Below are 112,924 nucleotides of genomic sequence, written 5' to 3' on the forward strand. Positions count from 1 at the left end.
CGCCCGGCTCGAGCGCCCGGATCGCCCGGCGGGCCAGCAGCGTGGTGCGCAGCCGCGGCACGAACACCCCGGGCTCGACCGCGACGCGCAGCCCGAGGAACTCCGCGAACCCGAGCACCTGCTCCAGCGGCTCGCCGGCGACCCGGCGCGCGACCATCGCCGCCAGCGCGGCCTCGTCCCCGGCCTCGCGGGCGAGCAGCGCAGCCTCGTCCTCGGCGAACACGCACCCGGCGGCCCGCAAGGTCGCGACGAGGGCGTCGTCGGGAGCGGGACCGGCCATGGTCGATGATGCTGCCATGCCGAGCGTCAGCACCCAGATCACCTGGATCGTGGTCGGGTACGCCGCGCTCGTCGCCGTCCTGGCGGTGGTGGCCGCCCGGCGTGGCGAGCGCCCCGGCTGGCTCGACCAGATGGCGTGGATGCTCGAGGTGCTGCTCCTCGTGCGCGCGCTCGCGGGCCTGGGTCCCCTGCTGGGCGATGACCGACCCGACTCGACCTCGACGTACGTCGGCTACCTGTTCGCCTCGGTGTGCGTGCTGCCGATCGCGATGCGCTCGGTCGCGGGGGACCGGGCGGCCTGGTCCTCCGCCGTGGTGGCCGTGGCCGCGGTCGCGGTCGGGGTGGTCGCCGTACGCCTGCAGATGACCGCATGAGCGGCGATCGACGCAGCGGCCCGCACCAGGTGCTGCTGGCCCTCTACGCCCTGTTCACCCTGGCCGCCGGCGCCCGGTCGATCGTGCAGCTGACCACGCAGTACGACGAGGCGCCGGTCGCGTACTGGCTCTCGCTGGGCGCGGCGGTGACCTACGCCCTCGGGTGGTTCGCGATCCGGCAGGCGTCGGCCGGGCACACCGGCTTCGCGAGCGTGATGCTCCGGGTGGAGCTCGGCGGGGTCGTCGGGGTCGGGACGCTGAGCCTGGCCGTGCGCGACTGGTTCCCCGACGCCTCGGTCTGGTCCGACTACGGTATCGGCTACGGCTTCGTGCCGGCGGCGCTCCCCGTCGCGGGGCTGCTCTGGCTGCGCCGGCAGAAGCGGCCGGCCCTCGCCGCTGACTGAAACGTGTTCTAGATTGCCGTCATGACCGCCGACGTCTTCGCCCCGACCACCCTGGGTCCGGTGCGGCTGCGCAACCGGACGGTGAAGGCGGCGACCTTCGAGGGCCGGGCGCCGCACGGGCAGGTGACCGACGAGCTGATCGACTACCACCTCGCGGTGACCCACGGCGGCGTCGGGCTGACCACCGTCGCCTACCTCGCGGTCGCGCCGGAGGGGCGCACGCACCGCGAGCAGATCGTCGTGGGCGAGCCGACGCTCGCGGGGCTGACCCGGCTCGCGGACGCGATCCACGAGTCGGGTGCCGCGATCGCGGGTCAGGTCGGACACGCCGGGCCGGTGGCCAACGGCCGCTCGAACGGCGTCAAGGCGATCAGCGCCAGCCGGATGCCGAGCCCGCTGTCGATGCAGCTGATCCGCTCGGCGACCGAGGCGGACCTGACCCGGGTCACCAAGGCGTACGTCGCCGCCTCGCGGCTGCTGGTCCGGGCCGGCTTCGACGTGCTCGAGCTGCACATGGCCCACAGCTACCTGATCTCCTCCTTCCTCGCGCCCGGGCTGAACCGCCGCAAGGACGGCTGGGGCGGCTCGCTGGCGAACCGAGCGCGGCTGGGCCGCCAGGTCGCCCGCGCCGTACGTGACGAGATCGGGTCGGACGCCGCGATCACCGCGAAGGTCAGCGTCGGCGACGGGTTCCGCGGTGGCGTGACGACCGACGAGGGGATCGAGTACGCGCAGCTGCTCGAGGCCGACGGCACCCTCGACGCGCTGCAGCTCAGCGGCGGCTCGTCGCTCATGAACCCGATGTACCTGTTCCGCGGCGAGGCCCCGGTCCGGGAGTTCGCGGCCACGATGCCGCTCGTCGTCCGTCTCGGGATGAAGACCCCGGTGGGCCAGAGCTTCCTCAAGGCCTACCCGTTCGAGGAGGCGTACTTCCGGGAGAAGGCGCTGCGGTTCCGGGAGGCCGTGTCGATGCCGCTGATGCTGCTCGGCGGCATCAACCGGCTCGCGACCATGGAGCAGGCGATGGCCGAGGGCTTCGACTTCGTCGCCATGGGCCGCGCCCTGCTCCGCGAGCCCGACCTGGTCGACCGACTCCAGTCCGGCCGAGCCACCGCCGGCGTGTGCATCCACTGCAACCGCTGCATGCCCACCATCTACTCCGGCACTCGCTGCCCGGTGATCGCCCCCGAGCCGGCCTGAGCCGCCCCGCGCTGGCCTGGCGGTTTCCCCGGTTCACCGGGGATGTTGGAACTTCTGGCCCGAAGTTTCGGCCCAACAGTTCCGGTTTCCCCGGTTAACCGGGGAAACCGACGGCGCCGGACGACGCGAGGCCGCCCGCCTCGCCCTTCCCACGGATCTAGAACATGTTCTAGATTGCCCGCATGGTCTCCACAGGTTCGGCCACCGAGCGCACGCCACCTCGCCCGCCGCTGAGGGTCGTCGTCTGGTCCACCGGGACCGTCGGACGGCACGCGATCGCGGGCATCGACGCCCATCCCGACCTCGAGCTGGTCGGGGTGTGGGTCTCCAACCCGGACAAGGCCGGCAAGGACGCCGGCGAGCTGGCCGGCCTCGGCCGTGAGCTGGGGGTGTGCGCCACCACGGACAAGCAGCAGCTGCTGGCGCTGCGACCCGACGCGATCGTGCACACCGCGATGACCGACGACCGGGTCTTCGAGGCGATCGACGACCTCGTCGACTTCCTCGAGGCGGGCGTCAACGTCACCTCGAGCGGGCCGGTGCTGCTGCAGTGGCCGGAGCAGATCCTGCCGCCCGAGCTGATGGAGCGGATCACCAAGGCCGGTGAGCGCACCGGCGCCAGCCTGCACGTCAACGGCATCGACCCCGGCTTCGCCAACGACGTGCTGCCGCTGACCCTGACCAGCCTGAGTCAGCGCATCGACGAGGTGCGGGTGATGGAGATCTGCGACTACTCGACCTACTACCAGCCGGTCGTCATGAACGACCTGTTCGGGTTCGGCAAGCCGATGGACCAGCCCGGGTTCCTGTTCGCACCCGGCGTCTTGTCCATGGCCTGGGGCAGCGTGGTCCGGCAGCTCGCGGCCGGCCTCGGGATCACCCTGGACGAGCCGCTGACCGAGGACGTCGACCGCCGGCCCGCGGAGGTCGACACGACGAGCGTCTCGGGGGACGTCGCCGCCGGCACCATGGGCGCGGTCCGGTTCCAGGTGATCGGCAAGGTCGACGGCGTCCCGCGCGTCGTGCTCGACCACATCACCCGGACCGCGCCGGACCAGGTGCCCGAGTGGCCGACGCCGCCGGACGGCGACGGCTGCTACCGGGTCGTCGTCACGGGCGAGCCGTTCCTGCAGCTCGACCTCACCCACCACGGGGAGAACGGCGACCACAACGTCTCGGGGATGATCGTCACCGCCCAGCGGATCGTGAACGCCGTCCCCGCGGTCGTCGCATCCCCCGGCGGGCTGGTCACCGCGCTCGACCTCCCGCTCGTGACCGGTACGGGCCTGGTGAGCCGCGCATGAGCCACTTCGCCCCCCGAGATCGCTCGCTGCGCTCCCGATTCCGCGGAGGCCCCGAATGATCCTCGACCGCTTCTCGACCGAGGGCCAGGTCGCGATCGTCACCGGCGCCGGCCGCGGCCTCGGCGCCGCCACCGCCGTCGCGCTCGCCGAGGCCGGCTCGGACGTGCTGATCTCCGCCCGCACCGAGCGCCAGCTCGACCAGGTCGCCGAGCGGATCCGGGCCACCGGCCGGCGCGCGCTCGTGGTCGCCGCGGACCTCAGCGACCTCGACGCGGTCGCCGGCCTCGCGCAGACGGCGTACGACGAGCTCGGCCGGCTCGACACGGTCGTGAACAACGTCGGCGGCACGTTCCCGAACGCGTTCCTCGACACCAGCAACGAGTTCCTCAACGAGGCGTTCGCCTTCAACGTCACCACCGCGCATGCGCTCACCCGCGCGGCGGTGCCGCTGATGCTGAGGGACGCCGGATCGGTGGCGGACGCGCAGAAGAGCGTCGTCACGATCAGCTCGATGATGGGCCGCACCGCCGATCGCGGCTTCATCGCCTACGGCACCGCCAAGGCCGCGCTCGCGCACTGGACGAGGATGGCGGCCCAGGACCTCGCGCCGCGGATCCGCGTCAACGGCATCTACGTCGGGTCGATCATGACCAGCGCGCTGGAGTACGTCGCCGGCCGGCCGGAGCTGATGAGCCAGCTCGAGACGAAGACCCCGCTCGGGCGCGTCGGCGAGCCCGAGGACATCGCGGCCGGCGTCGTCTACCTCGCCTCGCGGGCCGGGCAGTATGTGACCGGCAAGCTGCTCGAGATCGACGGCGGCATCCAGCAGCCGACCCTCGACCTCGGGTTCCCCGACGTCGGGTCGTAGGGTCCGTGCGTGACGCCATCCACCTCCCCAGCCTCCACGCCGACGGCGTTCGCCGTCTCGCCCGACTCCGGCGAGCACTGGAGCAAGGCGGGAGCCTGGCAGGTCGCCGACGGCATCCACCGGATCCCGCTGCCACTGCCGATGGACGGGCTCAAGGCGATCAACGTCTACGTGATCGAGAGCGCCGACGGGCTGACCCTGATCGACGGCGGCTGGGCGATCGACGTCGCCCGCGACCTGCTGGAGCGGTGCCTGCGCCAGGTCGGCTACGGGTTCGGCGACATCCGCCGGTTCCTGGTCACCCACGTCCACCGCGACCACTTCACGCTCGCCACCGTGCTCGGCCACGAGTACGGCGCGGACGTGGCGCTCGGCCTCGGCGAGAAGCCGGCCCTGGACCTGCTCAACGACCGGCTCCTCGACGAGAGCCCGTTCCTCGACGTGCTGCGCACGGCCGGCGCGAACGCGATCGCGGACCTCTGGGCGGCCGGCGGCGAGCGCCCGGACCCGGCGATGTGGCTGCTCCCCGACACCTGGCTCGAGGGCGACCACGAGATCGAGGTCGGCGTCCGCACGCTCGACGCGGTCCACACGCCCGGGCACACCCCGGGGCACTACGTCTTCGCCGAGCAGGCGGCCGGGCTGCTGTTCGCCGGTGACCACGTGCTGCCGACGATCACCCCGTCGATCGGCTTCACGGTCCCGCCGACGCCCGACCCGCTCGGCGACTTCATGGCCTCGCTGACCAAGGTGCGCGCGCTGCCCGACCTGAAGGTGCTCCCGGCGCACGGTCCGGTGGCGCCGTCCTCGCACGCCCGCGCCGACGAGCTGCTCTCCTTCCACGACCGGCGCCTCGAGCAGAGCCTGGCCGCGATCGCCGAGGAGCCGGGCACCGGGTTCACGGTCGCCCACCAGCTCGCGTGGACGCGGCACGAGAAGGCGTACGACGAGCTCGACCTGTTCAGCCAGGGCATGGCCGCGATGGAGATCAAGGCGCACCTCGAGCTGCTCGTCGCCCGCGGTCAGGCGACCCGCGCGGACACCCCCGAGGGCGTGCTGTTCTCGGCGGTCCCCGCCGGAGCGCCCGGCGAGGACACCCTCAGCGGCTGAGCCGCATCGGGGTGTGCGGGATCCCGTCCTCGAGGAACTCCGGGCCCGACACCTCGAACCCGAACGTCGCGTACCACGGCGCCAGCGGCGACTGCGCGTCGAGCACCACGTCGCGGTCCTTGCACACCTGGAGCGCGGTCTGCACCAGTGGGTCGGCCAGGCCCTGGCCGCGGACCGCTCGGTCCAGCACCACCCGGCCGATCCGCCAGACCGCCTGGCCGTCGCGCTCCTCGTCGAGCACCCGGGCGTAGCCGAGGAGGGTGTCGTCGTCGCGGAGCAGCACGTGACGGGTGTCCGGCTCGTCGTCGCGGCCGTCGAGGTCGGGGTAGGGACACTCCTGCTCGACGACGAACACGTCCTGGCGCAGCCGCCAGACGGCGTACGCCGTCGGGGCGTCCAGGGCGGTGAACGGGCCGGCGGTGATCGTGATCATCGGAGGAACTCCATCGTGCGTCGGCGGGCCTCCCGGGCCTCCGGGATGAACGGCAGCAGCGGGTAGACGTGGATCAGGTCGTGGACCTCGACGTAGGTGAGGTCCCAGTCGGCCTGCTCGGCCCGGCGGGCCAGCAGCCGGCAGCCGGGTGTGAGCGTGTCGCGGGTGCCGCAGAACATCAGCGCCGGCGGCAGCCCGCCGAGCTCGGCCAGCGCGGGGCTCACCTCGGGACGGCCCAGGTCCTCGGTGGATCCGGCCCACCAGGCGGCGTACGCCTGCAGCTTGCCGAGGAACAGCCAGGGGTCGCGGACCGTGAACGACTCGGTCTCCGGCGTCGCGGTGGTCAGGTCCACCCACGGGGAGTGCAGCAGCAGCCGCGCCGGCTGCGGGCCGCCGCGGTCGCGCAGCGTCTGGGCGATCGCGAGCGCGTAGCCGCCGCCCGCGGAGTCGCCGGCGAGCACCAGCTGGTCGGAGTCGCCGACCCACCGGCCGGTGAGGTCGGCGATGGCCGCGTGCGAGTCCCGCCAGGTGTGCTCGGGCGCCAGGGGGTAGTCCGGCAGCACGATCCGGGCGTGGAGGTCGGTGGCCAGGCGGCACAGGTAGCGGACGTGGAAGGGGTCGATCGGGGCCACGTAGCCGCCGCCGTGGAGGTAGACCACGGTGCGTCGCGGATCGGTCCCGCGCGGGGTGACGACGTACGACGCGAACTCGCCGGACCGGCCGGTGAGCACCTCGGTGACCACGGAGAACCGCTTCGCGAATCCCGGCGTCACGCGGGTCGGCAGCCGCCGTGCGAGCCGCGCGTGCCAGCGCTCGATCCGGGCCCGCTCCGCCTCCGGGGTGCCCAGGTCGCGCGAGCGACGCAGCCTCGGGACGACCCACGCGAGCGCCTCGTGGCGGCGGCTGGGGCTCATGGCTCGCAGCCTCCCACAGCGGGGGTTGTCACAGCGGCGCGGTGGCCGGTGTCTGGTGGGTGACGGACCGAGACGAGTCCACGAAGGAGAGAGCAGATGCCCAGCACGTTCCGCATCCCGAAGGCCACGATCACCGGCCTGTACGGCAAGGTGGTCTCGGCGTACGCCCGCCGCACGTTCGGGGAGATCCCTGACGGCCTCTACGTCTACTTCCACCACAAGCCGCTGATGAGGGCCGTGGTCGGCTTCGAGGGCAAGGTCGCGAAGTGGGGCGCGCTCGACCCCACGCTGAAGTCCTACGCCGAGCTGGCCAGTGCCGGGACCATCGGCTGCAGCTGGTGCCTGGACTTCGGCTACTTCAAGGCGCACGACGAGGGCGTGGACCTGGCGAAGGTCAGCGAGGTCCCGCGGTGGCGGGAGTCCGACGTGTTCACGCCGCTGGAGCGCGAGGTCCTCGAGTACGCCGAGGCGATGACCGCCACGCCGCCGACCGTCACCGACGCGATGGTCGCGCGGCTCGTGGAGCAGCTCGGCACCCCCGCCGTCGTCGAGCTGACCCAGATCGTGGCCCTGGAGAACATGCGCTCGCGGTTCAACTCCGCCGCGGGCCTGCAGAGCCAGGGATACTCGGATGTGTGCGAGCTGCCGCTCGCCGTACCGTCGGGAGACGTGAGGCCCGCATGAACGCCACCGATTCCACCGACGTCTTCGTCGACCACCGCAACCTGCTCTTCACGGTCGCCTACGAGATGCTCGGCTCGGCCGCGGACGCCGAGGACGTGCTGCAGGAGACCTGGCTGCGCTGGGTCGAGGTCGACCGCGAGGAGGTGCGCGAGGCGCGCGCCTACCTGGTGCGGATCGCCACCCGGCTCGCGCTGAACCGGATGCGCACGAACGCCCGGCGCCGGGAGTCGTACGTCGGACCGTGGCTCCCCGAGCCGCTGCTCACCACCCCGGACGTGGCGGAGGACGTCGAGCTCGCCGACAGCGTCTCCCTGGCGATGCTCACGCTGCTCGAGACGCTCGGCCCGACCGAGCGCGCGGTGTTCGTGCTGCGCGAGGTCTTCGACTTCGGCTACGACGAGATCGCGGCCGCGGTCGACAAGACGCCGGCCGCCGTACGCCAGATCGCGCACCGCGCCCGCGGACACGTCGCCGAGCGGCGGCCGCGGGCCGAGGCCACCCGCTCCGAGCGGGAGCACGTGATGGCGACGTTCCTCGCTGCGGTCGCGACCGGCGACATCCAGAGCCTGATGGACGTGCTCGCCCCCGACGTCGTGCTGGTCACCGACGGCGGAGGGGTCAAGAAGGCCGCGCTCCGCCCGATCCTGGGCCGTGACAAGGTGGTCCGCTTCCTCGGTGCGGTCTCCGAGGGCCTCGACGCCGTCGCCGACGTGGTCGTCGTCAACGGCGCTCCCGCGCTGCGGATCGTGCTGGACGGCGAGCTCGACACGGTCGCCTCGATGGTCGTCGAGGACGGCCTGGTCACCGGCCTCTACGTCGTACGCAACCCGGCCAAGCTGGCCCGGCTCGACGCCGTCGTCACTCTGACCCGTTGACCCCGGTTCGGCCAGCCGCGCAGCTGTAACGCCCGTTTACCCCACCTACCGCCGCCGCTGCAGCACGCTCGGGACAAGGGGTAAACGGGCGTTACAGCGAGCAGCGGGGGTCGGTGGCAGGACCGGCCCCCGGGACCCGGCCTGGGGGGACTACAGTTTGGACAAACGCAGGGGAGCACGCCTCAACAACGTGCTGAGAGTGCGGATCCGCCGCAGACCCTATGAACCTGATCCGGTTAGCACCGGCGAAGGGAGTCGGAAGATGAGACCCATCCATGCCCTGGCGCCACTGGCACCGCTCGTCGCGCTCGCCCTGGCGGCGACCGGCTGCTCGACCATCGGAAACGGCTCGTCCGGCGACGAGTCGACGGCCAGCCCGGGCGGCGAGCCCGGGCGGGTCGTGCTGGTCACCCACGAGTCGTTCTCGCTGCCCAAGCCGCTGATCAAGCAGTTCGAGCAGCAGTCCGGCTACGACCTGGTGGTCCGCGCGTCCGGCGACGCCGGGATCCTCACCAACAAGCTGGTGCTGACCAAGGGCGACCCGCTCGGCGACGTGGCGTTCGGCATCGACAACACCTTCGCCTCGCGGGCGCTCGACGAGGGCGTGTTCGCGCCGTACGACGCTCCGCTGCCGGACGGCGCCGACCAGTACCGGTTGCCGGGTGACGACGAGCACGACCTCACGCCGATCGACAACGCCAGCGTGTGCGTGAACGTCGACGACACCTGGTTCGCCGACCACCATCTCGCCCCGCCGAAGACCCTGGACGACCTGGCCGCCCCGGAGTACCAGGGCCTGTTCGTCACCCCGGGCGCGGCCACCAGCTCGCCCGGCCTGGCGTTCCTGCTGAGCACGATCGCGGCGTACGGCGAGGACGGCTGGCAGGACTACTGGGCGCGGCTGATGGAGAACGGGACCAAGCTGACGGCCGGCTGGTCCGACGCCTACGAGGTCGACTTCACCCAGGGCGGCGGCCAGGGTGACCGGCCGATCGTGCTGTCCTACGACTCCTCGCCGGCGTTCACCGTCGCCGACGGGGAGTCGTCGACGAGCGCCCTGCTCGACACCTGCTTCCGCCAGGTGGAGTACGCCGGCGTGCTGGACGGTGCCGCGAACCCCGCCGGCGCCGAGCAGCTGGTCGACTTCCTGCTCTCGCCGGAGGTGCAGGCCGCACTGCCCGAGAGCATGTACGTGTTCCCGGTCGACTCCTCGGTCCAGCTGCCGAAGGAGTGGGCCCGGTTCGCGAAGCAGCCGAGCGACCCGTTCTCGGTGGACCCCGCGTCGATCGACGAGCACCGCGACGAGTGGCTGCGCGAGTGGACCGACGTGACCTCTCGATGACCGGCACCGCGCGGACGGGGTGACGGGCAGGCCATGAGGCGCTCGCTCGAGCTGGTCGGGCTCGCGGCGCTGCCGCTGGCCGTGCTCGGCGTGTTCTTCCTGCTCCCGGTCAGCGGCATGGTCTCCGAGGGCTTCGTCACCGACGGCCGCTTCGACCCGGGTGGGGTGCTCGAGGTGCTCGGCCGGCCCCGGGTGCACCGGGTGCTGTGGTTCACGGTCTGGTCCTCGACGGTCGCGACCCTGCTCGCCGTGCTCCTCGGCCTGCCCGTGGCGCACCTGCTGCACCGGCGCCGGTTCTGGGGCCGGCGGGCGCTGCGCTCGCTGCTGCTGGTGCCGTTCGTGCTGCCGACGGTGGTGGTCGGGGTCGCGTTCCGCGAGCTGATCGGCGAGGCCGGGCCGTTGGGCTTCCTCGGCCTGGACGGCTCGGCCGTGGCCATCGTCGCCGGCCTCGTGTTCTTCAACGTGGCGGTCGTGATCCGGGCGGTCGGCGCCGCCTGGGAGTCCCTCGACCCGCGGCCGGCGGAGGCGGCCGCGGCGCTCGGTGCGGGGCCGGCCCACGTCTTCCGGACCGTCACCCTGCCCGCGCTGCGCCCGGCGATCGTCAGCGCCGCCAGCGTGGTCTTCCTCTTCTGCGCCACCGCGTTCGGCGTGGTGCTCACCCTGGGCGGGCTGCGCTACTCCTCGGTCGAGACCGAGATCTACCTGCTCACCACGAACCTGCTCGACCTCCAGGCCGCGGCGGCGCTCTCGATCCTCCAGCTGCTCGCGATCACGGCCCTGCTGGTGGTGACCGGCCGGTTGCGCGCCGTACCCGACCCGGCTCTGGCCCGCTCCACCCGGCGCCCGCCGCGGCCGGCGCCCGGCGACTGGCCCGGCCTGGTCGCGACCGGCCTGGTGCTGCTGCTGGTGGGGGCGCCGGTGGCCGCCCTGGTCGCCGGCTCGCTGCGGGTCGGCGACGCGTGGAGCCTGGGCAACTACCGCGCGCTGACCGGCGAGGGCACGCAGCACGCCCTGCTCGCCTCCGCGACCGACGCGCTCGTCACCTCGCTGCGCACCGCCGTCGACGCCACCTGGATGTCGCTGTCCCTGGGCGTGCTGGTCACCGTGGTGGTCACCCGCCGGTCGCGCACGCGGGGTGAGCGCCGGGCGCGCGGCCTGCTGGACGGGCTGTTCATGCTCCCGCTCGGGGTGTCCGCGGTGACGCTCGGCTTCGGGTTCCTCATCACCCTCGACCGGCCGCCCCTCGACCTGAGGGACTCACCGCTCCTGGTCCCGATCGCGCAGGCGCTGGTGGCGCTGCCGCTCGTCGTCCGGACCCTGGTGCCGGTGCTCGGTGGCATCGACGACCGCCAGCGGCAGGCCGCCGCGTCGCTCGGTGCCGGCCCGTTGCGTACCTTCGCCACCGTGGACCTCCCCGCCATGTGGCGGCCGCTGACCGCCGCGGCCGGCTTCGCGTTCGCGGTGTCGCTCGGTGAGTTCGGGGCGACCTCGTTCCTCGCCCGGGAGGACCACCCCACGCTGCCGATCGTGATCTACCACCTGATCGGGCACCCGGGTGCGATGAACTACGGCATGGCCCTCGCCGCGTCCGTCGTCCTCGCCACCACGACCGCGCTCGTGATGCTCGCCGTCGACCGGCTGCGGGTGCCGTCGGTGGGGGCGTTCTGATGCTGGCCCTGGACCACCTCAGCGTCTCGTACGACGGCGTGCCGGCTGTCGTCGACGCGACGCTGGAGCTCGCGGACGGGCACGTCCTCGCGGTCCTGGGGCCGAGCGGCTCGGGCAAGTCGACGCTGCTGCGCGCGGTGGCCGGGCTCGAGCCGGCCGTCGCCGGGCGGATCTGCTGGGACGGTGCCGACCTCGCCCACGTCCCGACCCACAAGCGCGGGTTCGCGCTGATGTTCCAGGACGGGCAGCTGTTCAACCACCTCACGGTCGCCCGCAACATCGGCTACGCGCTGCGGCTCCGGCGTACCCCCCGGGCCGCGGAGCGGGTCGCCGAGCTGCTCGCCCTGGTCGGGCTCGAGGGGTACGCCGAGCGCCTCCCGGCGACCCTGTCCGGTGGCGAGCGCCAGCGGGTGGCGTTGGCCCGCTCGCTCGCGGTCGCCCCGCGGCTGCTGCTGCTCGACGAGCCGCTGTCGGCACTCGACGCGGGGCTGCGTGAGCGGCTCGCCGTCGACCTGCGTGAGATCCTGCGTGCGGCCGGGACCACCGCGCTGATGGTCACCCACGACCAGGAGGAGGCGTTCGCGGTCGCCGACCGGCTGGCGGTGATGCGCGCCGGCCGGATCGTCCAGCAGGGCGAGATCGCCGAGGTCTGGCGGGCGCCGGCCGACCCCGAGACCGCGCTCTTCCTCGGGTACGCCCGCGTCCTGGAGGGCAGCGCCGCGGCCGCGCTCCTGCAGGCGGCCGGGCTGCCCGTCGCCCCGGCGGTCGCCGTACGCCGCTCGGCGCTCGTGGTCGCCGACGGTGCCGAGGCCGGGCCCCTCCGCGGCGCGGTCGTGTCGGCACGAGCGACTCCGGAGCTGATCCGCCTGGTCGTCGACGTGGACACGATCGGCGAGGTCGACGCGGTGGCCCGGCTGGGCACGCACCCCGGACCCGGCGACCCGGTCCGGCTGAGCGTGGACCCCAGTCGCTTGGCCCCGACGCCGACCGGGCGGTGACCGGGCACCGACCTCGACCGGTTGCCTACACTGACCCCCGTGTATCGCCGTGCCTATGCCCTGCTCGTGGGGAACGCCGTGGTCATGGGCGTGCTGGCGATCATCGTCGCGATCGTCTACGACAAGCGCCTGATCGACCCGGAGGGCAGCTTCCTCGGGCCGTCCTGGCTGCGGCTGCCGCTGCTGCTGTTCGGGGCGCTGCTGCTGGACCTGCTGCCGCGGACCCTGTGGTTCTCCAAGATGGACCCGCGACTGATGCCCGGGATCGTGCGCGAGCGCTGGCGGACCCACTGGAACCGGGAGCGGCTGACCCTGGTGGCGCTCGGGATCGTCTGCTTCTACGTCGTCTACGTCAGCTACCGCAACCTGAAGTCGTTCCTGCCGTTCGTGCGCGACGTCATGTACGACCGGGAGCTGCACTACCTCGACCGGGCACTGCTGTTCGGCCACGACCCGGCGCACGTGCTCCACGGGCTCCTCGGCGAGGGCTTCATGGCCTGGCCGCTGTCCTACATCTACCTGTGGTTCCTGCCGCTGGTGCCGCTCGCGGTCACCGCGTGGCTCGTCTGGTCGCGCAACCTGTCCTACGGCTACTGGTTCGTGACCTCGCAGTGCATCGCGTGGTCCCTGGGCACGGCGTCGTACTACGCGCTGCCGACGCTCGGCCCCGGCCTGGAGTACACCTGGCTCTACGACAGCCTGCCGACCACCCCGACGAGCAGGTTGATGGAGTCGCTCGCCTACGGGCGCAACAACGTCTACTGGGGTGTCGTCCAGGACGCCGTGCAGTCGGTGGCGGGCTTCGCGAGCCTGCACGTCGCGATCACGCTGCTGGTCGCGCTGATGATCCAGTACACCGTGCGCTCCCGGGCCCTGAAGTGGATCTTCTGGGTGAACTTCGGGGTCACCGTCATCGCCACCCTCTACTTCGGCTGGCACTACCTCGCCGACGACGTCGCCGGGGTGATGATCGCGTTCGTCTCCTTCTACGTCGGCGGGCTGGCCAGCGGTCAGAAGTTCGACAAGCACGGCCTCGCCTCGCACCCCACGACGACGACCTCCGCCGTCCCCGTCGACCGCTGACCTCCTCCTTCCCGACTCGACGTGATCGAGCCGCGCCCGCCCGGAGGCGGTACAGATCACCGCTTGATCCCCGGACGTGCTGGGTAGCGTCCGATCATGGCCACCGACACCGCCGCGCCCACGCCGACCGGCTACGTGCAGCCGGAGATCGACGTACCCGCCCTCACCGCGCTGCTCGACGGGAGGTACGCCGGGGTGCGCGACCTGGTGCGCACCAACCTCGCGGAGCACGCCTCGATCCTCGTGGACGCCGAGGAGATGTCGATCGACGACTTCCGGGAGCAGGTCTTGAAGGTCGTCGTCGAGATGGCCGCCACCGGGCAGACCGGGATGGGCTTCCCCGAGGAGTACGGCGGCGGCTGCGGCCTCGGCGCGTCGATCGCGGCGTTCGAGACCCTCGCGTACGGCGACCTGTCGGTCCTGGTCAAGGTCGGCGTCCAGTTCGGGCTGTTCGGCGGCGCGATCCTCCAGCTCGGCACCGAGCGCCACCACGAGGCCTACCTCGCCGACCTGATCACCGGGAAGCTGATGGGCTGCTTCGCGATGACCGAGACCGGCCACGGTTCCAACGTCCAGGCGCTCGGGACGGTCGCGACGTACGACCCGGCCACCGAGGAGTTCGTGATCACCACGACCACCGAGGACGCCCGCAAGGACTACATCGGCAACGCGGCCAAGCACGCCGAGGTGGCCGTCGTCTTCGCGCAGCTGGAGGTGGGCGGCACCACCGAGGGCGTGCACGCGTTCGTCGTGCCGATCCGCGTCGACGGCGAGTCGGCGCCCGGCGTCCGGATCGAGGACGACGGCCGCAAGATGGGCCTCAACGGCGTCGACAACGGCCGGATCTGGTTCGACCAGGTACGCGTCCCGCGCACCGCGCTGCTCAACCGGTTCGCGGACGTGACGCCGGAGGGGAGCTACGAGAGCTCGATCGAGAACCCGAACCGGCGCTTCTTCACGATGCTCGGCACCCTCGTCCAGGGCCGGGTGTGCGTCGGCGGCGGCGGGATCAACGCGGCGAAGGTGGCGCTGGCGATCGCGACGAAGTACGCCGTACGCCGCCGCCAGTTCGAGGCGACCTCGGACGAGCAGGAGGAGCTGCTGCTCGACTACGGGTTGCACCAGCGCCGGCTGCTGCCCCTGATCGCCCGGACCTACGCGCTGCACTTCGCCCAGGAGGTCGTTGCCGGCCAGCTGCACGACGTCTTCTCGGGCACCCACGCTCCCGGCGCCGAGGACGACCAGGCCCGGCGCGAGCTCGAGTCGCGCGCCGCGGGCACCAAGGCGCTCGGCACCTGGCACGCGACCCGCACGATCCAGGAGTGCCGCGAGGCGTGCGGTGGCGCGGGCTACCTCTCGGAGAACCGGTTCGCGGCGCTCAAGGCCGACACCGACGTCTTCACGACCTTCGAGGGCGACAACCACGTGCTGCTCCAGCTGGTCGCCAAGGGGCTGCTCACCGACTACGCCAGCGAGTTCGAGGACCTCGACCAGCTCGGCATGGTCCGGTTCGTCGCCGGCCTGGCCGTCGAGACCGTGATCGAGAAGACCTCGGTGCACAAGCTGCTCGAACGGGTCCGCGACCTGCTGCCCGGTGGCGACGAGTGGGACCAGGAGGCGGGTCTCCTCGACCCGGACTACCAGCTCGCGATGCTGCGCTTCCGCGAGGAGCACATGCTCGCCGGCGTCGCCCGTCGGCTCAAGCGGGGCATCGACCAGGACATGAACCCCGGCGAGGTGTTCTCCCGGGTGCAGGACCATGTGATCGCGGCCGCGAGCGCCCACGTCGAGCGGCTGGTGCTCGAGGCGTTCGTCGACAAGACCGCAGGCCTCCCCGACGGCGACCTCAAGGTCGCGCTGAACCTGCTGTGCGACCTGTTCGCGCTCTCGACCATCGAGGCCGACCGGGCCTGGTTCATGGAACACGGCCGGCTCACCGTGCCCCGGTCCAAGGCGATCAGCCGCGAGGTCGGCGACCTGTGCCGCAAGATCCGCCCGCTCGCCGTACCCCTCGTCGACGCCTGGGCGATCCCGCCGGAGATGCTCCGCTCGCCGGGCCTGGTCGGCTGACGGTTTCCCCGGTTCACCGGGGAAGTTGGAACTTCTGGCCCGAAGTTTCGCCCCAACAGTTCCGGTTTCCCCGGTTACCCGGGGAAACCGAGCCCGGGGCCAGCGGCGATCAGTGGCCCTCCTCCTTGAGCCGCGCGAACGACGCGTGGACCTCGGCCTCGGCCTCGGTGCGGCCGACCCACTCGGCGCCCTCGACGGACTTGCCGGGCTCGAGGTCCTTGTAGACCTCGAAGAAGTGCTGGATCTCGAGGCGGTCGAACTTCGAGACGTGGCTGATGTCGCGCAGGTGCTCCAGGCGGGGGTCGGTGGCGGGCACGCACAGGACCTTGTCGTCGCCGCCGGCCTCGTCGGTCATCCGGAACATGCCGATCGCGCGGCACCGGATCAGGCAGCCCGGGAAGGTCGGCTCCTGGAGGATCACCATCGCGTCGAGCGGGTCGCCGTCCAGGCCGAGGGTGTTCTCGATGTAGCCGTAGTCGGCCGGGTACTGCGTGGAGGTGAACAGGGTCCGGTCCAGGCGGATCCGGCCGGACTCGTGGTCGACCTCGTACTTGTTTCGCTGCCCCTTCGGGATCTCCACCAGCACATCGAACTCGAGCACGTCATCCTCCGCCATCGTCAAGGGCCATCGTCAAAGGTCTGTGGGCCCGCGCGACGGGCTGGGGTCAGTCTCGCGCACAATGGCAGCAATTGCGCACCCGGGAAGGGGTCGTTCGTGGGCGGACGTGACCGAGACCACCCCACCCGGGGCGCCCGTCTCGCGGCCTGGCTGCCCGTCGCCCTGGTGCTCGCCGTCCTGGCGGCGGCCGGCCTCGTGCTCTGGCTCGACCCGCCGGCCTCGCCGCCCGAGGAGGAGCCGGCCGCGGTCCCGCCGCCCGCGGGGCTCACCGTCCAGCCCCTCGTGGCGCCGGACCCGGTCGCCGAGCCGGCGAGCGGGGTGCCCGATCCCGGGAAGGTACGCCGGGCCCTCGCGCCGCTGCTCCGCGACGCCGACCTGGGCCCCCACGTCCTCGCCACCGTGGCCGGCCTCGACGGCACGCTGCTCTACTCCAGCGGCACCGGCTCGGCCACGCCCGCCTCGACCCTCAAGCTGCTGACCGCGGCAGCGGCCCTCGAGACCCTCGGCCCCGATCACACCTTCGCCACGACGGTCGTCGACGCCGGACCGCGGCGGGTCGTGCTGGTCGGCGGCGGCGACCCGCTGCTCGACCGCAAGGACGTCACCCGGCTGGCCCGCGACACCGCCACCGCCCTCGCCGCCACGGGCCGCACGCGCGTGCGGGTCGACTACGACACCGGCCTGTTCCGCGGCCCCGAGGTCAGCCCGCACTGGCCCGCCGGCTACCTGCCGGACGGCGTCGTCGCGCCGATCACTCCGCTCTGGATCGACGAGGGTCGCCCCGAGGACGGCTTCGGCCGGGTCGCGGACCCAGCCGCGGTCGCGGCAGCGGCGTACGCCAAGGCGCTGGCTCGCGCCGGCGTCACCGTGCTCGGGCCCCAGCGCGAGGCGGCGGCGCCCGCCGACGTCGCGGAGCTGGCCCGCACCGACAGCCTCCCGCTCGACCGGATCGTCGAGCACACCCTGGCGACCAGCGACAACGAGGCCGCCGAGGTGCTCGCCCGCCACGTGGGCCTCGCGACCTCCGGCGACGGGTCGTTCGCCGGCGGCGCCCGGGCCCTGCTGCGGGTGCTCGACGGGCTCGGGGTCCCCACGCAGGGCACCACGACGTACGACGGCAGTGGGCTCTCCCGGGAGGACCGGCTCGACCCCGACACGCTCACGGCGGTGCTCGAGCTCGCCGCGTCGCCCGAGCAGCCCGACCTCCGGGCGGTGCTCACCGGGCTGCCGGTCGCCGGCTTCACCGGCTCCCTCACCGAGCGGTTCGCCGGGCCCGACGACCAGGGCCGCGGCCTGGTCCGGGCGAAGACCGGGACGCTGTCGGGGGTGAGCAGCCTGGCCGGGATCGTGACCGACCGCGAGGGCCGGCCGATGGTGTTCGCGCTGCTCGCCGACCGGATCGACCTGGTCGACACCCTGGACGCCCGAGCCGCCCTGGACGGCGCGACCGGTGCCCTCGCCGGCTGTCGCTGCGGCTGACTTCCTGGCCGGGCGTGTGGCGGACGCGGGTACCGTCACCGCATGAGTAAGCACTCCGGCCCCGAGCTGGTCGACTGGGACCTCGCGGTCGCCCTCGGCTCCCGGATCGCGGGCGACGGCCCGGTCGTGGACCGCCGTACCGCGGACGCCGTGGTCGCCGAGCTGCGCGCCGACGCCGATCGGTCGACGGGCCTGGTCCGTGCGCACACCGGGCTGCTCGCCGCCGAGCGGACCGCCCCGGTCCTGGTCGTCGACCGGCCCGGCTGGGTCATCGCCAACGCCGACGGGTTCGCGACGATCCTGGCCCCCGTCGTCGACAAGCTGTCCTCGCGCAAGGGCGAGCCGACCGGGCTGACGAAGGCGATCGGCTCGCGCGTCACCGGGGCCGAGGTCGGCGCGCTGCTGGGCTTCCTGGCCGGGAAGGTGCTCGGCCAGTTCGACCCGTTCCACGCCCCGTCCGGGCGGCTGCTGCTCGTCGCGCCGAACATCGTCCACGTCGAGCGCGAGCTCGGCGTCGTCCCCCGGGACTTCCGGCTCTGGGTGTGCCTGCACGAGGAGACCCACCGGGTGCAGTTCACCGCCACCCCGTGGCTGGCCGACCACCTGCTGGGAGAGATGCACGCGCTCGCCGAGAGCCTCGAGCCGAGCGGCCTGCTCGACGACGGGTTGACCCGGATCGCCGGGGCCGTCCGGAGCGCTCGCGAGGGTGGCGGCAGCCTCCTGGACCTGATCGGAACCCCGGAGCAGAAGGAGATCGTCGACCGGGTCACCGGCGTCATGTCCCTGCTCGAGGGCCACGCCGACGTGGTCATGGACGACGTCGGCCCGGGCGTGATCCCGACGGTGGCCGACATCCGCAAGCGGTTCAACCGCCGCCGCCAGGGCGTCGGGGTACTCGACCGGCTGCTGCGCCGGGTGCTCGGCCTGGACGCCAAGATGGCGCAGTACCGCGACGGCGCGAAGTTCGTCCGTGCGGTCGTCGACAAGGCCGGCATGACCGAGTTCAACGCGGTCTGGGAGCGGCCCGAGAACCTGCCGTCGAAGGCCGAGATCGCGGACCCACGAGCCTGGATCAGCCGGGTGCTGTGACCGTCCCACGGGCCTGACCCATGAGCCTCCACCCCGCGATCGCCGCGGTGCGCCTCGCGGTACGCCGTGCCCTCGCCCACGTCGACCCGGGTCGGACCGTGGTCGTCGCGTGCTCCGGGGGCGCCGACTCGCTCGCGTTGCTCGCCGCGACGGTGTTCGAGGGCCGACGCGCCGGGTGGCGGGTCGTGGGCGCGACGGTCGACCACGGGCTCCAGCCCGGCTCGGCCGACCACGCCGCGCACGTCGTACGCCAGATGGCCGCCCTCGGCGCCGACGAGACCGTCGCCGCGACCGTGCACGTCGAGGCGGCCGGCCAGGGCCCGGAGGCGGCGGCCCGCCAGGCCCGCTACGCCGTCCTCGACCAGCTCGCCGAGCGCTTCGACGCCGACGCCGTGCTGCTCGGCCACACCCGCGACGACCAGGCCGAGACGGTGCTGCTCGGCCTGGCCAGGGGCTCCGGGGGGCGGTCGCTGGCCGGGATGCGACGCTCCTTCGACCGCTTCGTCCGCCCGCTCCTCGACCTCTCCCGCGCCGACACCGCCACCGCCTGCCAGGTCGCGGGGATCGAGTTCTGGAGCGACCCCCACAACGAGGACCCCGCATTCACCCGGGTGCGGGTACGCCGCAGCGTGCTGCCGGTCCTCGAGGACCAGCTCGGTCCGGGGGTGGCCGAGGCGCTGGCCCGGACCGCCGACCAGCTGCGCGCGGACATGGACCTGCTCGACGACGCCGCCGAGGCGGCGTACCAGCGCCTGCGCGACCTTCCTGTCGACGGGCTGCTCGCCGAGCCCGGCCCGATCCGGCGGCGGGTGCTGCGGCTGGCCGCGCTGGCCGCCGGCGCCCCCGCCTCCGAGCTCTTCCACGAGCACGTGCTCGCGATGGACGCGCTGCTCACCCACTGGCACGGCCAGAAATGGGTGGACCTCCCCGGGAAGGTGCGCTGCCGACGAGCCGACGGCCGGCTGCGCCTCGGCCCGGCTGGATGAGAAGTCTCAGGTTCCGCCTGCTCCGACCGATGTTCCGCGTCAGAATCGCAATCGACGTCCGTCTGGTCAGCGTGCCGACTGAAACGAGGAACTCCATGTCCCACCGCCGTACCTTCGCCGCCGCCGTCGCGCTGCTGGCCGCCGCGGTCATCGCGCCCCAGGCGCTGCCCGCCTCCGCGTCGCCCGCCGGCCGGGCCGTGACCGCCCAGCGGGCCGGCCAGGCGCTCATCCAGGGCGTTGTCGTCGACCAGGCCGGCCGCTACGTCGACGACGTCGAGGTCCAGGCGACCAAGGCCGACGGCACCCCTGCGGCCTCCGCGATCACCTACGCCAGCGACCGCGAAGACGGCCCCCAGCACGGCTACTTCTTCCTCGAGGTCACCCGTGGGACCTACACCCTGACGTTCTCGCGCGATGGGTACCGGACGCTCGTTCTCGACGACCTCCAGATCGAGAGGGCTCGTCAGAAGCTGAGCCTGGGTGAGGTCGAGATCCAGAAGAAGCTGGCGGAGAGCAAGACCGAGGCCAGCCTCGTGCGGCGCACGATCACGACCAAGCAGAACGGCGAGGTCGTGGTGACCGTGTCCGCGAGGGGCGTCAAGCCCACGGGCGACGTCGAGATCCGCGAGGGCCGCACCGTGGTCGGCGAGGACGGCCTCAGGGCCAGGGACAACGGCCAGGTCACGATCGAGCTGGACCGGTTGCCCCGCGGGACCCACGAGCTCAAGGCCTACTACCTCGGCTCCCCGGACCTGAAGGTGTCGGCGTCCACGTCCTTCACCCTGACCGTCACCAGGGGGCGGCACTGACCTAGAGTCTGCGCCATGCACGCATCCGACGTGGAGAACGACCTGGTCAACGTCCTCTTCACCGAGGAGCAGATCCAGCAACGGCTGGCCGAGCTGGCCAAGGACATCGAGGCCGACTACGAAGGCAAGGACCTCCTCATCGTCGGCATCCTCCGGGGCGCGGTGATGGTGATGGCCGACCTGGCCCGCAGCTTCACTCGGCACCTGGAGATGGACTGGATGGCGGTGTCGTCGTACGGCTCGGGCACCAAGTCCAGCGGCGTGGTCCGGATCCTCAAGGACCTCGACACCGACATCTCCGGGCGGCACGTGGTCATCGTCGACGAGATCATCGACACCGGCCTGACCCTGTCCTGGCTGACCTCGAACCTGTCCTCGCGCAGCCCCGCGAGCGTCGAGATCTGCACGCTGCTGCGCAAGCCCGACGCGCTCACCATGCCGGTCGAGGTGAAGTACGTCGGGTGGGACATCCCCAACGAGTTCGTGGTCGGCTACGGCTTGGACTACCGCGAGCGGTACCGCAACCTGCGCGACATCGGCACCCTCGCCCCCCACGTCTACTCCTAGCGGGGAAGCGTCGGCGGACCCGCTGATGGTGGTCGAGCGAGGCCCGCGACCGAGCCTGCGAGGTCGCCACGGCCGTGTCGAGACCCGGTGAGCGCAGAGTCGACCTCGACCACCCGATCAGCCGTGGACGCCGACTGCACCCGAGCCGGGTTTTCCTGAGACAATGGTGATTGCCGACGGTGTGTACCGTCGTCAGTTCAGATGAGCGTCCACCCGGCGAGCCTCCCGGGGGACGGCAACGCCGTGTCGGAAGAAGCCTGTGAAGCGCATATTCAAGGGTCCCTGGCTGTGGATCGTCCTCGCCGTGGTCGGCGTCCTGCTCGCCCTGCAGTACCTCGCGCCCAACCGCGGGGGCGAAGAGGTGGACGCCTCGAAGATGCAGGACCTCATCAGCTCCGGTGAGATCAAGGAGCTGACCTTCGTCGACGGCGGCGAGCAGCAGATCAAGGCCACCCTCGACAACGGCGACAAGGTCACCGCCTTCTGGCTCGACGGGACCCAGGCGGAGCTGGACTCCCAGGTCCAGGACCAGGTCGATGCGGGCAAGATCGACTCCTACACGGTCGAGGTGCCCAAGCCGAGCCTGCTCGGCTCGATCCTGGCGACGCTGCTGCCGTTCGCGCTGATCATCCTGCTCTTCCTGTTCCTCATGAACCAGGTCCAGGGCGGCGGCGGTCGCGGCGTCATGCAGTTCGCGAAGTCGCGCGCGAAGCTGATCTCCAAGGACATGCCGAAGACCACGTTCGGCGACGTCGCCGGTTGCGAGGAGGCGATCGAGGAGCTCGGGGAGATCAAGGAGTTCCTCCAGGAGCCCGCCAAGTTCCAGGCGGTCGGCGCCAAGATCCCCAAGGGCGTGCTGCTCTACGGCCCGCCCGGCACCGGCAAGACCCTGCTGGCCCGGGCGGTCGCCGGTGAGGCGGGCGTCCCGTTCTACTCGATCTCCGGGTCCGACTTCGTCGAGATGTTCGTCGGCGTCGGCGCCTCCCGGGTCCGTGACCTGTTCGAGCAGGCCAAGGAGAACGCGCCCGCGATCGTGTTCATCGACGAGATCGACGCCGTCGGTCGCCACCGCGGCGCCGGGATGGGCGGTGGCCACGACGAGCGCGAGCAGACCTTGAACCAGCTGCTGGTCGAGATGGACGGCTTCGACGTCCGCGGCGGCGTGATCCTGATCGCCGCCACCAACCGGCCCGACGTCTTGGACCCGGCGCTGCTGCGCCCCGGTCGCTTCGACCGCCAGATCCAGGTCGACGCCCCGGACCTCAACGGCCGGCACATGATCCTCAAGGTCCACTCGCGCGGGAAGCCGATGTCCCAGGACATCGACCTGCTCTCCGTGGCCCGTCGGACACCCGGCTTCACCGGTGCCGACCTGGCCAACGTGCTCAACGAGGCGGCGCTGCTGACCGCGCGCAGCAACCAGAAGCTGATCACCAACGCCAACCTCGACGAGGCCATCGACCGGGTGATCGCGGGCCCGCAACGGCGTACCCGCCTGATGAGCGAGAAGGAGAAGCTGATCACGGCCTACCACGAGGGCGGCCACGCCCTGGTGGCTGCGGCGCTGCCCGGCACCGACCCGGTGCACAAGATCACGATCCTGCCCCGCGGCCGGGCCCTCGGCTACACGATGGTGCTGCCCGACGAGGACAAGTACTCCCAGACCCGGTCGCAGATGCTCGACTCGCTGGCCTACATGCTCGGCGGCCGTGCGGCCGAGGAGATGGTGTTCCACGACCCCACCACCGGTGCCGGCAACGACATCGAGAAGGCCACCAACCTGGCCCGCGCGATGGTCACCCAGTACGGCATGACCGAGCGGCTCGGCGCGATCAAGCTGGGGGAGTCGAACTCCGAGCCGTTCTTGGGACGCGACCTGGGCCACGCCCGCAACTACTCCGAGGACGTCGCCGCGATCGTCGACGAGGAGACCAAGAAGCTGCTCGCGAACGCCCACCAGGAGGCCTTCGAGATCCTCGAGGAGAACCGCGACGTCCTCGACGCGCTGGTGCTCGAGCTAGTCGAGAAGGAGACGCTGGACAAGCAGCAGGTCGCGGAGGTCTTCGCGCCCCTGCGCCGCCGGTCCGAGCGGCCCGCCTGGACGGGCTCGCCCGAGCGCAACCCGTCCGCGATCCCGCCGGTGGAGATCCCGCAGTGGATCCGGGACCGGGCGGCCGCCAACGGTCACTCCAAGGAGGAGGGTGAGGCCGGGCCGGTGCTCACCCCGCCGGGATCCGGCGGCGACGTGCACGGTGACCCGGGGGTCGGCGGCGCCGAGACGCCTCCGGGCCTGCCGCCGCACTGACCGGCCGGCCCTGGCCCGGCGCTTCCACGGGTACTCGACCGCGCCGGGGCTCGGGTCTCGACACGGCGGTCGCGACCTCGTGCCTCGGTCGCGCGCCTCGCTCGACCACCAACGACGGGCCCGCTGACGCGTCCCCGCTATGGTCGTCGCCATGAGCGACTCGACGCTGCCGGGCGGACGTCCCGCGCCCGCCTTCGACCTGGCGCGCGCCGAGGCGGCCGTCCGGGAGCTGCTCATCGCGATCGGTGAGGACCCCGAGCGGGAGGGCCTGCAGGAGACCCCGGCCCGGGTGGCGCGGGCGTACGCCGAGCTCACGGCCGGGCTGCGGATGGAGCCCGAGGACGTGCTCACCACGACCTTCGACATCGGGCACGACGAGATGGTGCTGGTGCGCGACATCGAGCTGTGGTCGATGTGCGAGCACCACCTGGTGCCGTTCACCGGTGTCGCGCACGTCGGCTACATCCCCGCGACCAGCGGGAAGATCACCGGACTGTCCAAGCTCGCCCGGCTCGTCGACGTCTACGCGAAGCGCCCCCAGGTCCAGGAGCGGCTCACCACCCAGGTCGCCGACGCCCTGACCCGCCTCCTCGAAGCGCGCGGCGTGATCGTGGTGATCGAGGCCGAGCACCTGTGCATGACCATGCGGGGGGTCAAGAAGGCGGGTGCTCGCACCATCACCTCCGCAGTGCGCGGCACGATGCGGACCAACCCCACGACCCGGGCCGAGGCGATGGCCCTGATCCACCGGCGATGAGCCGCTGATGGCCGCCCTCGCAGACCTGCTCGCCCCCCGCGCACGGCCGCGGCTGATGGGCGTCGTGAACGTGACCCCGGACTCGTTCTCGGACGGCGGCCGGTGGCTCGAGCCGCGCGACGCCATCGCGCACGGTCGCGACCTGCTCGCCGACGGCGCCGACATCCTCGACATCGGCGGGGAGTCCACCCGACCGGGCGCCACCCGCCCCCTGGTGGAGGAGGAGCTGGGCCGGGTCGTCCCGGTGATCACGGCGCTGGCGGCGGAGGGTGCCGTCGTCTCGGTCGACACGATGCGCGCCGAGGTCGCCGAGGCCGCGCTGGCGGCCGGGGCCACCGTCGTCAACGACGTGTCGGGGGGTCTCGCCGACCCGCGGATCCTCGAGGTCGTCGCCGCGAGCGGAGCGGCGTACGTCGCCATGCACTGGCGCGCGCACGCCGACCACATGCGGGACTTCGCGGTGTACGACGGCCCCGGTGGCGTGGTCGGGGCCGTCTGCGACGAGCTGACCGCGCGGGTCCGGGCGATGACCGCCGCCGGGATCGCCCGGGAGCAGGTCATCCTCGACCCCGGGCTCGGCTTCGCCAAGCGCGCGGAGCACAACTGGGAGCTGCTGCGCCGGATCGACGAGCTGGCCGCCCTCGGCTACCCGCTCCTCGTCGGGGCCAGCCGCAAGTCGTTCCTCGGCCGGCTCCTGGTCGACCGGGGCGGCGTCCCCCGCGCCGTCGACCAGCGCGAGCATGCGAACGCCGCGATCACCCTGCACCTGGCCCGGCATGCGGTGTGGGGCGTACGGGTGCACGACGTCCGAGCCTCCCGGGACGCGCTCCGCGTCGCCGAGCAGCTGAGCGAGGAGGGTTCCACGTGACCGAACGGCCGACCGACGAGCTGAGCGTCACCGGCATCGCGTGCTACGGGCACCACGGCGTCTTCGACTTCGAGCGACGCGAGGGGCAGACGTTCGTCGTCGACCTCGTGCTGGGCGTCGACACCGCCCCCGCAGCGGCGTCCGACGACTTGCAAGACACCGTCGACTACGGGAGTCTCGTGGCTTCGGTGCAAGCCGCCGTGGAGAAGGATCCGGTCGACCTGATCGAGACCCTGGCCCAGCGGATCGCGGGCGTCTGCCTCTTGGACGGCCGTGTTGAATGGGCGAGGGTGACGGTCCACAAGCCGGACGCACCCATCGAAGCGACGTTCGCGGACGTCACGCTGACGATCACCCGGAGACGTGAGGGCACCCGTGACTGAGACCCCGAACCCGAACATCATCGACGCGGACACGCTGACCGGCGAGATGCGGCCGATCCGCCGTGCGGTGCTGGCACTCGGGTCCAACCTGGGTGAGCGGATGGGGAACCTCCAGGGCGCGCTGAACGCGCTGGCCGACACCCCAGACGTCTGGATCACCGCCGTGTCCCCGGTCTACGAGACCGACCCCGTCGACTGCCCGCCCGAGGCGAAGACGTTCCTCAACGCCGTCGTGCTGATCGACACCACGCTGGCCGCGAGCCGGCTGATGGACCGGGCGCTGGCGATCGAGGACGCCTTCGAGCGGGAGCGCGGTGAGCAGCGCAACGCGCCGCGGACCCTCGACGTCGACCTGATCGTCGTCGGCGACCGGCGCAGCAACGAGGAGTTCCTGCGGCTGCCGCACCCGCGGGCCGCCGAACGGGCCTTCGTGCTGCGCCCGTGGTTCGACGTCGACCCGGCGGCCGAGGTGCCCGACCGGGGTCCGGTCGCGGACCTGCTCGATGGGACCGACCAGAGCGGGCTGAAGCTGCGCGACGACCTGGTCCTCGAGATCCAGTGACCGGTCGGTGAGCGCCGGACCCTCCGGCGAGGAGCCGCAGCCGACCGGTCGCCTGCGGCCGACCTCTGGTGGTGCGCTCACGGCGTGGGCCGTCGCGGGCCTGGTCGGCGGATGGCTGCTCCACCCCGCGGCCGAACGGGTGCGGGACACCGCGCCGATCGTCACCTGGGCCCAGCCGCTCGCGCTCGTGCTCGTGGCGGCGATCCTGGGCGCCACGGCGTACCTCACCTGGCGCACCGTGCACGTCCAGCAGCAGCGGCTCGAGCCGCAGCGTGCGGTCAACCGCCTGGTGCTCGCCCGGTCCTGCGCGCTCGTGGGCGCCCTGGTCGCCGGCGGCTACCTGGGGTACGCCGTGAGCTGGATCGGCGTGGACACCGAGCTGGCCACCCAGCGGGCCTGGCGCTCGGCCGTCGCCGCCGCCGCGGGCGTCGGCATCGTGGTCACCTCGGTCCTCCTCGAGCGCGCGTGTCGCGTCCGATCCGACGACGAAGACACTTAATGTGCTGATATGGCCTCTTCCCCCGCTCCGGCCTCCCGTCGCCGCCAGCGCAGCACCCGCCTGACCGTCGCCGTCGTCCTCCTCGTCCTCGCCGCCCTGGTCGTTGCCGCAGCCGCGGCCACCGGGTCGACCGTCCTGATCACGCTCGCCGCCGTCCTCGGCGTGGCCCTGGGCGCGGCCGCGACCCGGATCACGCACTCCGAGCTGGCCCTCACCCGCCGTGAGGCCGCCCGCGACCGGGCCGAGCAGGCGCGCGCCTACCGCACGCTGACAGCGGAGCGCACCGCCGAGAACGCCGCGTTCGCCGAGAGCATGCGCACCCGGATGGCGCGCCAGCAGGACGCCCTGCGTGAGCTCGAGGAGGCCCTGACCGCCGCCCAGGGCCGGGCCGCCGAGGCGACCCGCAAGCTGAACGCCGAGGCCCGGCGAGCCGACGCCGCCGAGCGCGACAGCCGCCAGCTCGAGGAGGGCCTCGCCGGGGCCGAGCAGCGCGCCGCGGAGGCGATCGTCCGGGTCGCGGAGCTCGAGCAGGAGCTGGACGTCGTCCGAGCCGAGCTCGACGTCGTCACCCAGGCGTGGCACGCCGCCGAGGCCGGCCAGCGCAAGCACGCGTAGCCCTCGCCGAGTCGGTTCGCGGACCGTCCGACCCCGACGACGCCCGCGGGCGTCCGGCCCGGATGAGTCGTTGCCCACGTTTCCGCGCTGCGCGGCTGCGGCAGACTCCCTGGTTGTGATCCCGCACGAGAACCGGTTCGAGAGCGATCCCGATGCGGTGCTGGGCGACCTGCCCGGCCTGCCGAGCGGTTGGACGATCGGCACGCCCGATCCCTCCGACCGCTTCGACGTCGCGCGGCTCACCCACCTCCTGCGCGCCCACGAACGGCACGCCCGCGGCTGGGCCGGCTCCGGCGTGGACGACGTCATGGTCGAGGTCTCCGAGCACGGCCTGAGGATGCGGGAGAACGTCGTCATCCGCGACGAGGACGGCGACATCCACGCCTGGGGCAGCGTCCACGACCGGTCGGTCGGTCGGATGCTGTTCGTCCACATCGTGCAGCGCGACCTGCCCGACGACCCCGACGGCAGCATCGCCGACAGCTGCTCGGACCTGCTGGTCGAGTGGGCGGAGGCGCAGGCCCGATGCGTCGGCAGCGCCCGCGGCCTGGCCGTCCAGCAGATCGACACCGGCGCCTTCGCGGGTGACGAGCGCCAGGCGCGCTGGCTGGCCGGCAGCGGGTTCGAGAAGGTCCGCACCTGGTGGCAGATGAGCCGACCGGTCACGCCGGACGAGGAAGGGCTGGTCGCCACCCCGGATCACTGGACGGACCGCGGCGTGGTGTTCCGGCTGGTACGCCGCACCGGTGACGGGATGCCCGACGAGGGTGACCTGCACGAGGTGCACGAGGTCCTCGAGGGTGCCTTCGTCGACCACTTCAACTCCAGCGAGGAGACCTTCGAGGAGTTCGTCCACCGGCTGCGCGAGGATCCGGGCCACCGGTGGGACCACTGGTGGCTCGCCGAGCTGGTCGAGGACGGCGAGGACGGCGAGGACGGCGAGGACGGCGAGGACGGCGAGGACGGCGAGGACGGCGTACGGCGACCGGTGGGGGCGCTGATCGGCACGGCCTCGGAGGACGCGACCGGACCGGACGGCTCCTACGTGTCCTACCTCGGCGTGCTGGAGGCCGCGCGCGGTCGCGGTGTGGCCACGGGCCTGCTGCGCACGATCATCGCCGACGCGGCCGCCCGTGGCCGCAACCGCGTCGGGCTCGAGGTCGACGCCGACTCGCCGACCGGCGCCACCGGGCTCTACACCTCCATGGGCTGGGTCACGAAGTACGTCACCGAGTCCTGGCATCGCGACATTCCGGTGGCGTAGCCCGCCGGCGGTTTCCCCGGTGAACCGGGGAAACCAGAACTGTTGACCCGAAGTTTCGGCCCAGAAGTTCCAACTTCCCCGGTGAACCGGGGAAACCGACCGCGGCCTCAGCCGGCGGAGGCGACCTCGGCCATCTCGGCGAGGGCCGCGCGCAGCGCCCGGTGGATGCCGTTGGGGGTGAGCACGCCGACGAAGCGCGCGCCTTCGCGGACCCCGACCATCCCGGCGTCGCCGCGCAGCAGCACTGCCAGCGCGTGCCCGAGCGTGCTGTCGACGTCGATCGCGGCCCCGAGGTCACCGGCGGTGACGCCGTCCATCGGTTCGAGGTGGGCCGGGTCGAGCGGGGTGACGTCCAGCCGTCGCAGCCCCGAGGTCGATCCGACGAACTCCGCCACGAAGTCGTCGGCCGGCCGCCCGAGCAGCCGGGCCGGGGTGTCGTACTGCGCGAGCCGGCCGCCCGTGGCGAAGACCGCGACCCGGTCCCCGAGCCGGACCGCCTCGTCGATGTCGTGGGTCACGAACACCACGGTCACGCCGAGCTCGCGCTGCAGCCGCAGGAACTCGTCCTGCAGCCGCAGCCGCACCAGCGGGTCGACCGCGCCGAACGGCTCGTCCATCAGGAGCACCGGCGGCTTGGCCGCCAGCGCCCGCGCGACCCCGACCCGCTGCTGCTGGCCGCCGGAGAGCTGGGTGGGGTAGCGCTCGGCGTACGTCGCTGGGTCCAGCCCCACCAGCTCGAGGAGCTCGCGGGCTCGCTCCCGAGCGGTCGCGCGGGACTCGCCGTACAGCAGCGGGACCGTCATCACGTTGGCGATGATCTTCTGGTGGGGGAACAGCCCCACCTCCTGGATGACGTAGCCGATCCCCCGGCGCAGCCGGACCGGGTCCTGGCCGGTGACGTCCCGGCCGTCGATCTCGATGGTGCCGGTCGTCGGCTCGATCAACCGGTTGATCATCTTCAGCGTCGTCGACTTGCCGCACCCCGATGGGCCGACCAGGCAGACCAGCTCGCCGCGCTCGACCTCGAGATCAAGGGCGTGGACGGCGACCGTGCCGTCGTCGTAGGTCTTGCCGACGCCCGACAGCCGGATCATGGGCTCCGTGCTCGTGGGCCCGGCCGCCGCAGACCCGGTAGCGTCCATGCGGTGACCCTACTCGGGGCCGTGCCGGCGGCCGACGACCCGAGCTGCTACAGCCGACTGACCAACGAATGGTTCTGCGGGCAGTACCTGGGCGACTACCGCCACGAGCTGGTCGACGCAACGACCCAGCACCTCGTGATCACGGTGGTGAGCGTGATCGCCGGTGTGGTGATCGCGTTCCCGCTCGCCCTGCTGGCCCGGCGGCTGCCGGCACTCGAGACCAGCGTCCTGGGGGTGACCACGGCGGTCTACACGATCCCGTCGCTGGCGCTGTTCCCGCTGCTGGTGCCATTCACCGGGCTCAGCGCCACGACGGTGGTCATCGGCCTCGCGCTGTACGCGCTGACGATCCTGGTCCGCAGCATGCTCGAGGGTCTCCGGTCGGTGCCCGAGGAGGTGCGGGAGTCGGCGGTCGGGTTGGGGTACGGCGCCACCCGGCTGCTGGTGCTCGTCGAGCTGCCGCTCGCGCTGCCGGTGATCATGGCCGGCCTGCGGGTGGCGACGGTGTCCACCGTGGCGCTCACGACGGTCGGCTCCCTGGTCGCCTACGGCGGCCTCGGCAACCTGATCAAGGACGGCGTCACCACCAACTTCCGTGCCGAGCTGATGACAGCGTCGTTGCTGTGCGTGCTGCTGGCGGTGGTGCTGGACGCGCTGATCGTCGGCGCCCAGTGGCTCCTCACCCCGTGGTCCCGGGGGGCGCGCGGATGACCTCGATGACGGTCCTCGCCGACGCGTGGGACTACCTGACGACGGCGGGGAGCTGGACCGGCGACGGCGGCATGGTCGAGCTGCTGCTCCAGCAGCTGCTGCTGAGCTTCACCTCCTTGGCGCTGGCGGCCGCGGTCGGCCTGCCGGTCGCGCTCTGGCTGGGTCATCTCGGGCGCGGCGGCTTCCTCGCGATCAACGTGACGAACATCGGACGCGCCGTACCCACCTTCGCGCTGCTCGCCCTGCTCGTCACCGCTGATTGGCCCGGCACCGGCACCCTCGGACCGTACGGGCGGGCGGGACTCGCGACGATCATCGCGCTCACCCTGTTCGCCCTGCCCCCGATCATCACCAGCTCGTACGTCGGTGTCCGCGAGGTCTCGCCCGCGGTCAAGCAGGCCGCCGACGGCATGGGGATGACCGGGCGCCAGAGGTTCTTCCGGGTCGAGCTCCCCCTGGCGGCCCCGCTGGTGCTGCTCGGCCTGCGCCTGGCCCTCGTGCAGGTCTGGGCCACGGCCACCATCGCGGCGCTGGTCGCCGGCCCGGGGCTCGGTCGCGTCATCACCGACGGGTTCTATCGCACCAACTACGGCAAGGGGGTGGCGGGAGCCGTGGTGGTCGCGGTCGTCGCGCTCCTGCTCGAGCTGCTGGCCGCCCTCGGGCAGCGGGTGCTCGACCCGACGGCCCGAGCCTCGTCACCGAAACGTCACCAGGGAATGTCGGTGGACGCACCTAGAGTTACCGAAGCAGCCGACGCCGTCGGTCGTTAGCAGCATCCGGACACGCGCGGCACCCTGCCGCGGGACACAGAAGGACATGCACATGCAGGTACGACGCTCGTTGGCCGCGGCGCTCGCCGTCGGCTCCCTCTTCCTCGCCACGGCCTGTGCCGACGACGACCTCGACTCCAAGCAGGCCGACGACGCCACACCGTCGGCGACCACCGACCAGGGCCCGGTCCGGATCGCGGGTCAGAGCTTCACCGAGGCGGCCATCGTCGCCGCGATGTACGACGAGCTCCTCACCGCCGCCGGCTACGACACCGACGTGAAGCTGGTCGACACCCGCGACGCCTACATGGCCACGTTCCCGGACAGTGTCGACGTCGTGCCCGAGTACGTCGGCGGCATCGTCAACTTCCTCAACGCCCGGGAGAACGGCGCGAAGGCCGAGCCCTTCACGGCCGGCGACGGGGCCGAGCTCGTCGACCAGGGCAAGTCGCTGCTCGATGCGGCGGGCATCGCGCTCCTCGACCAGTCCGCGGCGACCGACACCAACGCGTTCTTCGTGACCAAGGACTTCTCCGAGTCCGAGGGCGTGACCAAGCTCTCCGACCTCGAGGGCAGGTCGGTCAAGCTGGCCGCGGCTCCCGACTGCGAGGGCCGGCTCGACTGCGAGGGCGGCCTGGTCGACCAGTACGGCATCGACGTCACCGAGGTGCTCCCGCTGGGCTACGCCAGCAACGACACCTACCAGTCGGTGATCAGCGGCGAGTCCGAGCTCGGCGAGACCAGCACGACCGACGGCACCCTGGAGTCGCAGGGCCTGGTGGTGCTCGAGGACGACAAGCAGATCCAGCCCGCCCAGAACCTCGTCCCCGCGGTGTCGAGCGCCTTCTTGGAGCAGCACCCGGACATCGCGGACGTCCTCAACGGGTTGATGGCCGCCCTCACCACGGAGAAGCTCACCGAGCTGAACGGCGCCGTGGCCGTCGACCGCGACAAGCCCGAGGACGTCGCCCACCAGTTCCTGGTGGACGAGGGGCTCATCTAGCCCGCACCTCGAAGTCCCGCAGCGCGAGGGCCGCGGGATCGACGCCGGTCGGGTCGAGGCCCGGTACGTCGATCCGCGGCCCGTGCGGCGCGTCCACTTGCGGCACCGGGCCGCCGAGGGCTGCGACGTACCGCATCACGAGCTCGGCCTCCTCGCGTCGGCCCTGCTCCACCAGCCAGCCGGTCAGCCGGTGCACCGGGGGCAGTCCGGAGTGCACGAGCGAGCGGTCGCCCCAGAACTCGCGCACGCCGGCCACGAGCAGGTCCCACCACTGGTCGGAGCACCCCGGTATCTCGGCGAAGTAGCGGTGCAGATCACCGGCGAGCACCCGGTCGTGGAAGACCGCGTCGACCTGCTCCGACCCGAGCGACGCGACGCTCGCGAGCGCCATCCGCTTGGTCTCCCACCGATCCCGCAGGTCGGCGAGAGAGGCCCGCTGCTGGGTGATCGAGGTGCCGTCGTGGCGGATCCGCCAGTGGTAGACGACCTCCGGCACCACCCCGAACCGCTCCGCCGCGACGAACGCCCGGGTCGTGGTCGGCTGGTCCTCGTAGCGGATGCCCTCGGGCCAGGCCAGCTCGGCCCGGTCCCAGAAGGAGCGGCGGAACAGCTTGTTCCACGCGAACACGTCACCGAGCAGCTCGGGGTGCTCCTCGAGCGTGAACGCGCCGCGGTCCCGGTGCAGCCGGCGCATCCACGGGAGCTCGGTGAGGACGCCGGCCTCCCAGCGGGCGACCGAGCCGGTCACGAACTCGGAGCCGGTGCGCTCCAGGTGCCGCACGAGGACCGCGTAGGCGTCGCGAGGCACGACGTCGTCGGAGTCGGCGAAGGCGAGCAGGTCACCGGTCGCGTGCCGGATCCCCTCGTTGCGGGCGGCCCCCAGGCCGCGGTTCGCGGTGTGCACCACACGGATCCGGGGGTCGCGGCCGGCGTACTCGTCGGCGATCACGCCGGAGGCGTCGGGTGAGCCGTCGTCGACGACCACGACCTCGAGGTTCCGGTGGCTCTGCGCGAGCACGCTGTCGAGCGCCTCGGGCAGGTACGCCGCGACGTCGTACACCGGCACGACCACGCTGACCAGCGGTCGCCGGCGCCCGAACTTCATGGCCTCACCGTACTGAGCGTTAGGCTCCCGTTCCGTGAGTGACCAGCCCGTGCCCGCCGACCCCAGCGACGTCGACCCCGCCGACTACCCGCGCAAGGTCCTGTTCGTGGCCGGTGCCGGCCGCAGCGGCACCAGCACCATGGCCGGGCTGATGCAGATCATGGGTCTGCACGTCCCGCAGCCCGAGGTGGTCGCCGACGAGACGAACCCGAAGGGCTTCGGTGAGCCGGCGTGGGTGGTCGAGCACCACGATCGCCTGCTGAAGGAGGCCGGCGTCCAGGTCAGCGACGCGCGCCCCGAGGCGTGGTTCGAGACCGGCCGGGTCTCCACCCGCGAGCCGGAGCGGATCCGGACCGCGGAGTGGCTCGACGGGCACTTCGCCGTGAACCCCGAGCTGGTCGTCAAGGACCCGCGGCTGAGCTGGTTCCTCTCGCTGTGGCGGGTGGCCGCCGTGCGCACCGGTGCGACGCCGGTCTTCGCGACGATGCTGCGGCCGCCGGCGGAGGTGGTCGGCAGCAAGCAGAACTACTACCAGAACCGGCTCGGCTCGGCGCACCTCGCGGCCTCCTGGCTGAACATGCTGCTGCACACCGAGCGCGCGACGCGTGAGTCGGTCGTCGACGGCGGCCGCGTCTTCGTCCGGTACGCCGACCTCCTCGACGACTGGACCCGGGTGGTGATGCACGCTGGCGAGCGGCTCGGCCTCGAGCACGTCATGCACGCCAAGAGCGAGGCCATCCGCAACGGCCACCGCTTCGTCGACCCCAGTCTCCGCCGGATGAACCAGACGCTGGAGGACCTGGCCCTGCCGCCCCGGCTGCACGAGCTCACCGCCGAGACCTGGGAGGAGCTCAACAAGCTCGCCGAGCCTGACGGGGACACCCCGGCGGTGCACGAGGCGCTCGACCAGCTCCGCGAGGGCTACGTCGAGCTCTACGAGGAGGCTGCGGCCATCTCGCGGTCCTCGGTCGTCGCCGCCGAGCAGCGGGTCCGCAAGCAGCTCAAGGGCGGTGGCGGATCCAGGCCCGCACCGGCCGCGCCCGCCGACCCCGCCGATCGGATCCCGCACGGCGTGCGCGCCGCGATACCGGCGCCGGTGCGACGAGGGCTGCGCAAGGCCATGGGCCGGAGCCGGTGACCGCCCACCTCGGCGCCACCGGGCTGGCCAACCTGGAGGGCCACACCGACTTCGACATCACCTGGCCGTGGTTGCGACCCGGCGGGCTGCGCCCGGGCTCGACCGCGGTGCTCCGCGTGAAGAACGAGGCGCCGTCGCTGCCGTTCGTGCTGCCGCCGCTGCTGCGCGCGTGCGAATTCGTGCTGCTCGTCGACAACGGCTCGGACGACGGCACGCCGGACGTCGCCCGCGAGACCGCCGAGCGCGCGGGCCGGGCGGACCGGCTGACGGTGACGTCGTACCCCTTCGCGGTGGCGCGCGCCGGCGCCGAGCACCTGGCCCAGCACGAGCTGTCGGTGCACTCGCTGGCGTACTTCTACAACTGGTGCTTCTCCCAGGTCACCACCCGCTACTCCTGGAAGTGGGACGGCGACATGGTGCTCACCACCGAGGGCGAGGTCTCGATCGCCGACCTCGGCTGGCAGGTCGGTGACGTGCAGTCGATCATCCGGGTGCCGCGGCACGGGCTCTACCTGGAGAGCGAGGCCAAGGGCTACCTCGACCTCGGCTGGCGCAACGCCGAGGAGTGGGGGTTCCCGATCGGGCCGGACTTCGTCTACACGAAGGCCTTCGAGTGGGAGATCCGCACCACGCCCGTCGGCGTGCGCTCGATCGGGCTGCCGCACGGCCTGTGCGTCGAGCTGAAGTACCTCGACGGCGAGGAGTTCGCGCACTGGACCGACCCGGAGTCGTTCGCGACCAGCTGGCGCAACCGTCGCAAGCGCCGCGAGTGGGAGGTCTTCCACGCCCTCAAGGAGGGCCGGGTGCCGCCCGGCGTGCACGAGATCACCGCGCCCGCCGGCGTCCACATCGTCGACCACGTCACCCACGACTGGCTCCCGCACGCCCCGCGCCCGCTCCAGGTCGGCTGACCCCGCGGGTCGCCCGCGTCGAGCCGGTTCGCCGACCACCCGTGTCGGGTAGGTCACGTGGCCGGGCCGTTCCGCGGGCCAGGGGCGAGGCGTAAATTCGTCGCGTCCGGGGAACACCCTCTCCCGACGGCACCACAGACTTCATCCACAGACGAGCACACCGTCCGGTACCCACACCGGCCCGTCCCGCCGCCGATCGCGGCAGACGGGTGGTCGGAGGGACTGGAACGAAAGGTTCGACTCATGACTCACCTCTCCGCGAACCTGCGCGTGGGCGTGGTCGGCGCCGGCCGGGTCGGCGCCGTCGTCGCCGCCGCGCTCGGGGCCGCCGGCCACCACGTGGTCGCCGCCGCCGGCGAGTCCGACGCCTCCCGCGCGCGGATCGCCGACCTGCTGCCCGGCACCCGTACCGCGAAGCCGACCGACGTGGCGCGCTCCTGCGACCTGCTGCTGCTGACGGTCCCCGACGACATGCTCGGCAACGTCGTCACCGTGCTGAGCGACAGCGGCGCCATCAGGCCCGGCCAGTACGTCGTGCACACCTCCGGCCGCCACGGCCTCGCGGTGCTCGAGCCCGCGGCCCGCGCCGGCGCGCACCCGGTCGCGATGCACCCCGCGATGACCTTCACCGGTACCGCGCTCGACCTCGACCGGCTGCCCGGCTGCGTCTACGGTCTGACCGCCGAGCCGTCGGAGCGGGTGTTCACCGAGGGCCTGGTCGCCGACCTGCGGGGCCGGCCGACCTGGGTGCCCGAGGAGATGCGCACCCTCTACCACGGTGGTCTCGCCCACGGCGCCAACCACCTGGTGACGCTGGTGAGCCAGGCGATGGAGCTGCTGGCGGCCGCCGGTTGCGACCACCCCGCCGGGACACTGCGCCCCCTGCTGACCGCAGCCCTGGACAACGCGCTCGAGCAGGGCGACAGCGCGCTGACCGGCCCGATCGTGCGCGGCGACGTCAACACCGTGCGCGCCCACCTCGCCGACATCGCGACCAACGCCCCGCACACCCTGCCGTCGTACGTCGCCCTCGCCCGCGACACCCTCGACCGCGTGGTGACCGACGGCCGGGTGCTGCCGATCCGTGCGGCCGCGATCAAGCGGGCGCTGGAGCAGGCCGAGCAGGCCGCGCCCAGGACGACCGCGCCCCGTCGATGAGCTCCGCTCCCGTCCTCGCGCACACCCGTGAGGAGCTCGCCACGCTGCTCGCTGCCGCCCGCGCCCGGGGCGAGCAGGTGGGCCTCGTGCCCACGATGGGCGCCCTCCACGAGGGGCACGCCAGCCTGGTCCGCGCCGCTCGGGAGCGGGTGACCGACGACGGACGGATGGGGCCGGTCGTCGTCTCGGTGTTCGTCAACCCCCTGCAGTTCGGCGCGAACGAGGACCTCGACCGCTATCCACGCACCCTGGAGGCGGACCTGGAGGTCTGCGCGCGCGAGGGCGCCGACATCGTCTTCGCGCCGAGCGTCGACGAGGTCTACCCCGGGGGACCCCCTCAGGTCACCGTGCGCCCCGGGCCGCTCGGCAAGATCCTCGAGGGCAAGGTCCGGCCCGGCCACTTCCGTGGGGTGCTCACGGTCGTCGCCAAGCTGTTCGGCCTGGTGCGGCCCGACGTCGCGGTCTTCGGCCAGAAGGACTACCAGCAGCTGGCGCTGATCCGCCGGATGGTGCTCGACCTCGCCCTCGGGGTCGAGATCGTCGCCGCGGAGACGGTCCGCGAGGACGACGGCCTCGCGCTCTCCAGCCGCAACCGCTACCTCGAGCCGGAGCAGCGTGAACAGGCCGTCGCGTTGAGCCGGGCGCTGCTCGCCGCCCAGGAGAACGCGGGCTACGGCGCCGAGGTCGCGCTCGACGAGGCGCGCGCCGAGCTGCGGGCGGCGCCGGGCGTCGACCTGGACTACCTCGTGATCACCGACCCCGACCTCGACGAGCTGCCCGCCGTCGTACCGCCCGGAACGCCCGCGCGGATCCTCGTCGCCGCCCGCGTCGGCGGCACCCGCCTGATCGACAACCTGCCCCTGATGCTCGGCACCAGAGGACCCGCTGGCGAAGCCAGTCCGCCGAACCGCGAGCGAAGCGAGCCTGGTTCGGCGGAACAGAACAAGAGCCCGGGCGAAGCCCGGACCACGCCCTCCGGCACGAGCGAAGCGAGTGAGTGATGTTGCGCACCATGATGAAGAGCAAGATCCACCGGGCCACGGTGACCCAGGCCGACCTGCACTACGTCGGCTCGGTGACGGTCGACGAGGACCTCCTCGACGCCGCCGACCTGCTGCCGGGCGAGCTGGTGCACATCGTCGACATCGACAACGGTGCGCGCCTGGAGACCTACACGATCGCCGGCGAGCGTGGCTCGGGCGTGATCGGCATCAACGGTGCCGCTGCCCGGCTCGTGCACCCCGGGGACCTGGTGATCCTGATCGCCTACGGCCAGATGGAGGACGTCGAGGCCAAGGGCTTCGAGCCGCACGTGGTCTTCGTCGACGCCGACAACCGGGTCGTGAGCACCGGCAGCGACCCGGCCGACGCCCCGGCCGGATCCGGACTGCTGCGCGGCGACCGCCCGGCCGGACGCTAGCCTGCCCCTGTGCAGCACCAGGGAGTGCCCGATCATGCAGTGCCCGACGAGGGAGTCCCGGACGTGCCCGCGGAGATCGACGCACCCGTACGCCGGGTCCCGGGCCGCCTGGTCGCACCCGAGCCCGGGTGGACCACCACCACCGACGTGGTCGTCGTCGGCTCGGGCATCGCGGGACTGACCGCCGCGCTCCGGCTGCGCGAGGAGGTCGGCACCGTTCTAGTGGTCACCAAGGACGTGCTGGCGGCCGGCTCCACCCAATGGGCGCAGGGCGGCATCGCCGCCGCCCTCGGCCCCGGTGACACTCCCGCCGAGCACGAGCTCGACACCCTCGTCGCGGGCGCCGGCGCCTGCGACCGCGACGCCGTGCACGCGCTGGTCACCGAGGGACCCGAGGCGGTGCGCGAGCTGATCGCGCTCGGCACGAACTTCGACCACGACCCGAATGGCGAGCTGTCCCTGACCCGCGAGGGTGGCCATCACCGCGACCGGATCGCGCACGCCGGCGGCGACGCCACCGGAGCCGAGATCCAGCGCGCCCTGATCGCCGCGATCGAGCAGGCCCCCGAGATCGAGGTCATCCAGCACGCGCTGGCCGTCGACCTGCTCCTCGCCGAGGACGGCGGGGTCGCCGGCCTCACCCTGCACGTGATGGGCGAGGGCCAGCGCGACGGCGTCGGCGCCGTGCACTGCCGGGCCGTGGTGCTCGCCAGCGGCGGGCTCGGCCAGGTGTTCTCCCAGACCACCAACCCCGCGGTGTCGACCGGCGACGGCATGGCCGTCGCGCTGCGCGCCGGTGCGGTGCTCCGCGACCTGGAGTTCGTGCAGTTCCACCCCACGGTCATGTACCTCGGCCCGGACTCGCTGGGCCAGCAGCCGCTGATCTCGGAGGCCGTGCGCGGCGAGGGCGCGTTCCTGGTCGACTTCGAAGGCAACCGGTTCATGCAGGGCGTCCACGAGCTCGCCGACCTGGCCCCACGCGACGTCGTGGCCAAGGCGATCACCCGACGGATGAACGAGACCGGTCGACCGCACATGTGGCTGGACGCCCGCCACCTCGGCGCCGACCTGTGGGAGCGGCGGTTCCCGACCATCCTCGCGACGACGCGTAGCCACGGGGTCGACCCGGTCACCGAGCTGATCCCCGTCGCCCCGGCCTGCCACTACGCGTCGGGCGGCGTGCGCACCGACCTGTGGGGCCGCTCGTCGGTGCCCGGGCTCTACGCCACGGGCGAGGTCGCGTGCTCCGGAGTGCACGGCGCCAACCGGCTCGCGTCCAACTCGCTGCTCGAGGGCCTGGTGTTCTCGCGCCGGATCGCCCAGGTCCTGCCTGGCGAGCTCCGGCCGCTCGTGTGCCCGGCCGAGGACACCCGGACCGCCGGGCTGGTCCCGGGGGGTGCCCGGCGCGAGCTCCAGGACGTGATGACCGGCCGGGTCGGTGTGCTGCGCAGCGCCGAAGGACTGGCCGACGCCACCGGTCTCCTGGACAAGCTGGCGGGGGAGCGCGCCGACGTGATCGACCAGGCTTCGTGGGAGACCACCAACCTGCTCACGATCGCCGTGGCGCTCGCCGACGCCGCGGCGCTGCGCGAGGAGACCCGCGGCTCGCACTGGCGCGAGGACTTCCCCGACCGCGACGACGCCGGGTACGCCGGGCACTTCGACGTGGTGATGGCGGACGGCGCCAGCACCCTGCAGCTGGTCCCCGCACCTCCGACCGACCGGGACGACCGGTGACCCCGGCGACGCCGTACGACGAGGAGCTCCGCGCCGCCGGCCTCGACCCGGAGGCGATCCGGGCCCAGGTCGCGCGGGCGCTCGCGGAGGACCTGCCCGGCGGGCTCGCGCGGGGCGACGTCACCTCGGTCGCGACGATCGCCGCCGATGCGCGCGGCACGGGGGTCTTCGCCGCTCGCGAGGCAGGCGTCGTTGCAGGCCTCGGGGTCGCCGCACTGGTCTTCCACGAGGTCCTGGGCGACGCGGTCGAGGTGACCGACCGGGTGCCCGACGGCACCCGTGTCGCGCCGGGTGACGTCGTGATGCGGGTCGCCGGCCCCACCCGCGGGCTGCTCACCGCTGAGCGCACGGCGCTCAACTACGCCAGCCACCTCTCGGGCGTCGCGACCGCCACCGCGCACTGGGTCGACGCGCTGGCCGGCACCCGCGCCCGGGTGCTCGACACCCGCAAGACGCTCCCGACCTTCCGGGCGCTGCAGAAGTACGCGGTGCGCTGCGGCGGCGGGGTCAACCACCGGTTCAGCCTCGGCGACCGCGCGATGGTCAAGGACAACCACGTGGTCGCCGCCGGCGGTGTGGTGCCGGCGTACGACGCGGTCCGCAGGGCCTATCCGGACCTGCGTGTGGAGGTCGAGGTCACCGGCCTCGACGAGCTGCGCGAGCTGCTCGACGCGGGCTGCACCGAGATCCTGCTCGACAACATGGACACCGCCACCATGGCCGAGGCCGTGCGCCTCACCGCGGGCCGGGCGACCCTCGAGGCGTCCGGCGGCCTGACCATCGAGCGCGCGCGCGAGGTGGCCGAGACCGGCGTCGACTTCATCTCCGTCGGCGCGCTCACCCATTCGGTCCAGGTCTTCGACCTCGGCCTGGACCTCTCCTCGGGCAGCGAGGGCTGAGCGGTGCCGCTGCTCTGTGCCGACATCGGCAACAGCCACACGGTCCTCGGCCTGGTCTCCGGGGGCAGCGTGCTCGCCGACTGGCGGGTGGCCACCGACGAGCGCAACACGGCGGACGACTGGTCGGTGCTGCTGCGCGGGCTGCTCGGCGCGGCCCTCGAGGAGATCGACGGGATCGCGGTCTGCGCCACCGTGCCGGCGGTGCTGCACGAGTGGCGCGAGATGCTCACCCGGCACTTCCCGGCGGTGCGGCACGTCGTCGTCGAGCCGGGAGTGCGCACCGGTGTCCCCGTGCTGATGGACAACCCCCGCGAGGTCGGTACCGACCGGATCATCAACGCACTGGCCGCCGTCCACGAGTACGGCGGGCCCGCGATCGTGGTCGACTTCGGCGGCACGGCGACGACGTTCGACGTCGTGAGCGCGCAGGGCCAGTACGTCGGCGGCTCGATCTCCCCGGGAATCGAGCTCTCGCTGGAGTCGCTCGGCCGCCGGGGTGCACAGCTGCGGAAGGTCGAATTGCTGCGGCCGCGCTCGGTGATCGCGAAGAACACCGTCGAGGCGCTCCAGTCCGGGATGGTCTTCGGCGTCGCCGCGCAGGTCGAGGGAATCGTCGACCGGATGATCGGCGAGCTCGGCGTCGGTGCCACCGACGTGCAGGTCATCGCGACCGGTTACTTGGCGCCGGTGGTGCTCGACGAGTGCCGCTGCTTCACCCACCACGCGCCCTGGTTGACGCTGCGTGGCCTCGAATTGGTCTTCGAGCGCAACGCCTGATATCGCCCACGGCCGTTCCCTGCTTCACGGGCACCGAGCCGTTTTCTCCGGCGCGACCAATTCCCGGCCGGTGACAAATGTCGCAGGAATTCCCCGGGTGTTTCACTGCCGCGGCTGTGGCAGAATGAATTCCACGGGGGAATCTATTTCCACTGGTTTATCGAGAGGGCAGCAAATGGCGCAGAAGGTCAACATCGTTCTCGTCGACGATATCGACGGCAGCGAGGCCACCGAGACGGTGACGTTCGGCCTGGACGGCACCACCTACGAGATCGACCTCAACGACAAGAACGCCGCGGCGCTGCGCGACGTCTTCTCCGGCTACGTCGGGCACGCCCGCAAGGTCGGCGCCGCACCGCGTCGGGCCCGGCGAGCCGCGGCCGCGAGCAGCGGCCCCAGCGCCAAGGAGATCCGCGACTGGGCGCGCTCCAACGGGCACGACGTACCCGACCGCGGGCGGGTCTCCGCCGAGGTGCGCGAGGCCTACGACCGGGCACACTGATCACGCCCCGGCGAGCGAGCCTGCGAGCTCGCGGCCCAGGGCGGGAGGTCGAGTAGCGCCGCCGGTGAGGAACGAGGCCGCGACGCGCGTATCGAGAGCCGGTGAGATGGACAGGGCGGTGACCACTGCGGTCACCGCCCTGCCGCTTGGGTGAGGCGACATCTCCCTGCTGTTCGCTCTCAGCGGACTGTCTGGGCCTCGCGGTGGGAACGCGTAGGCTGTCTGCGGGGTTAGTTGTCTCGTACCTCCCCTCCACCACGACGGGGGGAGGCAGGCCCCCACAAGCTTGTAGGAGCGATGCGCAATGTTCGAGCGGTTCACTGACCGAGCCCGCCGGGTGGTCGTGCTGGCCCAGGAAGAGGCCCGCATGCTCTCCCACAACTACATCGGCACCGAGCACATCCTGCTCGGCCTCATCCACGAGGGCGAGGGTGTGGCCGCGAAGGCTCTCGAGAGCCTGGACATCTCGCTCGAGGCGGTCCGGGCCCAGGTGGAGGAGATCATCGGCCAGGGCCAGCAGGCCCCGAGCGGGCACATCCCGTTCACCCCGCGCGCCAAGAAGGTGCTCGAGCTGTCCCTGCGTGAGGCGCTCCAGCTCGGCCACTCCTACATCGGCACCGAGCACATCCTGCTCGGCCTGATCCGTGAGGGTGAGGGCGTCGCCGCCCAGGTGCTGCAGAAGCTCGGCGCCGACCTGAACCGGGTCCGCCAGCAGGTCATCCAGCTGCTCTCGGGCTTCCAGGGCAAGGAGTCGGCGGGATCCGCCGCGGCCACCGGCGCCTCCGGCGGCGACGCGCCGTCCTCCTCGCTGGTGCTCGACCAGTTCGGCCGCAACCTCACCCAGGACGCGCGCGAGGGCAAGCTGGACCCGGTCATCGGCCGGGAGCAGGAGATCGAGCGGGTCATGCAGATCCTGTCCCGGCGTACCAAGAACAACCCGGTCCTGATCGGCGAGCCCGGCGTCGGCAAGACGACCATCGTCGAGGGCCTGGCCCAGGACATCGTCAAGGGCAACGTGCCGGAGACGCTGAAGGACAAGCAGATCTACACCCTCGACCTGGGTGCGCTGGTCGCCGGGTCGCGCTACCGCGGCGACTTCGAGGAGCGCCTGAAGAAGGTGCTCAAGGAGATCCGCACCCGCGGCGACATCGTGCTGTTCATCGACGAGATCCACACCCTCGTCGGCGCCGGTGCGGCCGAGGGCGCGATCGACGCGGCGAGCATCCTCAAGCCGATGCTGGCCCGCGGCGAGCTGCAGACCATCGGCGCGACCACCCTGGACGAGTACCGCAAGTACCTCGAGAAGGACGCCGCGCTCGAGCGCCGCTTCCAGCCGATCCAGGTGGCCGAGCCGTCGATCGCGCACACCATCGAGATGCTCAAGGGGCTGCGCGACCGCTACGAGGCCCACCACCGCGTGACGATCACCGACGAGGCGCTCGTCTCGGCCGCGACGCTCGCGGACCGCTACATCTCCGACCGGTTCCTGCCCGACAAGGCGATCGACCTGATCGACGAGGCCGGCTCGCGGCTGCGGATCCGCCGGATGACGGCGCCCGCCGACCTGCGCGAGTACGACGACAAGATCGGCGAGGTGCGCCAGCGCAAGGAGGCCGCGATCGACGGCCAGGACTTCGAGGCCGCCGCGCGGCTGCGCGACGAGGAGAAGCAGCTGATCCTCAAGAAGTCCGAGCGCGAGAAGCAGTGGCGTGCGGGTGACATGGACGAGGTCGCGGAGGTCGACGAGGAGCTGATCGCCGAGGTGCTCGCGGTGGCGACCGGCATCCCGATCGTGAAGCTGTCCGAGGAGGAGTCGACCCGGCTGCTCAAGATGGAGGACGAGCTGCACAAGCGGGTGATCGGCCAGGAGGAGGCCGTCAAGGCGCTCAGCCGCGCCATCCGGCGTACCCGCGCCGGCCTGAAGGACCCGAAGCGCCCCGGCGGGTCGTTCATCTTCGCCGGCCCCTCCGGTGTCGGCAAGACCTGGCTGTCCAAGACGCTCGCGGAGTTCCTCTTCGGCGACGAGGACGCCTTGATCCAGCTCGACATGTCGGAGTTCGGCGAGAAGCACACCGTCTCCCGGCTGTTCGGCTCGCCTCCCGGCTACGTCGGCTACGAGGAGGGCGGCCAGCTCACCGAGAAGGTGCGCCGCAAGCCGTTCTCGGTCGTGCTCTTCGACGAGGTCGAGAAGGCGCACCCGGACATCTTCAACAGCCTGCTGCAGATCCTCGAGGAAGGTCGCCTGACCGACTCGCAGGGCCGGGTGGTCGACTTCAAGAACACCGTCATCATCATGACCACCAACCTCGGCACGCGCGACATCGCCAAGGGCATCAACCTCGGCTTCCAGCAGAGCGGCGACGCGGCCGGCTCCTACGAGCGGATGAAGAGCAAGGTGTCGGAGGAGCTCAAGCAGCACTTCCGGCCGGAGTTCCTCAACCGGGTCGACGAGGTCATCGTGTTCCCGCCGCTGTCGCAGGAGCAGATCGTCCACATGGTCGACAACATGATCGCGTCGGTCGAGCTGCGGATGAAGGACCGCGACATGCGGATCGAGCTGACCCAGAACGCGAAGAACCTGCTCGCCGAGCGGGGCTTCGACCCGGTGCTGGGTGCTCGCCCGCTGCGCCGGACGATCCAGCGCGAGATCGAGGACGTGCTCGCCGAGAAGATGCTGTACGGCGAGGTCGGCCCCGGCCAGATCGTGCTCGTCGACGTGGAGGGCGAGGGCCCGACCGCGACGTTCACGTTCTCCGGCCAGAAGGTCGGCGACCTGCCCGACCTGCCGCCGTTCGAGACCGCGGAGGTGACCTCCAGCGAGGCGACCCCCCCGACCGAGGGCCCGGACGACTCCGACAGCGGCACCGACGTACCCAAGTCCACCGACTGACCCCTGCACCAACGCCGAGTCGGCGCATCCTGCCCGGGCAGGATGCGCCGACTTCGGCGTCTCAGGGCAGCGCGTAGGCGTCCGGGCCGACGTGGACGACCAGCCCGTCGGCCGCCAGCGAGGCGAGGCAGCGGACCCGCTGGGCCTCCTCCGACCAGACGGCGTCGAGCCGGCTGCGGTGCACGGGCCCGTCGTCCTCGCGGAGCACGGCGAGCAGCCGGCCGCGGCACTGGCGGTCGGTGCCGGCCCAGGTCTGCACCAGGCGCTTGGGCCCGTCGTACGCCGGGTAGCCGGCCGTGCGCCACGCGCACAGCCGGGCGACCGGGCAGTCGGCGCACCGCGGGTTGGCCGCCGTGCACACGAGCGCCCCGAGCTCCATCACCGCGACCGACCAGGTCGCCGCGGTCGGCTCGTCCGCGGGCAGCACCGCCAGGGCCAGCTCGCGCTCGGCGCGGGTCACCGACGGCGCCGGGAACTCCACGCCCTGCAGCGTCCGCGTGAGCACCCGCCGCACGTTGGTGTCGAGCACGACGTGCCGCCGCCCGTACGCGAACACCGCGATCGCCGCGGCGGTGTAGTCGCCGACCCCGGGCAGCGCGATCAGGTCGTCGTACGACGACGGCACGGCGCCGTCGTGCCGCTCGAGGATCGCCGTGGCCGCGGCGTGCAGGCGCAGCGCTCGGCGTGGGTAGCCCAGGCGACCCCAGGCGCGCACCGCCTCGCCGGCGGACTCGGCCGCGAGGTCGGCCGGCTGCGGCCACCGGGCCAGCCACTGCTCGTGGACAGGCAGCACCCGGGCGACGGGGGTCTGCTGCAGCATGAACTCCGAGACCAGCACCGACCACGGACCGGCCTCCGCGCGTCGCCAGGGCAGGTCGCGGGCGTGCTCGTCGTACCACTGCAGCACGGGTGCATGGAGCTCGTTCATGTCCGGGCCATTGTCGCCGGTGTGGCACCACCACCGGCGCCGCCCCCGTGACTAGCGTTGCGTCATGCCCGCCCTCACCCGTGGCCCGCTGCCCGCGCGCGTCTACTGGGTACGTCGGCTGCTCGTGCTCGGCACCGCAACCCTGCTCGTCGTGGCGATCGCCCGGCTCCTCGGCGGCGGCAGCGACGCCGCCTCGGAACCTGACGCCGGGGCGCAGCTGGTCGCGGACGGCTCCCCGACCGCAGCGGCGACGCTCGACGGCGAGCCGACGACCACGACGTCGGCCCGAAAGCCCGGCAAGCGCGCCTCGAAGAGCCAGGAGCCGGTGCTCGCCCAGCCCGACGGACCGTGCGCGGACGAGGACGTGGCGATCACCCCGAAGGTCGAGAACGCCGTCGCCGGGCGGCCGGTCCAGATCGTGCTGCAGCTGCGCACCCTCGAGTCCGACGCCTGCACGTGGCGGGTCTCGGCGGGCACCGTGACGGTCAACATCACCTCTGGCCCCGACGACATCTGGACCAGCCGCCAGTGCCGGCGGGCGATCCCGGCCCGGGACGTGGTCGTGCGCAAGGCCGTCACGAGCAACGTCTCGATCACCTGGAGCTCGCGCCGCTCGGACGACGGCTGCACCCGGCTCACCGACTGGGCCTACCCCGGCTGGTACCACGTCACCGCCGCCGCGCTGGCCGGCGAGCCCTCGGACGCACAGTTCGAGCTGCGGACGCCGACGGCCGCGACGATCACGAAGACCGTGACGCCTACCCAGAAGCCCAGCCAGAAGCCCAGCCAGAGCGCCAGCGGCCGGCCGGTCACCCCGGGGCAGGGGCAGAGCGCCTCGCCGTCCGGGGCCGTCGAGCCGAACTGAGCTCCCGCCCCGAGGTTGCCTTTCGGCTCACCGGGTCTCGACACGCCGGTCGCGACCTCGTTCCTCGGTCGCGCGGCTCGCTCGACCACCATCAGAGATACGCGTAGCAGTCGTCCTGCGCTTCGCTCGGACGACGACTACACGTATCTCTCGAGGATCGTCGACTCGGCGAGGCGGGAGAGGCCCTCGCGCACGCTGCGGGCCCGCAGCTCACCGACGCCCTCGACGGCCTGGAGGTCGTCGACCCCAGCGGAGAGCAGCTTCTGGAGGGTGCCGAAGTGGTCGACCAGGCGGTCGACCACGGTCGCGGGCAGTCGCGGCACCTTGGCCAGCAGCCGGAAGCCGCGAGGGGCGACGGCGCCGTCGAGGTGCTCGCCGTTGCCGAGGCCGAGCGCCCGGGCAGCGGCCGCGGGATCGACCAGCTCGGTGGAGGAGAGCGACTCGAGTCGGTTCAGCAGCGCCTCGGGGCTCTTCGACCGCCGGCCGGCCGGCAGGTAGTCGCGGATCACCAGCTCGCGCTCGGTGTCGACGCCCGTGATCAGCTCCTCGAGCTGGAGCGACAGCAGGCGCCCGTCGGTGCCGAGCTCGAGGACGTAGTCCTCGATCTCGCTCGCGATCCGGGTGACCATCTCCAGCCGCTGCGCGACCACGGCGACGTCGCGGACCGTGACCAGGTCCTCGATCTCGAGCGCGGACAGCGTGCTGGACACCTCGTCGAGGCGCAGCTTGTAGCGCTCCAAGGTGGCCAGCGCCTGGTTGGCGCGCGACAGGATCTGACCGGAGTCCTCGAGCACGTGGCGGGTCTCTCCGACGTACGCCGCGATGATCTGCATCGACTGGGACACCGAGATCACCGGGAACCCGGTCTGGCGGGCGACCCGGTCGGCGGTCCGGTGCCGGGTGCCGGTCTCCTCCGACGGGATGGTGTGGTCCGGCATCAGGTGCACCGCCGCGCGCTGGATCCGGGTGACGTCGCGATCGACGATGATGGCGCCGTCCATCTTCGCCAGCTCGCGCAGCCCGGTGGCCGTGAACGGGACGTCGAGGGTGAAGCCGCCGGTGGAGATCGACTCGACGACCTTGTCGTGGCCGAGCACGATCAGCGCGCCGGTGCGGCCGCGCAGGATCCGCTCCAAGCCGTCGCGCAGCGGCGTGCCCGGGGCGATCGTCGCGAGGGTCGCGCGCAGGCGCAGGATGTCGTCCGAGCGATCGGTGGCCACCTGCCGGTCCCTCCTGTGCGTGCGGCACCGGTCGGCCGCTGGGTCGAGTCTAGGGCAGGCTCTTACCAGCCTTCGACCGCTACCGGCCCTCGATCGAACGCGGCTTCTCGTGCTCGGTGTCGAGCAGCCGGAGAAGTCGCAGTGCTCCGCCGACGTCGGTCACGTCGAGGACCTGCATGCCGTCGACCGTCCACGACTCCGGGGAGCGGACCGCCGGCCGGCCCGGCTCGGTCGGGACCACCGCCAACTGGAACCCCAGGCGGGCGGCCTCGGCCAGCCGCAGCGGCAGGTCGCGGACCCGGCGCAGCTCGCCGGAGAGCCCGATCTCACCGATGGCGACCACGCCGCGGGGGGCCGCCAAGCCGCGGCTCGCGGAGGTGAGGGCGACCGCCGCGGCGAGGTCGCTGGCGGGCTCGGTGATCCGGGCGCCCCCGACGGTCGAGGCGAACACGTCCCGGGTGTGGAGGTGGACCCCGCAGTGCTGTTGGAGGACCGCCATCACCATCGCGACCCGGCTGGAGTCCAGGCCCGACGTGGTCCGGCGCGGCCGCTCGGCGGAGGTGTGCGTCACGAGTGCCTGCACCTCGGCCAGGAGCGGGCGCCGGCCCTCCATGGTCACCGCGACGCAGGTCCCCGGCACCCGGGAGTGGTGGCTCTCGACGAACACCCCGGTCGGGTCGGTGACCGCGGTGATGCCCTCGGGGCCCAGGTCGAAGCAGCCGACCTCGTCGACCGGCCCGAACCGGTTCTTCATCGCACGGACCATCCGGAACCGCGACTCGCGGTCGCCCTCGAAGTGCAGGACGACGTCGACGACGTGCTCGAGCACCCGAGGACCCGCGATCGAGCCGTCCTTGGTCACGTGCCCCACGATCACGGTGGTGATGTTGCGGGTCTTGGCGACCCGGACCAGCGCGGCGGCCACCTCCTTCACCTGGGTGACGCCGCCCGGGACGCCGTCGACCCCCGCGGCGCCGATGGTCTGGATCGAGTCGACCACCAGCAGCGTCGGCCGCACCTCCTCGATGTGCGTCAGCACCGCGCCCAGGTCGGTCTCGGCGGCGAGGTAGAGCTCGTCGTGGACCCCGCCCGTCCGGTCGGCTCGCAGTCGCACCTGGGAGGCCGACTCCTCGCCGGTGACGTAGAGGGTGCGGCGCTGGTAGCGCGCGGTCTGGGCGGCCACCTCCAGCAGCAGCGTGCTCTTGCCGACGCCGGGCTCGCCCGCGAGCAGGATCGCCGCCCCGGGCACCAGGCCGCCGCCGAGGACCCGGTCGAGCTCGGGCACGCCACTGGTCCGGAACCGGGAGTCCTCCACGGACACCTGCGCGATCGGGACCGCCGGGCGCGACACCGGCGTCGCCGGCGTACGGCCGACGGGCACCGCCGCCGCCTCCGCGACCGAGCCCCAGGCCTGGCACTCCCCGCACCGGCCCACCCACTTCGCGGTCTCCCAGCCGCACTCGGAGCAGCGGAACGCGGGGTGGGGGGACTTCGCCATGGGACGAACCTAGGCGGCGGCACCGACATCGCCTCCGGCGACGCGCGGCGGCCCGGGAGTGAGCGGGACCGGGGGCGAGCGGGTGGGCCGGCTGTGGACGGATCGTGGCGGGAACCGCGGCGGGAGGGCCGACGAAAGTTATGCTGACCTTGGAACGATCAAGGCGATCCCCGTCAGTCGAGGGAGGTGGGGTTGTCCAGGACGTCGGCCGGGACGAGCGGACGGGTGGCGCGGGTCTCGACGACCCCGCCGACCCTGGCCGACGTCGCCGAGCGCGCCGGCGTCTCCCGGCAGACGGTGTCGAACGCCGTGAACAACCCCGACCTGCTGCGCGCCGACACCCTGGCCCGGGTGCTGCACGCGATCGACGAGCTCGGCTACTCGCCCAACCGGGCCGCCCGCAACCTGCGCACCCGCGCCAGCCACCTGGTCGGGATGCGGATCGGGCCGGTCTACGAGGGCACGGCCAACGCCACGATGGACCGGTTCGTGCACTCCCTGGTGGAGGCCTCGCGCGAGGCGGGCTACCACGTCCTGCTGTTCGCGGGTGACCCCGAGGACCCGGTGGCCGGGTACGACGACCTGCTCCGCTCCACCACCGTCGACGCGTTCGTCGTCACCGACACCTACCTCGGCAATCCGCAGGCCACCTGGCTCGAGGAGCGGCGGGCCCCGTTCGTCGCGTTCGGACGGCCGTGGGACAACCCGGCGGCCGAGCACCCCTGGGTCGACGTGGACGGCGCGGCCGGCACCGACCTGGCGACGTCGTACCTCCTCGGCCGCGGCCACGAGCGGATCGCCTGGATCGGCTGGCGCAAGGACTCCTGGATCGGTGAGGACCGCCGCTCGGGATGGAGCCGCGCCCTGCACGCCCGCGGGCTGCCCACCACCGGCCTGGCGTCGCGGGTCGAGGACACCGTCTCGAGCGGCCGCGAGGCGAGCGCCGTCCTGCTGGACGAGGCCCGGCCCACCGCGTTCGTGTGCGCGTCCGACACCCTCGCCATGGGGGTGCTCGGCACCCTCGCCGACCGCGGCCTGACGCCCGGTCGGGACGTGTCGGTGATCGGCTTCGACGACTCGCAGGTCGCGCAGGTCGTCTCGCCCGGCCTCACCTCGGTGCGCCAGCCGCTCGAGGAAGTGGCCGTGGAGATCGTCAAGGCGCTCGAGGGCCTGCTCGGCCACCCGCCCACCGTCGGCCCCGGCGTGATGCTGGTCCCGAGCCTCGCCCTCCGCGGCACCAGCTGAGGTCGCGAGCCGTGACGGTTTCCCCGGTTCACCGGGGATGTTGGAACTTCTGGCCCGAAACTTCGGCCCAACAGTTCCGGTTTCCCCGGGTACCCGGGGAAACCGCCGCCCGGACCGCCGAGCCTCAGAACCGCTTCCACCACAGGTTGACGGCGTAGTCGACCTCGGTGCCGGCGTGCTCGGGGAGCACCTGGTCGGCGACCTGGGGGGTGAACTCGATCCGCACCACCGCCTCCAGGTCGGCGCGACTCGAGAAGGACCAGCGCAGGTCGAGGGGCACGCGGGTCCAGCCGCGGGCGGACCAGAACCGCTCGACCGCGACCGGGTCGACCTCGGGGTAGCCGCGCCGGAACCACCCGCCGAACGTGGAGCGGGTCGGGTCGTTGTCGATGACGTACGCCGTGCCGCCGCGGCGCACCACCCGGTCCAGCTCGGCCAACCCGGGCTCGCAGCCGGGCCCGAAGAAGTAGGCCCAGCGGGCGTGGACGACGTCGACCGAGGCGTCCGGGAGGGGCAGGGACTGGGCGACGCCCTGGTGCACCGTCACGTTCGCGAGCCGCCGGCTGCGCCGCCGCGCGAGCGCAACCAGGTCGGCGTGCGGCTCGACGCCGATCACCGACGCCGCGGTCTCGGCGAACCACGGCAGGTGGAAGCCGGTGCCGCAGCCGACGTCGAGCACGGTGCGATCGGCCCACCGGTCGACCGCCAGCATGGCCGCGGCCAGCAGCCCGTCGGGGTCGACCGCGCGGTTCTCGATCTCGTAGGTCGCGGGGTGCTGCCAGATGTTCGGGCTCGGGCGCGCGCCCTCGGTCGCCCGCACGCGGCCGCGAGACAGCTGCCGGACGGGACGGGCGATCGCGTGGCTGCGCGGATCGTCCATCAGCGTCCTACAGCCGGACCAGGCCGCTCGGGGTCTGGAACTGCGCGGCGCCGATGCCGGGCGTGCCGTTGGGCGCGGCCCACTCGACCTTCACGTCCTCCAGTGGTGCCTCGACGGTCTCGCCGAGCCACTCGCTCACCCGGTGCGGGTCGCCCGCGATCTCCAGGCAGGCAAGGGAGAACGCCTCGTCGGCGCCGGCGCTGGGGTGCAGCTCGGCCGGGATCTCCCACTCGATGAAGAAGGGCAGCTGCGGGTCGGCGATCAACCCGTTGACGCCGATCTGCTTCCACCGCAGCTCGGTGCCGTCGGGGCGGTGCCGGCTGCCGACGACGGCCTCCCGGCCGAGGCGCCGCTCGACCACGGTGATGTCGTCGACCGCGACGACCCAGCCGAGCCAGCCGCCGCCGAGGGCGGAACGGGCGCGCACGGCCTGGCCGAACGGGGCCTTGTCGGAGGCCGGGTGGTCGAGCACCTCGACCACCTCGAGGTAGGTGTTGCCGGCGAGCGGCAGGATCATGTTGCGGGTCCCGAACCGGGGGTGGACGCCACCGTCGACGAAGTCCCGGCCGAGCAGACGGCCGATGCGCTGAGCGGTACTGGCGAGGCCGTCCGGTCCGGCTGCGAAAGAAAGATGATCCAGGCGCATACAGAGATTCTGGGTGTTCTCTCAGGTTGACCGGACGGCGGGGTCCGAGTCTCTTGATGTCGAGATGTCCAGAACAGACCCGTCGGAGCCGGCCCGAGCCTCGGGGTCGGCCGGGCCCGGTGCGGGGAGAAGCGGCCCCGGTACGGCGTCAGTGCGGGTCGGCCGGGTGCAGCGCGAGCGCCGACCGGGACCGCACGTGCGCCTCGCAATGCCGGACCAGCTCGGCGTACGCCGCCTCGCCCATCAGGGCGGTCAGCTCGGCGGCGTTCGCGACGTACACCGGCTCCACGCCGACGTGCGCCTCGGTGTTGCCCGAGCAGTACCAGTCGAGGTCGTGCCCGCCCGGACCCCAGCCGCGCCGGTCGTACTCGCCGATCGAGACCTCGGTGTACGTCGAGCCGTCCTGGCGGGTGACGTCGCGGAAGGTGCGCCGGATCGGCAGCTGCCAGCACACGTCCGGCTTGGTCTCGAGCGGCAACTTGTCGAGCACGTAGGCCAGCGCGTGCAGGGCGCAGCCGGCTCCGTTCTTGAAGTCCGGGCGGTTCTGGAAGATGCACGCCTGCTGCCCGTCGACCTCGATCGTGCGGGTCTTGCGCTCGCCCTCGTCGTCGAGCTCGATCCAGTCCCGCTTGCGGACCTTGCCGTCGGGCCGCTGCGGCTTGTGCTGCCACAGCTCCTCGTCGAGCATCCCGACGTACTCCGCGACCCGTTTCTCGTCGTCCTTGTCGGCGAAGTGTGCGCCGAGCGTGCAGCACCCGACGTCCGGGGCATCGGCGTAGATGCCCGGGCACCCCCGCCCGAAGATGCAGGTGTAGCTCGAGGTCAGCCAGGTGAGGTCGCAGCGCAGCACCTCGGTCTCGTCGGCAGGGTTCACGAACTCCACGTAGGCGCGGGGGAAGACCAGATCGACTTCGGGCACCCGTCAACCCTACGTGCCGTCCGGGGCCGTCCCCGCCGCCGTTGGGTACGTTGGACCCATGCGGCTGGGCGTCCTCGACATCGGGTCCAACACCGGACACCTGCTCGTCGTCGACGCCCACGGGGGCGCCGCGCCGCTGCCGGCGTACTCCTACAAGCAGCCGTTGCGCCTCGCCGAGCACCTCGACGACGAGGGAGCGGTCACCCGGCTCGGGGTCGATTCGCTGACGGCGTTCACCGCGCAGGCCCTGGTGGTCGCGGAGGACAAGGGCTGCCAGGACATGCTCGCGTTCGCGACGTCCGCGGTGCGCGACGCGGTCAACACCGATGCGGTGCTCGACCACGTGCACGCGGCGACCGGCGTGCGGATCGAGGTGCTCCCCGGGGAGGACGAGGCCCGGCTGACCTTCCTCGCCGTACGACGGTGGTTCGGCTGGTCCGCCGGGCGGCTGGCCGTCTTCGACATCGGTGGCGGCTCGCTGGAGATCGCCGGCGGCGCCGACGAGTCGCCCGACGTCGCCTGGTCGCTGCCGATCGGAGCCGGCCGCCTGGCGCGGCAGTTCTTCAGCGGGGGGCCGCCCGACGACGAGGCGATCCGTGGGCTGCGCAAGCAGCTTCGTGCCGAGATCGCCCGCGACGCGGGGCACCTGCTGCGGGCGGGGACGCCGGACCACGCGGCGGCCACGTCCAAGACGTTCCGCTCGCTGGCCCGGATCTGTGGGGCCGCGCCGTCGGCGGACGGTCCCCTGGTCCCGCGGGTCCTGGAGCGCGAGGTGCTGCGCGAGTGGATCCCGAAGCTGGTCACGATGGCCCCGGAGGCGCTGGCGCACCTCCCGGGCGTCTCCCCGAGCCGGGCCCACCAGATCGTGACCGGCGCGCTCGTGGCCGAGGCGGCGATGGACATCTTCGGGCTCGAGCTCCTGGAGGTCTGCCCCTGGGCCCTGCGGGAGGGCGTGATCCTCGAACGGCTCGACCAGATCAGCGTGCTCGGCTAGCCATGGCCCCACGCGTCGGACTCTCCACCGTCTCGGTCTACCCCGAGTCCTCCGCCCATGCCTTCGCCTACGCGAGTGCGCTCGGTTACGACACCATCGAGGTGATGGTCGGGATCGACGCGCTCAGCCAGCAGACCTCCGCGATCCAGCAGCTCTCCGCACACCACGGCGTACCGGTGTCCGCGGTGCACGCGCCCTGCCTGCTGTTCACGCAGCGGGTCTGGGGCACCGAGCCGTGGGGCAAGCTCGAGCGCTCCGCGGAGATGGCGGCGGCGCTCGGGGCCGAGGTCGTCGTGGTCCATCCGCCGTTCCGCTGGCAGAAGAGCTATGCCCGCGACTTCGTGGACGGCATCGCCGCGCTCGAGGAGTCCACCGGCATCGCGTTCGCGGTGGAGAACATGTATCCCTGGCGTGCCTCCAGCCGCGGCATGGAGATGTACCTGCCCGGCTGGGACCCCTCTTCCGAGCCGTACGCCAACACCACCATCGACCTCTCCCACGCGGCCATCGCGCGGTCCGACCCGGTCGGGATGGCCGAGCGTCTCGGCGACCGGTTGCGGCACATCCACCTGACCGACGGCACCGGCTCGGCCAAGGACGAGCACCTGGTCCCCGGTCGGGGATCGATCGGCGCCGCCGCGTTCCTGCGGCACCTGGCGGCGGCCGGGTTCGGTGGTGAGATCGTCGTCGAGATCAACACCCGCAAGTGCCGCGACGCCGCGGCCCGCGAGGTCGACCTGCGCGAGTCCCTCGAGTTCGCGCGCGAGCACTCCGTCGTGGGGACGCCGTGACGGATCCCGCGACGCGGGCGGCCCCCCGTCGAGGTCGTCGGCCGGGGACCCCGGACACCCGTGCGGCGATCCTCGCCGCGGCCCGGGAGCTCTTCGCGGCCCAGGGGTACGCCGGCACCTCGGTGCGTGCGATCGGCGCGGCGGCCGGGGTCGACGCCTCGCTCGTGCACCACTACTTCGGGACGAAGGACGACCTCTTCGTCGCCGCGCTCGAGCTCCGCGTGGACCCCCGCGTGGTCGTCCCGCCGGTGTTCGAGGGCGGCCTCGAGAGCGCCGGCGAGCGGCTGATGCGGCTGTTCGTGTCGGTCTGGGACGACGAGGAGAAGCGGCTGCCGCTCCTCGCCCTGATCCGCGGTGCCTTGGACTCCGGTGGGCAGCAGCTGGTCCGCGACGGCTTCATGCGGATGGTGCTCGAGCCGCTCGCGGCCGGCCTCGGCGTCGCCGACCAGCGCCGGATGCCGCTGGTCGCCTCCCAGCTGTTGGGCCTGGTGCTGCTCCGTTACCTGCTGGTGGTCGAACCGCTCGCCTCGATGCCCGCCGACGAGCTCGTCGCGCTCTACGGGCCGACCCTCCAGCGCTACCTCTCCGGTCCGCTGCCCGACTGACCGGGAAGCGCGTTCGGGTCCAAGGACCCTTGCCGGGTGGGGCCTCCGTACGCATAATTCAACGCATGGTGAAAAACGCGGTGGAGATCCGCGACCTCCACGTCGTCCGGGGTCCGCACACCGTCCTCGAGCACCTCGACCTGACGATCGGGGGCGGGGTCACCGGGCTGCTCGGCCCGTCCGGGTGCGGCAAGTCGACGCTGATGCGCTGCCTGGTCGGCGTACAACGGATCCGCGGCGGGACCGTCGAGGTCTTCGGCCTGCCGGCGGGCAGCCGCCCGCTCCGGGACCGGGTCGGCTACGTCACCCAGGCGGTCAGCGTCTACCACGACCTGACCGTCGCCGAGAACCTGCACTTCTTCGCGCGGGTGCTGGGCGCGGGCCGCGCCGAGGTCGACCGGGCGATCACCGCCGTGGACCTGGCCGACCACCGCGACGACGTCGTCGGACGGCTCAGCGGTGGGCAGCAGTCGCGCGCGAGCCTGGCGGTCGCGCTGCTGGACGAGCCGGACCTGCTGGTGCTCGACGAGCCGACGGTGGGACTCGACCCGGTGCTCCGCGAGGACCTGTGGAACCTCTTCCACCGCCTGGCCGACGCCGGTGTCGCCGTCTTCGTCTCCAGCCACGTCATGGACGAGGCCGAGCGCTGCGACCGGCTGCTGCTGATGCGGCAGGGCCGGATCCTCGCCGACGGGACGCCCGCCGAGATCAAGGCCGCGGCCGGCGTCGACGACGTCGAGGCCGCGTTCCTCGCGCTGGTCAGGAGGGACGCGGCATGAACTCACCCCACGAACTCGCGCCTTCCCCCGCTGCGCTCCTCCGGTCACGACTTCCCGGGGGCCCCGAATGAACGCCCGGATCACCCTCGCCGTCGCCGGACGCGTCCTGATCCAGCTGCGTCGCGACCACCGCACGCTCGCCATGCTGCTGGTGCTGCCCTGCCTGCTCATCTCCTTGATGTGGTGGATGTACGACGAGGCGAACCCGCTGCTCTTCGACCGCATCGGGCCCGCGTTGCTCGCGATGTTCCCCGTGATCGTGATGTTCCTGGTCACCAGCGTCACCACGCTCCGGGAGCGCTCCAGCGGCACCCTCGAGCGGCTGCTCGCGATGCCGATGGGCAAGCTCGACTTCCTGGTGGGCTACGCGATCGCGTTCGGCCTGGTCGCCGCCGTGCAGTCGGTACTCGCCGTCGCCGTCAGCATCGGGCTGCTCGACCTCGACCTCGAGGGCCCGGTCTGGCTGCTGACCGTCGTCGCCGTGGTCGACGCCGTCCTGGGCAGCGCCCTGGGCCTGTTCGTCTCCGCGTTCGCGCAGACCGAGTTCCAGGCCGTCCAGTTCATGCCCGCCATCGTGATCCCCCAGCTGCTGCTGTGCGGGCTCCTGGTGCCGCGTGAGCTGCTGCCCGACGTGCTGCGTCAGCTCAGCGACGTGCTCCCGCTGTCGTACGCCGTCGATGCGATGCAGCACCTGACCACGAGCTCCGCCACCGGCCAGGTCTGGCGAGACGTCGCGATCGTGGGCGCGTTCGCCGTCGCGGGACTGGCGTTCGGGGCGGCCACGCTGCGTCGTCGTACTCCCTGATCCTGGCTGACCCTTGGCTGACCCTGGCCCGAGGTGGCCCCGGGACGGCCCTAGGCCGGCCTCGTCGTAGCCTGAGGTCATGTCGCTCCTCCGTCAGCCGCTCCTGCTCCTCGCCCGCAGCTCGCTGGTGAAGAAGGTCGTCAGCGGCATGCCCGTGTCGGCCGGCATCGTCCGCAGCTACGTCCCGGGCGAGACGACCGAGTCGGCCGTGGGCGCGACCGCGGAGCTCGTGGACGGCGGTCTGCGGGTCACGCTGGACTACCTGGGTGAGGACACCACCGACGCGGAGCAGGCCGACGCGACGGTCGCGGCGTACCTCGACGTGCTCCAGGAGCTCTCGGCTCGCGGCCTGACCCGCAACGCCGAGGTCTCGGTGAAGCTCAGCGCCATCGGCCAGTTCCTCCCCGACGCCGTGGGCTTCGGGGGAGGGGAGAAGATCGCCCTCGAGAACGCCCGCACGATCTGCCGGGCCGCCCGCAACGCCGGCACCGCGGTCACCCTCGACATGGAGGACCACACGACCACGGACTCGACGCTGTCGATCCTGCGCGAGCTGCGCAAGGACTTCCCCGAGACGGGTGCTGTGCTCCAGGCCGCGCTGCACCGGACCGAGAGCGACTGCCGGGCGCTGGCCTACGAGGGCTCGCGGGTCCGGCTCTGCAAGGGCGCCTACCTCGAGCCGGAGTCCGTCGCCTTCCAGGACCGGCTGGAGATCTCGAAGTCGTACGTGCGCTGCCTCAAGGTGCTGCTCGCCGGCGAGGGCTACCCGATGATCGCCACCCACGACCCCCGGATGATCGAGATCGCGTCGTCACTGGCCAGCCGCTACGGCCGCGCGGCCGGGACCTACGAGTACCAGATGCTCTACGGCATCCGCCCCGAGGAGCAGCGGCGCCTGGTCGCCAGCGGCGAGACGATGCGGGTCTACGTGCCCTACGGCACCGAGTGGTACGGCTACCTGATGAGAAGGCTCGCGGAGCGTCCGCAGAACCTGTCATTCTTCGTGAAGTCCCTGGTCTCGAAGAAGTGAGACCACAGCGTCCGCGACGAAGGAGCGGACGCGTTGTGGGTGAAGATCGAGCATGCCCCGCGACCGAGGCACGAGGTCGCGACGGGCGCGTCGAAAGTCCGGAGGTACCGATGTCCCAGACCGCCATCCTCGGCGCCGGCGTGATGGGCGAGACCCTGCTCTCCGGCCTGGTGCGCGCCGGCCGCCGCGTCGACCACCTGCTGGTCGGCGAGAAGCGCCCCGAGCGCGCCCAGGAGCTCGAGGAGCGGTACGGCGTCGCCGTGGTCGGCAACGCCGAGGCGGCCCGCAAGGCCGACACGCTCGCCCTGGTCGTCAAGCCCCAGGACATGGGCGACCTGCTCGAGGAGATCGCCGGCGAGCTGCGCCCGGGCCAGCTGGTCGTCTCCCTTGCGGCCGGCATCACCACCGCCTTCATCGAGGCCCGGGTCCCCGAGGGCGTCGCCGTGGTCCGGGTGATGCCGAACACGCCCGCGCTGGTCGACGAGGGGATGGCTGCGGTCTCTCCCGGGTCGCACTGCAGCGAGGAGCACCTCGCCGAGGCCGAGTCGCTGATGGCGTCGGTCGGCCGGGTGCTCCGGATCCCGGAGCGCCAGCAGGACGCCGTCACCGCGATCTCCGGGTCCGGCCCGGCCTACATCTTCTTCGTCGTGGAGTCGATGATCGAGGCCGGCGTCCACCTGGGCCTGCCGCGTGCGACCGCCACCGACCTGGTCGTCCAGACCGTCGTGGGCTCGGCCAAGATGCTGCGCGAGACCGGCACCCACCCGGCCGTGCTGCGCGAGCAGGTCACCTCCCCGGCCGGCACCACCGCGGCGGCCCTGCGCGAGCTGGAGATCCACAAGGTGCGCGCCGCGTTCCTCGCCGCCATGGAGGCCGCGCGCGACCGGTCGCGTGCGCTCGCCGAGGGCAGCTGACCGGCCCCTCCGCTGCCAGCAGCCGACCCCGCGTCCTCACAGCCCCATCGCGGCCTGCGCGGCCGCGAGCACCGGGGCGGTCACCTCCCGGCAGCGGGCGGCGCCGGCCTCGTAGACGCTGGTGACGTGGGCCGGGTCGGCCGCGAGGTCGGCGTACCGCTTCTGGAGCGGCTCGAGCTCGGCGATGACGGCGTCGGCGACCGCCTTCTTGAGGGCGCCGTACGTCGAGATGCCCTCCGCTGAGCCACCGCAGGCGGTGAGGATCTCCAGCAGGTTCGTCACCCCGGGCTTGTTCGGGTCGGCACGCACGGCGTCCGGGCCGGTGTCGGAGTCGGTCACGGCGCGGGCGACCTTGCGGCGGACGACGTCCGGCGGGTCGAGCAGCCGGACCACGCCCGGCGTCTCGGCCGCGGACTTGCCCATCTTCACGGTCGGGTCGTCCAGGCGCATCACCCGGGCGCCGGCCGCCGGGACGGTGATCTCCGGGATCGTGAACACCGGGCCGTAGGTGCTGTTGAACCGGGTCGCGAGGTCCCGGGTCAGCTCGACGTGCTGGCGCTGGTCGGCGCCGACCGGCACCTGGCGCGGACGGTAGAGCAGGATGTCCGCGGCCATCAGCGCCGGGTAGGTGAACAACGACGCGCGGGTCGTCGGCTGGTCGCGACCCTTCTCCTTGAACTGGATCATCCGGTTCAGCTCGCCGGTCGACGCCGTGCACTCGAGCAGGTACGCGAGCTGGGCGTGCGCCGGCACCCGGCTCTGCACGAACAGCGTCGACTCCTCGAGGCCGGCGGCGAGCAGGAGGGTGGCGGTCTCGTGGGTCAGTGACCGCAGCCGCGCCGGCTCGTGCGGCGTGGTCATCGCGTGCAGGTCGGCGATGCCGTAGAAGCACGCGGCCGGTGTGCTGGCGTCGCGCTGCGCGGCAGCCATCGGGCGGAGCGCGCCGAGCAGGTTGCCGAGCGTCAGGTGGCCGCTGGGGGTGAGCAGGGAGAGCTGGCGATGCATGGATCCTCCTGGGGAGTGCGGGCCCCGGGCGGATCGACCAGCTCGACCGACGAGAATCGGCCGCCCGTGGGCGGCCGATGGGTGAAGTGGGTGTGCTTCGTGCGCGGTCCGCCGTCAGGCGAGCCACCACTGGGTGGTACGGAACGTGGAACAGGACGTCAGCACCGGACCAGACTACCGGTAGCGTCCGTCACATGCCCGCCTGCCAGGGACCGGCGACCGTCGTGTTCGACCCCAGCCTGACCGCGTACGACTTCGGCCCGACCCATCCGATGTCCCCGCTGCGGGTCGACCTGACCATCCGGCTGGCCGAGGAGCTCGGCGTCCTGGCCGGGCTGCGGCGGGTCGACGCCCCCGTGGCCACCGACGAGGTGATCGCGACGGTGCACCGGCCCGCGCTCATCGAGGCGGTACGCCGTGCCGGCACCATGCCCGGCATCCTCGACGAGGCCCACGGGCTGGGCACCGACGACAACCCGACCTTCCCGGACATGCACCACGCGGCCGCGCACATCGTCGGTGCGACCGTCGAGGCCGCCCGTCAGGTGTGGTCGGGGGAGTCCCTCCACGCCGTGAACATCAGCGGCGGCCTCCACCACGCGATGCCGGAGCGGGCCAGCGGCTTCTGCATCTACAACGACGTCGCGGTCGGCATCCAGCACCTCCTCGACAGCGGGGCGAAGCGGGTGGCCTACGTGGACGTCGACGTCCATCACGGCGACGGGGTGGAGAAGGTGTTCTGGGACGACCCGCGGGTGCTGACGATCTCGCTGCACGAGACGGGCCAGATGCTGTTCCCCGGCACGGGGTTCCCGACCGACGCCGGCGGCCCGGCGGCGCGGGGTACGGCCGTCAACGTGGCGCTGCCCCCCGGCACCGGCGACGGCGGCTGGCTGCGCGCCTACCACGCCGTGGTGCCCCCGCTGGTGCGCGAGTTCGCGCCCGACGTCCTGGTCACCCAGCACGGCTGCGACTCCCACATCGAGGACCCGCTGGCGCACCTGATGCTCTCCGTGGATGGACAGCGGGCGGCCTACCTGGCCCTCCACGAGCTGGCCCACGAGGTCTGTGGTGGGCGGTGGGTCGCCACCGGCGGCGGCGGATACGCCCTGGTCGAGGTGGTCCCGCGGGCCTGGACCCACCTGCTGGCGATCGTGGCCGGCCGGCCGCTCGACCCGGCCACCGAGACCCCGGAGGGGTGGCGCAGGCACGTGCAGACCACGTTGGACCAGGTCGCACCCCACCGGATGACCGACGGCCGGACCCCGGCGTACCGGGACTGGATCGACGGCTACGACCCCGAGATCTGGCTGGACCGGGCGATCCACAGCACCCGGATGGAGGTCTTCCCGCTGCACGGGCTCGACCCGTTTCCCTGATCCCGGGTCGCGCCGGGGTGGCGCCGGCCGGGGGTGGACGCCGGCTTCGCGCAAGTCGACACGCCGACACCACTCGGGCGACTTTTAGCAACCCCTTCCCCACGAGTCACATCAGGCTCTATTCTCACCGTGCGCGACGCGTGCACTCACCGGCGGGGAAGTCGGTGGCGCGTCAGACAGAAAGTATCGGTGCACGATGGCTACCAACCCCGGGGACAGCTCCTCCTCGAAGTTCCTGACCGTCGCCGAGGTCGCGGCGATGATGCGCGTGTCCAAGATGACCGTCTACCGCCTCGTCCACAACGGCGAGCTGCCCGCCGTCCGGGTCGGCCGGTCCTTCCGGGTCCAGGAGAAGGACGTCGACGAGTACCTCCGCAAGAGCTTCTACTCCGCCGGTTGAGCTCGCCGGGCTGAAAGCGAACTCACACGGATGCGTCTCACCGGCGGATTCTGCCGGGGAAGGTGCGGCGGCTAGGCTAGGTCGGTCCTCCGGGCAGAACCGGTGGACGATACGGCTGTTGAAAGGTATCCCGTGGGTTCTGTCATCAAGAAGCGGCGCAAGCGCATGGCCAAGAAGAAGCACCGCAAGCTGCTGAAGAAGACGCGCGTGCAGCGTCGCAAGCTCGGCAAGTAGCGCCCGAGCCGATCACAGCACGCCCCATGGGCAGCGCCGGCAGGGTCGTCCTGGTCACCGGGGTCTCACGCGACCTCGGCCGCCGGTTCGCGCGCGCCCTGGCGGCCGACCCGTCCGTCGACCGCGTGGTCGGGGTGGACGCCGTACCGCCGCGCGGTGACATCGGCGAGGTCTCCTTCGTCCGGGCCGACATCCGCAACCCGGTCATCGCGAAGGTCATCGTCAAGGAGGACGTCGACACCGTCGTCCACATGAGCGTCATCTCCACCCCCGGCAGCGCCGGGGGGCGGAACACGATGAAGGAGCTCAACGTCATCGGGACGATGCAGCTCCTCGCCGCCTGCCAGAAGGCTCCCGGCCTGCGCACGCTCGTGGTGAAGTCCTCGACCACGGTCTACGGCGCCAGCAACCGCGACCCGGCGATGTTCACCGAGGACATGGAGCCGCGCCGGGTGCCGCGCTCCGGCTACGCCAAGGACGTCGCCGAGGTCGAGGGCTACGTGCGCGGTTTCGCCCGCCGCCGTCCCGACGTCTCGGTGACCATCCTCCGCGCGGCCAACGTGATCGGGCCCCAGGTCACGAGCCCGCTCACCTCCTACTTCCGGTTGCCGGTGATCCCCACCGTGCTCGGCTTCGACCCGCGGCTGCAGTTCCTGCACGAGCAGGACCTGCTCGACGTGCTGCGGCATGCGATCGCCGCGGAGGTCGCCGGGACCTTCAACGTCGCCGGTGCCGGGATCCTGATGCTCTCCCAGGCGGTACGCCGCCTCCAGCGGCCCAGCGTCCCGCTGCCGCCCTTCGCGGTCGGCCGGGTCGGCTCCACCCTGCGCTCGGCGCGGGTCGCGGACTTCTCGCCCGAGCAGCTCGGCCTGCTCACGTACGGGCGTGGCGTCGACACGACCCGGATGCGTACCGAGCTCGGCTTCGAGCCGGCCCTCACGACCGCTGGGGCGTTCGCGGACTTCGCGGCCCCGCTGCCGCCCACCGGCGGCTACGCCGACCGGCTGCTGGCCCGGGTCGCGCAGGGCCTGCCCGAGCCCGCACCCGTCCCCGCGCCGCTACCGGCCTCGGCGCCGGCGTACCCCCGAGGAGCCGACCGTGGGTGACGCGGAGATCATCCCGATCGGGACCCGCGGCCGGCCGGGCCGCGGCACGGGCAAGCACCCGTCCTCGGCCGCCCGCGGCCTCGCGACCGGCGCTCGACCGCCGGCTGCCAAGGCCGGCCGCCGGACCGCCGGACCCGCCTCGGGCTCCGCGCCCGAGCCTCCCGCGAGGTCCGACACCCGGGCCGAGCGTCCCGCGACCACGACCCAGGACCGGGCGCCGCTGGCCGGCATCCCCGCGAGCGACTGGCTCGCGGCGGTGCAGCACGGCGCTCGGGAGGTGTTCGGCGAGCAGTGGGAGCCCCAGCTCGCGCGGTTCCTCGCGTTCCTGCGGCGCCGGATCACCGGTGACTATGTGGTCGACGAGTACGGCTTCGACCAGGAGATCACCGAGCGCTTCTTGATGGCGACGCTGCGCCCGATCGCCCAGAAGTGGTTCCGGATCGAGGTCCGCGGGATCGAGAACATCCCGACCGAGGGCGGGGCCCTCGTGGTGTCCAACCATTCCGGCACCATCCCGGTCGACGGCCTGATGACCCTCGTGTCGATCTACGACCACACCGGCCGGTTCCTACGGCCGCTGGGCGCCGACCTGGTCTTCCGGCTCCCGTTCGTCAGCTCGCTCGCGCGCAAGAGCGGGGCCACCCTCGCGTGCAACGAGGACGCCGAGCGGATGTTGCACGGTGGCCAGCTGGTCGGGGTCTGGCCGGAGGGCTTCAAAGGGATCGGCAAGGCCTACAGCGACCGTTACAAGCTGCAGCGGTTCGGTCGCGGGGGCTTCGTCTCCGCCGCCCTGCGCACCGGCGTGCCGATCATCCCGTTGGCGGTCGTCGGCGCCGAGGAGATCTACCCGCTGGTCGGCAACCTGCCCTCCCTCGCCCGTGCCCTCGGGCTGCCGTACCTCCCGGTGACGCCGTTCTTCCCGGCCCTGGGGCCGCTCGGCCTGGTGCCGTTGCCCTCGAAGTGGCTGCTGGAGTTCGGTGAGCCGATCCGCACGGACGAGCTCGACGTGGGCGCCGCCGACGACCCGATGCTGGTCTTCAACGTCACCGACCAGGTCCGCGAGACGATCCAGCAGACGCTCTACTCGCTGCTGATGCAGCGCGAGTCGGTGTTCAAGTAGCCACGCGACCGACGTGGCCTGTCGGCTCGCTGGGTCTCGACACGGCGGTCGCGGCCTCGTTCCTCGGTCGCGCGCCTGCGGTTCCTGAGGAGCCGAGGGACGAGGCGTCTCGAAGGGCGACCACCATCACGGGGTCCGCTGGCGCGTCCCCCGTCAGGGAGTCTTCGGCAGCCCGCCGGTGACGCCGTCGACGACGTCTTGGAGGATGCCGCCGACACCGTCGACGACATCGGTGACCACGGGGACCGACGGCGCATCGCTGGGGGAGTCGCCGCCGGTGAGCCCGTTCGCCAGGTCGCCGATCGGGTCGGAGCCGCCGCTGGTGGTGGTGCCGGGCTGGAGGCCGCTGCCGTCGGGGTTCAAGATGCTGCCGGGGCCGACCTCGCCGGGGTCCACGTCGGGGAGGCCGGTGCCCTGGGCGCCCTTGGTGCCGTGCTTGCCGCCGTTGCGGGTGCGGTCGCCCTTGGTGACCGCGTCGGCGGGCGGCTTGGGCACGTTGATGACCTCGGCGGCCGCCCCGAGCGTCGCCGGGATGGAGGTGATGCCCGCGCCGCCGCAGTCACCGCAGCGCAGCGCGGCCTCGGTGTCGATCGTGGTGACGACGCCGGCCGCGCGGATCAGCTCGTCGCGGGCCTCGGCCGGCACCAGTGGCTCGAGGTCGGCGAGGCGGGTGAGGCTCGAGGCGGCGAAGTCGCGCAGGTGAGCGATCGAGGAGGCCTCGCCGGTGTGGGCGTAGTCGGCCAGCAGCAGGTCGGTGGCCTGGGTCGCCTGGTCGGTGAAGGTGTTGAGCGTGTCCGCGATCCGGATCTCGTCGCCGAAGTGGTTCTGGCGGGTGAGCGCGTCGACCTCGTCGAGACGGTCGGAGGCGTTCGCGAGGATGGTGGTGCCCTTGCTGCCCTCGCCGACGCTGAGCCCGGTGTGGGCCTGCTCGATGGCACGCTTGACCGGGTAGAGCGAGTCGCCCGGAAGAGCGGACTGGGAGGCGACCGCGAGCGAAGTGCTGGCGCCGACGATCACGATGCCGCCGACCACGGCGGCCAGCCGACGCTCGCGCGTGGGACGACGCGCCGGAAGGGTCAGCCTGGAGACGTCGTCGGGGACGAGCGCGGTCGCGGCCTCGGCCATCAGCCGCTCGCGGAGAGTGGCGACGAACTCGGGTCGCGGCTGGGCCTCGGGCACCGCGCGCAGGGCACCGACGAGCGCGAGCAGCTCGGCGTCCCGCGGGTCGGCGACGTCGTACGTCGACGCGCCCTCCACTCGCGCGTCGAACTCCTCGGCGCGGCGCTGCGCCGTGAAACCCCAGGTCATCTCGTCTGCCCCATCCAGCCGTTCGCCCGGTCCCCGCTCGGGGACTCTGACACCGACCTCAACGAGGCGTGGCCGGGCGGGGTTACGCGCGCGAGGCGCCCTGCGCAAAGGTTTTCGAAGAGGGTGCCCATCAGTCCCGGATCCCCTCGGGCATCAGCTTCGCGAGGTTGCGCACCCCACGCAGCTGGAGCTGCTTGACGGCCCCGTCGCTGCGGCCCAGGACGGCCGCCGTCTCGGCGATGCTCATCCCCTGGAGGAACCGCATCACCAGGCAGTCGCGCTGCTCGGGCGGCAGCTCGGTCAGGGCGTGCAGCAGCAGCTCGTTGGTGAGCCCGGCGAGCACCATCGACTCCGGGCCCTCGGTCGCGTCGTCGTGCAGGCCCATGTCCTCGGTGGTGAGCTCGAGGCGGGTCCGGCCGGCCTTGAAGTGGTCGGTCGCGAGGTTGCGGGCGATCGTCATCAGCCAGGCGCCGAAGTCCTTGCCCTGCCAGCGGAAGTTGTTCATGCTCCGCAACGCGCGGAAGAAGGTCTCGGAGGTCAGGTCCTCGGCGAGGGTGCCGGACCGGGTCCGGTAGAAGAGGAAGCGGTAGACCGAGGGCTGGTAGTGGTCGTAGAGGAGGCCGAAGGCGTCGGCGTCGCCCTTGCGGGCCAGCTCCACCAGCGCGATCAGCCGGCTCCGCTCGGCCTCGTCCTCCTCCGAGGAGGTGGCGAGCTCCGCGTCGCCGTACCCGTCGGGACCGCCGTCGCCGGTCCCGGGGCCGCTCTTGGGGCGGGTCTTCGCGCGCATCTCCGCGCGCCCGCTGGCGACCGCCTCGGTGGCGAGCATCCCGGGTGTCCCGGCGAGCTGGGGCTGCTCCAGGACAAGCACGTGGGCCACGAGGCGTCGCAGCGCGTCGAGACCGCGCGCGACGTCGGTGTCCTCCCACGACATGAGTTCGATCCTCCCGGAAGCTTCCCCCGAAGCCTGCCCCATCGTAAACGTGAGTTACTCCGCTGGGAACCTCTGTCCGCTCAAAGGACGTCGGCGTCCGCACTTCGGGCACCTGTCGTCGGTGAGTCCGGGGTCGGTTTCCCCGGTTCACCGGGGAAGTTGCCACTCCGGGGCCGAAACTTCGGGTCAACAGTTCCGGTTTCCCCGGTTCACCGGGGAAACCGCCGGCCGCGGAGCGCCAGGCCGGCGGCGACCGTGCCGCTGGCGGCGCCGGCGATGCCGCCCGCGACCAGGCCGGCGCGCAGCGCCTTGCGCCCGGTGCGGTAGTCGTGGATCCGCCAGCCCTGCTCCCGGGCGTGGGCCCGGAGCCGGGCGTCCGGGTTGATGGCGCACGGGTCGCCGACCATGGTCAGCATCGGCAGGTCGTTGAAGGAGTCGGAGTACGCCGAGCAGCGATGCAGGTCGAGACCCTCGCGGGCGGCGAGGGCACGGACGGCCTCGCCCTTCGCTGGCCCGTGCAGCAGGTCGCCGACGAGCCGGCCGGTGTAGACGCCGTCGATGTGCTCGGCGACCGTGCCGAGCGCGCCGGTGAGGCCGAGTCGGCGCGCGATGATCTGCGCGATCTCGATCGGCGCGGCGGTGACCAGCCAGACCCGCTGGCCCTCGTCGAGGTGCAGCTGCGCCAGGGCGCGGGTGCCCGGCCAGATCCGGTCCGCCATCGCCTCCTCGAAGATCTCCTCGCCGAGGTCCTGGAGCTCCGTGACGGTGTGTCCGGCGATGAACCCGAGGGCGGAGGCCCGAGCGTCGGCCACGTGGGCGGGGTCCTCGACGCCCACGACCCGGAAGTAGGCCTGCTTCCAGGCGGCCCCGAGGATCTCGCGGGTGGTGAAGAACTTGCGGCGGTGCAGGCCGCGGGCGAGGTGGAAGATGCTCGCCCCCTGCATCACGGTGTTGTCGACGTCGAAGAAGGCCGCGGCGACCGGGTCGAGCGGCGGGGTGAGCGCGGACTCCACCTCGGCGGCCGCCGCGGCGGCCTCGCCGGCGAGCACGGACCGCAGCTGGAGGTTCCGCGGGCGGGCTCGCCTGTCGTGCGCCGGGGTCACAGGGGCAGGGTAGACCGCCGGTCGAGCCGGACGCGGTGTGGAAGTATCCCCCTATGTCTGGGATGCGCGACATCGCCGAGCTCGTGAGCGTTGCCGCCGCCGAGCACCCTGACCGGCTGGCGGTCGTCGAGGCCGGCGGCCGCAGCCTCACCTGGGCCGGTCTCGAGGACGAGGTCGGCCGGATCGCCACCGGCCTCGGCGCGGCGGGGATCCTCGGCGGCACCCGGGTGCTGCTGGCGGTCGGCAACCGACTCGAGTTCGTCACCACCTATCTCGGCGTGCTGCGCGCCCAGGCGGTCGCCGTACCGGTCAACCCCCGCTCGACCGTGAGCGAGCTGTCCCGCATGGTGGCCGACTCCGGCGCGCGGATGGTGGTCGGCGAGCCCGACACGGTCGAGGCCCTGCGGGAGGCGGTGGCGGGACTGGACCCCGCGCCGCTGCTGGTCGTCATCGAGGCGGAGCCGCTGCCCGGCGAGCGCGCCCACGACGAGCTCCGGGCGCTCCCCGCCCGGCCGGTCCCGCCGTTGCAGGACCCCGAGAAGCTGGCGGTGCTGCTCTACACCAGCGGTACGTCGGGCCTGCCCCGAGCGGCGATGCTCACCCATCGGGCGCTGCTGGCCAACCTCGACCAGGTCGCCCAGGTCGAGCCGCCGATGATCCATGGCGACGACGTCGTGCTGGGCGTGCTCCCGCTGTTCCACGTCTACGGCCTGAACGCCGTGCTCGGCGGCATCCTGCGCCACCGCGCCAAGCTCGTGCTCGTCGAGCGGTTCGACCCGCACGAGACCCTCTCCCTCATCGACGACGAGGCCTGCAGCGTCGTTCCCGTCGCCCCACCGGTCTTCGCGTACTGGCTGGGGGAGGAGCATCTCGCCGAGCACCTCGGCCCGGTCCGGCTGGTCCTCTCCGGATCCGCGCCCCTGGCGGCCGAGCTGATCGACAAGTTCACCGCCCGCGCCGGTGTCCCCGTCCACCAGGGCTACGGCCTGACGGAGGCGGCACCGGTGGTGACCAGCACCCTGTGCAGCGTGACGCCCCAGGTCGGCTCGGTGGGCGCGGCGCTCCCTGGCGTCGAGCTGCGCCTGGTCGACGAGTCCGGCCGGTCTCCGGACGGCGACGACCCGGGGGAGATCCAGATCCGGGGCGCGAACCTGTTCAGCGGCTACTGGCCCGACGGGGAGGGCGGCCCCGACGACGACGGGTGGTGGTCGACCGGTGACGTCGGCTTCCTGGACCCGTCCGGTGACCTGTTCCTCGTCGACCGGATCAAGGACCTCGTCATCGTGTCCGGCTTCAACGTCTACCCGGTCGAGGTGGAGGAGGTCCTGACCGAGGTCGACGGGGTGGTCGAGGCCGCGGTGATCGGGGTCGACGACCCGGTGACCGGTGAAGCGGTCGTCGCGTACGTCCGGGCGCCCGACGCCGATCCCGCTGCGATCGAGGAGGCGGTCCGCGTCCACTGCGAGCAGCGGTTGGCCCGGTTCAAGCGGCCCTCGCGCATCGAGGTCGTCGACGCCCTGCCCAAGACCGGAACCGGCAAGGTCCAGAAGGGCCGGCTGCGCGGCATCGAGCGGCGCCGCACGTTGGGACTGCTCGAGTGAGCGCGCCCCGGGTCACGCTCTACACCCGGCCGGGCTGCCACCTGTGCGACGTCGCCCGCGAGGTCGTCGAGCGGGTCTGCGCCGAGCTCGGCGAGGCGTACGCCGAGGTCCACATCGACGACGACCCCGAGCTGCGCGAGCGGTTCACCGACGAGGTCCCGGTGACGTTCGTCGATGGCCGCCAGCACGACTTCTGGCGGGTCGACGAGGCCCGGCTGCGGGCCGCACTCGCCACGTCCTAGCCTCCCGCAGGCCGGCGTGGGTCATCTCACAAGGGGCCGGCGCGGCCGTGAGACGACCCCGGTCCGGTTTGTTCTCCTGTTCACAAACTCCTACAGTGAACGAGCGGCCGGGTTGCGAGGACGGGGTCGTCCCACCGCGCCCGACGACGGCCCTGCCCCTTGTGGCCCCGGCGTGGCCCCAGCGTGTTGGAGACGAGATCAGTGAGCGCACGGACCTCCCCCGAGAGTGCCCGGGACATCCCCGAGGCGACCGTCGCGCGACTCCCCGTCTACCTCCGGGCGCTGGTGACGCTGTCCGAGCAGGGCACCGCCACCTGCTCGAGCGAGGAGCTCGCGGTCGCCGCGGGCGTCAACAGCGCGAAGCTGCGCAAGGACCTGTCCTACCTCGGCAGCTACGGCACCCGCGGGGTCGGCTACGACGTGGACTACCTGCGCTACCAGATCGCCCGCGAGATCGGGGTCACCCAGGACTGGCCGGTCGTCATCGTCGGCATCGGCAACCTCGGGCAGGCGCTCGCGAACTACTCCGGCTTCCGCAGCCGCGGGTTCCGCGTGGTCGCGCTGCTCGACGCCGACCCGGCGCGCCACGACCAGGTGGTCGCGGGTATCGAGGTACGCCCCTTCGACCACCTCGAGCGGATCGTCCGCGACCACGCCGTCGCGATCGGCGTGATCGCGACCCCGGCCGTGGCCGCCCAGGACGTGGCCGACCGGATGGTCGCCTACGGGATCACCAGCATCTTGAACTTCGCCCCGACCGTGCTGACCGTGCCCGCGGAGGTCGACGTGCGCAAGGTCGACCTGTCCATCGAGCTGCAGATCCTCGCCTACCACGAGCAGCGCAAGGGTGCGGTGACAGCGTGAGCGTCCTCGTCGTGGGCATCTCCCACAAGTCGGCGCCCGTCGCCCTGCTCGAGCAGCTGGCCCTCGACGGCCCCGGGCTGCACAAGCTGATCGACGACGTCGCCGCCAGCGAGCACGTCACCGAGGCCACCGTCATCGCGACCTGCAACCGGCTGGAGATCTACGCCGAGGTGGACCGCTTCCACGGCAGCGTGGAGGAGGTCTCCCGGCTGGTCGTCGACCGGGCCGGAGAGCGCACCGAGGCGATGCTCCCGCACCTCTACGTCCACTACGACGACGGCGCCGTGTCCCACCTGTTCCAGGTGGTCGCCGGCCTCGACTCGATGGCGGTCGGCGAGGGGCAGATCCTGGGGCAGACGCGCGCGGCACTCAACGCCGGCCAGGAGATCGGGACGGTCGGGCCGGCCCTCAACGTGTTGTTCCAGCAGGCCCTCCGAGTCGGCAAGCGGGCCCGGGCCGAGACCGGCATCGACCGGGCCGCGCCGTCGCTCGTCAGCGCCGCCCTGGACCGCAGCCGCGCCACCGTCGGCGAGCTCTCCGGCAAGCGGGTCCTGGTCGTCGGCGCCGGCTCGATGGCGGGCCTGGCCACCTCCACGGTCGCCGCGCGCGGCACCGCCAGCGTCACGGTCGTCAACCGGACCTCCGGGAACGCCGACCGGCTCGCCGAGGAGTACGGCGCGCGCTCCGCGACGCTCGCGGAACTGGCGGCCGAGCTCGCCGTCGCGGACGTGGTGATCTCCTGCACCGGCGCGACCGGCACCCTGATCACCCGCGACATGGTCGCCGCGGCGACCGTCGACGGGCGCGAGCTGTCCATCCTCGACCTGGCCCTCCCGCACGACGTCGACCCGACGGTCGCCGACCTGCCCGGGGTCAGCCTCGTCGGCCTCACCGACCTCGCCGACGAGCTGCGCGACTCCGACGCCGGCCAGGAGGTCGAGGCCGTGCGCCAGATCGTGACCCAGGAGGTCGCGGCGTTCCTCTCGGCCCGCCGCCAGGCGAGCGTCACCCCCACGGTCGTCGCGCTGCGGTCGATGGCGACCTCCGTGGTGGAAGCGGAGATGGAGCGCCTCACCAGTCGGGTCCCCGGCCTCGACGACGACATCCGCGCCGAGGTGCTGCACACCGTCCGCCGGGTCGCGGACAAGCTGCTGCACCAGCCGACCGTGCGGGTCCGCGAGCTGGCGAACGAGACCGGTGCCGTGTCGTACGCCGCCGCACTCGCCGAGCTGTTCGCGCTCGACCAGGAGGCCGTCGACGCCGTCACCCGACCGGAGGGCCTGACGTGAGCGCGCCGCTGCGGGTCGGGACCCGCGCCTCCGTCCTGGCGACCACGCAGTCCGGGCTGGTCGCCGACCAGCTCCGCGAGGCCTTGGGCCGCGAGGTCGAGCTGGTCACGGTCTCGACCGAGGGGGACCGGACGCAGGCCGCCGGCATCCCGCTGCAGGGCGGTTCGGCCACCGGCGTCTTCGTGGCGGCGCTGCGCGACGCGCTGCTGCGCGGCGAGGTCGATGTGGCCGTGCACTCGCTCAAGGACCTGCCCACCTATCCCACCGAGGGCATCACGCTGGCCGCCGTACCCGTCCGCGAGGACCCGCGCGACGTCGTCGTCGCCCGCGACGGGCTGACGCTCGGTGAGCTCCCGGTGGGCAGTCGGGTCGGCACCGGGTCACCGCGACGGGTGGCACAGCTGCACGCCCTCGGCCTCGGTCTCGAGGTCGTCGGCATCCGCGGGAACGTCGACACCCGGATCGGCAAGGTCCGCTCCGGAGAGTGTGACGCCGTGATCCTGGCGCGCGCCGGCCTGGCCCGGATCGGGCGCCTGGAGGCCGTGACCGAGGTGCTCGACCCGCTCCAGATGCTCCCAGCCCCCGGTCAGGGTGCGCTGGCGGTCGAGTGCCGCACCGACGACCCCCTCGCCGCCCAGGTTGCGGCGGCCCTCGACGACCCGCGGGTCCGGGCGGCGGTGACCGCCGAGCGGGCCGTGCTGGCCACCCTCGAGGGCGGCTGCTCGGCGCCCATCGGTGCGCTCGCCGAGATCGTGGAGGGCGAGGACGGCGACGAGCTCTGGGTGCGATCCGTGGCGCTCTCGCCCGACGGCGCGCTCTCGGTGCGCAGGTCCGCATCGGGGAGCCCCTCCGACGCCGCCGGCGTCGGGACCCGGCTCGGCGAGCAGATGCTCGCCGACGGGGCCGACCGGCTGGGGGATCCGGCGGAGGTCCAGCAATGAACGGACCCCGAGGCCGTGGACCGCTCGATCCAACCCATGACCAACCGCTCGATGAACGCTCGATGATCACAGCAGACAAGGTGCAGAACGCATGACGCGAGGCAAGACCACCACCGCCACCGGCTCGGGATCCACTCGAGGCTGGGTGTCGTTCGTCGGCAGCGGCCCGGGCGACCCCGGCCTGCTGACCGTGCGCGCCGTCGACCTGCTCCGGCAGGCGGACGTCGTGGTGACCGAGGTGCCCGACCACGCGGCGCTGGTCCGCACGGTGCTCGGCCTGCCGCTCGACGCCGCGGGCGCCGAGCCGGCCGGCCCGGAGATCGTCGACGGCGGCTTCGGCGAGGACGGCCAGCCACTGACCCACGCGGCGCGCGCGAAGGTCGTGGTCCGCCAGGCCAAGCGCGGCCTGAGGGTGGTCCGGCTGATGGCCGGCGACCCGTTCCTCTACGCCTCCGGGCCGGAGGAGGCGCAGGCCTGCGTCAAGGCGGGCCTCGGCTTCGAGATCGTCCCCGGGGTGTCCTCGGTCAGCGCGGTCCCGGCGTACGCGGGCATCCCGCTCACCACCAAGGACTGTCGCGAGGTCGCTGTCGTCACCTGCGGCGAGCGGGTCGACTGGAGCCGGTACGTCGACGCGCGCACCCTCGTGCTGCTCTCGGCCGTCGGCCAGATCGCGGACATCAGCAAGGCCCTGGTCGCGGCCGGCCGCTCGCCGGAGACGCCGGTCGCGATGACCCGGGTCGGCACCACCACCGAGCAGGCGACGGTCACCTCCACGCTGGAGCGGATCGGTGCCGACGCGCGCGCCGCCCGGATGACGCCGCCGGCGATCACCGTCGTGGGCGACGTCGTCGACCTGCGCGAGACGCTGTCGTGGTTCGAGACCAAGCCGCTGTTCGGCTGGCGGGTGCTGGTGCCCCGCACCAAGGAGCAGGCCGGCTCGCTGTCCGCGCGCCTGCGCGGCTACGGCGCCGTGCCCGATGAGGTCCCGACCATCTCGGTCGAGCCGCCGCGCAACCCGCTGCAGATGGACAAGGCCGTCCGCGGCCTGGTCGAGGGCCGGTACGAGTGGATCGCGTTCACCTCGGTGAACGCGGTGCGCGCCGTCCGGGAGAAGTTCGAGGAGTACGGCCTGGACGCGCGGGCCTTCTCGGGCCTGAAGATCGCGGCGGTCGGCGACAAGACCGCCCAGGCGATCGCCGGCTGGGGCCTGCGGGCCGACCTGGTGCCGTCCGGCGAGCAGTCCGCGGCCGGGCTGCTGGCCGACTGGCCGGAGTACGACGAGCTCCTCGACCCGATCAACCGGGTGTTCCTGCCGCGCGCCGACATCGCCACCGAGAACCTCGTGGCCGGGCTCGTGGACCTGGGCTGGGAGTGCGACGACGTGACGGCGTACCGGACCGTCCGCGCGGCCCCGCCGCCGGCGCCGACCCGGGACGCGATCAAGACCGGCAAGTTCGATGCGGTCGTCTTCACGTCCTCGTCCACGGTGCGCAACCTGGTCGGCATCGCCGGCAAGCCGCACCCGTCGACGATCATCGCCGTGATCGGGCCGGCCACCGCGAAGACCGCGGAGGAGCACGGCCTGCGGGTCGACGTGCTGGCGGCCAAGCCGGACGTGGACACGCTGGTGGACGCGCTCGCCGACTTCGGCGCCTCGCGCCGGATCGCGATGGTCGAGGCCGGCCAGCCGGTGACCAAGCCGTCGGACCGCAAGCCGTCCGGCCGCCGGAAGACGACCTCGGCGCGATGAGCCCGGTCCGATGAGCGAGGTCCGATGAGCGAGGTCCCGGTCCCGCCGGTCGTCGGGCCGACCGTCCGGCCGCGACGGCTGCGCACCACCGCGGCCCTGCGGCGGATGGTGTCCGAGACCTCGCTCGAGGCCCGGCAGTTGGTGCTGCCGGTGTTCGTCTGCGAGGGCCTCGACGAGCCGCGACCGATCTCGTCGATGCCGGGCGTGGTCCAGCACACCCGGTCCTCGCTGCTCGCCGCCGTCACCGAGGCCGCCGAGCTGGGGCTCGGCGGGGTGATGCTCTTCGGCATCCCGGAGCGCAAGGACGCCGTCGGCTCCGGCGCGGTCGACCCGGCCGGGATCCTCAACCTCGCGATCACCGACGTGGTCGGCGAGGTGGGCGACGCGCTGACGGTGATGAGCGACCTGTGCCTCGACGAGTTCACCGACCACGGGCACTGCGGGGTGCTCACCCCGGACGGCAAGGTCGACAACGACCGCACGCTGAGCCGGTACGCCGAGATGGCGCTCGCCCAGGCCCACGCAGGCGTCGACATGGTCGGGCCGAGCGGCATGATGGACGGTCAGGTCGCGGTGGTCCGGCGGGCGCTGGACGCGGCCGGGCACACGGACGTGTCGATCCTGGCGTACTCCGCGAAGTACGCCTCGGCGTTCTTCGGCCCGTTCCGTGAGGCCGTGGACTCCTCGCTCGAGGGCGACCGCCGCACCTACCAGCAGGACCCCGCCAACGCCCGCGAGGGCGTCCGGGAGGCCATGCTCGACGTCGAGGAGGGCGCCGACCTGGTGATGGTCAAGCCCGCGCTCGCCTACCTCGACGTGCTGCACCGGGTCCGCGACGCCGTCGACGTCCCGGTGGCGGCGTACAACGTCTCCGGCGAGTACGCCATGCTCGAGGCCGCCGCGGCGAAGGGCTGGATCGACCGCGAGCCCGCGATCCTGGAGGCGCTCACCTCGATCCGCCGGGCCGGCGCCGACGTGGTGCTGACCTATTGGGCCGCCGAGGTCGCGCGGATCCTCGCGCGCTGAGCGGCCAGCCAGTTTCATCGGCCGGCCGACAGATCTCGACCCTGGACGACAAAGCTTCATCGTCCAGGCGCGAGGTTCATCGGCCGGCCGATGAAACTCGCGCTGGCCGCCGCGGGGATGAGGCGGACCGTCGTGTCACCGGGTCTCGAGACGCCGGTCGCGAGCTCGTTCCTCGCTCGCGCGGCTCCTCGACCTGGCGCCGATCGTGAGCCCGAGCAAGCTCGGGCTCACGCGCTCACCTAGTGGGTGTAGTCGTAGACGCACTGGTCGAACGCGTCGTCGTCCTTGAGGATGTTGTCGACGTAGCCGTCGAGCGTGCACTGGACGATGGCCTGGGCGACGGTGAGCAGCTCGTCGACCGGGGGGATCGAGGTCGACGGCAGCGGGGGGACGCTGGGCACCGGCAGGTCGCCACCGCCACCGCCACCGGTCGGGTTCGGTGCGGCCGGCGCGGTGGGCTCCGGGCTGGGCTCCGGGGCCGGCTGCTGGGAGCCGCCACCCGGCCCCTGGGTCTGCGTCGCGTGCGGCTGGCCGTGGTGCTTCTTCGGGCCCTGCTGGCCCGGCTTCGCCGGGGCGGGCACGAGGTAGCCGGCCGAGGTGGTGCCGTTGGGCACCGAGGTGAAGTCGCCGTCGAGGTAGGCGGCGGCGATCGAGAGCACCAGGTCGACGTACGACGAGCTGTGGTTGTAGCGGTAGACGGCGGCGCGCTGCCCGGCCGGGGTGGACAGGTCGTCGGAGCCCGAGCACAGGTAGACGGCGGTCGCGAGCGCGGCGTCGTCGACGTCCTGGGGGTTGCGCTGGCCGTCGCCGTCGGCGTCCACGCCGACGACCGACCAGGTCGAGGGGATGAACTGCATCGGCCCGATGGCCCGGTCGAACCGGGCGTCGGCGTCGTACTGCCCGGCGTCGGTGTCGGTGATCCGGGTGGTGCCGTGGCTGCCGTCCAGCGCGATGCCGTAGATGCCGGGTCGGGCGACGCCCTGGGCGTCCAGGGTGTTGCCGTTGGTGCGGCCGTGGTCGGACTCGACCCTGCCGATCGCCGCGATCAGCTGCCAGGAGAGGTGGCAGCTCTTGTCGGCGGCGTTGATCACGGTCTCGGCACGCTGGTAGGCGGCCAGGGCGGCGGAGGGGATGCCGGAGGTGGAGGCGGTGGAGACGATCCCGGCGCCGTCGCCCCGGACGCCCGGCGCCAGGCCGCCGGAGGTGGAGACGCTCGCCGGGGCCTTGATGGCCTCGGTCGGGACCGTCGAGCCGTCCGGCAGTGCGGTGGACTCGGACTCGGCGCTGGCCGTGGCGGTGCTGGCGCCCACACCGGCGATGCTGGCCGTCCAGGCGGCGGACAGCAGCGCCAGCGGCACGAGGGCCATGACCTTCTGACCGCGCCCGAATCGCGTGGACCGTGTCGGCATCGTCGTCGTCTCCTGCTCCCTCGTCCGGGTCTCCCTCAAGCCCGGGTGGAATCACCAACGAGTGGCGTCACACACAGTTACGGTACGTCGTGCGTCCAGCCCTCGTGCTCACCCCGGTGGAACGGTCATTCCCCCAGGTCATGACGCTGAAACACGTTCTCGCGGTTCCGGGCGGCCCGAGACGCGACCCTGGACGCCGCCGGTTGGCGTGCTCGGGGACAATGAGGCGGTGACCGCCGGAGCAACCCTGCCCACCGCCGCCTCCGCGGCGCTCTTCGAGCGCGCCCGGGCGGTGACGCCGGGCGGCGTGAACTCCCCGGTCCGCGCGTTCAACGCGGTCGGTGGCACGCCCCGCTTCATCCGCTCGGCGCGCGGCGCATGGCTGACCGACGCCGACGGCAACGAGTACGTCGACCTGATCTGCTCCTGGGGCCCGATGCTGCTCGGCCACGCCCACCCCGAGGTGCAGGCGGCGGTGTCCGCCGCGGTCGCCCGCGGCACGTCGTACGGCGCTCCCACCGAGCCGGAGGTCGAGCTGGCCGAGGAGATCGCGGCCCGGGCGCCGGTCGAGCGGGTCCGGTTCGTGTCCTCGGGCACCGAGGCCACCATGTCGGCGATCCGGCTGGCCCGCGGGTTCACCGGCCGCGACGTCGTGGTCAAGTTCGCCGGCTGCTACCACGGGCACGTCGACTCGCTGCTCGCCTCGGCCGGTTCCGGCCTCGCGACGTTCGCGGTGCCAGGCACCCCCGGCGTCCCGGAGTCGTCGACGGCCCTGACCCTGGTGCTGCCGTACAACGACCGGGCCGCGGTGGAGAAGGCGTTCGCCGAGCACGGCGACCGGATCGCCTGCCTGATCACCGAGGCTGCCCCCGGCAACATGGGCGTCGTCCCTCCGGACGCCGACGGGTCGGGAGGAGGCTTCAACGGCTTCCTGGCCGAGACCTGCGCCCGGCACGGCGCACTGTTCGTCAGCGACGAGGTGATGACCGGGTTCCGGGCCTCCCGGCAGGGCCAGTGGGGACTGGACGGCGCGGTCGAGGGCTGGCGCCCCGACCTGATGACGTTCGGCAAGGTGATGGGCGGCGGCTTCCCGGCGGCGGCGTTCGGCGGTCGCGCCGACGTGATGTCACGGCTGGCGCCCGAGGGCCCCGTCTACCAGGCCGGCACGCTCTCCGGGAACCCGATCGCGACGACCGCCGGCCTGGCGACCCTGCGGCTGGCCACCGACGACGTCTACGCCCACATCGGTGCCGCCGCCGACACCATCAAGACCGCGGCCTCCGACGCGTTGAGCCGGGCCGGGGTCGAGCACGTCGTCCAGGCCGCTGGCACGATGTTCTCGGTGTTCCTCACCGCCGGCCCCGTGCGCGACTTCGCGGACGCCTCCCGCACCGACGTCGCGGCGTACGCCGCCTTCTTCCACGCGATGCTCGACCAGGGCGTCTACCTGCCGCCCTCGGCGTACGAGGCGTGGTTCCTGTCCTCCGCCCACGACGACCGGGCCGTCCAGACCGTGCTCGACGCCCTGCCCACCGCGGCCCGCGCCGCGGCTGCCGCCCAGACGTAGGAGCCTCCTGCTGTGAACCAGACCCCTGACACGATCGTCCACCTGCTGCGCCACGGCGAGGTGCACAACCCCGAGGGCGTCCTCTACGGGCGCCGGGACGGGTTCCACCTCTCCGATCTCGGGGTGCAGATGGCCGAGAAGGTCGCCGAGGCCATCAAGGACCGCGACATCGTCCACCTGCGGTCCTCCCCGCTGGAGCGGGCCCAGGAGACCGGTGCCCCTCTGGCGCGGGCCCGGGGCCTGGACATCGTCACCGACGAGCGGGTCATCGAGTCGACCAACAAGTTCGAGGGCAGGCGCTTCGCCGGCGGCGCGAACGCGCTGCGCGACCCGCGAACCTGGGCGCTGCTGTGGAACCCGTTCCGGCCGTCGTGGGGCGAGCCCTACAAGCAGGTGGTGGCGCGGATGATGGCGGCGGTCGACGACGCCCGCGAGGTCGCGCGCGGTCACGAGGCGGTCGTCGTGTCCCACCAGCTCCCGATCTGGATCACCCGCCTCGCCGCGGAGAAGCGCTCCTTCCTCCACGACCCGCGCCGGCGCCAGTGCACGCTGTGCTCTCTCACGTCCTTCCACTTCGTCGGTGACCGGTTGACGCAGGTGAGCTACTCCGAGCCCGCCGGCGACCTGATCCCCGTGCAGGACAAGTCGGCGCCGTTCTCCGCCGGCGGCGCGCCCGAGCAGCGCAGGCCCTGATGACCCGTCTCCGGCGCAGCTTGGGAGCGGGGGCCGTCGGCCTGTTGCTCCTCACCGGGTGCTCCTCGCTGGAGGGCACCGGCGACAAGGGCTACATCAGCGGCGATCAGCGGGTGCGCGTCGTCGACCCGGCCGACCGCGGGTCGGCCGTCGAGCTCACGGGCACCTCCCTGACCGGCGACCCGGTGGACGTCGCCGACTCCCGGGGTCGGGTCCTGGTGGTCAACACCTGGTGGTCGGGCTGCGCCCCGTGCCGCAGCGAGATGCCGATGCTGACCGCCGCCGCGAAGGAACTGGGCGAGCGGGCCGACTTCCTCGGCATCAACATCCGCGACGCCAGCGCCAGCCAGGGGCAGGCGTTCATACGCAGCGTGGGCGCGGAGTACCCGTCGATCTACGACCCGACCGGCAAGGCGGTCCTCGCGTTCGCAGGGAAGACCACCCTGTCGGCGATCCCGACCACGATCGTGCTCGACGCCGAAGGCCGGGTCGCCGCCGTCATCACCGGGGAGATCCCCTCGAAGCAGACCCTGGTCGACGTCGTCGACGAGGTCGCTGCCAACGCCGCCGCGGAGTCGGGCGGGGAGACCGCGGATGGGTGACTGGTTCCAGCAGACCGCGTTCTCCGGGTCGCTCGTCCTCGCCGTGCCGGTGGCCCTGATCGCCGGCCTGGTGTCCTTCTTCTCCCCGTGCGTGATCCCGCTCCTGCCCGGCTACCTCTCCTACGCGACCGGCCTCTCCGGCGCCGACCTCGCCACCGGCGCGGCCGGCACCCGGCGCGGCCGGATGCTACTCGGCTCGGTCCTGTTCGTGCTGGGCTTCTCGGTGGTCTTCGTCGCCCTCGGCACCCTCTCCGGGGCGCTCGGGTCGTGGCTGGTCACCTGGCGCGACCAGATGACGTTCGTGCTCGGGCTGCTGACGATCGTGCTCGGGCTGGCCTTCGCCGGCTGGCTGCCGTTCTTCCGGCGCGACTGGCGGGTGCACTCGGTGCCGGCGGTCGGCCTCGCCGCCGCGCCGCTGCTCGGCTTCCTGTTCGGGCTCGGCTGGACGCCGTGCATCGGGCCCACTCTGAGCGCGATCACCACGCTCTCCTTCACCGAGTCGACCGCCGGCCGCGGTGCCGTGCTCTCGGCCGTCTACGCCCTCGGCCTCGGCCTGCCCTTCGTCCTCGCCGGCCTCGCCTACGAGAAGGCGCTCGCAACCGTCGGCTGGGTACGCCGCCACCAGGCCTGGGTGATGCGCGCCGGCGGGCTGATGCTGGTGGCCGTCGGCCTGATGCTGGTGACCGGCTGGTGGGACCAGGCCGTCACCTGGATCCAGCTGCACCTGGTGAGCTCCTCGGAGACCGCGCTATGACCACCCCACGGCACCGCGCGCCTTCCCCCGCTCCGCTCCTCCAGCGCCCGGTTCCGCGGGGATCCCGGGTGAGGGCCGCACGATGAGCACCCCGACCCGCACGTCGCTGAGCACCCGGCCGCCCGAGGACGACCGGCGCCCCGGTGAGCTGACGCTCCGCGAGCTGCTGCGCTGGACCTGGCGCCAGCTCACCTCGATGCGCACCGCGCTGGTCCTGCTGCTGCTCCTGGCGCTCGCGGCCGTCCCGGGCTCGATCATCCCGCAGGAGGGCGTCGACTCCCTCAAGACCTCGAACTGGCGGTCCGACCACCCGAAGCTGACGCCGGTCTACGAGCGGCTCGGGCTGTTCTCCGTCTACGACTCGCCCTGGTTCTCGGCGATCTACCTGCTGCTGATGGTCTCGCTGGTGGGCTGCATCATCCCGCGCGCGATCCTCTACTGGCGCGGGATGTGGGCCCAGCCCCCGGCGGCCCCCCGCAACCTGACCCGGCTGCCGGACCACGCGACGTACCAGACCGCCGTCGCACCCGACGCCGTGCTCGAGCGCGCCCGGGCGACCCTGCGCCGACGGCGCTACCGCCTCTCGCCCGAGGCCGGCGACGCGGTGGCCGCCGAGCGCGGCTACCTGCGCGAGGCCGGCAACCTGCTCTTCCACCTGGCCGTGGTCGTGGTGCTGGTCGGCTTCGCGCTCGGCGGGCTGTTCGGCTACAAGGGCGGCGTGATCCTGCTGGTCGGCGACGGCTACGGGTTCTCCAACAACCTGACGCAGTACGACGACTTCGACCCCGGAAGCCTGTTCCGGGACAGCGACATGGAGCCCTTCTCGTTCTCGATCGACGACTTCAGCGTCGAGTGGCTCACCTCCGGCCCACGGGCGGGGATGGCGCGCGGGTTCGAGTCGCACCTGACCTACCGCGAGTCGCCGGACGCGCCGGACCGGACCTACGACCTCAAGGTCAACCACCCGCTGAGCATCGGCAACACCGACGTCTTCCTCATCGGCCACGGCTACGCGCCGGTGCTCACGATCCGGGACGGCGACGGCGAGGAGGTCTACAGCGGTCCGACGATCTTCCTGCCGACCGACCAGAGCTTCCAGTCCATCGGGGTCGTCAAGGCGCCGGACGCCGAGCCGACGCAGATCGGGCTCGAGGGCGAGTTCTACCCGACCGTCGCGTTCTCGAAGCAGACCGGCAGCTACTTCTCGCTGTTCGGTCGCCCGCTGGACCCGCTGGTCTCGATGCTCGTCTACACCGGTGACCTCGGCATGGACGACGGCCAGCCGCAGTCGGTCTACTCCCTGGACAAGTCCAGGACGACGATGCTGACCAAGGCCAACGGCGCGCCGTACCGCATCGACCTGCGCCCCGGCGAGCAGGTGACTCTCCCCGACGGCCTCGGCACCGTCAGCTTCGACGGCCTCGAGCGCTGGAACAAGATCCAGATCAGCCAGACGCCGGGCAAGTGGATCGCCCTGATCGGCGTCGTGCTGGCGCTGCTGGGCCTGCTCGGCTCGCTGTTCATCCGTCCACGACGCGTCTGGGTTCGCGCCCGTCGTGACGGGGACGGCACACTGGTCGAGGTCGCCGCGCTCGACCGGTCCGGCGGTGGCGACGTCGCCGTCGTCGTCGCCCAGCTCGTGACCGACCTGCAACAACCCGACCGGGAGGACAACTCGTGACCGACGTGCAGTGGGAGAGCCTGAGCAACTGGGCGGTGGCCGCCAGCGGGGTCGTGTACTTCCTCGCGCTGCTGGTGCACCTCGCCGAGTGGGCGTCCTTGCGCAAGGTCCCGGTCGCGGCCGGTGCCGCGGTGACGTCCTCGGTGGACATCCCGGGTGGGATCGCCGTGGCCACCGGTCCCGGCGGCGAGGGCGACGGCCAGGACGAGGGGAAGGTGCGGCGCACCGAGTTCCTCGGCCGCCTGGGCTACCTGCTCACCGTCCTCGCGGTGGCCGTCCAGCTCGTGGCGCTCGTGGGGCGCGGCATGGCCGCCGACCCGGACCGGGTGCCGTGGGGCAACATGTACGAGTTCACCCTCACGGGGACCTTCGTGGTCGCCGCGCTGTACGTCGCGCTCTACCACAAGCTGCGGCTCGCCTGGATGGCGCCGATCGTGGTCGCTTTCGTGCTCAGCGTGCTGATGGTCGCGGTGATCTGGCTCTACGCCCCCGTCGCCCCGCTGACCGAGGCGCTCTCGTCGTACTGGCTGGTGATCCACGTGGTCTCCGCGATCATCGCCACCGGCGCGTTCACCCTCGGCGGGATCACCTCCGCGCTGTACCTCGTGAAGGCGCGCGCGCCGGAGCGAGAGTCCGGGTACGTCGCGCGGCTGCCGCGGCCCGAGGTGCTCGACCGGGTCTCCTACCGGCTGCACGCGTTCGGCTTCCCGGTGTGGACGTTCGCGGTGCTGATCACCGGCCCGATCTGGGCGCACCAGGCCTGGTCGTCGTACTGGAACTGGGACCCCAAGGAGGTCTGGGCGTTCATCACCTGGGTCGTCTACGCGGCGTACCTCCACGCGCGCACCACCGCCGGCTGGAAGGGCCGCAACGCCGCGATCCTCGCCCTGGTCGGCGTCGCCACGCTGTGGTTCAACTTCATCGGCATCAACTACTTCTCGACCACCAGCCAGCACTCCTACGCCGGCGGCGCACCCGCGCTGGTCGAGCCGGCCGCTCCCCAATCCGACGCACTCGGGTAGCCGCGGAGTCGGTCCCGGCCGGCCTTCGAGCGGACCGTGGCCGGCCCTTCGAGCGGACCGTGGCCGGCCCTTCGAGCGGACCGTGGCCGGCCTTCGAGCGGACCCGCTCGGGCCGCCGTCGCCGGTCGGCTTGCGGGCCATGGGGCGATCGCCGAGTCGGCGCAAGCCGTCCTCCCCCGCTTCGCTCCTCCGGTCCGTTTGCGCCGACTCGGCTCGGACCCGGACGAGCCGGAGTAAGCCCCAGCGGGGCTTACTCCGGCTCCTCCGGGTGCTTGCGCCGTCGGTCGAGGTCGCGCAGGAAATCGGGGTCGTCGTCGGGGCCCACCACCCGAGGCGGTGCCTGGGGGCGCCGCGGGGGCGAAGCGATGCCGCGCCGCTGGATCACCCGGACGGTGAGGTAGACGGCGACCGCGATCAGGATCACCACCAGCAGGAACTTCAGCACCCCTCCAGGGTAGGCGGTCGCTGGTCACGCCTAGGCTGAACCCGTGAAGGAGTTCTGGATCTACACCGCCCTGCGGTTCCTGCTCTTCGTGGGCTCGCTCGGGATCGTCGCGGGGGTGTGGTTCCTCCTCGCCGACTCGGTCCCGATCCTGTGGGCCGTGGTGATCGCCTTCGTGATCAGTGGCGCCGGCTCCTATTTCCTGCTCAACCGCCCCCGCGAGGCCCTGGCCCGCCGGGTCCAGACCCGCGCGGAGCGGATGACCGCGAAGATCGAGGAGATGCGGGCCAAGGAGGACGTCGACGACGAGGCCTGAGCCTCAAATCGGTGATTCGAGGCTGAGTCCCGCGGCGTGCTGCTCAGTCCTTGCGGCGGTTGAGCTGCCGCTGGATGCGGCTCTCCGGCTGGCCGAGGATCCTGGCCAGCAGCGGCACCCGGAACCGGTAGGCGAGGACGGCCACCACGACGAGCAGCAGGATGATCCAGAGCATGCCGCCAGGGTACGCCGGTGCTGGCTGGCGACCCGGCCGGCGCCCCGGCCCGATCAGCCGCCGGCCACCAGCGCGGCCGCGACCAGCACCGCCCAGAGCAGCTCGGCCAGGCCGGTCTGCTGCAGCACCGGGATCAGCCCGGGCCCGGCGGCGCCACCGAGCACGGTCCGCGCAGCGGGCCCGGCGAGCACCAGGAAGCCGAGACCGGCCAGGGCCCACCACGTGGTGGTGGCTGCCACCGCGACCACCGCGGCGGCGGCGAGCACGACCAGGAGCAGGAAGAGGCTGCGCGTGCGCCGGTCCCCGAGGACCACCGCGAGGGTCCGCTTGCCGGCGACGGCGTCGGTGGGGATGTCGCGCAGGTTGTTGGCCACCAGGATCGCGCAGGCCAGCGTGCCCACGCCGACGGCTGCGTACAGGGCTGCCCACTCCCAGGCCTCGGTCTGGACGTACGCCGTCCCCAGCACCGCGACCAGCCCGAAGAACACGAAGACCATCACCTCGCCGAGCCCGAGGTAACCGTAGGGCTTCGACCCGCCGGTGTAGAACCAGGCGGCCAGCACCGACACCAGCCCGACCGCGACGAGCCACCACGCGGTGGTCGCCGCCAGCACCAGCCCGGCGCCGGCGGCGACCCCGAACGCCAGGAACGCGGCCCGCTTCACGGCCGCGGGCCTGGCGGCGCCGGACCCGACCAGGCGCATCGGCCCGACCCGGTCCGCGTCGGTGCCGCGGATGCCGTCGGAGTAGTCGTTGGCGTAGTTGACCGCGACCTGCAGGGCGAGCGCCACGACGAGGGCGAGCAGCGCCTTCCACCACACCAGGCCGTCGGCGTACGCCGCGACACCGGTGCCCGCCAGCACCGGGGAGACGGCCGCGGGCAGGGTCCGAGGCCGCGCGCCGGCGAGCCACTGGTCGGGAGTTGCCACGACCGGAGATTCAAGCATCAATCGCACCGTCTAGCCTCAGCCAGGTGGACCGAGTGGACACGGTGGTCGAACCAGTCGCCGGGTGGCTGGCGGCCGACGACCCGGAACCGTGGGTGGTGGAGACCTCCGGCTCGACCGGTGCCCCGAAGCGGGTGGTCCTCCCGCGCGACGCCGTGCTCGCCTCGGTGCGCGCCTCCGCCCGCCGCGTGGGGGCCACGGGCCAGTGGCTCCTCGCCCTGCCGCCGGCGTACGTCGCGGGCCTCCAGGTGGTCTGCCGGTCCCTGGCCGCCGGGCACCCGCCGGTGCTGCTCGAGGACCACGGCTCCTTCGCGGCCGCGGCGGCCGCGATGGCGCCCGGCGAGCGGTTCGTCTCGCTGGTCCCGACCCAGCTGCACCGGCTGCTGGAGACCGACGCGCCCGCGCTGGCGACGTTCCACACCGTGCTCCTCGGCGGCGGTCCGATCGACCCGGCGCTGCGCCGCCGGGCAGCGGACGCCGGTGTCCACGTGATCGCGACGTACGGATCCGCGGAGACCGCCGGCGGCTGCGTCTACGACGGCGTCGCGCTCGACGGGGTCGCCGTCGCGCTCGACGCCGACGGCCGGGTCCGGATCGCGGGCCCGACGCTCTTCGCGGGGTACGCCGGCGACCCGGAGCTGACCGCCCGGGTCCTGGTCGACGGGTGGTTCCGCACCGCCGACGCCGGCCGGCTCGACGAGGACGGGCGGCTCCAGGTGCTCGGCCGGATCGACGACATGGTGGTCACCGGCGGCGTGAACGTGCCCGCCCCCGCGGTCGCCGCCCGCCTGCGCGAGCACCCCGACGTCGAGGCGGCCGAGGTGCTCGGCGTCCCCGACGAGGAGTGGGGCAACCGCGTGGTCGCGTTCGTGGTCGGCCCGGTCTCCCTCGACGTGGCGCGCGACTGGGTCGCCGCGGCCCACCCGCGGTCCTGGGCGCCGCGCCAGCTCGTCGCCCTCGACACGATCCCCCTGCTCGGCAACGGCAAGCCGGACCGGTTGGCGCTGCGGCACGCTGCCGTCGAGGAGTGGGCATGATCGTCTGGTCGGTGCCGATGCGGACCCGGTTCCGCGGCATCACGGTCCGCGAGGGGGTGCTGCTGCGGGGCCCCGCCGATGCCGAGCGGCCGGGTTGGGGGGAGTGGAGCCCGTTCCTCGAGTACGACGCGGCCGTCGCCGAGCCCTGGCTGCGCTGCGCGGAGGAGGCTGCGGCGGGCGACTGGCCGGCGCCGCTGCGCGACCGGGTGCCGGTGAACGTCACCGTGCCGGCCGTGGGACCACAGCAGGCGCACGCGATCGTGCTGGCCGGCGGCTGCCGGACGGCCAAGGTCAAGGTCGCCGAGCCCGGCCAGACCGCGGCCGACGACCAGGCGCGGCTCGAGGCGGTCCGAGACGCGCTGGGCGCAGACGGGCGGGTGCGCATCGACGTCAACGGCCTGTGGGACCTCGACACCGCGGTCGCCTCGATCCCCGTGCTCGACCGGGCGGCCGGTGGCCTCGAGTACGTCGAGCAGCCCTGCGCGAGCGTCGAGGACCTGGCCGCCGTACGCCGCCGGGTCGACGTGCCCATCGCCGCCGACGAGTCGATCCGCCGGGCCGCGGACCCCTACCGGGTGCGCGACCTGGAGGCCGCCGACGTCGCGGTGCTCAAGGTGCAGCCGCTCGGCGGGGTGCGGGCCTGCCTGCGGATCGCCGAGGACATCGGGCTGCCGGTCGTGGTGTCCTCGGCGCTGGAGACCAGCGTCGGGATCGCCGCCGGGGTCGCCTTGGCCGCCGCCCTGCCGGAGCTGCCGTACGCCTGCGGGCTCGCCACCGTGCAGCTGCTCACGGCCGATGTCGTCACCGAGTCACTCCTGCCGGTCGGCGGCGAGCTGCCGGTGCGCGCAGTGCAGGTCGACGAGTCGCTCGCGCCCGCCGACCCGGACAGGGTCGCCCACTGGGAGGCGCGGCTGGCCGAGGTGCGCGCGCTGCGACAGGATCGTCCCTCGTGACCGCCCCTGAGCCCGCCCCGGAGTCCGCCACCGCCACCGCCCGCCGGATCCTGGCGGCCCTGGTCGAGGCCGGCGTCACCGAGATCGTGGTCGCCCCCGGGTCGCGGAACGCGCCGCTGTCGTTCGCGGCGTACGACGCCGCCGCCGCGGGCCTGGTCCGGCTGCACACGCGCCTCGACGAGCGGACCGCCGGCTTCCTCGCGCTCGGCCTCACCAGGAGCGGCCGGCGGGCAGCCGTGGTCTGCACGTCCGGCACCGCGGTCGCCAACCTGCACCCGGCGGTCCTCGAGGCGGCCCACGCCGGCGTCGACCTGGTCGTCGTGTCCGCCGACCGGCCGGCCCGGCTGCGCGGCACCGGCGCGAACCAGACCACCGACCAGGTCGGCATCTTCGGCCCCCTGGTTCCCACCCAGGACGCCAGCGGCCCGGTCGAGCTGCTGACCGCGGGCCCGGTCCATCTCAACGTCCCGCTCGAGGAGCCGCTCGTCCCCGACGACCGCTGGCTCCCGGACGTGGTGCCGGGGGAGCCGGCCCACCGGGTGATCCCCGCGTCCCTGACCGTGCTGGCGCGGGGGCCGCGCACGGTCGTGGTCGCCGGTGACGACGCCGGCCCGCGGGTCCGGGTCCTGGCCGAGCAGGCCGGCTGGCCGCTGCTCGCCGAGCCGTCCAGCGGGTCGCGCACCGGGGACAACGCGATCCGCACCTACCGGCTGCTGCTGGACGGCGACCTCGGCGCGCGCGTCGAGCGGGTCGTGGTCGGCGGTCACCCCACGCTGTCCCGCCCGGTCAGCCGGCTGCTGGCCCGACCGGACGTGGAGGTGGTCGACCTCGGTGCCTGGGGGGTCTGGAGCGAGCGACCCTTCCCCGTGCACTCCCGGATCCTCGGTGGCGTCGGCGTCGACGCCCCGGTCGACGCGGCCGACGGCACGGCCGACGACACGGACTGGCTGGAGGAGTGGCGGACGGCGGACCGGGCGGTGTCCGCCCGGCTGGACGCGCTGCTCGCCGCCGAGCCCGGGCTCACGCCGCACGAGGTCGCGGGCGCGGTCGCCCGGGCCCTGCCCGCCGGCGGGCTGCTCGTCGTCGGCGCCTCGAGCCCGATCCGCGACCTGGACCTGATGGTGCCGCGCTACGACGTGGGCGCCCGGCGCAAGGTGGTCGCCAACCGCGGCCTCGCCGGCATCGACGGCACCATCTCGACCGCGGTCGGCGCCGCCCTGGGCCGGCCGCGCAGCACCCGCGCCCTGACCCTGATGGGGGACGTCACGTTCCTCCACGACGCCGGCGCGCTGGTGATCGGGCCCGGTGAGGCGGTCCCCGACCTCACGATCGTCGTGGTCAACGACGACGGCGGTTCGATCTTCGCGATGCTCGAGCAGGGGGCGGCGGAGTACGCCGACCAGTACGACCGGCTCTTCGGCACCCCGCACCGGGTCGACCTCGCCAGCCTCTGCGCCGCGACCCGCACGCCCCACTGGCGGGTCGACTCCCTGGCCGAGCTCGAGCACGCCCTCGCCTCGCCCGCGGGCGGGATCGAGGTGGTGGAGGCCGTCGTACGCCGCGACAACCGGCGCGACCTCGACGAGCGGATCCGCGCGCTGCGTCCCTGACAGTCCGGTCCGTCCGACCGCCGGTCCGCGACAATGGCGGACGTGGACACCGCCCTCTTCCTGGTCGCGCTGGCCGTCGCCGTGCTCGCCGGCGTGGTGGTCGCCGGCCGGATCGGGGTGCCCGCCCCGCTGCTGCTCGTGGTCGCGGGCGTCGCCGCGTCGTTCCTGCCGTTCCTGCCCGAGGTGCATCTCGAGCCGGACGTCGTGCTGTTCGGGCTCCTGCCGCCGCTGCTCTACTCGGCGGCGATCACGTCCTCGCTCGTGGACTTCAACGCCAACCGCCGCCCGATCCTGCTGTTGTCGGTCGGCCTCGTCGTCTTCACGACCCTCGGCGTCGGCGTTCTCGTCCACGAGCTGGTGCCCGGCCTGTCCTGGCCGGTCGCGTTCGCGCTCGGGGCGGTCGTCGCGCCACCGGACGCCGTCGCGGCCACCTCCATCGGCCGGCACATCGGGCTCCCCCGCAGGGTCGTGACGATCCTCGAGGGCGAGTCCCTGTTCAACGACGCGACCGCGCTGGTCTCGCTGCAGACCGCCCTCGGGGCAACACTGGTGGGGGTCGAGCTCTGGCGTGTCGGCCTGGACTTCGTGGTCGCCGCGGGCGGGGGCGTGCTGATCGGGGTGGTCGTCTTCCTCGTGGTCGGGGCGATGCGCAGGCGCCTGAGCGATCCGATGCTCGACGTCGCGATGTCCTTCGTGATCCCGTTCACGGCGTTCCTCGCTGCCGAGGAGGTCCACGCGTCGGGCGTCGTGGCCGTCGTGACCGCCGGCCTGCTGCTCGGCCACCGGGCGCCCGTCCTGCAGACCGCGCAGTCGCGGATCGCCGAGCGGATCAACTGGCGCACGATCGCGTTCCTGCTCGAGAACACCGTGTTCGCGCTGATCGGACTCCAGGCCCGGTGGCTGTTCGACGACCTGGGGGAGAGCACGCTCTCGCCGGCCCGGATCATCGCAGTCTCGGCCGCCACGCTGGTCGCGGTCATCGTGCTGCGGCTCGTGTGGGTCTTCCTCTCGCGCTCGCTGCTGGTCCGCCCGCGCGTGGACCCCGCGACCGGACAGGTTCCGCCGTGGTCGTTCACACTCCTGCTCGGCTGGTCCGGCATGCGCGGGGTGGTCACCCTGGCCGCGGCGTTCCTGATCCCGCCCGACACCCGGCACCGCGAGGTGCTGCTCGTCGTCGCGTTCGCCGTCGTGGCGGGCACCCTGCTCGTCCAGGGGCTCAGCCTGCCGTGGCTCACCCGCCGGCTGCACGTCCCCGCCCCGGACCCGCTCGACGACGCGCTCGCCCGCGCCACCCTGCTCCAGCAGGCGTCGAAGGCGGCGGTCGAGGAGCTCGAGCGGCAGGAGTACGACGACCAGGCCGGCGTGGGCGACCTGATCCGGCAACGGCTCGACCAGCGGAACTTCGCCGCGTGGGAGCGCCTGGGGACCACCGCCGACCAGGAGTCACCGGCCGCCGTCTACTACCGCATCCGGATGGCGATGATCGCCGCCGAGCGCCGACGGATCCTGGAGATCCGGCGCTCCGGCACCGTGGCCTCCGAGGTGATCGCCGAGGTGCTCTCGATGCTCGACGTCGAGGAGTCGATGCTCGACAACGCCCACCAGGAGCGGGACGAGGCCGAGGACTACGCCCGTCGGCGCTGGACGCTCGGGGAGACCTGCGACGACCTGGGCCGCTACCCGGTCGTCGACGCCGAGCCCGCGACGTACTGCCAGGCCTGCCTGGACGAGGGCACCCGCTGGGTGGCGTTGCGCCGCTGCCTGGAGTGCGGCAACCTCGCCTGCTGCGACTCCTCACCCCGCCAGCACGCCACCGCGCACTTCCGGGAGACCCAGCACCCGGTCATGCAGTCCGCCGAGCCCGGCGAGGACTGGCGCTGGTGCTACCTCCACCACCTGACGGCATGAGGCGGAGGTGTCGCCGGCTGGCGGGTCGTGTGCCTGAGCACGCTCCATGGCGCGTTCTCAGGCACACGACCCGATCGGCGCCGGGTGCTCGAACCGGATCGGGAAGCTCAGCGCCCCGGTGTTGCCGGAGATCGGCAGCCACCTGCCCGGCCCGTCGGGCTCGGCGCCGGGCATCCGGCGGGCCAGCAGCGGCAGCGCCACGGCCATGTCGGTGCGGGCGACGAAGTGCCCGAGGCAGTGGTGCACCCCCGCGCCGAACCCGTGGTGCGGCGGCCGCTGCTGGGTGATGTCGAAGGACGGGTCCGGCATCGCCGCCGGGTCGGTGCCGGCGCTGTGCGAGAGCATCTGCACGATGCCACCCTTCGGGATTCGCAGGCCCTGGAGCTCCACGTCCTCCAGGGCCTCCCGGGTCACCCAGGTCACCGTCGGGTTGACCCGCATCACCTCCTCGACCGCGTTCTCGCCGAGCTCCGGGTGCTCGCCCAGGAGCCGCCACTGGTCGGGGTGCTCGAGCAGCGTCTGGACGGCGAGGCCGAGCTGGTTGCGGGTCGTCTCCATGCCGGCGAAGGCGAGGAACACCAGGGCCACCCCCAGCTCGTGGCGCGAGAGGCGGTCGCCGTCGGCGGTGGCCTGCACGAGGGTGGTCACGAGGTCCTCGCGCGGGTGCGCGGCCCGGTCGGCGACCACCTCGTCGACGTACCCGTAGAGGCCGTCCAGCGCCGCCTCGATCCGCGGCACCTGGTTGCCGACGTCGATGGAGAACGACGCGCCCAGGTCGTCGGCCCAGTGCGCGACCTGCTGCCAGTGGTCCTCCGGGAGGCCGAGGAGCACGCAGATGATGCGCGCGGCATACGGCTCGGCGAACTCGCTCACGAACTCCACGGACCCGCGGTCGGCGAAGCCGTCGATCAGCTCGTTGGCCAGCGCCTGGAACCGGGGCCGCATCGCCGCGATCGTCTTGTTCCGGAACGCCGGCATCAGCAGCCGTCGGATCCGGGCGTGGTCGTCGCCCTCCAGGCTGAGCAGGGTCTCCTGCCACCAGTCGGAGAACAGCCCCGAGTGGATCCCGTTCTGCGCCGGCCAGCGGGCGTTGCCCTGCCGGAACCGCCGGTCGCGCAGGAGCGCGCTGACCTCCGCGTAGCGCAGCACGGCCCAGCCCCAGTTGGTCTCGACGTACCAGTCCTGGTCGCGGGCTGCGTGGACCTGTGCGGACGTCACGTCGAACGCCGGGTCGGAGAGATCGAAGTAGGTCATCCGGGTGCCCCCTCGCGATCGGGTGTCGGAGGAGCCTAGCGGCGCAGCCGTGCGGACTCACGGGTTGGTCGGGCGCACCATCCGGATCTCGCAGGTGTCGAGGCCGGCGTAGTGCTCGCGGGCTCCGTCCGGGACGAACCCGTTGCGGCGGTAGAACGCCTGCGCCCGGGCGTTGTCCTCGAGGACCCACAGCGAGCAGGCGGCGTCGGGCCGGACCGCGTCCCAGAGCGCCTGGCCGAGCCCGGTGCCCCACCACGCGGCGCGCACGTAGATCGCGTACAGCTCCTGGGGCGTGGCGCCGTCGTCGTCGCGGCTCGGCCCGACGACGGCGAACCCGACCGGCTCGCCGCCCGCCTCGGCCAGCACCCGTGGCGGGCCGTCGACGAGGTGCTTGGTCCAGGCCGCCACCCAGCGGTCCAGGTCCGTGACCCGCTGCTCGAGCAGCGCGGCGTCGACGTACGGCGCGTAAGCCTCGCGCCAGCAGGCGGCGTGCATCGCGGCGCACGCGGCGGCGTCGGCCGGCACCGCCGCGCGGAGCCGGACGTCGGGGGCGGGCGCGGTCACGCGAGCATCGTATGGACGGCGAGCCCGGCGACGACCACCGCCGAAACCAGGCCGGTGACGAGGTGGGCCCGGTGGCCGGTCGCGATCCGGCCGAGGGCGGCGCCCCCGCCGGCGAGCAGCAGCTGCCAGGACGCACTGGCGAGGAACGCCGCGAGCACGAACACCACGCCCTCGGCCGGTCCGGCGACGAGGCCCTGGTTGCCGAGGACGACGGCGGCGAAGTACACGACGGTCGTCGGGTTCACCGCCGTGATGCCGAGGAACATCGCGTACGCCGTCCGCGGCCGCAGCGATGGGACCTCGCGCACCCGGCCGGCGGACCGGAGGGCGTGGGCAGCGGTCAGACCGGCGACGCCGAGCAGCACCAGGCCGCTCGCGATGCTCAGCGCCCGGCTGACCGGCTCCAGCGCGGCCGCGATCGCGCTTCCCGCGACGACCGCGAGCGCGGCGTACCCGCCGTCGACGGTCGCCACCCCGAGCGCACCCGCCCCGCCGACGCGGAACGAGGTGCGCGCCGAGAGCGTGACGAGGAACGCCCCGACGGCGCCGATCGGGATGGCGATCGCCCAGCCGGTGACGAGACCGGAGAGGACCACCTCGAGCACCCTGGGATCATCCCGGGACCCGGACGGCGAGGGCCACCGGATTACCGTGGGCCGCATGAGGATCACGAAGTTCGGCCACGCCTGCGTCCGGGTCGAGCACGCCGGCACGACGGTCGTCCTCGACCCCGGCGTGTTCACCGACCCCGCCGCCCTGGACGGGGCGGATGCGGTGCTGATCACCCACGAGCACGCCGACCACTACCTGCCCGACCACCTGCTCGCCACCGACGCTCCGGTGTTCACGATCGAGGCCGTGGCGGCCCACGTCCGCGAGGACGTCCCGGCGGTGGCCGAGCGGCTCACCGTCGTCGCCCCCGGCGAGACCTTCGACGTCGGCGTCCCGGTGCGCGCCGTCGGGGAGCTGCACGCGGTGATCCACCCGGAGTTCCCGCGGTTCTTCAACAGCGGCTACGTGCTCACCCTCGGGGACCGCAAGGTGTACCACCCTGGCGACGCCCTGACCGAGCCCGGCGAGGACGTCGACGTGCTGCTGGTGCCCGTGTCCGGGCCGTGGCTGAAGGCGTCCGAGGCGATCGACTTCGCCCGGGCCGTGAGGGCGCCGCGCAACCTGGCCATCCACGACCGGGTCTACAGCGAGGCCGGCCTCGGCATCATCGACGGGCACATGGACAAGTTCCTCCCGAAGGAGGGCCTGGAGTACGTCCGGCGCCCCGACGGCCACGACCTGTAGCCCGGGCGCCGCGGGGTCGGTTTCCCCGGTGAACCGGGGAAACCGGAACTGTTGACCCGAAACTTCGGGCCAGAAGTTCCAACTTCCCCGGTGAACCGGGGAAACCGCCCGCCGGTCCGTCAGGACGCGGTGAGCGCGTCGCGGACCGGGACGAACTTGGCCTGGGCCTCGGCGAGCTCCGCGGCTGGGTCGGAGTCGGCGACGATGCCGCAGCCGGCGAACAGCCGGACGGTGCGGCCCTCGAGACGGGCGGAGCGCAGGGCGATGCCCCACTCGCCGTCGCCGGAGGCGTCCATCCACCCGACCGGCCCGGCGTAGCGGTCGCGGTCCATGCCCTCGATGTCCGCGATCAACGCGGTCGCGACCGGGGTCGGCGTGCCGCCGACGGCGGCCGACGGGTGCAGCGCCTCGGCGAGCTGGAGCGAGGACACGGTGGCCGCGTCATGGACCACGCCGGCCACGTCGGTCGCCAGGTGCATGACGTTCGGCAGGTGCAGCACGAACGGAGCCTCGGGCACGTTCATCGACGAGCAGTGCGGCTCGAGCGCGTCGGCGACCGAGCGGACGGCGTACTCGTGCTCCTCGAGGTCCTTGGAGGAATGGGCCAGGGTCGCGGCCAGGGCCAGGTCGCGCTCGTGGTCGCCGGTGCGGCGGATGGTGCCGGCCAGCACCCGCGAGGTCACCAGGCCGCGCTCGCGGCGCACCAGCATCTCCGGGGTCGCCCCGAACATGCCGTCGACGTGGAACGTCCAGCACATCGGATAGGTCTCGCCGAGCCGGCCCAACGGCCAGCGTACGTCGACCGGGTCGCTCGCCGTGGCGACCAGGTCCCGAGCGAGCACGACCTTCTCCAGGTCGCCGGCGTTGATCCGTGCCACGGCGTCGGCGACCACGGACATCCACTGCTCGCCGTTCAGCGCGCCGTCGGCGAAGCTGACCGCGGCCGGGGCCGCTGGACGCTCCACCGGCCCGAGCGGGGGTCCGACCTCGCCGACCGTGGTGAGCCACGTGACGTCGCCGCGGCGTCCGACGACCACGCGGGGGAGGACCAGGATCGAGTCGCCCGGGTCGTCGGCGAACGCGAACGACCCGAACGACACGAGGCCGGTGCCAGGCTCGTTGACGTCGTCGTGCACGTCCGCCCGAGCGATGGTCTCGCTCCACCACTTCACGGCGTCGGCGAACCGGGTGGCCCCGCTGGTGCGCACCTGGGCGGCGACGCCCCAACCGACCAGGCCGTCGCCCCGCCGCAACCAGGTGACCGGCCGGTCGGCCGGGACCAGGTCCAGCAGGCTCGCCGCCTGGTCGAGATCGAGGCGGACCGTGCGGACGACGAGCGCGTCCGCCGGGGCCGGCGGCGGATCGCCGGGTGTGGGGCTGCTCGTCACCCTGCCGAGGGTACTCACGGACCCCGCCAACCTCCGCACCCACGGGCCCGGTAGCGTCGCCGGACGTGACCAGCCGCACCTCCGCCCCGACGTCCGGCCGTCCCTCCACCTGGGCGGGGATCGCCATCGGCGTGATCGCGCTCGGGTTGCTCGCCCTCTTTGCGATCGCGCTGCCGAAGGCGGTCGGCGAGGACGACGGCGCTGCCCGGCTCGTGCTCCCGGACACCCTGCCGGGCGGGTACGCCGCCGCCGACGACCCCGCGTCCTTCGAGGGTGGCGACTACGCCGACCAGGCCGACTCGATCGCCGAGCAGGAGAAGTCCAACAGCGCCTACGGCAACCGGGTGCTGCCGGAGGTGCTGGGTCACGCGGCCGCCACCCGCACGTACGTCCTCGACGGCACCAAGGCCGTGTTCGTGCAGGTCTTCGACGCCGAGGGCGGCGCCTTCGCGCCGAACAGCATCCCCGACCCCGAGGCCTCCGGCGGCGCGCCCGCGAACGAGGTCACCAACGTCGGCGACGGGGTCTGCATCCTCAGCTACGGGCAGGGGTCGACCGACGCCGGCCCGGCCGACCCGGTCTTCAGCCAGTGCCAGGTCACCCGGGACGGACGCACCGTCCAGATCGGGGCGCCGGACGTCGACGCCGAGGATCTCGTCGCCACCGCGGACGGTCTGCTCGACGACCTCCAGGGCTCCTGAGGACCCTGCCGAGGGTCCCGGTCAGGACCAGTACACGACGACCGTGTCGCCCACGCGGACCTGCCCGTAGAGCAGGCCGAGCGCGTCGTAGTCGCGCACGTTGACGCAGCCGTGCGAGGCGCCGGCGTACCCGACGGCGGCGAAGTCCGACGAGTAGTGCACCGCCTGGCCGCCGGAGAAGAACATCGAGTACGGCATCGCCGAGCCGTAGAGCCGCGAGACGTGGTCGGCGTCCTTCAGGTACACGTGGAAGACACCCTCCCGCGTCGGGGTCGTCGACGCGCCGAACCGGACGTCCAGGGTCTGTCGCACCGTCCCGTCGACCACCCAGCGCAGGGTCGAGCTGGTCTTGTCGATGCAGAGCACCCGACCGGTCCGGCAGCGCGCATCGAGGGCGCCCGGCGTGTTGCCGCGGTTGTGCAGCTCGGCGCCGGTCGGGGTGCTCGTCATCGCGCGGAGCCGGTCCAGGGTGCGCTGGTCGACCTCGCCGGTGACCGGGATCTCCCGCTTGGCCTGGAAGCCGCGTACGGCGGTGGCGGTGACGTCGCCGTAGACGCCGGTGACGTCGGTGTTGAACCAGTAGATCTGCTTGAGGCGGGCCTGCAGGTCGCGGACCTCGTCGCCCTGGTCGCCCGGGCCCAGCAGGCGCGGGCCCGGTACGAGCGTGGGCTGGCGGGTGGGCAGGTGGGTGGGCTGCCGGGTCGGTTCGTCGGCGGCCGTGGGGGCGGGAGCGTCGGTGGGGCTGCTGCCGGGTGTCGCGGTGGGGTCGGAGGAGCTCGGCGCCGCGGTCGGATCGGTGGTCGCCGGCTGGTCGGTGGACGCGGCGCCGGCCCCGGAGGCGGCGGGTCGCGCCGAGGAGCCGCCGTCCAGCGCGTCCCCGGCCACGAAGGCTGCGGCGCACAGCAGCGCGGCCACCGCGACGAGGAGCAGCAGGCGACGCGCGAGCAACATGGAGCTCTCCTGGGGAAGTAGACGAGTCCGACACGAGGGTGACGCCCGGAGCGGGCGCTCGGTTGCACCCGCGCGGCGAGTTCCCGCGGTCGTGACCAAGCTGTGACCCGGGACGCGGAGGGCGGGGCGAGCCGGCCGGGTCGTAGTCTCTGCCCGTGGTCCGTGCCGAGCTCGACAAGCAGCCCTCCGACGTCCGTCGCATGTTCGATGCGGTCGCCCGGCGCTACGACGTCACCAACGACGTGCTCTCGATGGGGCAGGACCGCCGCTGGCGCAGGGCCGTCATCGCGGCCGTCGACCCGCAGCCCGGCGAGCGGGTCCTCGACCTCGCGGCGGGCACCGGTACGTCGAGCCAGCCGTTCGCCGACCGCGGCGCGAGCGTGGTGCCGTGCGACTTCTCGCTCGGCATGCTGCGGGTCGGCAAGTCGGCGCTGCCGCACCTGCCGTTCACGGCCGGTGACGGCACCCGGCTGCCGTTCGCCGACGCGACCTTCGACGCGGTCACCATCTCCTTCGGGCTGCGCAACATCGTCGACCCGCTTTCCGGCCTGCGCGAGCTGCACCGGGTGACCCGGCCCGGTGGCCGGCTGGTCGTGTGCGAGTTCAGCCATCCGACGTTCGCGCCGTTCCGCACCGTCTACCTCGAGTACCTGATGCGGGCCCTGCCGTCGATCGCCCGCGCCGTCTCCTCCGCACCGGACGCCTACGTCTACCTCGCCGAGTCGATCCGTGCCTGGCCCGACCAGGAGGGCCTGGCCGCGATGGTCGCCGAGGCGGGCTGGCGGGCTCCGGCCTGGCGCAACCTCTCCGGCGGCATCGTCGCCCTGCACCGCGCCACCCGGTAGGTCCGACGGCTCGGCCGACGCCCTCGGGGGTGCTCCGGCGTCCCGTCTCGGGACCCGTCCGGGACCCGTCTCGGGGCCCGTTTCAGGGCCCGGTGAGAGCAGCTGGGAGCCGGCATCCGCGCGCCGCCACGGGCGTCATTTAGGCCACGTCCTCGTTGACTAAATCCGCAGGTCAACGACCGTTTCGGAGTGTCGTGCCGGGATACCTGACCCGCGCGTGCGGATGCCGAAGTGGAATGGTTAACTGTCTCTCGCGCCACCCTCGTGATTGTGTTCACAAAGTCACAAACGGGTCCGAGCCGGACTGGGGCCCGACGGGCGCAGCGGCACAGATCTAGAAAGGCGCGGCATGGAGCTCTACACGCCCGTGGTCGTCCTGGTCGTCCTGGCGACCGTCTTCGCCCTCGGCGGCGCGGTGATGGCCTTCGCGGTCGGCCCCACCCGGTACAACCGGGTCAAGCTGGACTCCTACGAGTGCGGCATCGAGCCGACTCCGCAGGCGGTCGGCGGCGGGCGGTTCCCGATCAAGTACTACATCACCGCGATGCTCTTCATCGTCTTCGACATCGAGATCGTCTTCCTCTACCCGTGGGCCGTGCAGTTCGACGAGCTGAAGTTCTTCGGGCTGGTCGAGATGGTCTTGTTCATCGCCACGGTCTTCGTCGCCTATGCCTACGTGTGGCGCCGCGGCGGGCTCGATTGGGACTGAGAGGAACCAACTGATGGGAATTGAGGAGAAGCTCCCGAGCGGGGTGCTGCTCTCGACCGTCGAGGGCCTGGCGGGCTACATGCGCAAGGCCTCGTTCTGGCCGGCGTCCTTCGGCCTCGCCTGCTGCGCGATCGAGATGATGACCAGTGGCGGCCCCAAGCACGACCTGGGCCGCTTCGGCATGGAGGTGTTCCGGGCCAGCCCCCGCCAGGCCGACGTGATGATCGTCGCCGGCCGGGTGAGCCAGAAGATGGCCCCGGTGCTGCGCCAGATCTACGACCAGATGCCCGAGCCCAAGTGGGTGCTGGCGATGGGTGTGTGCGCCAGCAGCGGCGGCATGTTCAACAACTACGCGGTCGTGCAGGGCGTCGACCACGTCGTCCCGGTCGACATGTACCTCCCCGGTTGCCCACCCCGGCCGCAGATGCTCATCGACGCGATCTTGAAGCTGCACGACAAGGTCCAGCACACCAAGATGGGCGCCCACCGCGCGGCCGAGATCGAGGAGCTCGAGACGGCGGCGCTGCGCGCGCTCCCCACCTCCGAGATGAAGGGCCAGCTGCGGTGAGCGACGACTCCAGCGACGTGAAGCCGGGCCCGAAGGGACCCGAGCAGCCGGCCGTCGAGCAATCCCCGGAGAACGTCCCGGCGCCCACGGGAGAGGTCCATCAGGTCGGCGCGCGCCACGGCATGTTCGGCGTGCGCGGCACCGGTGACACCAGCGGGTACGGCGGCCTCAACCAGGCGATCGTGCTGCCCGGCGACGCCCAGCGGCCCTATGGCGGCTGGTTCGACGAGGTCGCGGACGGCCTGGCCGCAGCGACCCGCGAGGCCGGCCTCGAGATCGCGGCTCCGCGGGTGGTGATCCACCGGGGTGAGATCACCTTCCACCTGCGCCGCGAGGACCTGCTGCCCGTGGCACAGGTGCTGCGTGACGACGAACGGCTGCGCTTCGAGTTCTGCGCCGGCGTCAGCGGGGTGCACTACCCCGACGAGACCGGTCGTGAGCTGCACGCGGTCTACCACCTGCTCTCGATGACCCACAACCGTCGGATCCGCCTCGAGGTCGCCGTCCCGGACGCCGACCCGCACATCCCCTCGATCGTGCCGGTCTACCCGACCAACGACTGGCACGAGCGGGAGACCTACGACATGTTCGGGATCATCTTCGACGGCCACCCGGCGCTCACCCGCATCCTGATGCCGGACGACTGGCCCGGCCACCCGCAGCGCAAGGACTACCCGCTCGGGGGCGTTCCCGTGGAGTACAAGGGCGGCACGGTCCCCCCGCCCGACCAGCGGAGGAGCTACAACTGATGGCCGACCAGGATCTCTACTCCGGCTCCAGCGAGACGACCGAGGGCCGGGTCTTCACCGTCACCGGGCAGGACTGGGACTCGATCGCCGAGGGCCTGGCCGAGGACGAGGCGCAGGAGCGCATCGTCGTCAACATGGGCCCCCAGCACCCTTCGACCCACGGGGTGCTCCGGCTGATCCTCGAGCTCGAGGGCGAGACGGTGACCGAGGCGCGGGCCGGCATCGGCTACCTGCACACCGGCATCGAGAAGAACATGGAGTACCGCACCTGGACGCAGGGCGTGACGTTCTGCACCCGGATGGACTACCTCAGCCCGTTCTTCAACGAGATGACCTACGTGCTCGGGATCGAGCGGCTCCTCGACATCGAGGACCGGGTGCCCGAGAAGGCCCAGGTCATGCGGGTCCTGCTCATGGAGCTCAACCGGATCTCCTCCCACCTGGTCGCCATCGCGACCGGTGGCATGGAGCTCGGTGCGCTGACCGTGATGACGATCGGCTTCCGCGAGCGCGAGCTGGTGCTCGACCTGTTCGAGCTGATCACCGGCCTGCGGATGAACCACGCGTTCATCCGTCCCGGTGGCGTCGCCCAGGACATGCCGCCGGGCGCGCTCGACGAGATCCGCGGCTTCGTGGCGCTGATGAAGAAGCGGTTGCCGGAGTACGCCGACCTCTGCAACGCGAACCCGATCTTCAAGGGGCGCCTCGAGGGCATCGGCCACCTCGACCTCGCCGGCTGCCTGGCGCTCGGCCTCACCGGCCCGGTGCTGCGCAGCACCGGCTACCCGTGGGACCTGCGCAAGACCCAGCCGTACTGCGGCTACGAGACCTACGACTTCGACGTCCAGACGTGGGACACCTCCGACTCCTACGGCCGGTTCCGCATCCGCTTGAACGAGATGTGGGAGTCGCTGCGGATCATCGAGCAGGCCGCCGACCGGCTGGCCGGTCTCGACGGCGCCCCGGTGATGATCGAGGACAAGAAGATCGGCTGGCCCAGCCAGCTTGCGATCGGCAGCGACGGCATGGGCAACAGCCTCGACCACATCCGCCACATCATGGGTGAGTCGATGGAGGCGCTGATCCACCACTTCAAGCTGGTCACCGAGGGCTTCCGGGTGCCGCCCGGCCAGGCCTACGTGCCGGTGGAGTCCCCGCGTGGCGAGCTCGGCGCCCACGTCGTGTCCGACGGCGGCACCCGCCCGTTCCGCGCGCACTTCCGCGACCCGTCGTTCACCAACCTGCAGGCGACCAGCGTGATGGCCGAGGGCGGCATGGTCGCCGACGTCATCGTCGCGATCGCGTCCATCGATCCGGTCATGGGAGGCGTCGACCGATGAGCTTGACCCAGGAGACGTACGGCGAGCTGCAGGAGATCGCCGCCCGCTACCCGGAGCCCCGCTCCGGCCTGCTGCCGATGCTCCACCTCGTCCAGTCCGCGGAGGGCCGGATCACGCCGGAGGGCATCGAGGCGTGTGCCGACCTGCTCGGCGTCACCGCAGCCGAGGTCAGCGGCGTCGCGACGTTCTACACCATGTACAAGCGCCGCCCGGTCGGCGACTACCACGTCGGCGTGTGCACCAACACGCTGTGCGCGGTGATGGGCGGCGACGCGATCTTCGACCGGCTCAAGAGCGACCTGGGCGTCGGCAACGACGAGACGACCGAGGACGGCAAGATCACCCTCGAGCACATCGAGTGCAACGCGGCCTGCGACTACGCCCCTGTGATGATGGTCAACTGGGAGTTCATGGACAACATGACCCCGGACACCGCCGCCCGGATCATCGACGACCTGCGCGCCGGCAACGAGGTCCACTCGACCCGCGGCCCGCGGATCGTCACCTGGCGCGAGGCCGAGCGGGTCCTCGCCGGCTTCCCCGACGACCTCGCCGACGAGGGACCCGCGGCCGGGCGGGCCTCGCTGGTCGGTCTCGGCCTGGCCCGCGAGCGCGGCTGGGCCGCTCCCTCCTCCGAGCAGGGTCCGGCCGCACACGACGTACCCGAGGAGCCGGCGCAGGTCGAGCAGGCAGCGGCCGACGCGAGCCCGCCGCCGTCCGAGGCCGCCACGGTGGAGAAGGAGAGCGGCACGTCCGAGACGGCCGCCGAGAAGGGAGACGCCCAGTGAGCGATGCAGTGACCGACGTGCTCACTCCCGTCCTCACCGACAACTGGGACCAGGAGCGCTCCTGGACCCTGGCCGCCTACGAGTCACGCGGCGGCTACCGCGCCGTCGACACCGCGTTCGCGATGGAGCCCGACGCGGTCATCGACGCGGTGAAGGAGTCCGGGCTGCGCGGCCGCGGGGGCGCGGGCTTCCCGACCGGCATGAAGTGGGGCTTCATCCCGCAGGACAACCCCCGACCGAAGTACCTCGTCGTCAACGCCGACGAGTCCGAGCCGGGCACCTGCAAGGACATCCCGTTGATGATGGCCAGCCCGCACACGCTCGTCGAGGGCGTGATCATCAGCTCCTACGCGATCCGCGCCAACAAGGCGTTCATCTACATCCGCGGCGAGGTCCTTCACGTGATCCGCCGCGTGCAGCGCGCGGTCCAGGAGGCGTACGCCGCCGGCCACCTCGGCACGAACATCCACGGCTCCGGTTTCGACCTGGACGTTGTCGTTCATGCGGGTGCGGGTGCCTACATCTGCGGCGAGGAGACGGCGCTGCTCGAGGGCCTCGAGGGCCGCCGCGGCCAGCCCCGGCTCCGCCCGCCCTTCCCCGCTGTCGCCGGCCTCTACGCGAGCCCGACCGTCATCAACAACGTCGAGTCGATCTCCTCGGTGCCGAGCATCATCGGCCGGGGACACGCCTGGTTCGCCTCCATGGGCACCGAGAAGTCCAAGGGTGTCGGCATCTTCTCGCTCTCCGGGCACGTCAAGCGGCCCGGCCAGTACGAAGCCCCGCTGGGCATCACCCTGCGGACCCTCATCGACTTGGCCGGCGGCATCCGTGAGGGCCACGAGCTGAAGTTCTGGACCCCCGGCGGGTCGAGCACGCCGCTGCTGACCGCCGAGCACCTCGACGTGCCCCTCGACTTCGAGGGCGTCGGGTCGGCCGGCTCGATGCTCGGCACCCGCGCGCTGCAGATCTTCGACGACTCGGTCTGCGTGGTCCGCGCCGTGCTGCGCTGGTCGGAGTTCTACAAGCACGAGTCCTGTGGCAAGTGCACCCCGTGCCGCGAGGGCACCTGGTGGCTGGTCCAGGTGCTCACCGCGCTCGAGAAGGGCGACGGGACCGAGGAGGACCTCGACCTGTTGCTGGACCAGTGCGACAACATCCTGGGCCGGTCGTTCTGCGCCCTGGCAGACGGCGCCACCAGCCCGATCGTCAGCTCGATCCAGTTCTTCCGCGACGAGTACGTCGCCCACCTCACCCATGGCGGCTGTCCGTTCGACCCGGCGGCGGCCACCCTCTTCGCGACAGCCGGAGCCCAGGCATGACAAGCACACCCGAGAAGGCCGCGGTCGACACGGTCTCCGTCACCATCGACGGGATCCAGGTCGACGTCCCCAAGGGGACCCTGGTGATCCGGGCCGCCGAGCAGATCGGCGTCCAGATCCCGCGGTTCTGCGACCACCCGCTGCTGGCGCCGGTCGGTGCCTGCCGACAGTGCCTGGTCGACATCCCCGACGCCGGCAACGGCCGCGGCTTCCCCAAGCCACAGGCCTCGTGCACGCTGCCGGTCGCGGACGGCATGGTCGTCAACACCCAGGCCACGAGCCCGGTCGCCGACAAGGCGCAGCAGGGGATCATGGAGTTCCTCCTGGTCAACCACCCGCTGGACTGCCCGGTGTGCGACAAGGGCGGCGAGTGCCCCCTGCAGAACCAGGCGATGTCCAACGGCCGTGGCGAGAGCCGCTTCACCGGGGTCAAGCGCACCTACCCCAAGCCGATCAACATCTCCGCGCAGGTGCTCCTCGACCGCGAGCGCTGCATCCTGTGCGCGCGGTGCACCCGCTTCTCCGAGCAGATCGCCGGTGACCCGTTCATCGCGCTGATCGAGCGGGGCGCGCTCCAGCAGGTCGGCATCTACGAGCGCGAGCCGTTCGAGTCCTACTTCTCCGGCAACACCATCCAGATCTGCCCGGTCGGGGCGCTCACCAGCGCCGACTACCGCTTCCGCTCACGGCCCTTCGACCTGGTCTCCACGCCCAGCGTCGCCGAGCACGACGCCTGCGGTTCGGCCATCCGGGTCGACCACCGGCGCGGGCGCGTGATGCGCCGCCTGGCCGGCAACGACCCCGAGGTCAACGAGGAGTGGATCACCGACAAGGACCGGTTCGGGTTCCACTACGCCACCGAGCCGGACCGGCTGACCTACCCGCAGGTCCGCGACCGGGTCGAGGACGGTGGCGACGGGGGCCTGCGGCCCGCGTCCTGGACCGAGGCGTTCGCTGTCGCCGCCCGCGGCCTGCAGGCCGCCGGGGCGACGGCCGTGCTCACCGGCGGTCGGGTGACCGCCGAGGACGCCTACGCCTACAGCAAGTTCGCCCGCGTGTCCCTCGGCACCAACGACATCGACTTCCGGTCCCGGCCGCTCTCGGCCGAGGAGGCGTCGTTCCTCGCCGCCGAGGTCGTCCTGCGCGGTCCGGGCAACGGCGGGGTCACCTACGGCGACCTGGAGGCCGCGAAGACGGTCGTCCTCGCCGGGCTCGAGCCCGAGGACGAGGCGGGCATGATCTTCCTGCGCCTGCGCAAGGCCTCCAAGCCGGGCCGTCCGGGTGGCGGCACCCGCGTCGTCGCGATCGCGCCGTACGCCACGCGCAGCCTGACCAAGATGCGCGGCCAGCTGCTCCGCACCGCGCCTGGCGACGAGGCCGCCGCCCTCGAGTCGCTGTCCTCGCACGCCGAGTTCGGTGTCGACTCGACCGCGGTGATCCTGGTCGGCGAGCGGCTCGCGACCGTGCCCGGGGCGCTGAGCGCCGCTGCTGCCCTGGCCGCCCGGACCGGCGCCCGCCTGGCCTGGGTGCCGCGCCGGGCCGGCGACCGCGGTGCCGTCGAGACCGGCTGCCTGCCCAACCTGCTGCCCGGCGGCCGTCCGGTTGCCGACGCCGGGGCCCGGGTCGATGCCGCCACCACGTGGGGCGTCGACTCGCTGCCGGACGCACCCGGCCGCGACGCCGACGCGATCGTCGCCGCGCTGCGCGCCGGAGAGGTCCGCGGCCTGGTCGTCGGCGGCGTCGACCCCGACGACACCTCCGACCCGGCCGCCACCCGGGCCGCCGTCGAGGCCGCGTCGTTCGTGGTGGCGCTCGAGCTGCGCGAGACCGAGCTGACCCGCGCCGCGGACGTGGTCTTCCCCGTGGCGCCGGTCGCCGACCGGGCCGGCACGTTCGTGAGCTGGGAGGGCCGGCCGCGCCCGTTCCCGGCGGTGTTCAGCCGCCCCACGTCGCTGCCCGACCTGCGGATCCTGGCCGGCATCGCCGAGGAGCTCAGCGCGCTGGGGGCCGGCCGCGAGCTCGGCTTCCGGACCGTCGAGGAGGCCCGCGCGCAGATGGAGGAGATGGGTCCCTGGGACGGCCAGCGCGCTGCCCTGGACACCGTGTCCGCGCCGACCGCGCCCGTGGGGGAGGGCCTCGCGCTGGCCACGTGGAAGCTGCTGATCGACAACGGCGTCATGCAGGACGGTGACAAGGCCTACCGCGCCACCGGTCGCAAGCCCGTGGCCCGGCTCGGCCGCGCGACGTACGACGCCGTCGGCCCGACCGTCACGCTCACCGGTGACCGCGGCTCGGTGACGCTGCCGGCCGAGCCCGCCGACCTCGACGACGGGGTGGTGTGGGTGCCTGCGAACTCCTTCGGCAACGGGGTGCTGGCCGACCTGGCCTCGCCCGGCAGTCGCGTGACCGTCGCGAAGGGGGCCGACGCATGAACACCCTGACCGCACCGCTCCCGATGGCGACCGACGCCCTCTCGCAGTTCGGGCACGACGCGTGGTGGGTGATCGGGCTCAAGGCCGTGCTGATCCTGGTCGTGCTCCTGCTGCTGACGCTGTTCAACATCTGGTTCGAGCGGCGCGTGGTCGGCCGGATGCAGCACCGGCCCGGGCCCAACGTCAACGGACCCTTCGGGCTCCTGCAGTCGCTGGCCGACGCCCTCAAGCTGATCTTCAAGGAGGGCATCATCCCGAAGGCGGCCGACAAGGCCGTCTACCTGATCGCCCCGGTGATCGCCGTGATCCCGTCCTTCATCACGTTCTCGGTGATCCCGTTCGGGCCCGAGGTGACGATCCCGTTCACCGACACCCGCACGCCGCTCCAGCTCACCGACATGCCGGTCGCCGTGCTGTTCGTCATGGCGATCGCCTCGATCGGCATCTACGGCATCGTGCTCGGGGGATGGTCGAGCGGTTCGACGTACTCCCTGCTCGGCGGCCTGCGCTCGAGCGCCCAGATGATCTCCTACGAGGTCGCGATGGGCCTCGCGCTGGTCGCGGTGTTCCTGTACGCCGGCTCGATGTCGACCTCGGAGATCGTCGCGGCCCAGGACAACCTCTGGTACGGGCTGATCCTGGTGCCCTCGTTCGTGATCTACCTGATCGCGATGGTCGGCGAGACCAACCGCGCGCCGTTCGACCTCCCCGAGGCCGAGGGTGAGCTGGTGGGCGGGTTCCACACCGAGTACTCCTCGATGACCTTCGCCCTGTTCTTCCTGGCCGAGTACATCAACATGGCGACCGTGTCCGCCGTCGCGACCACCCTGTTCCTCGGCGGCTGGCACGCGCCGTTCTGGCTCGACCACGCCTGGGCGGGCGCGAACGAGGGCTACTGGCCACTGCTGTGGTTCCTCGGCAAGGTCTTGTTCTTCGTCTTCATCTTCATCTGGCTCCGCGGCACCCTGCCCCGCCTGCGCTACGACCAGTTCATGGCGTTCGGGTGGAAGCGGCTGATCCCGGTCGCGCTGGTCTGGATCGTCGCGGTCGCGACGATCCGGTCGATCTCGCTCGACGGCGGCGTCGACCGGCGCTACCTGCTGATCGGCATCGGCGCCCTCGCCGTGGTCTTCCTGGTCCTGTTCTTCATCGGCGGGGCCGCCGAGGAGCAGCCGACCACGGTGCCGGAGGCCGCGCCTGCCGGCGGGTACCCCGTACCCCCGATGCCGGCCGGCGGTCCGGTCCGCGGGGCCGCGGTCCCGCTCACGTTCGACCGCAGTTCACCCATCGCCTCGTCGATGCCACAGCCCAGCGCTGCCACCCGCAGCGCGGGGGAGGAGATCTGATGGCTGGCAGTCCCGAGCCCAAGAGCATGCGCGAGCAGTTCTGGGACCCGATCGCCGGGTTCGGCGTCACCTTCCGGACCATGTTCAAGAAGGTCGTCACCGAGCAGTACCCGTTCGACAAGTACCCGACCGCTCCGCGCTTCCACGGTCGTCACCAGCTCAACCGCTGGCCGGACGGCCTCGAGAAGTGCGTGGGCTGCGAGCTGTGCGCGTGGGCCTGCCCGGCCGACGCGATCTACGTCGAGGGCGCGTCCAACAGCGACGACCCGGACGGCGGGGAGCGGTTCAGCCCCGGCGAGCGCTACGGGCGCGTCTACCAGATCAACTACCTGCGCTGCATCCTCTGTGGGCTGTGCATCGAGGCCTGCCCGACCCGGGCGCTGACGATGACCAACGAGTACGAGCTGGCCGACGACAACCGGGCCGACCTCATCTACGAGAAGTCCGACCTGCTGGCCCCGCTGCTGCCCGGCATGGAGCAGCCGCCGCACCCGATGCGCCTCGGCGACGACGAGGGCGCCTACTACCGCGGCGAGTTCGCGGCGCCGGCGCCGACCGCCCCCGGGTCGAGCACGGAGGCGGGAGCATGATCGCGTTCTGGATCCTCGCCCCCGTGATGGTGATCGCGGCGCTCGGCCTCCTCTTCGTCCGCAAGGCGGTGCACGCCGCGCTGCTGCTGGCCGTCGTGATGATGTCGCTCGCGGTGCTCTACGCCGCCCTCGAGGCGCCGTTCCTCTTCGCGGTGCAGATCATCGTCTACACCGGCGCCATCTTGATGCTGTTCCTGTTCGTGCTGATGCTGGTCGGCGTCGACGCGTCCGACTCCGTCGTCGAGACGATCCGCGGCCAGCGGGTGCTCGCGGCGATCGCCGGCCTCGGCCTGGGCCTGGTGATGGTGCTCGGCCTCAGCCAGATCTCGCTCGGCACCGCCGTCGGCCTCGAGGACGCCAACTCCGGCGGCAACATCCAGGCGCTCGCCAACATCCTGTTCTCCCGCTACGTGTTCGCCTTCGAGGTCACCAGCGCGCTGCTGATCACCGCGGCCGTCGGCGCGATGGTGCTCGCTCACCGCGAGCGGCTCACCCCGAAGCCGACGCAGATGTCGCTCGCCGCCCAACGGATGAAGGACTACGCCGAGCGGGGCACCCACCCGGGGCCACTGCCGCCGCCCGGCGTCTACGCACGGCACAACGCCGTGGACACCCCGGCGCTGCTGCCGGACGGGACCGCCGCCGAGTCGTCGGTCTCGCGCGTGCTCGCGGCCCGTGGCACGGTCCGCTCGGGCCCGGCCATGGCCGAGGACATCGACGAGATCCAGGGCACGCTCAGCGGGGCGACCCACGCGGGTCGTGACGCCGTGGCCCCGGCCACCACGACCGAGGTCACCCCCGCCACCGGAGAGGACGCCGAATGAACGTGACGGCCTACGTGGTCCTCTCGGGGATCCTGTTCACCATCGGCTGCGTCGGCGTGCTGATCCGGCGCAACGCGATCGTGGTCTTCATGTGCGTCGAGCTGATGCTCAACGCCTCGAACCTCGCACTGGTCGCCTTCGCCCGCCAGCACGGCAACCTCGACGGGCAGATCGCCGCGTTCTTCGTGATGGTCGTCGCCGCCGCCGAGGTGGTCGTGGGGCTCGCGATCATCATGACCATCTTCCGGACCCGCCGCTCGGCCTCGGTCGACGACGCCAGCCTGCTGAAGTACTAGGAGCCACGCTCACATGTACGCATTGAACGAGGGCGCCATCCCGGTGGTGCACGCCGCGAGCGCCGACGGCGTCTACTCGCTGCTGTGGCTGGTGGTCGCGCTGCCGCTCGCCGGCGCCGCGATCCTGCTGGTCGGTGGCAGGTACACCGACAAGTGGGGGCACCTGCTCGGCACGCTCCTGCCGGTCGTGTCCTTCATCCTGTCGCTGGTCCTGTTCTTCGACCTGCTCGGCCGTGACGAAGGCGATCGCCAGTTCAACCAGCACGTGTTCACCTGGTTCCAGACCGGTCACCTCGACGTGGGCATGGACCTGCTGTACGACCCGCTGTCGGCGCTGTTCCTGCTGCTGATCACCGGTGTCGGATCGCTGATCCACGTCTACTCGATCGGCTACATGGCCCACGACCCGCGTCGTCGCCGGTTCTTCGGCTACCTGAACCTGTTCGTCGCGGCGATGCTGCTGCTGGTGCTCTCGGAGAACTACCTCGGGCTGTTCCTCGGCTGGGAGGGTGTCGGCCTCGCGTCGTACCTCCTCATCGGCTTCTGGCAGCACCGGCCGTCGGCCGCGGCGGCAGGGAAGAAGGCCTTCGTCATCAACCGGGTCGGCGACATGGGCATGTCGACGGCGATCATGATGTTCTACGTGACCTTCGGGTCGACGAGCTTCACCGTGATCAGTGCGAACGCACCGGGCGCCTCGGACACCCAGCTCACCATCCTCGGGCTGCTGCTCCTGCTCGGCGCCTGCGCCAAGTCCGCCCAGTTCCCGCTGCAGGCCTGGCTGCTCGACGCGATGGAAGGCCCGACGCCGGTGTCGGCGCTGATCCACGCCGCGACCATGGTGACCGCGGGCGTCTACCTGATCGTCCGCTCGAACTTCATCTTCGAGGCGGCGCCGCACGCGCAGACCGCCGTCGTGGTGGTCGCCCTGATCTCGATCCTCTGGGGTGCTGCGATCGGATGCGCCAAGGACGACATCAAGAAGGGCCTGGCGGGCTCGACGATGAGCCAGATCGGATACATGATGCTCGGCGCCGGCCTGGGCGCAGCGGGCTACGCGTTCGCGATCTTCCACCTGCTGACGCACGGCTTCTTCAAGGCCAACATGTTCCTCGGAGCCGGCTCGGTCATGCACGGCATGAACGACGACGTCGACATGCGCCACTACGGCGCGCTGCGCAAGATGATGCCGGTGACCTTCCTGACCTTCGCGATGGGCTACCTCGCGATCATCGGGTTCCCGGGCTTCTCCGGGTTCTGGTCGAAGGACAAGATCATCGAGACCGCGCTGGCCGACAACTGGCTGGTCGGACTCTGCGCGATCATCGGCGCCGGCGTCACCGGGTTCTACATGACCCGGATGATGCTGATGACCTTCTTCGGTGACGACCGGCGCTGGGAGAAGGACGTGCACCCCCACGAGTCACCCTCGGTGATGACGGTGCCGCTGGTCGTCCTCGCGGCACTCTCGGTCCTCGGCGGCCTGATGCTCGCCGGCGACTGGATCCAGGACTTCCTGGCGCCCGTCGTCGGGGTCGGCGCCCACGACGACCCACCGGTGCCCGCCCTCCTGGTCACCGCGATCATCGTGGTCGTCGTCGGCGCCGGTGTCGCGCTCGCCTGGATGCTGTTCGGCCGGCGCGAGATCCCGCGGACCGCTCCGCAGGACGTGTCGTTCGTGACCCGGGCGGCCCGTGAGGAGCTCTACGGCAACCAGATCAACGACGGCTTGGTCGTGAACCCCGGTCGCCACCTGGTGGGTGGGCTCCTGACGATCGACAAGCACGTCATCGACGGCACCTTCACCGGCGGCCCGGTCGCGCTCGGGTCCTTCGCCGGGGTCGCCCGGCGGGTCCAGAACGGCTTCGTCCGCACCTACGCCCTGTCCCTCCTCGGCGGCGCCCTCATCGTCGTCCTCGCTCTCCTGGCGGTGAATCTCGCATGAACGACCTTCCCTGGCTCACCGCGCTCTGGGTGCTGCCGCTGGTCGGCGCCCTGGTGACGGCGTTCGTGCCCCGGGCGACCGGGTCGGCGCTGCCCAAGCAGGTCGGGCTGCTGTTCGCGCTCCTCACGCTCGCCGTGGGCATCGCGATCGCCGTCCAGTACGACACCGGCGACGGCATGCAGCTGACCGAGACGCACACCTGGATCGAGGCCTTCGGCGTCAACTACGCCCTGGGCGTCGACGGCCTCGGGCTGCTGCTCATCCTGATGACGGTCGCCCTGGTCCCGTTGGTGCTGGTGGCCACCTGGAACGACGCCGACGACCGCTCGTCCGCGGCCTTCGTGGCCTGGGCGCTCGCGCTCGAGTCGTTCTCCCTCGCGGTGTTCGCCGCCACCGACGTCTTCCTCTTCTACATGGTCTTCGAGGCGACGCTGATCCCGGCGTACTTCCTCATCGGCCGCTTCGGCCAGGCCGGTCGCGGTCGCGCCGCGCTGAAGTTCCTCATGTATCAGCTCGGCGGCGGCCTGGTGCTGCTGGCGTCGGTGATCGGGCTCTACGTCGTCTCGGCCGACGCCGGCAACCCGTCCTACCTGCTCTCCGACCTGCAGCAGCTCGACCTGAGCACCAACACCGAGCGCTGGCTGTTCGTCGGGTTCATGATCGCGTTCGCGGTGAAGGCCCCGCTGTTCCCGCTGCACACCTGGCTGGCCGACACGACCGAGAAGGCGACGCCCGGCACCAGCGTGCTGCTGGTCTGCATTCTCGACAAGATCGGCACCTTCGGGATGCTGCGCTTCGGCCTGGGCCTGTTCCCGGAGGCCTCGCAGTGGGCGACGCCGGTCGTCGTCGCGCTCGCGCTGGTCTCGATCGTGTACGGCGCGCTGGTCGCGATCGGCCAGGACGACATCCTGCGCCTGATCGGCCTGACCTCGCTGAGCCACTTCGGCTTCATCACCCTGGGCATCTTCGCGTTCAGCAGCCAGGGCGGGTCCGGCGCGATCCTCTACATGGTCAACCACGGTGTCGGCACGGCGGCGCTCTTCCTGATCGCCGGCTACCTGATCCGGCGCAAGGGCACCCAGCTGATCAGCCAGATCGCCGGCGTCGAGACCAAGGCGCCGCTGCTCGCCGGGCTGTTCCTGGTCGCCGGGCTCTCCACGCTGGGCCTGCCTGGCCTGAGCCAGTTCGTCTCCGAGATCCTCGTGCTGATCTCGGCCTTCGACTACCACTGGTGGGTCGGCGCGATCGCCGTCACGGGCATCGTGCTCGCCGCGATCTACGTGCTCTGGCTCTACCAGCGCACGATGACCGGGCCGGCGACGCCGGGCGACGAGGCGATGACCGACCTGAACCGGCGCGAGCTGGTCGCGGTGGTGCCCCTGATCGCCGCGCTGGTGTTCTTCGGCTTCTTCCCGATGCCACTGCTCGACGTCAGCAATCCGACGGTCGACTCCCTGCTGCAACACGTCGGCGTGTCCGACGAGGCTCCGACGGTCGCTGACCACGCCGAGGAAGGTGCGCACTGATGGACTTCATCAAGCCCACGATCGAGTACGGCGACGTCTGGCCGCTCCTCGTGGTCTTCGGCGTCGCCGCCGTCGGCGTGCTCGTCGAGGGGTTCGTGCCCCGCGCCCAGCGCTACCTCGTGCAGGCCGCGCTGGCGATCGCCGGCGTGGTCGTCGCCCTGGTCGGCACGATCCTCGTGGCCCGCGACCTTGACGTGCTCGGGGACGGGGCCGCCCGCGGCGCCATCGACGTCGAGGGCACCATCGCGGTCGACGGCCCGGCGCTGTTCATCTGGGGGATGCTGCTGGTCTTCGCGCTCGGTGGCGCGCTGCTGTTCGCCGAGCGCCGGCTCGAGGGCGGGGTCTCGGCGTTCGCCGGCCAGGCCGCCGCGCTGCCCGGCACCGAGGCCGAGCGGCAGGCGTCGACGCGCGGCCTGGAGCACACCGAGGTCTACCCGCTGATGATGTTCGCGCTGGGCGGCATGATGCTGTTCGCGGCCGCGAACGACCTGCTGACGCTGTTCGTCGCCCTCGAGGTGCTCTCGCTCCCGCTGTACCTGCTCTCCGGGCTCGCCCGGCGCCGCCGGCTGCTGAGCCAGGAGGCGGCGCTGAAGTACTTCATGCTCGGCGCCTTCTCCTCCGGGTTCTTCCTCTACGGTGCCGCGCTCGTCTACGGCTTCTCCGGCTCGATGGGCTTCGCCGAGATCAACGAGGCGGTGCGCGACGACGTCGGCAACCAGACCCTGCTGCTGATCGGCATCGGCATGCTCTCGGTCGGGCTGCTGTTCAAGGTCGGCGCGGTGCCGTTCCACTCCTGGACGCCCGACGTCTACCAGGGCGCGCCCACCGCGGTCACCGCCTTCATGGCGGCCGGCACGAAGATCGCGGCGTTCGGCGCGATGCTCCGGCTGTTCTACGTCGCCTTCGGCTCCGACCGGTGGAGCTGGCAGCCGATGCTGTGGATCATCGCGATCCTCACGATGCTCGTGGGTGCGCTCATCGCGATCGTCCAGACCGACATGAAGCGGATGCTCGCCTACTCGTCGGTGGCCCACACCGGCTTCCTGCTCACCGGCGTGCTCGGCGTGCAGCAGGCCTCCGAGCTGGCCGACGGCGAGGTGACCTCGCTGCAGGCGGTGCTCTTCTACCTCGTCACCTACGGCTTCGCGGTCGTCGGCGCGTTCGCGGTCGTCACCCTGGTGCGCGACGCGGGCGGCGAGGCCGGCCAGTTCGTGCGCTGGCGGGGGATCGGGCGCCGCTCCCCGCTGGTCGCCGGGGTGTTCGCGTTCTTCCTGCTCTCGATGGCCGGCATCCCGCTGACCGCCGGCTTCGTCGGCAAGTGGGCGGTCTTCACGGTGGCCCTCGCCGCCGGCGCCTGGCCCGTGGTCATCGCAGCCGTGCTGTGCAGC

Annotated in this window: 113 protein-coding genes and 1 riboswitch (2 of these 114 running past the window's edge); of the genes, 88 read left to right on the forward strand and 25 right to left on the reverse strand. The window is 72.4% G+C overall.

The genetic code is table 11. The features are described 5' to 3' along the window. Window positions 1-280, reverse strand: the 5' portion of a protein-coding gene (locus NOCA_RS03555) for a putative protein N(5)-glutamine methyltransferase (RefSeq protein ID WP_041547063.1). Its footprint begins 587 nt before the window's first position; 280 of the gene's 867 nt are visible here — the first part of the coding sequence; its start codon is at window positions 278-280; its stop codon lies off the left edge, out of view. Window positions 281-296: 16 nt separating this feature from the next. On the opposite strand from NOCA_RS03555, the gene NOCA_RS03560 reads away from it, so the two are divergent. The 6 genes from NOCA_RS03560 to NOCA_RS03585 all read left to right on the forward strand — a co-directional run bounded on the left by NOCA_RS03560 (window position 297) and on the right by NOCA_RS03585 (window position 5,539). Continuing rightward, window positions 297-653 (forward strand): hypothetical protein, encoded by a 357-nt coding sequence (locus NOCA_RS03560; protein WP_083768051.1) that lies wholly within the window; start codon window positions 297-299, stop codon window positions 651-653. Beyond that, complete coding sequence (locus NOCA_RS03565; protein WP_011753917.1) at window positions 650-1,057, forward strand: hypothetical protein; 408 nt, start codon at window positions 650-652, stop codon at window positions 1,055-1,057. The genes NOCA_RS03560 and NOCA_RS03565 overlap by 4 nt, the downstream gene beginning before the upstream one ends. Before the next feature lie 21 nt (window positions 1,058-1,078). Next, the gene (locus tag NOCA_RS03570; RefSeq protein WP_011753918.1) at window positions 1,079-2,257 is read left to right on the forward strand and encodes an oxidoreductase; all 1,179 of its coding nucleotides are present in this window, start codon (window positions 1,079-1,081) and stop codon (window positions 2,255-2,257) included. A gap of 182 nt (window positions 2,258-2,439) precedes the next feature. Continuing rightward, complete coding sequence (locus NOCA_RS03575; protein ID WP_011753919.1) at window positions 2,440-3,561, forward strand: NAD(P)H-dependent amine dehydrogenase family protein; 1,122 nt, start codon at window positions 2,440-2,442, stop codon at window positions 3,559-3,561. Between the two features lie 55 nt (window positions 3,562-3,616). Beyond that, complete coding sequence (locus tag NOCA_RS03580; protein WP_011753920.1) at window positions 3,617-4,429, forward strand: SDR family oxidoreductase; 813 nt, start codon at window positions 3,617-3,619, stop codon at window positions 4,427-4,429. Window positions 4,430-4,438: 9 nt separating this feature from the next. After that, entirely contained in the window at window positions 4,439-5,539 is a 1,101-nt protein-coding gene (locus tag NOCA_RS03585; RefSeq protein WP_011753921.1) for an MBL fold metallo-hydrolase, read from the forward strand. On the opposite strand, the gene NOCA_RS03590 is transcribed toward NOCA_RS03585, so the two are convergent. Both NOCA_RS03590 and NOCA_RS03595 read right to left on the reverse strand, forming a co-directional pair. Then, window positions 5,529-5,972, reverse strand: coding sequence for a GNAT family N-acetyltransferase (locus NOCA_RS03590; protein WP_011753922.1), 444 nt, complete (start codon window positions 5,970-5,972; stop codon window positions 5,529-5,531). The two genes, NOCA_RS03585 and NOCA_RS03590, sit on opposite strands and share 11 nt — an antisense overlap. Further along, window positions 5,969-6,886, reverse strand: coding sequence for an alpha/beta hydrolase (locus tag NOCA_RS03595; RefSeq protein WP_011753923.1), 918 nt, complete (start codon window positions 6,884-6,886; stop codon window positions 5,969-5,971). Before NOCA_RS03595 ends, NOCA_RS03590 begins: the two co-directional genes overlap by 4 nt. Before the next feature lie 96 nt (window positions 6,887-6,982). Here NOCA_RS03595 and NOCA_RS03600 point away from each other — a divergent pair, with 96 nt between their 5' ends. From NOCA_RS03600 to NOCA_RS03630, 7 genes are all read left to right on the forward strand, one after another. Then, the gene (locus NOCA_RS03600; protein ID WP_011753924.1) at window positions 6,983-7,570 is read left to right on the forward strand and encodes a carboxymuconolactone decarboxylase family protein; all 588 of its coding nucleotides are present in this window, start codon (window positions 6,983-6,985) and stop codon (window positions 7,568-7,570) included. Then, window positions 7,567-8,445, forward strand: coding sequence for an RNA polymerase sigma-70 factor (locus NOCA_RS03605; protein ID WP_011753925.1), 879 nt, complete (start codon window positions 7,567-7,569; stop codon window positions 8,443-8,445). Before NOCA_RS03600 ends, NOCA_RS03605 begins: the two co-directional genes overlap by 4 nt. Window positions 8,446-8,604: 159 nt before the next feature. Next, a riboswitch (TPP riboswitch) is annotated at window positions 8,605-8,717 on the forward strand. Further along, window positions 8,708-9,787, forward strand: a complete 1,080-nt coding sequence (locus tag NOCA_RS03610) for a thiamine ABC transporter substrate-binding protein (RefSeq protein ID WP_011753926.1) — start codon at window positions 8,708-8,710, stop codon at window positions 9,785-9,787. (Overlaps the previous riboswitch by 10 nt.) Before the next feature lie 33 nt (window positions 9,788-9,820). Next, window positions 9,821-11,455 (forward strand): ABC transporter permease, encoded by a 1,635-nt coding sequence (locus NOCA_RS03615; protein ID WP_011753927.1) that lies wholly within the window; start codon window positions 9,821-9,823, stop codon window positions 11,453-11,455. Further along, window positions 11,455-12,453 carry an ABC transporter ATP-binding protein gene (locus tag NOCA_RS03620; protein WP_011753928.1) on the forward strand — a complete coding sequence of 333 codons (999 nt, stop codon included), beginning with the start codon at window positions 11,455-11,457 and terminating at the stop codon, window positions 12,451-12,453. The genes NOCA_RS03615 and NOCA_RS03620 overlap by 1 nt, the downstream gene beginning before the upstream one ends. A gap of 39 nt (window positions 12,454-12,492) precedes the next feature. Then, complete coding sequence (locus NOCA_RS03625) at window positions 12,493-13,536, forward strand: phosphatase PAP2 family protein (protein WP_140403787.1); 1,044 nt, start codon at window positions 12,493-12,495, stop codon at window positions 13,534-13,536. Between the two features lie 96 nt (window positions 13,537-13,632). Then, window positions 13,633-15,606, forward strand: a complete 1,974-nt coding sequence (locus NOCA_RS03630) for an acyl-CoA dehydrogenase family protein (protein ID WP_011753930.1) — start codon at window positions 13,633-13,635, stop codon at window positions 15,604-15,606. Window positions 15,607-15,715: 109 nt separating this feature from the next. Here the strand turns inward: NOCA_RS03630 and NOCA_RS03635 are convergent, their stop codons facing one another. After that, on the reverse strand, window positions 15,716-16,222 hold the full coding sequence (locus NOCA_RS03635; protein ID WP_041546112.1) for an inorganic diphosphatase: 507 nt from the start codon (window positions 16,220-16,222) through the stop codon (window positions 15,716-15,718). A 99-nt stretch (window positions 16,223-16,321) separates the two neighbouring features. Here NOCA_RS03635 and dacB point away from each other — a divergent pair, with 99 nt between their 5' ends. From dacB to NOCA_RS03700, 13 genes are all read left to right on the forward strand, one after another. Beyond that, window positions 16,322-17,704, forward strand: coding sequence for a D-alanyl-D-alanine carboxypeptidase/D-alanyl-D-alanine endopeptidase (gene dacB / locus NOCA_RS03640; protein WP_011753932.1), 1,383 nt, complete (start codon window positions 16,322-16,324; stop codon window positions 17,702-17,704). 42 nt (window positions 17,705-17,746) lie between these two features. Continuing rightward, window positions 17,747-18,793, forward strand: coding sequence for a zinc-dependent metalloprotease (locus NOCA_RS03645; RefSeq protein ID WP_011753933.1), 1,047 nt, complete (start codon window positions 17,747-17,749; stop codon window positions 18,791-18,793). A gap of 20 nt (window positions 18,794-18,813) precedes the next feature. Next, complete coding sequence (gene tilS / locus NOCA_RS03650; protein WP_011753934.1) at window positions 18,814-19,779, forward strand: tRNA lysidine(34) synthetase TilS; 966 nt, start codon at window positions 18,814-18,816, stop codon at window positions 19,777-19,779. A gap of 95 nt (window positions 19,780-19,874) precedes the next feature. Beyond that, complete coding sequence (locus NOCA_RS03655; RefSeq protein ID WP_011753935.1) at window positions 19,875-20,588, forward strand: Ig-like domain repeat protein; 714 nt, start codon at window positions 19,875-19,877, stop codon at window positions 20,586-20,588. A 15-nt stretch (window positions 20,589-20,603) separates the two neighbouring features. Continuing rightward, window positions 20,604-21,155, forward strand: a complete 552-nt coding sequence (gene hpt, locus NOCA_RS03660) for a hypoxanthine phosphoribosyltransferase (protein ID WP_011753936.1) — start codon at window positions 20,604-20,606, stop codon at window positions 21,153-21,155. A 259-nt stretch (window positions 21,156-21,414) separates the two neighbouring features. Next, a complete protein-coding gene (gene ftsH, locus NOCA_RS03665) occupies window positions 21,415-23,460 on the forward strand; it encodes an ATP-dependent zinc metalloprotease FtsH (RefSeq protein WP_011753937.1) in 2,046 nt (681 codons plus the stop codon). Between the two features lie 151 nt (window positions 23,461-23,611). Then, window positions 23,612-24,217, forward strand: coding sequence for a GTP cyclohydrolase I FolE (folE, locus tag NOCA_RS03670; RefSeq protein WP_041547065.1), 606 nt, complete (start codon window positions 23,612-23,614; stop codon window positions 24,215-24,217). Between the two features lie 7 nt (window positions 24,218-24,224). Next, window positions 24,225-25,085, forward strand: coding sequence for a dihydropteroate synthase (gene folP, locus NOCA_RS03675; protein WP_011753939.1), 861 nt, complete (start codon window positions 24,225-24,227; stop codon window positions 25,083-25,085). Next, window positions 25,082-25,468, forward strand: coding sequence for a dihydroneopterin aldolase (gene folB / locus NOCA_RS03680; protein WP_011753940.1), 387 nt, complete (start codon window positions 25,082-25,084; stop codon window positions 25,466-25,468). The genes folP and folB overlap by 4 nt, the downstream gene beginning before the upstream one ends. Next, complete coding sequence (gene folK / locus NOCA_RS03685; protein ID WP_011753941.1) at window positions 25,461-26,030, forward strand: 2-amino-4-hydroxy-6-hydroxymethyldihydropteridine diphosphokinase; 570 nt, start codon at window positions 25,461-25,463, stop codon at window positions 26,028-26,030. Before folB ends, folK begins: the two co-directional genes overlap by 8 nt. A 7-nt stretch (window positions 26,031-26,037) precedes the next feature. Then, the gene (locus NOCA_RS03690) at window positions 26,038-26,529 is read left to right on the forward strand and encodes a DUF3180 domain-containing protein (protein WP_011753942.1); all 492 of its coding nucleotides are present in this window, start codon (window positions 26,038-26,040) and stop codon (window positions 26,527-26,529) included. 9 nt (window positions 26,530-26,538) lie between these two features. Then, a complete protein-coding gene (locus tag NOCA_RS03695; RefSeq protein ID WP_011753943.1) occupies window positions 26,539-27,144 on the forward strand; it encodes a hypothetical protein in 606 nt (201 codons plus the stop codon). 115 nt (window positions 27,145-27,259) lie between these two features. Then, entirely contained in the window at window positions 27,260-28,408 is a 1,149-nt protein-coding gene (locus NOCA_RS03700; protein ID WP_011753944.1) for a GNAT family N-acetyltransferase, read from the forward strand. Between the two features lie 107 nt (window positions 28,409-28,515). On the opposite strand, the gene NOCA_RS03705 is transcribed toward NOCA_RS03700, so the two are convergent. Continuing rightward, on the reverse strand, window positions 28,516-29,550 hold the full coding sequence (locus NOCA_RS03705; RefSeq protein ID WP_011753945.1) for an ABC transporter ATP-binding protein: 1,035 nt from the start codon (window positions 29,548-29,550) through the stop codon (window positions 28,516-28,518). Window positions 29,551-29,553: 3 nt separating this feature from the next. Between NOCA_RS03705 and NOCA_RS03710 the strand changes: the two genes are divergently transcribed. Genes NOCA_RS03710 through NOCA_RS03720 form a run of 3 tightly spaced genes read left to right on the forward strand, consistent with a single transcriptional unit; the run spans window position 29,554 to window position 32,034 of the window. Then, entirely contained in the window at window positions 29,554-30,261 is a 708-nt protein-coding gene (locus tag NOCA_RS03710; protein ID WP_011753946.1) for an ABC transporter permease, read from the forward strand. Continuing rightward, window positions 30,258-31,031: an ABC transporter permease gene (locus NOCA_RS03715; RefSeq protein ID WP_011753947.1), complete on the forward strand. Its 774-nt coding sequence runs from the start codon at window positions 30,258-30,260 to the stop codon at window positions 31,029-31,031. The genes NOCA_RS03710 and NOCA_RS03715 overlap by 4 nt, the downstream gene beginning before the upstream one ends. A gap of 52 nt (window positions 31,032-31,083) precedes the next feature. Next, window positions 31,084-32,034 carry an ABC transporter substrate-binding protein gene (locus tag NOCA_RS03720; RefSeq protein ID WP_049774199.1) on the forward strand — a complete coding sequence of 317 codons (951 nt, stop codon included), beginning with the start codon at window positions 31,084-31,086 and terminating at the stop codon, window positions 32,032-32,034. Here the strand turns inward: NOCA_RS03720 and NOCA_RS03725 are convergent. After that, window positions 32,027-33,139: a glycosyltransferase family 2 protein gene (locus NOCA_RS03725; protein WP_011753949.1), complete on the reverse strand. Its 1,113-nt coding sequence runs from the start codon at window positions 33,137-33,139 to the stop codon at window positions 32,027-32,029. The two genes, NOCA_RS03720 and NOCA_RS03725, sit on opposite strands and share 8 nt — an antisense overlap. A 34-nt stretch (window positions 33,140-33,173) precedes the next feature. Between NOCA_RS03725 and NOCA_RS03730 the strand changes: the two genes are divergently transcribed. From NOCA_RS03730 to NOCA_RS03775, 10 genes are all read left to right on the forward strand, one after another. Then, window positions 33,174-34,277, forward strand: coding sequence for a sulfotransferase family protein (locus NOCA_RS03730; RefSeq protein ID WP_238383410.1), 1,104 nt, complete (start codon window positions 33,174-33,176; stop codon window positions 34,275-34,277). Continuing rightward, on the forward strand, window positions 34,274-35,188 hold the full coding sequence (locus NOCA_RS27370) for a glycosyltransferase (RefSeq protein WP_011753951.1): 915 nt from the start codon (window positions 34,274-34,276) through the stop codon (window positions 35,186-35,188). Before NOCA_RS03730 ends, NOCA_RS27370 begins: the two co-directional genes overlap by 4 nt. Before the next feature lie 243 nt (window positions 35,189-35,431). Then, window positions 35,432-36,346 carry a Rossmann-like and DUF2520 domain-containing protein gene (locus NOCA_RS03740; RefSeq protein WP_041546116.1) on the forward strand — a complete coding sequence of 305 codons (915 nt, stop codon included), beginning with the start codon at window positions 35,432-35,434 and terminating at the stop codon, window positions 36,344-36,346. Further along, complete coding sequence (panC, locus tag NOCA_RS03745) at window positions 36,343-37,347, forward strand: pantoate--beta-alanine ligase (RefSeq protein ID WP_011753953.1); 1,005 nt, start codon at window positions 36,343-36,345, stop codon at window positions 37,345-37,347. The genes NOCA_RS03740 and panC overlap by 4 nt, the downstream gene beginning before the upstream one ends. Next, window positions 37,347-37,766, forward strand: coding sequence for an aspartate 1-decarboxylase (gene panD, locus NOCA_RS03750; RefSeq protein ID WP_041546119.1), 420 nt, complete (start codon window positions 37,347-37,349; stop codon window positions 37,764-37,766). The genes panC and panD overlap by 1 nt, the downstream gene beginning before the upstream one ends. Before the next feature lie 9 nt (window positions 37,767-37,775). Then, window positions 37,776-39,503 (forward strand): L-aspartate oxidase, encoded by a 1,728-nt coding sequence (locus tag NOCA_RS03755; protein WP_011753955.1) that lies wholly within the window; start codon window positions 37,776-37,778, stop codon window positions 39,501-39,503. Continuing rightward, the gene (gene nadC, locus NOCA_RS03760; protein WP_011753956.1) at window positions 39,500-40,402 is read left to right on the forward strand and encodes a carboxylating nicotinate-nucleotide diphosphorylase; all 903 of its coding nucleotides are present in this window, start codon (window positions 39,500-39,502) and stop codon (window positions 40,400-40,402) included. The genes NOCA_RS03755 and nadC overlap by 4 nt, the downstream gene beginning before the upstream one ends. Window positions 40,403-40,405: 3 nt before the next feature. Then, window positions 40,406-41,179 carry a type III pantothenate kinase gene (locus tag NOCA_RS03765; protein ID WP_011753957.1) on the forward strand — a complete coding sequence of 258 codons (774 nt, stop codon included), beginning with the start codon at window positions 40,406-40,408 and terminating at the stop codon, window positions 41,177-41,179. Window positions 41,180-41,354: 175 nt separating this feature from the next. Continuing rightward, window positions 41,355-41,681, forward strand: a complete 327-nt coding sequence (locus NOCA_RS03770) for a histone-like nucleoid-structuring protein Lsr2 (protein ID WP_011753958.1) — start codon at window positions 41,355-41,357, stop codon at window positions 41,679-41,681. Between the two features lie 304 nt (window positions 41,682-41,985). Further along, complete coding sequence (locus NOCA_RS03775) at window positions 41,986-44,571, forward strand: ATP-dependent Clp protease ATP-binding subunit (protein WP_011753959.1); 2,586 nt, start codon at window positions 41,986-41,988, stop codon at window positions 44,569-44,571. Between the two features lie 61 nt (window positions 44,572-44,632). On the opposite strand, the gene NOCA_RS03780 is transcribed toward NOCA_RS03775, so the two are convergent. Then, entirely contained in the window at window positions 44,633-45,499 is an 867-nt protein-coding gene (locus tag NOCA_RS03780; RefSeq protein WP_011753960.1) for an A/G-specific adenine glycosylase, read from the reverse strand. A gap of 64 nt (window positions 45,500-45,563) precedes the next feature. Between NOCA_RS03780 and NOCA_RS03785 the strand changes: the two genes are divergently transcribed. Next, window positions 45,564-46,364 carry a hypothetical protein gene (locus tag NOCA_RS03785; protein ID WP_011753961.1) on the forward strand — a complete coding sequence of 267 codons (801 nt, stop codon included), beginning with the start codon at window positions 45,564-45,566 and terminating at the stop codon, window positions 46,362-46,364. Window positions 46,365-46,501: 137 nt separating this feature from the next. Here the strand turns inward: NOCA_RS03785 and disA are convergent, their stop codons facing one another. Both disA and radA read right to left on the reverse strand, forming a co-directional pair. After that, on the reverse strand, window positions 46,502-47,584 hold the full coding sequence (gene disA, locus NOCA_RS03790) for a DNA integrity scanning diadenylate cyclase DisA (protein ID WP_011753962.1): 1,083 nt from the start codon (window positions 47,582-47,584) through the stop codon (window positions 46,502-46,504). Window positions 47,585-47,663: 79 nt separating this feature from the next. Next, complete coding sequence (radA, locus tag NOCA_RS03795) at window positions 47,664-49,082, reverse strand: DNA repair protein RadA (protein WP_011753963.1); 1,419 nt, start codon at window positions 49,080-49,082, stop codon at window positions 47,664-47,666. A 225-nt stretch (window positions 49,083-49,307) separates the two neighbouring features. On the opposite strand from radA, the gene NOCA_RS03800 reads away from it, so the two are divergent. Then, window positions 49,308-50,327, forward strand: coding sequence for a LacI family DNA-binding transcriptional regulator (locus NOCA_RS03800; RefSeq protein ID WP_011753964.1), 1,020 nt, complete (start codon window positions 49,308-49,310; stop codon window positions 50,325-50,327). Window positions 50,328-50,451: 124 nt separating this feature from the next. On the opposite strand, the gene NOCA_RS03805 is transcribed toward NOCA_RS03800, so the two are convergent. From NOCA_RS03805 to NOCA_RS03815, 3 genes are all read right to left on the reverse strand, one after another. Further along, complete coding sequence (locus NOCA_RS03805) at window positions 50,452-51,207, reverse strand: class I SAM-dependent methyltransferase (RefSeq protein WP_011753965.1); 756 nt, start codon at window positions 51,205-51,207, stop codon at window positions 50,452-50,454. A 7-nt stretch (window positions 51,208-51,214) separates the two neighbouring features. Further along, window positions 51,215-51,853 carry a VOC family protein gene (locus NOCA_RS03810; RefSeq protein WP_011753966.1) on the reverse strand — a complete coding sequence of 213 codons (639 nt, stop codon included), beginning with the start codon at window positions 51,851-51,853 and terminating at the stop codon, window positions 51,215-51,217. Between the two features lie 148 nt (window positions 51,854-52,001). Continuing rightward, complete coding sequence (locus NOCA_RS03815; RefSeq protein WP_011753967.1) at window positions 52,002-52,772, reverse strand: hypothetical protein; 771 nt, start codon at window positions 52,770-52,772, stop codon at window positions 52,002-52,004. 58 nt (window positions 52,773-52,830) lie between these two features. Between NOCA_RS03815 and NOCA_RS03820 the strand changes: the two genes are divergently transcribed. The 7 genes from NOCA_RS03820 (at window position 52,831) to proC (ending at window position 58,690) form a co-directional block, all read left to right on the forward strand. Further along, complete coding sequence (locus NOCA_RS03820; RefSeq protein ID WP_011753968.1) at window positions 52,831-53,766, forward strand: Ppx/GppA phosphatase family protein; 936 nt, start codon at window positions 52,831-52,833, stop codon at window positions 53,764-53,766. Between the two features lie 2 nt (window positions 53,767-53,768). Further along, complete coding sequence (locus NOCA_RS03825) at window positions 53,769-54,557, forward strand: sugar phosphate isomerase/epimerase family protein (RefSeq protein ID WP_011753969.1); 789 nt, start codon at window positions 53,769-53,771, stop codon at window positions 54,555-54,557. Further along, window positions 54,554-55,162, forward strand: a complete 609-nt coding sequence (locus tag NOCA_RS03830; RefSeq protein WP_011753970.1) for a TetR/AcrR family transcriptional regulator — start codon at window positions 54,554-54,556, stop codon at window positions 55,160-55,162. Before NOCA_RS03825 ends, NOCA_RS03830 begins: the two co-directional genes overlap by 4 nt. A gap of 65 nt (window positions 55,163-55,227) precedes the next feature. Beyond that, a complete protein-coding gene (locus NOCA_RS03835) occupies window positions 55,228-55,941 on the forward strand; it encodes an ABC transporter ATP-binding protein (protein ID WP_041546123.1) in 714 nt (237 codons plus the stop codon). A 67-nt stretch (window positions 55,942-56,008) separates the two neighbouring features. Then, complete coding sequence (locus NOCA_RS03840; RefSeq protein WP_011753972.1) at window positions 56,009-56,746, forward strand: ABC transporter permease; 738 nt, start codon at window positions 56,009-56,011, stop codon at window positions 56,744-56,746. Window positions 56,747-56,825: 79 nt separating this feature from the next. Continuing rightward, window positions 56,826-57,776, forward strand: coding sequence for a proline dehydrogenase family protein (locus NOCA_RS03845; protein ID WP_011753973.1), 951 nt, complete (start codon window positions 56,826-56,828; stop codon window positions 57,774-57,776). Window positions 57,777-57,886: 110 nt separating this feature from the next. Further along, window positions 57,887-58,690, forward strand: coding sequence for a pyrroline-5-carboxylate reductase (gene proC / locus NOCA_RS03850; protein WP_011753974.1), 804 nt, complete (start codon window positions 57,887-57,889; stop codon window positions 58,688-58,690). A 36-nt stretch (window positions 58,691-58,726) separates the two neighbouring features. Here proC and trpS read toward each other — a convergent pair whose 3' ends face one another. Then, window positions 58,727-59,695 carry a tryptophan--tRNA ligase gene (gene trpS, locus NOCA_RS03855; protein WP_011753975.1) on the reverse strand — a complete coding sequence of 323 codons (969 nt, stop codon included), beginning with the start codon at window positions 59,693-59,695 and terminating at the stop codon, window positions 58,727-58,729. Window positions 59,696-59,889: 194 nt separating this feature from the next. On the opposite strand from trpS, the gene NOCA_RS03860 reads away from it, so the two are divergent. From NOCA_RS03860 to NOCA_RS03875, 5 genes are all read left to right on the forward strand, one after another. Further along, window positions 59,890-61,074, forward strand: coding sequence for an acetoin utilization protein AcuC (locus NOCA_RS03860; RefSeq protein WP_011753976.1), 1,185 nt, complete (start codon window positions 59,890-59,892; stop codon window positions 61,072-61,074). 196 nt (window positions 61,075-61,270) lie between these two features. After that, window positions 61,271-61,474: a helix-turn-helix domain-containing protein gene (locus NOCA_RS03865; protein WP_011753977.1), complete on the forward strand. Its 204-nt coding sequence runs from the start codon at window positions 61,271-61,273 to the stop codon at window positions 61,472-61,474. Window positions 61,475-61,606: 132 nt separating this feature from the next. Further along, complete coding sequence (locus NOCA_RS26345; protein ID WP_008356322.1) at window positions 61,607-61,708, forward strand: 30S ribosomal protein bS22; 102 nt, start codon at window positions 61,607-61,609, stop codon at window positions 61,706-61,708. 26 nt (window positions 61,709-61,734) lie between these two features. Beyond that, the gene (locus NOCA_RS03870) at window positions 61,735-62,814 is read left to right on the forward strand and encodes an NAD-dependent epimerase/dehydratase family protein (RefSeq protein WP_011753978.1); all 1,080 of its coding nucleotides are present in this window, start codon (window positions 61,735-61,737) and stop codon (window positions 62,812-62,814) included. Next, window positions 62,807-63,934 (forward strand): lysophospholipid acyltransferase family protein, encoded by a 1,128-nt coding sequence (locus tag NOCA_RS03875; protein ID WP_011753979.1) that lies wholly within the window; start codon window positions 62,807-62,809, stop codon window positions 63,932-63,934. The genes NOCA_RS03870 and NOCA_RS03875 overlap by 8 nt, the downstream gene beginning before the upstream one ends. Window positions 63,935-64,087: 153 nt before the next feature. Here the strand turns inward: NOCA_RS03875 and NOCA_RS03880 are convergent, their stop codons facing one another. The 3 genes from NOCA_RS03880 to NOCA_RS03890 all read right to left on the reverse strand — a co-directional run bounded on the left by NOCA_RS03880 (window position 64,088) and on the right by NOCA_RS03890 (window position 67,276). After that, entirely contained in the window at window positions 64,088-65,242 is a 1,155-nt protein-coding gene (locus NOCA_RS03880; protein ID WP_011753980.1) for a DUF5667 domain-containing protein, read from the reverse strand. 130 nt (window positions 65,243-65,372) lie between these two features. Then, a complete protein-coding gene (locus tag NOCA_RS03885; RefSeq protein WP_011753981.1) occupies window positions 65,373-66,173 on the reverse strand; it encodes a sigma-70 family RNA polymerase sigma factor in 801 nt (266 codons plus the stop codon). Window positions 66,174-66,382: 209 nt separating this feature from the next. After that, window positions 66,383-67,276 (reverse strand): HAD family hydrolase, encoded by an 894-nt coding sequence (locus NOCA_RS03890; protein WP_011753982.1) that lies wholly within the window; start codon window positions 67,274-67,276, stop codon window positions 66,383-66,385. A 53-nt stretch (window positions 67,277-67,329) separates the two neighbouring features. Here NOCA_RS03890 and NOCA_RS03895 point away from each other — a divergent pair, with 53 nt between their 5' ends. The 7 genes from NOCA_RS03895 (at window position 67,330) to hemB (ending at window position 74,989) form a co-directional block, all read left to right on the forward strand. Further along, the gene (locus NOCA_RS03895; RefSeq protein ID WP_011753983.1) at window positions 67,330-68,877 is read left to right on the forward strand and encodes a class I adenylate-forming enzyme family protein; all 1,548 of its coding nucleotides are present in this window, start codon (window positions 67,330-67,332) and stop codon (window positions 68,875-68,877) included. Further along, window positions 68,874-69,119, forward strand: a complete 246-nt coding sequence (locus tag NOCA_RS03900) for a glutaredoxin family protein (RefSeq protein ID WP_011753984.1) — start codon at window positions 68,874-68,876, stop codon at window positions 69,117-69,119. Before NOCA_RS03895 ends, NOCA_RS03900 begins: the two co-directional genes overlap by 4 nt. A gap of 201 nt (window positions 69,120-69,320) precedes the next feature. Continuing rightward, window positions 69,321-69,983: a redox-sensing transcriptional repressor Rex gene (locus tag NOCA_RS03905; RefSeq protein ID WP_041546128.1), complete on the forward strand. Its 663-nt coding sequence runs from the start codon at window positions 69,321-69,323 to the stop codon at window positions 69,981-69,983. Beyond that, a complete protein-coding gene (locus NOCA_RS03910; protein WP_011753986.1) occupies window positions 69,980-71,272 on the forward strand; it encodes a glutamyl-tRNA reductase in 1,293 nt (430 codons plus the stop codon). Before NOCA_RS03905 ends, NOCA_RS03910 begins: the two co-directional genes overlap by 4 nt. Next, complete coding sequence (gene hemC, locus NOCA_RS03915) at window positions 71,269-72,213, forward strand: hydroxymethylbilane synthase (protein ID WP_011753987.1); 945 nt, start codon at window positions 71,269-71,271, stop codon at window positions 72,211-72,213. The genes NOCA_RS03910 and hemC overlap by 4 nt, the downstream gene beginning before the upstream one ends. Before the next feature lie 91 nt (window positions 72,214-72,304). After that, on the forward strand, window positions 72,305-73,963 hold the full coding sequence (locus NOCA_RS03920) for a uroporphyrinogen-III synthase (RefSeq protein WP_011753988.1): 1,659 nt from the start codon (window positions 72,305-72,307) through the stop codon (window positions 73,961-73,963). Between the two features lie 24 nt (window positions 73,964-73,987). Beyond that, entirely contained in the window at window positions 73,988-74,989 is a 1,002-nt protein-coding gene (gene hemB, locus NOCA_RS03925; RefSeq protein ID WP_011753989.1) for a porphobilinogen synthase, read from the forward strand. 239 nt (window positions 74,990-75,228) lie between these two features. Here hemB and NOCA_RS28385 read toward each other — a convergent pair whose 3' ends face one another. Next, entirely contained in the window at window positions 75,229-76,356 is a 1,128-nt protein-coding gene (locus tag NOCA_RS28385) for a lytic transglycosylase domain-containing protein (RefSeq protein WP_274378270.1), read from the reverse strand. A 271-nt stretch (window positions 76,357-76,627) separates the two neighbouring features. On the opposite strand from NOCA_RS28385, the gene hemL reads away from it, so the two are divergent. The 6 genes from hemL (at window position 76,628) to ccsB (ending at window position 82,717) form a co-directional block, all read left to right on the forward strand. Then, a complete protein-coding gene (gene hemL / locus NOCA_RS03935) occupies window positions 76,628-77,965 on the forward strand; it encodes a glutamate-1-semialdehyde 2,1-aminomutase (RefSeq protein ID WP_011753991.1) in 1,338 nt (445 codons plus the stop codon). 12 nt (window positions 77,966-77,977) lie between these two features. Further along, the gene (locus tag NOCA_RS03940) at window positions 77,978-78,658 is read left to right on the forward strand and encodes a histidine phosphatase family protein (RefSeq protein ID WP_011753992.1); all 681 of its coding nucleotides are present in this window, start codon (window positions 77,978-77,980) and stop codon (window positions 78,656-78,658) included. Further along, a complete protein-coding gene (locus NOCA_RS03945) occupies window positions 78,658-79,260 on the forward strand; it encodes a TlpA family protein disulfide reductase (RefSeq protein WP_011753993.1) in 603 nt (200 codons plus the stop codon). Before NOCA_RS03940 ends, NOCA_RS03945 begins: the two co-directional genes overlap by 1 nt. Continuing rightward, window positions 79,253-80,014, forward strand: coding sequence for a cytochrome c biogenesis CcdA family protein (locus NOCA_RS03950; protein WP_011753994.1), 762 nt, complete (start codon window positions 79,253-79,255; stop codon window positions 80,012-80,014). Before NOCA_RS03945 ends, NOCA_RS03950 begins: the two co-directional genes overlap by 8 nt. 82 nt (window positions 80,015-80,096) lie before the next feature. Next, on the forward strand, window positions 80,097-81,695 hold the full coding sequence (resB, locus tag NOCA_RS03955) for a cytochrome c biogenesis protein ResB (RefSeq protein WP_011753995.1): 1,599 nt from the start codon (window positions 80,097-80,099) through the stop codon (window positions 81,693-81,695). Then, window positions 81,692-82,717: a c-type cytochrome biogenesis protein CcsB gene (ccsB, locus tag NOCA_RS03960; protein WP_011753996.1), complete on the forward strand. Its 1,026-nt coding sequence runs from the start codon at window positions 81,692-81,694 to the stop codon at window positions 82,715-82,717. The genes resB and ccsB overlap by 4 nt, the downstream gene beginning before the upstream one ends. Window positions 82,718-82,967: 250 nt before the next feature. On the opposite strand, the gene NOCA_RS03965 is transcribed toward ccsB, so the two are convergent. Further along, window positions 82,968-83,162 carry a hypothetical protein gene (locus tag NOCA_RS03965; RefSeq protein WP_011753997.1) on the reverse strand — a complete coding sequence of 65 codons (195 nt, stop codon included), beginning with the start codon at window positions 83,160-83,162 and terminating at the stop codon, window positions 82,968-82,970. Window positions 83,163-83,205: 43 nt separating this feature from the next. On the opposite strand from NOCA_RS03965, the gene NOCA_RS03970 reads away from it, so the two are divergent. Further along, window positions 83,206-83,475, forward strand: a complete 270-nt coding sequence (locus tag NOCA_RS03970) for a DUF4229 domain-containing protein (protein ID WP_011753998.1) — start codon at window positions 83,206-83,208, stop codon at window positions 83,473-83,475. A 43-nt stretch (window positions 83,476-83,518) separates the two neighbouring features. On the opposite strand, the gene NOCA_RS28390 is transcribed toward NOCA_RS03970, so the two are convergent. Together NOCA_RS28390 and NOCA_RS03975 are read right to left on the reverse strand one after the other, a co-directional pair. Next, window positions 83,519-83,650, reverse strand: coding sequence for a hypothetical protein (locus NOCA_RS28390; RefSeq protein WP_274378271.1), 132 nt, complete (start codon window positions 83,648-83,650; stop codon window positions 83,519-83,521). A gap of 53 nt (window positions 83,651-83,703) precedes the next feature. Next, the gene (locus NOCA_RS03975; RefSeq protein WP_041546130.1) at window positions 83,704-84,579 is read right to left on the reverse strand and encodes a 1,4-dihydroxy-2-naphthoate polyprenyltransferase; all 876 of its coding nucleotides are present in this window, start codon (window positions 84,577-84,579) and stop codon (window positions 83,704-83,706) included. Between the two features lie 44 nt (window positions 84,580-84,623). On the opposite strand from NOCA_RS03975, the gene NOCA_RS03980 reads away from it, so the two are divergent. From NOCA_RS03980 to NOCA_RS03995, 4 genes are read left to right on the forward strand one after another with little or no spacing between them, the layout of a single operon-like run. Further along, complete coding sequence (locus NOCA_RS03980) at window positions 84,624-85,634, forward strand: AMP-binding protein (protein WP_140403789.1); 1,011 nt, start codon at window positions 84,624-84,626, stop codon at window positions 85,632-85,634. Continuing rightward, on the forward strand, window positions 85,631-86,587 hold the full coding sequence (locus tag NOCA_RS03985; RefSeq protein WP_041546131.1) for an o-succinylbenzoate synthase: 957 nt from the start codon (window positions 85,631-85,633) through the stop codon (window positions 86,585-86,587). The genes NOCA_RS03980 and NOCA_RS03985 overlap by 4 nt, the downstream gene beginning before the upstream one ends. Then, window positions 86,584-88,197: a 2-succinyl-5-enolpyruvyl-6-hydroxy-3-cyclohexene-1-carboxylic-acid synthase gene (menD, locus tag NOCA_RS03990; protein WP_011754002.1), complete on the forward strand. Its 1,614-nt coding sequence runs from the start codon at window positions 86,584-86,586 to the stop codon at window positions 88,195-88,197. Before NOCA_RS03985 ends, menD begins: the two co-directional genes overlap by 4 nt. A gap of 33 nt (window positions 88,198-88,230) precedes the next feature. Then, window positions 88,231-90,105: a cation:proton antiporter domain-containing protein gene (locus NOCA_RS03995; protein WP_011754003.1), complete on the forward strand. Its 1,875-nt coding sequence runs from the start codon at window positions 88,231-88,233 to the stop codon at window positions 90,103-90,105. Window positions 90,106-90,162: 57 nt separating this feature from the next. On the opposite strand, the gene NOCA_RS04000 is transcribed toward NOCA_RS03995, so the two are convergent. From NOCA_RS04000 to NOCA_RS04010, 3 genes are read right to left on the reverse strand one after another with little or no spacing between them, the layout of a single operon-like run. Then, on the reverse strand, window positions 90,163-91,359 hold the full coding sequence (locus tag NOCA_RS04000; RefSeq protein ID WP_011754004.1) for a cytochrome P450: 1,197 nt from the start codon (window positions 91,357-91,359) through the stop codon (window positions 90,163-90,165). A gap of 57 nt (window positions 91,360-91,416) precedes the next feature. Then, window positions 91,417-91,923 (reverse strand): GNAT family N-acetyltransferase, encoded by a 507-nt coding sequence (locus NOCA_RS04005; protein WP_011754005.1) that lies wholly within the window; start codon window positions 91,921-91,923, stop codon window positions 91,417-91,419. Next, window positions 91,920-92,528 carry a LysE family transporter gene (locus NOCA_RS04010; protein ID WP_011754006.1) on the reverse strand — a complete coding sequence of 203 codons (609 nt, stop codon included), beginning with the start codon at window positions 92,526-92,528 and terminating at the stop codon, window positions 91,920-91,922. Before NOCA_RS04010 ends, NOCA_RS04005 begins: the two co-directional genes overlap by 4 nt. Window positions 92,529-92,583: 55 nt before the next feature. Here NOCA_RS04010 and NOCA_RS04015 point away from each other — a divergent pair, with 55 nt between their 5' ends. Then, complete coding sequence (locus NOCA_RS04015; protein ID WP_011754007.1) at window positions 92,584-93,219, forward strand: MBL fold metallo-hydrolase; 636 nt, start codon at window positions 92,584-92,586, stop codon at window positions 93,217-93,219. Window positions 93,220-93,338: 119 nt separating this feature from the next. Here the strand turns inward: NOCA_RS04015 and NOCA_RS04020 are convergent, their stop codons facing one another. Further along, window positions 93,339-94,607: an isochorismate synthase gene (locus tag NOCA_RS04020; protein WP_041546133.1), complete on the reverse strand. Its 1,269-nt coding sequence runs from the start codon at window positions 94,605-94,607 to the stop codon at window positions 93,339-93,341. Between the two features lie 65 nt (window positions 94,608-94,672). On the opposite strand from NOCA_RS04020, the gene NOCA_RS04025 reads away from it, so the two are divergent. Then, window positions 94,673-95,308, forward strand: a complete 636-nt coding sequence (locus NOCA_RS04025; RefSeq protein WP_041546134.1) for a hypothetical protein — start codon at window positions 94,673-94,675, stop codon at window positions 95,306-95,308. 21 nt (window positions 95,309-95,329) lie between these two features. On the opposite strand, the gene NOCA_RS04030 is transcribed toward NOCA_RS04025, so the two are convergent. Next, window positions 95,330-96,259 (reverse strand): peptidoglycan-binding protein, encoded by a 930-nt coding sequence (locus NOCA_RS04030; RefSeq protein WP_011754010.1) that lies wholly within the window; start codon window positions 96,257-96,259, stop codon window positions 95,330-95,332. 155 nt (window positions 96,260-96,414) lie between these two features. Between NOCA_RS04030 and NOCA_RS04035 the strand changes: the two genes are divergently transcribed. From NOCA_RS04035 to nuoN, 15 genes are all read left to right on the forward strand, one after another. Continuing rightward, a complete protein-coding gene (locus tag NOCA_RS04035; RefSeq protein WP_011754011.1) occupies window positions 96,415-97,104 on the forward strand; it encodes a demethylmenaquinone methyltransferase in 690 nt (229 codons plus the stop codon). 349 nt (window positions 97,105-97,453) lie between these two features. Then, window positions 97,454-97,813, forward strand: coding sequence for an NADH-quinone oxidoreductase subunit A (locus NOCA_RS04040; RefSeq protein ID WP_011754012.1), 360 nt, complete (start codon window positions 97,454-97,456; stop codon window positions 97,811-97,813). A gap of 13 nt (window positions 97,814-97,826) precedes the next feature. After that, on the forward strand, window positions 97,827-98,381 hold the full coding sequence (locus tag NOCA_RS04045) for a NuoB/complex I 20 kDa subunit family protein (protein WP_011754013.1): 555 nt from the start codon (window positions 97,827-97,829) through the stop codon (window positions 98,379-98,381). Beyond that, window positions 98,378-99,130 carry an NADH-quinone oxidoreductase subunit C gene (locus NOCA_RS04050; protein ID WP_011754014.1) on the forward strand — a complete coding sequence of 251 codons (753 nt, stop codon included), beginning with the start codon at window positions 98,378-98,380 and terminating at the stop codon, window positions 99,128-99,130. The genes NOCA_RS04045 and NOCA_RS04050 overlap by 4 nt, the downstream gene beginning before the upstream one ends. Further along, window positions 99,130-100,470: an NADH-quinone oxidoreductase subunit D gene (locus NOCA_RS04055; RefSeq protein ID WP_011754015.1), complete on the forward strand. Its 1,341-nt coding sequence runs from the start codon at window positions 99,130-99,132 to the stop codon at window positions 100,468-100,470. The genes NOCA_RS04050 and NOCA_RS04055 overlap by 1 nt, the downstream gene beginning before the upstream one ends. Continuing rightward, window positions 100,467-101,258: an NADH-quinone oxidoreductase subunit NuoE gene (gene nuoE, locus NOCA_RS04060; protein WP_011754016.1), complete on the forward strand. Its 792-nt coding sequence runs from the start codon at window positions 100,467-100,469 to the stop codon at window positions 101,256-101,258. The genes NOCA_RS04055 and nuoE overlap by 4 nt, the downstream gene beginning before the upstream one ends. 8 nt (window positions 101,259-101,266) lie before the next feature. Continuing rightward, window positions 101,267-102,577, forward strand: coding sequence for an NADH-quinone oxidoreductase subunit NuoF (gene nuoF / locus NOCA_RS04065; protein ID WP_041546136.1), 1,311 nt, complete (start codon window positions 101,267-101,269; stop codon window positions 102,575-102,577). Next, window positions 102,574-105,009, forward strand: coding sequence for an NADH-quinone oxidoreductase subunit G (locus NOCA_RS04070; RefSeq protein WP_011754018.1), 2,436 nt, complete (start codon window positions 102,574-102,576; stop codon window positions 105,007-105,009). The genes nuoF and NOCA_RS04070 overlap by 4 nt, the downstream gene beginning before the upstream one ends. Continuing rightward, a complete protein-coding gene (gene nuoH / locus NOCA_RS04075; RefSeq protein ID WP_011754019.1) occupies window positions 105,006-106,355 on the forward strand; it encodes an NADH-quinone oxidoreductase subunit NuoH in 1,350 nt (449 codons plus the stop codon). The genes NOCA_RS04070 and nuoH overlap by 4 nt, the downstream gene beginning before the upstream one ends. After that, window positions 106,355-106,945 (forward strand): NADH-quinone oxidoreductase subunit NuoI, encoded by a 591-nt coding sequence (nuoI, locus tag NOCA_RS04080; protein WP_011754020.1) that lies wholly within the window; start codon window positions 106,355-106,357, stop codon window positions 106,943-106,945. Before nuoH ends, nuoI begins: the two co-directional genes overlap by 1 nt. Then, entirely contained in the window at window positions 106,942-107,769 is an 828-nt protein-coding gene (locus NOCA_RS04085; protein WP_011754021.1) for an NADH-quinone oxidoreductase subunit J, read from the forward strand. Before nuoI ends, NOCA_RS04085 begins: the two co-directional genes overlap by 4 nt. Beyond that, window positions 107,766-108,065: an NADH-quinone oxidoreductase subunit NuoK gene (nuoK, locus tag NOCA_RS04090; RefSeq protein ID WP_011754022.1), complete on the forward strand. Its 300-nt coding sequence runs from the start codon at window positions 107,766-107,768 to the stop codon at window positions 108,063-108,065. The genes NOCA_RS04085 and nuoK overlap by 4 nt, the downstream gene beginning before the upstream one ends. A gap of 13 nt (window positions 108,066-108,078) precedes the next feature. Continuing rightward, entirely contained in the window at window positions 108,079-110,010 is a 1,932-nt protein-coding gene (gene nuoL / locus NOCA_RS04095; RefSeq protein WP_011754023.1) for an NADH-quinone oxidoreductase subunit L, read from the forward strand. After that, the gene (locus NOCA_RS04100) at window positions 110,007-111,536 is read left to right on the forward strand and encodes an NADH-quinone oxidoreductase subunit M (RefSeq protein WP_011754024.1); all 1,530 of its coding nucleotides are present in this window, start codon (window positions 110,007-110,009) and stop codon (window positions 111,534-111,536) included. The genes nuoL and NOCA_RS04100 overlap by 4 nt, the downstream gene beginning before the upstream one ends. Then, a protein-coding gene (nuoN, locus tag NOCA_RS04105; protein ID WP_011754025.1) for an NADH-quinone oxidoreductase subunit NuoN crosses the window boundary here: on the forward strand, window positions 111,536-112,924 show its 5' portion. Its footprint extends 213 nt past the window's final position; 1,389 of the gene's 1,602 nt are visible here — the first part of the coding sequence; the start codon lies at window positions 111,536-111,538; the stop codon falls past the right edge of the window. Before NOCA_RS04100 ends, nuoN begins: the two co-directional genes overlap by 1 nt.

The sequence above is a fragment of the Nocardioides sp. JS614 genome, from assembly GCF_000015265.1.
In the GTDB taxonomy this organism is placed as follows: domain Bacteria; phylum Actinomycetota; class Actinomycetes; order Propionibacteriales; family Nocardioidaceae; genus Nocardioides.

Coding starts and splice junctions, on each gene's coding strand:
- NOCA_RS03560 (WP_083768051.1), top strand. CDS start 297: ATGCCGAGCGTCAGCACCCAGATCACCTGGATCGTGGTCGGGTACGCC.
- NOCA_RS03565 (WP_011753917.1), top strand. CDS start 650: ATGAGCGGCGATCGACGCAGCGGCCCGCACCAGGTGCTGCTGGCCCTC.
- NOCA_RS03570 (WP_011753918.1), top strand. CDS start 1,079: ATGACCGCCGACGTCTTCGCCCCGACCACCCTGGGTCCGGTGCGGCTG.
- NOCA_RS03575 (WP_011753919.1), top strand. CDS start 2,440: ATGGTCTCCACAGGTTCGGCCACCGAGCGCACGCCACCTCGCCCGCCG.
- NOCA_RS03580 (WP_011753920.1), top strand. CDS start 3,617: ATGATCCTCGACCGCTTCTCGACCGAGGGCCAGGTCGCGATCGTCACC.
- NOCA_RS03590 (WP_011753922.1), bottom strand. CDS start 5,972: ATGATCACGATCACCGCCGGCCCGTTCACCGCCCTGGACGCCCCGACG.
- NOCA_RS03595 (WP_011753923.1), bottom strand. CDS start 6,886: ATGAGCCCCAGCCGCCGCCACGAGGCGCTCGCGTGGGTCGTCCCGAGG.
- NOCA_RS03600 (WP_011753924.1), top strand. CDS start 6,983: ATGCCCAGCACGTTCCGCATCCCGAAGGCCACGATCACCGGCCTGTAC.
- NOCA_RS03605 (WP_011753925.1), top strand. CDS start 7,567: ATGAACGCCACCGATTCCACCGACGTCTTCGTCGACCACCGCAACCTG.
- NOCA_RS03610 (WP_011753926.1), top strand. CDS start 8,708: ATGAGACCCATCCATGCCCTGGCGCCACTGGCACCGCTCGTCGCGCTC.
- NOCA_RS03615 (WP_011753927.1), top strand. CDS start 9,821: ATGAGGCGCTCGCTCGAGCTGGTCGGGCTCGCGGCGCTGCCGCTGGCC.
- NOCA_RS03620 (WP_011753928.1), top strand. CDS start 11,455: ATGCTGGCCCTGGACCACCTCAGCGTCTCGTACGACGGCGTGCCGGCT.
- NOCA_RS03630 (WP_011753930.1), top strand. CDS start 13,633: ATGGCCACCGACACCGCCGCGCCCACGCCGACCGGCTACGTGCAGCCG.
- NOCA_RS03635 (WP_041546112.1), bottom strand. CDS start 16,222: ATGGCGGAGGATGACGTGCTCGAGTTCGATGTGCTGGTGGAGATCCCG.
- NOCA_RS03645 (WP_011753933.1), top strand. CDS start 17,747: ATGAGTAAGCACTCCGGCCCCGAGCTGGTCGACTGGGACCTCGCGGTC.
- tilS (WP_011753934.1), top strand. CDS start 18,814: ATGAGCCTCCACCCCGCGATCGCCGCGGTGCGCCTCGCGGTACGCCGT.
- NOCA_RS03655 (WP_011753935.1), top strand. CDS start 19,875: ATGTCCCACCGCCGTACCTTCGCCGCCGCCGTCGCGCTGCTGGCCGCC.
- hpt (WP_011753936.1), top strand. CDS start 20,604: ATGCACGCATCCGACGTGGAGAACGACCTGGTCAACGTCCTCTTCACC.
- folE (WP_041547065.1), top strand. CDS start 23,612: ATGAGCGACTCGACGCTGCCGGGCGGACGTCCCGCGCCCGCCTTCGAC.
- folP (WP_011753939.1), top strand. CDS start 24,225: ATGGCCGCCCTCGCAGACCTGCTCGCCCCCCGCGCACGGCCGCGGCTG.
- NOCA_RS03695 (WP_011753943.1), top strand. CDS start 26,539: ATGGCCTCTTCCCCCGCTCCGGCCTCCCGTCGCCGCCAGCGCAGCACC.
- NOCA_RS03705 (WP_011753945.1), bottom strand. CDS start 29,550: ATGGACGCTACCGGGTCTGCGGCGGCCGGGCCCACGAGCACGGAGCCC.
- NOCA_RS03715 (WP_011753947.1), top strand. CDS start 30,258: ATGACCTCGATGACGGTCCTCGCCGACGCGTGGGACTACCTGACGACG.
- NOCA_RS03720 (WP_049774199.1), top strand. CDS start 31,084: ATGCAGGTACGACGCTCGTTGGCCGCGGCGCTCGCCGTCGGCTCCCTC.
- NOCA_RS03725 (WP_011753949.1), bottom strand. CDS start 33,139: ATGAAGTTCGGGCGCCGGCGACCGCTGGTCAGCGTGGTCGTGCCGGTG.
- NOCA_RS03740 (WP_041546116.1), top strand. CDS start 35,432: ATGACTCACCTCTCCGCGAACCTGCGCGTGGGCGTGGTCGGCGCCGGC.
- panC (WP_011753953.1), top strand. CDS start 36,343: ATGAGCTCCGCTCCCGTCCTCGCGCACACCCGTGAGGAGCTCGCCACG.
- panD (WP_041546119.1), top strand. CDS start 37,347: ATGTTGCGCACCATGATGAAGAGCAAGATCCACCGGGCCACGGTGACC.
- NOCA_RS03770 (WP_011753958.1), top strand. CDS start 41,355: ATGGCGCAGAAGGTCAACATCGTTCTCGTCGACGATATCGACGGCAGC.
- NOCA_RS03775 (WP_011753959.1), top strand. CDS start 41,986: ATGTTCGAGCGGTTCACTGACCGAGCCCGCCGGGTGGTCGTGCTGGCC.
- NOCA_RS03780 (WP_011753960.1), bottom strand. CDS start 45,499: ATGAACGAGCTCCATGCACCCGTGCTGCAGTGGTACGACGAGCACGCC.
- NOCA_RS03785 (WP_011753961.1), top strand. CDS start 45,564: ATGCCCGCCCTCACCCGTGGCCCGCTGCCCGCGCGCGTCTACTGGGTA.
- radA (WP_011753963.1), bottom strand. CDS start 49,082: ATGGCGAAGTCCCCCCACCCCGCGTTCCGCTGCTCCGAGTGCGGCTGG.
- NOCA_RS03805 (WP_011753965.1), bottom strand. CDS start 51,207: ATGGACGATCCGCGCAGCCACGCGATCGCCCGTCCCGTCCGGCAGCTG.
- NOCA_RS03810 (WP_011753966.1), bottom strand. CDS start 51,853: ATGCGCCTGGATCATCTTTCTTTCGCAGCCGGACCGGACGGCCTCGCC.
- NOCA_RS03820 (WP_011753968.1), top strand. CDS start 52,831: ATGCGGCTGGGCGTCCTCGACATCGGGTCCAACACCGGACACCTGCTC.
- NOCA_RS03825 (WP_011753969.1), top strand. CDS start 53,769: ATGGCCCCACGCGTCGGACTCTCCACCGTCTCGGTCTACCCCGAGTCC.
- NOCA_RS03835 (WP_041546123.1), top strand. CDS start 55,228: ATGGTGAAAAACGCGGTGGAGATCCGCGACCTCCACGTCGTCCGGGGT.
- NOCA_RS03840 (WP_011753972.1), top strand. CDS start 56,009: ATGAACGCCCGGATCACCCTCGCCGTCGCCGGACGCGTCCTGATCCAG.
- NOCA_RS03845 (WP_011753973.1), top strand. CDS start 56,826: ATGTCGCTCCTCCGTCAGCCGCTCCTGCTCCTCGCCCGCAGCTCGCTG.
- proC (WP_011753974.1), top strand. CDS start 57,887: ATGTCCCAGACCGCCATCCTCGGCGCCGGCGTGATGGGCGAGACCCTG.
- trpS (WP_011753975.1), bottom strand. CDS start 59,695: ATGCATCGCCAGCTCTCCCTGCTCACCCCCAGCGGCCACCTGACGCTC.
- NOCA_RS03860 (WP_011753976.1), top strand. CDS start 59,890: ATGCCCGCCTGCCAGGGACCGGCGACCGTCGTGTTCGACCCCAGCCTG.
- NOCA_RS03865 (WP_011753977.1), top strand. CDS start 61,271: ATGGCTACCAACCCCGGGGACAGCTCCTCCTCGAAGTTCCTGACCGTC.
- NOCA_RS03870 (WP_011753978.1), top strand. CDS start 61,735: ATGGGCAGCGCCGGCAGGGTCGTCCTGGTCACCGGGGTCTCACGCGAC.
- NOCA_RS03880 (WP_011753980.1), bottom strand. CDS start 65,242: ATGACCTGGGGTTTCACGGCGCAGCGCCGCGCCGAGGAGTTCGACGCG.
- NOCA_RS03885 (WP_011753981.1), bottom strand. CDS start 66,173: ATGTCGTGGGAGGACACCGACGTCGCGCGCGGTCTCGACGCGCTGCGA.
- NOCA_RS03895 (WP_011753983.1), top strand. CDS start 67,330: ATGTCTGGGATGCGCGACATCGCCGAGCTCGTGAGCGTTGCCGCCGCC.
- NOCA_RS03920 (WP_011753988.1), top strand. CDS start 72,305: ATGACGCGAGGCAAGACCACCACCGCCACCGGCTCGGGATCCACTCGA.
- hemB (WP_011753989.1), top strand. CDS start 73,988: ATGAGCGAGGTCCCGGTCCCGCCGGTCGTCGGGCCGACCGTCCGGCCG.
- NOCA_RS28385 (WP_274378270.1), bottom strand. CDS start 76,356: ATGGCCCTCGTGCCGCTGGCGCTGCTGTCCGCCGCCTGGACGGCCAGC.
- NOCA_RS03945 (WP_011753993.1), top strand. CDS start 78,658: ATGACCCGTCTCCGGCGCAGCTTGGGAGCGGGGGCCGTCGGCCTGTTG.
- NOCA_RS03950 (WP_011753994.1), top strand. CDS start 79,253: ATGGGTGACTGGTTCCAGCAGACCGCGTTCTCCGGGTCGCTCGTCCTC.
- resB (WP_011753995.1), top strand. CDS start 80,097: ATGAGCACCCCGACCCGCACGTCGCTGAGCACCCGGCCGCCCGAGGAC.
- NOCA_RS28390 (WP_274378271.1), bottom strand. CDS start 83,650: ATGCTCTGGATCATCCTGCTGCTCGTCGTGGTGGCCGTCCTCGCCTAC.
- NOCA_RS03985 (WP_041546131.1), top strand. CDS start 85,631: ATGATCGTCTGGTCGGTGCCGATGCGGACCCGGTTCCGCGGCATCACG.
- NOCA_RS03995 (WP_011754003.1), top strand. CDS start 88,231: ATGGCGGACGTGGACACCGCCCTCTTCCTGGTCGCGCTGGCCGTCGCC.
- NOCA_RS04000 (WP_011754004.1), bottom strand. CDS start 91,359: ATGACCTACTTCGATCTCTCCGACCCGGCGTTCGACGTGACGTCCGCA.
- NOCA_RS04015 (WP_011754007.1), top strand. CDS start 92,584: ATGAGGATCACGAAGTTCGGCCACGCCTGCGTCCGGGTCGAGCACGCC.
- NOCA_RS04030 (WP_011754010.1), bottom strand. CDS start 96,259: ATGTTGCTCGCGCGTCGCCTGCTGCTCCTCGTCGCGGTGGCCGCGCTG.
- NOCA_RS04040 (WP_011754012.1), top strand. CDS start 97,454: ATGGAGCTCTACACGCCCGTGGTCGTCCTGGTCGTCCTGGCGACCGTC.
- NOCA_RS04045 (WP_011754013.1), top strand. CDS start 97,827: ATGGGAATTGAGGAGAAGCTCCCGAGCGGGGTGCTGCTCTCGACCGTC.
- NOCA_RS04055 (WP_011754015.1), top strand. CDS start 99,130: ATGGCCGACCAGGATCTCTACTCCGGCTCCAGCGAGACGACCGAGGGC.
- nuoE (WP_011754016.1), top strand. CDS start 100,467: ATGAGCTTGACCCAGGAGACGTACGGCGAGCTGCAGGAGATCGCCGCC.
- NOCA_RS04070 (WP_011754018.1), top strand. CDS start 102,574: ATGACAAGCACACCCGAGAAGGCCGCGGTCGACACGGTCTCCGTCACC.
- nuoH (WP_011754019.1), top strand. CDS start 105,006: ATGAACACCCTGACCGCACCGCTCCCGATGGCGACCGACGCCCTCTCG.
- nuoI (WP_011754020.1), top strand. CDS start 106,355: ATGGCTGGCAGTCCCGAGCCCAAGAGCATGCGCGAGCAGTTCTGGGAC.
- NOCA_RS04085 (WP_011754021.1), top strand. CDS start 106,942: ATGATCGCGTTCTGGATCCTCGCCCCCGTGATGGTGATCGCGGCGCTC.
- nuoK (WP_011754022.1), top strand. CDS start 107,766: ATGAACGTGACGGCCTACGTGGTCCTCTCGGGGATCCTGTTCACCATC.
- nuoL (WP_011754023.1), top strand. CDS start 108,079: ATGTACGCATTGAACGAGGGCGCCATCCCGGTGGTGCACGCCGCGAGC.
- NOCA_RS04100 (WP_011754024.1), top strand. CDS start 110,007: ATGAACGACCTTCCCTGGCTCACCGCGCTCTGGGTGCTGCCGCTGGTC.